This window comes from Streptomyces sp. NPDC001594 (genome assembly GCF_042893675.1).
In the GTDB taxonomy this organism is placed as follows: domain Bacteria; phylum Actinomycetota; class Actinomycetes; order Streptomycetales; family Streptomycetaceae; genus Streptomyces.
Window position 1 is genome coordinate 1 of record NZ_JBIAVB010000026.1, and the last position, 91,676, is coordinate 91,676.

62 protein-coding genes, 1 tRNA gene and 4 pseudogenes are annotated in these 91,676 nt (G+C 74.4%); 31 read left to right on the forward strand and 36 right to left on the reverse strand.

The window, feature by feature from the left end; genetic code table 11:
• Together ACFY0O_RS35240 and ACFY0O_RS35245 are read right to left on the reverse strand one after the other, a co-directional pair.
• On the reverse strand, nt 1-152 hold a 152-nt coding region (locus ACFY0O_RS35240), incomplete at its 3' end, for an adenylyl-sulfate kinase (RefSeq protein ID WP_388954699.1).
• On the reverse strand, nt 152-853 hold the full coding sequence (locus tag ACFY0O_RS35245; RefSeq protein ID WP_388954582.1) for a phosphoadenylyl-sulfate reductase: 702 nt from the start codon (nt 851-853) through the stop codon (nt 152-154). The genes ACFY0O_RS35240 and ACFY0O_RS35245, both read right to left, overlap by 1 nt.
• A gap of 364 nt (nt 854-1,217) precedes the next feature.
• Between ACFY0O_RS35245 and ACFY0O_RS35250 the strand changes: the two genes are divergently transcribed.
• The 4 genes from ACFY0O_RS35250 to ACFY0O_RS35265 all read left to right on the forward strand — a co-directional run bounded on the left by ACFY0O_RS35250 (nt 1,218) and on the right by ACFY0O_RS35265 (nt 6,530).
• Nucleotides 1,218-2,900 (forward strand): hypothetical protein, encoded by a 1,683-nt coding sequence (locus ACFY0O_RS35250; protein ID WP_358894428.1) that lies wholly within the window; start codon nt 1,218-1,220, stop codon nt 2,898-2,900.
• Nucleotides 2,897-4,081, forward strand: coding sequence for a hypothetical protein (locus tag ACFY0O_RS35255; protein WP_388954584.1), 1,185 nt, complete (start codon nt 2,897-2,899; stop codon nt 4,079-4,081). Before ACFY0O_RS35250 ends, ACFY0O_RS35255 begins: the two co-directional genes overlap by 4 nt.
• Nucleotides 4,082-4,103: 22 nt before the next feature.
• On the forward strand, nt 4,104-5,813 hold the full coding sequence (locus ACFY0O_RS35260) for a nitrite/sulfite reductase (protein WP_388954587.1): 1,710 nt from the start codon (nt 4,104-4,106) through the stop codon (nt 5,811-5,813).
• 345 nt (nt 5,814-6,158) lie between these two features.
• Nucleotides 6,159-6,530 carry a DUF6086 family protein gene (locus tag ACFY0O_RS35265; RefSeq protein WP_388954589.1) on the forward strand — a complete coding sequence of 124 codons (372 nt, stop codon included), beginning with the start codon at nt 6,159-6,161 and terminating at the stop codon, nt 6,528-6,530.
• A gap of 17 nt (nt 6,531-6,547) precedes the next feature.
• On the opposite strand, the gene ACFY0O_RS35270 is transcribed toward ACFY0O_RS35265, so the two are convergent.
• The gene (locus ACFY0O_RS35270) at nt 6,548-6,775 is read right to left on the reverse strand and encodes a hypothetical protein (protein ID WP_388954591.1); all 228 of its coding nucleotides are present in this window, start codon (nt 6,773-6,775) and stop codon (nt 6,548-6,550) included.
• A 353-nt stretch (nt 6,776-7,128) separates the two neighbouring features.
• Here ACFY0O_RS35270 and ACFY0O_RS35275 point away from each other — a divergent pair, with 353 nt between their 5' ends.
• From ACFY0O_RS35275 to ACFY0O_RS35290, 4 genes and pseudogenes are all read left to right on the forward strand, one after another.
• Nucleotides 7,129-7,674 carry a hypothetical protein gene (locus tag ACFY0O_RS35275; RefSeq protein ID WP_388954592.1) on the forward strand — a complete coding sequence of 182 codons (546 nt, stop codon included), beginning with the start codon at nt 7,129-7,131 and terminating at the stop codon, nt 7,672-7,674.
• Nucleotides 7,659-8,189, forward strand: coding sequence for a GNAT family N-acetyltransferase (locus ACFY0O_RS35280; protein WP_388954593.1), 531 nt, complete (start codon nt 7,659-7,661; stop codon nt 8,187-8,189). The genes ACFY0O_RS35275 and ACFY0O_RS35280 overlap by 16 nt, the downstream gene beginning before the upstream one ends.
• A 31-nt stretch (nt 8,190-8,220) precedes the next feature.
• Nucleotides 8,221-8,722 (forward strand): annotated as a pseudogene (locus ACFY0O_RS35285) (GNAT family N-acetyltransferase).
• A 17-nt stretch (nt 8,723-8,739) separates the two neighbouring features.
• Nucleotides 8,740-9,399, forward strand: a complete 660-nt coding sequence (locus ACFY0O_RS35290; protein WP_388954595.1) for a GNAT family N-acetyltransferase — start codon at nt 8,740-8,742, stop codon at nt 9,397-9,399.
• Nucleotides 9,400-9,453: 54 nt separating this feature from the next.
• Here ACFY0O_RS35290 and ACFY0O_RS35295 read toward each other — a convergent pair whose 3' ends face one another.
• Nucleotides 9,454-10,851, reverse strand: coding sequence for a pyridoxal phosphate-dependent decarboxylase family protein (locus ACFY0O_RS35295; protein WP_388954597.1), 1,398 nt, complete (start codon nt 10,849-10,851; stop codon nt 9,454-9,456).
• A 162-nt stretch (nt 10,852-11,013) separates the two neighbouring features.
• On the opposite strand from ACFY0O_RS35295, the gene ACFY0O_RS35300 reads away from it, so the two are divergent.
• The gene (locus ACFY0O_RS35300; protein WP_079432288.1) at nt 11,014-11,370 is read left to right on the forward strand and encodes a nuclear transport factor 2 family protein; all 357 of its coding nucleotides are present in this window, start codon (nt 11,014-11,016) and stop codon (nt 11,368-11,370) included.
• Between the two features lie 62 nt (nt 11,371-11,432).
• On the opposite strand, the gene ACFY0O_RS35305 is transcribed toward ACFY0O_RS35300, so the two are convergent.
• Nucleotides 11,433-11,828: a hypothetical protein gene (locus ACFY0O_RS35305; RefSeq protein ID WP_388954601.1), complete on the reverse strand. Its 396-nt coding sequence runs from the start codon at nt 11,826-11,828 to the stop codon at nt 11,433-11,435.
• A gap of 177 nt (nt 11,829-12,005) precedes the next feature.
• Between ACFY0O_RS35305 and ACFY0O_RS35310 the strand changes: the two genes are divergently transcribed.
• The 3 genes from ACFY0O_RS35310 to ACFY0O_RS35320 all read left to right on the forward strand — a co-directional run bounded on the left by ACFY0O_RS35310 (nt 12,006) and on the right by ACFY0O_RS35320 (nt 14,161).
• Nucleotides 12,006-12,090 (forward strand) — tRNA-Lys (locus ACFY0O_RS35310).
• A 307-nt stretch (nt 12,091-12,397) separates the two neighbouring features.
• A complete protein-coding gene (locus ACFY0O_RS35315; RefSeq protein ID WP_388954603.1) occupies nt 12,398-13,489 on the forward strand; it encodes an iron-containing redox enzyme family protein in 1,092 nt (363 codons plus the stop codon).
• A gap of 6 nt (nt 13,490-13,495) precedes the next feature.
• Nucleotides 13,496-14,161, forward strand: a complete 666-nt coding sequence (locus tag ACFY0O_RS35320; protein WP_388954606.1) for a hypothetical protein — start codon at nt 13,496-13,498, stop codon at nt 14,159-14,161.
• Between the two features lie 111 nt (nt 14,162-14,272).
• Here the strand turns inward: ACFY0O_RS35320 and ACFY0O_RS35325 are convergent, their stop codons facing one another.
• Both ACFY0O_RS35325 and ACFY0O_RS35330 read right to left on the reverse strand, forming a co-directional pair.
• On the reverse strand, nt 14,273-14,425 hold the full coding sequence (locus ACFY0O_RS35325) for a hypothetical protein (protein ID WP_358894416.1): 153 nt from the start codon (nt 14,423-14,425) through the stop codon (nt 14,273-14,275).
• Nucleotides 14,426-14,441: 16 nt separating this feature from the next.
• Nucleotides 14,442-15,455, reverse strand: coding sequence for a DUF2156 domain-containing protein (locus ACFY0O_RS35330; protein ID WP_358894415.1), 1,014 nt, complete (start codon nt 15,453-15,455; stop codon nt 14,442-14,444).
• Nucleotides 15,456-15,726: 271 nt separating this feature from the next.
• Between ACFY0O_RS35330 and ACFY0O_RS35335 the strand changes: the two genes are divergently transcribed.
• The 6 genes from ACFY0O_RS35335 (at nt 15,727) to serS (ending at nt 21,909) form a co-directional block, all read left to right on the forward strand.
• Nucleotides 15,727-16,866 carry an acyl-CoA dehydrogenase family protein gene (locus ACFY0O_RS35335; RefSeq protein ID WP_388954609.1) on the forward strand — a complete coding sequence of 380 codons (1,140 nt, stop codon included), beginning with the start codon at nt 15,727-15,729 and terminating at the stop codon, nt 16,864-16,866.
• 75 nt (nt 16,867-16,941) lie between these two features.
• Complete coding sequence (locus ACFY0O_RS35340; protein WP_388954611.1) at nt 16,942-17,478, forward strand: hypothetical protein; 537 nt, start codon at nt 16,942-16,944, stop codon at nt 17,476-17,478.
• Nucleotides 17,475-18,107, forward strand: coding sequence for a flavin reductase family protein (locus ACFY0O_RS35345; RefSeq protein WP_388954614.1), 633 nt, complete (start codon nt 17,475-17,477; stop codon nt 18,105-18,107). Before ACFY0O_RS35340 ends, ACFY0O_RS35345 begins: the two co-directional genes overlap by 4 nt.
• Nucleotides 18,107-19,090, forward strand: a complete 984-nt coding sequence (locus ACFY0O_RS35350) for a VlmB-like protein (RefSeq protein ID WP_388954616.1) — start codon at nt 18,107-18,109, stop codon at nt 19,088-19,090. Before ACFY0O_RS35345 ends, ACFY0O_RS35350 begins: the two co-directional genes overlap by 1 nt.
• A 5-nt stretch (nt 19,091-19,095) precedes the next feature.
• Complete coding sequence (locus ACFY0O_RS35355) at nt 19,096-20,583, forward strand: APC family permease (protein ID WP_388954619.1); 1,488 nt, start codon at nt 19,096-19,098, stop codon at nt 20,581-20,583.
• Nucleotides 20,584-20,631: 48 nt separating this feature from the next.
• Entirely contained in the window at nt 20,632-21,909 is a 1,278-nt protein-coding gene (serS, locus tag ACFY0O_RS35360) for a serine--tRNA ligase (protein ID WP_388954622.1), read from the forward strand.
• Here serS and ACFY0O_RS35365 read toward each other — a convergent pair.
• The 18 genes from ACFY0O_RS35365 to ACFY0O_RS35450 form a co-directional block, all read right to left on the reverse strand.
• Complete coding sequence (locus ACFY0O_RS35365) at nt 21,896-22,633, reverse strand: 4'-phosphopantetheinyl transferase family protein (protein WP_388954625.1); 738 nt, start codon at nt 22,631-22,633, stop codon at nt 21,896-21,898. The two genes, serS and ACFY0O_RS35365, sit on opposite strands and share 14 nt — an antisense overlap.
• Nucleotides 22,634-22,681: 48 nt before the next feature.
• A complete protein-coding gene (locus tag ACFY0O_RS35370; protein ID WP_388954627.1) occupies nt 22,682-23,755 on the reverse strand; it encodes a C45 family autoproteolytic acyltransferase/hydolase in 1,074 nt (357 codons plus the stop codon).
• On the reverse strand, nt 23,752-24,360 hold the full coding sequence (locus ACFY0O_RS35375) for a GNAT family N-acetyltransferase (protein WP_358894406.1): 609 nt from the start codon (nt 24,358-24,360) through the stop codon (nt 23,752-23,754). Before ACFY0O_RS35375 ends, ACFY0O_RS35370 begins: the two co-directional genes overlap by 4 nt.
• A gap of 2 nt (nt 24,361-24,362) precedes the next feature.
• Entirely contained in the window at nt 24,363-24,650 is a 288-nt protein-coding gene (locus tag ACFY0O_RS35380; RefSeq protein WP_358894405.1) for an acyl carrier protein, read from the reverse strand.
• Nucleotides 24,643-26,325 carry an AMP-binding protein gene (locus ACFY0O_RS35385; protein WP_388954631.1) on the reverse strand — a complete coding sequence of 561 codons (1,683 nt, stop codon included), beginning with the start codon at nt 26,323-26,325 and terminating at the stop codon, nt 24,643-24,645. Before ACFY0O_RS35385 ends, ACFY0O_RS35380 begins: the two co-directional genes overlap by 8 nt.
• Entirely contained in the window at nt 26,322-29,615 is a 3,294-nt protein-coding gene (locus ACFY0O_RS35390) for an amino acid adenylation domain-containing protein (RefSeq protein WP_388954633.1), read from the reverse strand. Before ACFY0O_RS35390 ends, ACFY0O_RS35385 begins: the two co-directional genes overlap by 4 nt.
• Nucleotides 29,612-31,885, reverse strand: coding sequence for a class I tRNA ligase family protein (locus tag ACFY0O_RS35395; protein WP_388954635.1), 2,274 nt, complete (start codon nt 31,883-31,885; stop codon nt 29,612-29,614). Before ACFY0O_RS35395 ends, ACFY0O_RS35390 begins: the two co-directional genes overlap by 4 nt.
• Nucleotides 31,882-33,195, reverse strand: coding sequence for an NAD(P)/FAD-dependent oxidoreductase (locus ACFY0O_RS35400; RefSeq protein ID WP_388954638.1), 1,314 nt, complete (start codon nt 33,193-33,195; stop codon nt 31,882-31,884). The genes ACFY0O_RS35395 and ACFY0O_RS35400 overlap by 4 nt, the downstream gene beginning before the upstream one ends.
• Nucleotides 33,195-34,523: a lysine N(6)-hydroxylase/L-ornithine N(5)-oxygenase family protein gene (locus tag ACFY0O_RS35405; protein WP_388954639.1), complete on the reverse strand. Its 1,329-nt coding sequence runs from the start codon at nt 34,521-34,523 to the stop codon at nt 33,195-33,197. The genes ACFY0O_RS35400 and ACFY0O_RS35405 overlap by 1 nt, the downstream gene beginning before the upstream one ends.
• Before the next feature lie 84 nt (nt 34,524-34,607).
• Nucleotides 34,608-35,825 (reverse strand): saccharopine dehydrogenase C-terminal domain-containing protein, encoded by a 1,218-nt coding sequence (locus ACFY0O_RS35410; protein WP_388954642.1) that lies wholly within the window; start codon nt 35,823-35,825, stop codon nt 34,608-34,610.
• The gene (locus tag ACFY0O_RS35415) at nt 35,815-36,885 is read right to left on the reverse strand and encodes a saccharopine dehydrogenase (RefSeq protein ID WP_388954644.1); all 1,071 of its coding nucleotides are present in this window, start codon (nt 36,883-36,885) and stop codon (nt 35,815-35,817) included. The genes ACFY0O_RS35410 and ACFY0O_RS35415 overlap by 11 nt, the downstream gene beginning before the upstream one ends.
• Before the next feature lie 90 nt (nt 36,886-36,975).
• Nucleotides 36,976-38,196 carry a cytochrome P450 gene (locus tag ACFY0O_RS35420; RefSeq protein WP_388954647.1) on the reverse strand — a complete coding sequence of 407 codons (1,221 nt, stop codon included), beginning with the start codon at nt 38,194-38,196 and terminating at the stop codon, nt 36,976-36,978.
• Between the two features lie 52 nt (nt 38,197-38,248).
• Entirely contained in the window at nt 38,249-39,439 is a 1,191-nt protein-coding gene (locus tag ACFY0O_RS35425; RefSeq protein WP_388954650.1) for an acyl-CoA dehydrogenase family protein, read from the reverse strand.
• Between the two features lie 11 nt (nt 39,440-39,450).
• Nucleotides 39,451-41,727 (reverse strand): iron-containing redox enzyme family protein, encoded by a 2,277-nt coding sequence (locus tag ACFY0O_RS35430; protein ID WP_388954653.1) that lies wholly within the window; start codon nt 41,725-41,727, stop codon nt 39,451-39,453.
• The gene (locus ACFY0O_RS35435; RefSeq protein ID WP_388954654.1) at nt 41,724-42,749 is read right to left on the reverse strand and encodes a 3-oxoacyl-ACP synthase; all 1,026 of its coding nucleotides are present in this window, start codon (nt 42,747-42,749) and stop codon (nt 41,724-41,726) included. The genes ACFY0O_RS35430 and ACFY0O_RS35435 overlap by 4 nt, the downstream gene beginning before the upstream one ends.
• A complete protein-coding gene (locus ACFY0O_RS35440; RefSeq protein ID WP_388954657.1) occupies nt 42,746-43,699 on the reverse strand; it encodes an isocitrate lyase/phosphoenolpyruvate mutase family protein in 954 nt (317 codons plus the stop codon). The genes ACFY0O_RS35435 and ACFY0O_RS35440 overlap by 4 nt, the downstream gene beginning before the upstream one ends.
• Nucleotides 43,700-43,741: 42 nt before the next feature.
• Nucleotides 43,742-44,605, reverse strand: a complete 864-nt coding sequence (locus ACFY0O_RS35445) for a thioesterase II family protein (protein WP_388954658.1) — start codon at nt 44,603-44,605, stop codon at nt 43,742-43,744.
• Nucleotides 44,606-44,680: 75 nt separating this feature from the next.
• Complete coding sequence (locus tag ACFY0O_RS35450; protein WP_358894392.1) at nt 44,681-44,938, reverse strand: hypothetical protein; 258 nt, start codon at nt 44,936-44,938, stop codon at nt 44,681-44,683.
• Nucleotides 44,939-45,240: 302 nt separating this feature from the next.
• Between ACFY0O_RS35450 and ACFY0O_RS35455 the strand changes: the two genes are divergently transcribed.
• Nucleotides 45,241-46,098 carry a helix-turn-helix transcriptional regulator gene (locus ACFY0O_RS35455; protein ID WP_358894391.1) on the forward strand — a complete coding sequence of 286 codons (858 nt, stop codon included), beginning with the start codon at nt 45,241-45,243 and terminating at the stop codon, nt 46,096-46,098.
• A 24-nt stretch (nt 46,099-46,122) separates the two neighbouring features.
• Here ACFY0O_RS35455 and ACFY0O_RS35460 read toward each other — a convergent pair whose 3' ends face one another.
• Both ACFY0O_RS35460 and ACFY0O_RS35465 read right to left on the reverse strand, forming a co-directional pair.
• Nucleotides 46,123-46,770 carry a LuxR C-terminal-related transcriptional regulator gene (locus ACFY0O_RS35460; RefSeq protein ID WP_388954661.1) on the reverse strand — a complete coding sequence of 216 codons (648 nt, stop codon included), beginning with the start codon at nt 46,768-46,770 and terminating at the stop codon, nt 46,123-46,125.
• Nucleotides 46,761-47,102: pseudogene (locus ACFY0O_RS35465) on the reverse strand (sensor histidine kinase); the annotation flags it as partial. The pseudogene ACFY0O_RS35465 and the gene ACFY0O_RS35460, both read right to left, overlap by 10 nt.
• 255 nt (nt 47,103-47,357) lie before the next feature.
• Between ACFY0O_RS35465 and ACFY0O_RS35470 the strand changes: the two are divergent.
• From ACFY0O_RS35470 to ACFY0O_RS35485, 4 genes are all read left to right on the forward strand, one after another.
• Entirely contained in the window at nt 47,358-47,801 is a 444-nt protein-coding gene (locus ACFY0O_RS35470; protein ID WP_388954663.1) for a hypothetical protein, read from the forward strand.
• A gap of 111 nt (nt 47,802-47,912) precedes the next feature.
• Nucleotides 47,913-48,440, forward strand: coding sequence for a DUF4240 domain-containing protein (locus ACFY0O_RS35475; protein WP_388954666.1), 528 nt, complete (start codon nt 47,913-47,915; stop codon nt 48,438-48,440).
• A gap of 161 nt (nt 48,441-48,601) precedes the next feature.
• Nucleotides 48,602-49,168 carry an RNA polymerase sigma factor gene (locus ACFY0O_RS35480; protein ID WP_388954668.1) on the forward strand — a complete coding sequence of 189 codons (567 nt, stop codon included), beginning with the start codon at nt 48,602-48,604 and terminating at the stop codon, nt 49,166-49,168.
• Nucleotides 49,165-50,172, forward strand: a complete 1,008-nt coding sequence (locus tag ACFY0O_RS35485; RefSeq protein ID WP_388954671.1) for a CU044_5270 family protein — start codon at nt 49,165-49,167, stop codon at nt 50,170-50,172. The genes ACFY0O_RS35480 and ACFY0O_RS35485 overlap by 4 nt, the downstream gene beginning before the upstream one ends.
• Before the next feature lie 96 nt (nt 50,173-50,268).
• On the opposite strand, the gene ACFY0O_RS35490 is transcribed toward ACFY0O_RS35485, so the two are convergent.
• Genes ACFY0O_RS35490 through ACFY0O_RS35500 form a run of 3 tightly spaced genes read right to left on the reverse strand, consistent with a single transcriptional unit; the run spans nt 50,269 to nt 52,278 of the window.
• On the reverse strand, nt 50,269-51,510 hold the full coding sequence (locus ACFY0O_RS35490) for an erythromycin esterase family protein (RefSeq protein WP_388954673.1): 1,242 nt from the start codon (nt 51,508-51,510) through the stop codon (nt 50,269-50,271).
• A 40-nt stretch (nt 51,511-51,550) separates the two neighbouring features.
• The gene (locus tag ACFY0O_RS35495; protein ID WP_358894383.1) at nt 51,551-51,892 is read right to left on the reverse strand and encodes a VOC family protein; all 342 of its coding nucleotides are present in this window, start codon (nt 51,890-51,892) and stop codon (nt 51,551-51,553) included.
• Nucleotides 51,889-52,278, reverse strand: coding sequence for a VOC family protein (locus ACFY0O_RS35500; RefSeq protein WP_388954676.1), 390 nt, complete (start codon nt 52,276-52,278; stop codon nt 51,889-51,891). Before ACFY0O_RS35500 ends, ACFY0O_RS35495 begins: the two co-directional genes overlap by 4 nt.
• A gap of 124 nt (nt 52,279-52,402) precedes the next feature.
• Here ACFY0O_RS35500 and ACFY0O_RS35505 point away from each other — a divergent pair, with 124 nt between their 5' ends.
• Nucleotides 52,403-52,987, forward strand: coding sequence for a DinB family protein (locus ACFY0O_RS35505; protein ID WP_388954678.1), 585 nt, complete (start codon nt 52,403-52,405; stop codon nt 52,985-52,987).
• Nucleotides 52,988-53,246: 259 nt separating this feature from the next.
• On the opposite strand, the gene ACFY0O_RS35510 is transcribed toward ACFY0O_RS35505, so the two are convergent.
• From ACFY0O_RS35510 to ACFY0O_RS35520, 3 genes are all read right to left on the reverse strand, one after another.
• On the reverse strand, nt 53,247-54,176 hold the full coding sequence (locus tag ACFY0O_RS35510) for a DMT family transporter (protein ID WP_388954681.1): 930 nt from the start codon (nt 54,174-54,176) through the stop codon (nt 53,247-53,249).
• Nucleotides 54,177-54,250: 74 nt separating this feature from the next.
• Nucleotides 54,251-55,018, reverse strand: a complete 768-nt coding sequence (locus ACFY0O_RS35515; RefSeq protein ID WP_388954702.1) for a thioesterase II family protein — start codon at nt 55,016-55,018, stop codon at nt 54,251-54,253.
• Between the two features lie 2 nt (nt 55,019-55,020).
• The gene (locus tag ACFY0O_RS35520; RefSeq protein ID WP_388954684.1) at nt 55,021-56,382 is read right to left on the reverse strand and encodes an AMP-binding protein; all 1,362 of its coding nucleotides are present in this window, start codon (nt 56,380-56,382) and stop codon (nt 55,021-55,023) included.
• A 216-nt stretch (nt 56,383-56,598) separates the two neighbouring features.
• Between ACFY0O_RS35520 and ACFY0O_RS35525 the strand changes: the two genes are divergently transcribed.
• Nucleotides 56,599-57,060: a hypothetical protein gene (locus ACFY0O_RS35525; protein ID WP_388954685.1), complete on the forward strand. Its 462-nt coding sequence runs from the start codon at nt 56,599-56,601 to the stop codon at nt 57,058-57,060.
• Between the two features lie 61 nt (nt 57,061-57,121).
• Here ACFY0O_RS35525 and gdhA read toward each other — a convergent pair whose 3' ends face one another.
• Nucleotides 57,122-58,471 carry an NADP-specific glutamate dehydrogenase gene (gene gdhA / locus ACFY0O_RS35530; RefSeq protein WP_388954688.1) on the reverse strand — a complete coding sequence of 450 codons (1,350 nt, stop codon included), beginning with the start codon at nt 58,469-58,471 and terminating at the stop codon, nt 57,122-57,124.
• 188 nt (nt 58,472-58,659) lie between these two features.
• Here gdhA and ACFY0O_RS35535 point away from each other — a divergent pair, with 188 nt between their 5' ends.
• A complete protein-coding gene (locus ACFY0O_RS35535; protein ID WP_388954690.1) occupies nt 58,660-59,157 on the forward strand; it encodes a DUF1772 domain-containing protein in 498 nt (165 codons plus the stop codon).
• A gap of 40 nt (nt 59,158-59,197) precedes the next feature.
• On the opposite strand, the gene ACFY0O_RS35540 is transcribed toward ACFY0O_RS35535, so the two are convergent.
• Both ACFY0O_RS35540 and lpdA read right to left on the reverse strand, forming a co-directional pair.
• Nucleotides 59,198-59,767, reverse strand: a complete 570-nt coding sequence (locus ACFY0O_RS35540) for a DUF1772 domain-containing protein (RefSeq protein ID WP_388954691.1) — start codon at nt 59,765-59,767, stop codon at nt 59,198-59,200.
• A gap of 182 nt (nt 59,768-59,949) precedes the next feature.
• Entirely contained in the window at nt 59,950-61,341 is a 1,392-nt protein-coding gene (gene lpdA, locus ACFY0O_RS35545) for a dihydrolipoyl dehydrogenase (protein WP_388954693.1), read from the reverse strand.
• A 360-nt stretch (nt 61,342-61,701) separates the two neighbouring features.
• Between lpdA and ACFY0O_RS35550 the strand changes: the two genes are divergently transcribed.
• The 5 genes and pseudogenes from ACFY0O_RS35550 to ACFY0O_RS35570 form a co-directional block, all read left to right on the forward strand.
• The gene (locus ACFY0O_RS35550) at nt 61,702-63,459 is read left to right on the forward strand and encodes an acyl-CoA dehydrogenase (protein ID WP_388954695.1); all 1,758 of its coding nucleotides are present in this window, start codon (nt 61,702-61,704) and stop codon (nt 63,457-63,459) included.
• Between the two features lie 89 nt (nt 63,460-63,548).
• Entirely contained in the window at nt 63,549-76,814 is a 13,266-nt protein-coding gene (locus ACFY0O_RS35555) for a type I polyketide synthase (RefSeq protein WP_388954696.1), read from the forward strand.
• A 57-nt stretch (nt 76,815-76,871) separates the two neighbouring features.
• Nucleotides 76,872-81,749: pseudogene (locus ACFY0O_RS35560) on the forward strand (type I polyketide synthase); the annotation flags it as partial.
• An 87-nt stretch (nt 81,750-81,836) separates the two neighbouring features.
• Nucleotides 81,837-85,373: pseudogene (locus tag ACFY0O_RS35565) on the forward strand (type I polyketide synthase); the annotation flags it as partial.
• 243 nt (nt 85,374-85,616) lie between these two features.
• Nucleotides 85,617-91,676: SDR family NAD(P)-dependent oxidoreductase (locus tag ACFY0O_RS35570; protein WP_388954705.1), on the forward strand; the 6,060-nt coding region annotated here is incomplete at its 3' end.

Sequence of the window (91,676 nt, forward strand, 5' to 3'; positions counted from 1 at the left end):
ACCTCCACCCGGTGGCCCTCGGCACGCAGCCGCTCCGCCAGCGCGTAGGCGATGGTGGTCTTGCCCGCGCTGGGCAGACCGGTCAGCCACACGGTCGCCCCCGCCCCCTGGCCGTCCACGCTCATCAGCTCCGCCTCCGTACGTCGGGTCATCAGCCGTGCAGTCCGCACTCGGTCTTTCCGCGCCCGGCCCAGCGGCCGGCCCGCGCGTCCTCGCCCTCCGCCACGCGGCGGGTGCAGGGGGCGCAGCCGACGGAGGCGTAACCGTCCATCAGCAGCGGGTTGGTGAGCACGCCGTGTTCCGCCACGTACGCGTCCACGTCGTCCTGGGTCCAGCGGGCGATCGGCGAGATCTTGACCTTGCCCCGCTTCCCGTCCCAGCCGACGACGGGCGTGCCCGCCCGGGTGGGGGACTCGTCGCGGCGCAGGCCCGTCGCCCACGCGTCGTAGCCGGCGAGGCCCGCGTCGAGCGGGCCGACCTTGCGCAGGGCGCAGCACAGGTCGGGGTCGCGGTCGTGCAGCTTCGGCCCGTACACGGCGTCCTGTTCGGCGACCGTCCGGCACGGCAGCAGCGTGAGGAGGTTGACGTCCATGAGCGCCTCGACCGCGTCGCGGGTGCCGATGGTCTCCTCGAAGTGGTAGCCGGTGTCCAGGAACACCACGTCCACCCCCGGCATGACCCGCGAGGCGAGGTGGGCGACCACCGCGTCCTCCATGGAGGAGGTCACGCAGAACTTCGGGCCGAAGGTCTCCGCGGCCCAGGTGAGGACCTCCAGGGCGGAGGCGTCCTCCAACTCCCGGCCCGCCCGCTCGGCCAGCTCTTTCCTGTCTCCGTGTGCCTGGGTCGTCGTCACCCGGCGGCTCCTTCGAAAGGGGGGACGCGGCGAACCGGTCAGAAATTCTGAGCCGAGATTAGCAATGCCCACACATAAAGCACTGACGGTCCGCTGATGGGTGGCATTTTCCGGGCGAAGCAGTCATCACAAGATTCTGACCTGCATGTTTGTTTGATTTAGGGGGTTATAGGGGGCACGGTCAGGAGCCGGTAAGCGGTTCATCAGCGGACCGCCAGCACCCCTCTGCGACAGTGACGGAAAGAGCCTGCCGAATTCCCCCCACTTTCTGCCCGACATCCCCGGAGAGGCACGCGGAGATATGAGCCTGCAAGGACCGCGGCGAGGAAGGCTGATACGCCGCCTCGCACTCTGTCTGTCGGCGGTGGGACTCACCGCCTCCATGCTCACCGCGGCGGAACCCGCCGCCGCCGGCACGCCGGAGACCTGGACCTCCACCTTCCAGGGCTCGGACGGCGTCACCTACTCGGCGACCAACCACCTGGTGGCCCCCGCGGGCGGCCCGGGCCGGCAGTGGATGCTCGTCTGGTCCGGCCCGGCCAAGCAGCCGGCGCCGGACTTCCTGACGGTCGTCGACGCGACCCCGGACTCCCCCACGTACGGCAAGGTCGCCAACACCGTCACCGTCGGCCCGAACAACGGCAACGAGCCGCACCACATGCAGTACGTGTGGCACAAGGGCGACCGGATCTACGCCGGCGGCATCATGGGCGACACCACCTTCGTCTTCGACGCGAAGGCCCTGCCCGCGCTGACCATCGCCGGGGTCAACACCGCCGCCGACACCCCCTGCGGCACCCTCCCCGACGCCTACCAGGTGCTGAGCGACGGGACCGCGTACGGCACGTACATGGGCGGCCCGAACGTCACCGGCCCCTGCACCTACACGGGCGGCCAGGTGCGGGTCGGCAACGGCGCCGCCGGCTCCCCCGGCGAGATCGTCCGCATCGGCCGGGACGGCAGGACCCTCGCCGAGATCCCGGCGGCCACGGAGGCGGGCGAGGACCCGGCCCAGTGCGGCAACGTCCCGGCGCTGCCGGCCGCGACCTGCGCCAACCCGCACGGGATCGCGGTGCGCGAGGACCTGAACGTCATGGTGGCGAGCGACTTCGCCGAGGCCCGCAACTTCATGACGCCGGACTCGGCGCTGAAGGAGAACCTGGCCCGCCAGACGGTCCGCGTCTTCGACATCAGCAACCGGAACGACCCGGTGCTGAAGTCGGTGTCCAAGGTGGCCGACGGGCCGCGCGGGGCGCAGGAGCCGCGGGCCTTCTTCCGCGAGTCCCGGGTGGTCATGGAGACGGCGCTGACCAACCGGCCCGGCCACAAGGGGGCGTTCGTCTCCTCCATGGCGGGCGGCGCCGTCTTCTACACCCCGGACGTCACCGCGCCCGCCCCGCAGTGGAAGGAGGTCTTCGACGACACGACCGCCTACCGGACCTTCCAGGGCGACCGGCAGGTCACCGGCGGCGGGGACAACGGCAGCTGGCTGGCCGTCAGCCCCGACGACCGGTTCCTGTTCCACACGGTGATGGGCCAGTCGGTGCCGTACGGCAAGCCCCTCGACCAGACGACCGGCATGGTCTACGTCCTGGACATCCAGAAGCTCCTCGCCGCCGGGACCGGCGCGCGGTGCTCCGTGGACGAGCTCGCCGAGGCGAGCCGCGGCGGCCGGGAGCGGGACTGCCCCGAACTGGTGAGCACCGTTCCGATCCGCGACGTCAGCTCGGGCGGCCCGCACTGGGGCGCCATGGACAACTTCAAGCGCGGCGCCGACGGCGTGTACCGGGAGACCACGCAGGTCAGCCGGATCGCGGTGGCCAACTACTTCGTCGCCGGCTCCTTCGGCGGCGGCGGCGACCACCGGGTGTGCATGTTCGACGTCGACCGGCGCGGCCGGGTGACCCTCGACCGGTCCTTCCGCGACGAGAACACCGGCAAGCCGTGCGTCGGCTTCGACCGGGCGTCGTGGCCGCACGGCGACTACGGCGACGCGCAGCCGCACGGCGTGCTGTTCGTGGTCAGCGACGGGGTCGTCCGCCGGTGAACGCGGTCCTCCTGGCGGCGGTCGTGCTGACCGCCGCCCTGGCCCTGGGCGTGCTGCTGCTCCTGCGCACCCGGCTGCTCGCCCGCCGCTCCGCCGCCACGGCGTACTTCGCCGCGGCGGCGGTGTGCGCGGCGCTGGCCGGGAGCCTGGCGGGCCCGGGCGGCGGGGCGGCGGTCCGGGCGGCGGGCGGGCCGGTGCTGGGGTCCGTCGGGCTGGGCGGCAGGCAGGTGCCGGTGCTGGTGGTGCCGAACCGGCCCGGGTACAACCTGGTGGCCGTCGCCGCCCCCGACGCCTCCGCCGGAACCGTCCGGGACCGCCTGGCCAAGGGCGGACCCCGGCCCGGGTCGGCGCTGACCTGGATCCCGGTCGAACTGCCGGCCGGGCCCGGGCAGGTGTGGGTCTCCGCCGGCGGGGCCACCGCCCCGCTCGCCGTCGACACCGGCCGCCGTTCGGGCGCCGCCGCGGCCCCGGCCGGGCTGCGGGGCGCCGACGGTGCGGAGTGCGCGAGCGCCGCCGCCGGCGCGGTGCTGGGCGGCAGCGCGAAGGCCCCGGCCGGCTGCCCGTCCGACGCCCTGACGCCCGCCGACGCCGCGGCACTGCGCGAGACGGTCTCGTTCCTCGCCGGGCGCGGCACGCGGGCCGTGTCCCTGGTCGAGGACGACTCCCCGCGCGGCCGGGCCGCCGCCGCCGAGGCGCGTACCGCGGCCGCCCGCGCGGGGATCTCCGTATCCCCTCCCGACGCCTCCGCCCGGCGGCCCCTGCTCGTCACCTCCGGGTGGGCGGGCGCGGACACCGCCGTCCACGACGTCGAGGCCGGCCGCACCCTCGCCGAGGGGACGTACCTCGCGCCCTGGCTGCTGACCGCACCGCTGCTCTCCCCCGGCGCGGGCCAGCTCATCCCGCTGCGCTACGCCCCGAACGGCCCGGCCGCCGTCGAGTACGCCGCCGCGCTGGGCGACCGGCTGGCGGGCGAGGTGCCGAGCGCCGCCGGGTTCGAGGCGTGGCGCGCGGCCCGCGGGTCGGCGGGCCCGGCGCCCGCGAAGCTCTACGCGGCGGCGGTGCTGTACGTACCGGGCAGCGGGGGCGCCGGCTCCGCCGGGGGCGGCCACCACCACTCCGGATCCGCGAGCTGGCTGCCCAGCGGAATGATCGTCCCGGTAGCCCCCCTCGGCACCACCTGACCCGACAAGGAGCAGCAGGACCATGACGGAAACTGTCGCCGCGCCGCCGGTCCGCACCGCCAGAACCGCGCGCCCCGCCGCCGCCAAGCGCCCGGAGGGCCAGTGGGCACTGGGCGAGCACGACCCCCTCAACGCCAACGAGGAGTTCAAGGCGGTCGAGGACCCCCTCCTCGTCAGGGAACGCATCGAACGGGTCTACTCCCGCGAGGGCTTCGCCTCCATCGACCCCGACGACCTGCGCGGCCGGATGCGCTGGTGGGGCCTGTACACCCAGCGCAAGCCCGGCATCGACGGCGGGAAGACGGGCTCGCTCGCCCCGGAGGAGCTGGAGGACGAGCACTTCATGATGCGCGTGCGCAGCGACGGCGGCACCCTCGACGCCGCCCAGCTGCGGGCGGTCGCCGACGTCTCGATGCGCTTCGCCCGCAACACCGCGGACATCACGGACCGCCAGAACGTGCAGTTCCACTGGATCCGGATCGAGGACGTCCCGGCGATCTGGCGGCGGCTGGAGGAGGTCGGCCTGTCGACGACCGAGGCGTGCGGGGACTGCCCGCGCGTGATCGTCGGCAGCCCGGTGGCGGGCGTCGGCGCGGACGAGGTCCTGGACGCGACCCCGGCGGTCCGCGAGATCGCCGCCCGCTACATAGGCGACCCGTCCCTCTCCAATCTGCCGCGCAAGTACAAGTCGGCCGTGTCCTGGCTGCCGGACGTCCCGTACGAGATCAACGACCTGGCGTTCCTGGGCGCGGTCCACCCCGAGCACGGCCCCGGCTTCGGCATGTGGGTGGGCGGCGGCCTCTCCACCGTCCCGATCCTCGCCCAGCACGTCGGGGTGTGGGTCCCCCTGGCCGACGTCCCCGACGTGTGGGCGGCGGTGGCCCGCCTCTTCCGCGACTACGGCTACCGCCGGCTGCGCGGCCGGGCCCGCCTCAAGTTCCTCGTCGCCGACTGGGGGGTGGAGAAGTTCCGCCGGGTCCTGGAGGAGGAGTACCTGGGCCGCCCCCTCCTCGACGGCCCTGCCCCGGCCCTCCCCCCGGCCCCGATCGACCACATCGGCGTCCACCCCCAGCGGGACGGCCTGTCCTACGTCGGGGCGGCCCCGCTCGCCGGCCGCCTCTCGGGCACGAAGCTCGCCGCCCTGGCCGACCTGGCCGAGACCCACGGCAGCGGCCGGGTCCGCCTCACCCCGTACCAGAAGCTCCTGGTCCTGGACGTGGCCGACCCAGAACCCCTGATCACCGCCCTGGCCGACATCGGCCTCCAGGCCCGCCCCTCCCCCTGGCGCCGCAACACGATGGCCTGCACGGGCATCGAGTACTGCAAGCTGGCGATCGTGGAGACGAAGGAACGCGCGGCAACCCTGATCACAGAACTGGAAAAGCGCCTGGCCTCCGAACCGGACCTCCCCCACCTCAACATCAACCTCAACGGCTGCCCCAACTCCTGCGCCCGCACCCAGGTCGCCGACATCGGCCTCAAGGGCCAGCTGGTGGCGGACGCGGACGGCCGCCAGGTCGAGGGCTTCCAGGTGCACCTGGGCGGCACCCTCTCCCTCGCCGCCGACCAGGAAGGCGCCTTCGGCCGCAAGCTCCGCGGCCTGAAGACCACGGCGGCGGACCTCCCGGACTACGTGGAGCGCGTCACCCGCGCCTACCTGGCGGGCCGCACGGACCCGTCGGAGCCCTTCACGTCCTGGGTCACCCGCTGCGAGGAGTCGGACCTCCAGTAGGCCCCTCCCGAGACCGGTCAGGATCCGAGAAGCCCTGGCCGCCCTCGCCTCCGCCACCCTCGAGGTAACCACACCGAAGCCGCGCACCGCTCCTCCACCGGACCTCGGCGTCCCAGCCGACGGCACAGCCGCGTAGCCCGGCATTCGCCCCAGGTCGAGGAACGCCGCGTGCGAGGTGCCGGCCGCGGCAGCGACCGCACACCGGTCCCCACCCCACCCGTCGCTCCGCACGCACGCATCGACCGCCGCGACATCCGGCCAGGTCATCGGGCCCCCTTCGATGCTCAACGCACCGACCTGCGCGCAGGCTACGCTCGTCCGGCACGACAGCTGAAAGGCGCGGGGATGAGCCAGTACTTCGACATCGGTGACGAGACACTCTGGAACCCGTCCAATGGCGCTTCCCGGATGTTCCAGCGCCAGGTGGCGGTATTCGAGGCAGAACTGGAACTCCCCTCGGGCATCGGGCCGATGGAGAACGACGAGTGCCAGATCAGCCCCGACGCCTTCGCGGTCTTCGTCGACGCCCTCCTCGCGAGGCACCGGGGAAGCGGCCACGCCATCTGGCTCGCGCTCTCCGAGGGCTTCATCGCCACGGTTCTCGTCCTCGCGAAACGCGCCGCGATCACGGTGGACTGGACGGGACACGGAACCTCGGCTCGGGCTGCGGGACTGCGCGAGATGGCCCAGGAGCTGGGGCGCCATATGCCCCGCTGAGCAGACCCGACCTCCCGTCACCGAGGGCCTCCGGACGACCAGGCGGCTTCGACGTTCCCGACGGCGGTGGTGAACTCCCGACCGTCCGCGCCCCGGATGTACGCGAGCTCCACCCACCGCTCCAAGCCGCAATCCGAGACGTTCTCGTTGACCACGGCCATCAGCACCCCCTCCACCCCGGACGGAATGTCACGCACCCGCTGGCGAAGCAGCCGGTGCGGCAGGTACTCGTACTGCTCACTCATCCGACCCCTCCGAGGAGAACCCGCGCAGGAACCGCTCCCACCCGACGAGCGCCCGGTCGAGCAGCTCCTCACTGGGCGAGCACAGCGGAGCGGGACCGGCACCCGCACCGTCAGGAGGGTCCACGCTCAATACGTCGCGCGGAGATGAACTGGGCAAAGGTGCTCCCTACCGTCGGCAGCGGGTGGGTGACCAGAGACGTCCTCGCCTCTGGCGGCTGCGACCAGTCAACGGCCGGAGCTCCAGAGGGAACAGGAAGGATCGGCTGCCGCCGCGCCTCTGAAGAGCGGAAGACTTTACCCGCGCTTTAAGGCCCTTCTTGTCCCCGGCTCGAGCGCGGGATACGTTCGGCGCCATGGCCGGGAACGCCGTCTTACGGGCACGAATGGCTGATCTGGGGCTCACACAGGACGAGCTGGCAGATCGGATGAACTCCGCGCTGCTGGAGATCACGGGTCGTCCCGGTGACGTCTCCGCGCCCGGCCACGCCGAGAATGCCCTGGCCAAGGCGGACCTCGACGTGCCGCGGGCCCCGTGGATCGGCTTCTACGGGCCCGCAGAGCTCGCGGCGATCGCCGCGATCGTGCACGAGCTGCTCGACCAGCCGGCCTACGCCGAGGCAGCCTCCCACAGAGCCCTGGCGTCACTGCCCGGGGACCTGCGGCGGAACCGGTCGATGGCCATCGTCCGACTCGGCTCGGCCCAACTCCACCAGGGAGAGGCCGAGCAGGCGTGCGCGACGACCAGCGCCGTCTTCGGGCTGATGGCCGACAATCCGCTTCCGGGCCGTCTCCGCACGATGATCGGCGACTTCCACCGGTCCTTGTTCACCGTCGCCCCCTCCGCCCAGGTGGCCCGGGAGTGGGCGGACCGCTACCGCACCGAATGGAGCACGGCGTGACAACAGAGATAAGGCGCTACCACCACGCCGACCTCGGCAGTATCCGCCAGACCCTGCTGGACGTGCATGAGGACGCGTACGCGGATCGCCGGCACGAGGAGTTCGTCCAACGCTTCCCCTGGTTCGTGGATCACTGGGGCGGCAACCCCGGCTTCAGCTGCGTGATCGCCTGGCAGGGTCCGATCCCGGTCGGCTTCTCCTACGGGGCCCCCGCCACGCCGGGGAGGGAATGGTGGCAGGGACACCTCGACACCCCGCCGGAACGTCCCGACACGTTCTCGGTCTCGGAACTGATGGTGCGTCCGAAGTGGCGTAAGACCGGGCTGGGCCCGCGCCTGCACGACGCACTCCTCGAAGGGCGGCCGGAGGCGCTGGCGGTCCTCACCGTGGACACCAAGCGGCCCCGGCTGCAGGCGATGTACGAGCGGTGGGGGTACCGGAAGATCGGAGAGAACCAGCCGTTCGCTGATTCGCCGGTGTACGCGGTGATGATGAAAGGCCTGAGCCCCCGATGACGGCGCGGCCTCGCCGCAGGGGGCACATCACATGACCACCCGGCTGCGTCGATTCACAGCACTGGGGCCGGCCCGGGGACCGCTCGTCGCGGTGTACGCCGACGTCCGCGAACCGTTGCTGCACCTGCCGAACTACGCGGTCCCGATCTTCGCCGAACGTCTGGAACGTCATGGCCAGGAGGCGGGCTTCGGCGCTGTGCTCGCCTTCGATGCAGCCGAACGGCCGATCGGGTACGCGTACGGCAACACCGTGGAAGCCGGGGACCGCTGATGGAAGCGGATCGCCGGCCTTGGCGCTCAAGGAGATCGGTGTGACGGTTCCCCACCGGGGGACGGGACTGGCCCGGCGGATCCATGACGAGCTGATGGCCGGGCGCGCGGAGCGCTACGTGTCGCTCATGGTCAACCCGGCCGCTGGGGAGGGAAAGGTACAGCGGGTCTACGAGTCATGGGGCTACGAGGCAATCGGAGTCGTCCAGCCCTCCCCGGACTCGCCCGTGCTCACGGCAATGGTCCGGCTGGTGCACCTGTGACGTGAGGGAGCACGACGATGGACCTGAAGTGGTACGCGCACGCTGATGCGAAAGACGTCCGGTCCTTGCTCCTGGACGTTCACGACGAGGTGTACGCCGGCGATCCCGACCCCTTCCACTCCCGCGAGCGGTTCTCCTACTTCGTCGACCTGTGGTCGGGGCGGGAGGACTGGACGTGTGTCTCGGGGTGGGAGGACGGCCGACCGGTCGGATACGCGTACGGGTCGAAGTTCAAGCCCGGCGGGTGGTGGAAGGGGGCCGATCGGCCCGACGGTGTGCGGGGGCGGATCTTCGCCCTGTCCGAGCTGATGGTGGTGCCCCGGTGGCAGGGCACGGGGAGGGGCCGCCGGATCCACGATGCGCTGGTCCGGGCGGTCGAAGTGGACTTCGTGACGCTCCTCGTGGACTCCGACCATGCGAAGGTGCAAGCCCTGTACGAGAGGTGGGGCTACGAGAAGCGTGACGAGGCCAAGCCGTCCGGCGACTCGCCCCTCTACGCGGTCATGGTCCGGGATCTGGCCGGAGACGCCGCCGGGCGGCGGATCGAGCGGGATGGGCTGGACGAGCTGATCGCCGGCTTCGAAAGCGTCAACGGGCCCGCCGATCCGGCAGCCGTGGCCGTCAAGCGGGCCAGGCTCATCGCCCAGGACCCGGGTGGGGGCGCCCACGAGGGGTGACACCCGCCCCGGCCGGGCCCGGGGGACGGGGCCCGGCCGGGGGGTGGGGGGTGGTCAGGGGGTCAGTTCGGCGGTCAGGGCGGACAGGATGACGTCCGCGCTGCGGTCCACGTCCTCGCGGGTGGTGCGCCAGTTGACCACCGAGACGCGCATCGCCGCCCGGCCCTCCCACAGGGTGCCGCCGAACCAGCAGACACCGCTGCGCTGGATGCGGGCGATGACCCTGCGGGTGGTCTCGTCGTCGTCGCCGAAGCGGACCAGGAGCTGGTTGAGGACGACGTCGTTGAGGAGTTCCACGCCGGGGACGTCAGAGAGGCGGTCGGCGAAGTGGCGGACGTGGTCGCAGCAGCGTTCCACCAGGTCCGCGACGCCTTCGCGGCCCAGGGTGCGCAGGGCCGCCCACACCGGGAGGCTGCGGGCTCGGCGGGAGAAGTCGGGGACCCATTCGATGGCGTCGCGTTCCCCGTCCGTGCCCGGCGGGAGGTAGCCGGCGCGTTCGTTGAGCATGGCCGCGCGGTGGGCCTCGGGGTGGGCGATGACGACGATGCCGCAGTCGTAGGGGACGTTGAGCCACTTGTGGGCGTCCAGGGCCCAGGAGTCGGCCCGTTCCACGCCGTTGAGGAGGGGGCGGAGCTTTGGGCTGGCGGCGGCCCACAGACCGAAGGCGCCGTCCACGTGGACCCAGGCGCCGTAGCGGTGGGCGATGTCGCAGATCTCCCCGACGGGGTCGATGGCGCCGGAGTTGACGTCGCCGATCTGCGCGCAGACGATCACCGGGCCGGTGAGGCCGGAGAGGGTGCGCTCCAGTTCGACGGGGATCATGCGGCCCTTGGCGTCCACCGGGACGTTGCGGATGCGGGCGGTGCCGAAGCCGAGGTAGCGGGCGGCGAGGTCGATGGTCATGTGGTGCTGGGCGCCCGCGACGATCGCCACCTCCGGCGCGCCGCCCAGGCCCTCGCGCTCCACGTCCCAGCCGGCCTCCGCGAGGAGCTTGTGCCGGGCGGCCGCGAGGGAGGTCAGGTGGGCCATCGTGCAGCCGGTGGGGAAGCCGACGGAGGCGTGCGCGGGCAGGCCGAGGAGTTCGAGGACCCACTGCGCGGCCACGTCCTCGGCCACGGCGACGGCCGGGGAGAGGTTGTAGAGGCTGGCGGTCTGGTCGTAGGCGGCCACCAGCCAGTCCGTGGCGATGGCGACCGGCAGGGTGCCTCCGGTGACGTAGCCGAAGTAACGGGGCCCGTTGGCCGTCGGGATGCCGCCCTCGGCCACCGCGCGGCCTATGACCTCGATGGTCTCGGCCGGGTCGGCCGGTCCGGCGGGCAGCGGGCCACCGAACATTTTCAGCAATTGTTCGGAGCCGGCAGTGGCACCCACCGGCCGCTCGGCGAGGCCCGTCAGATATTCGGTGGCCTGCTGATAGGCCAATGCGAGAGGCGCACTGTCTGCTGTGGTCATAGTACAAAGCTAGGCGGTTGGTACTGACGTGCGACTGACCGGAATGGCCGGAACTTCCAAAACCTTGGACAGCGGGCCGTTGGACTGTATTACTTTCTCCTGTGGCCCCGGCCGGTCCGACGGCCACCATCCGTGCCGCGTCATGAGACTTGAGGAGTTCCGATGTCCGACGAGCAGACCCGCAAGGTTATCGAACAGTTCAACCAGGCATTCCAGCTGCACGACCCCGGCCTGCTGAAGGACATCCTGGGCGAGAACTGCCGGCTGGAGAACTCCGGGCCGGCCCCCGACGGCACCAAGCACGTCGGTTATGACGAATGTCTGCAGTTCTGGACCGCGATCGCGGGCAACGAGCACATGACCTTCGAAGTGGAGGACGTCTGGGTGGCCGGCGAGCGTTCCGTCTGCCGCTGGACGCTGCGCTGGGGCGGCGGCCCGAAGGACTTCGTCCGCGGGGTGAACGTGCACCGCCTGGAGGGCGGAAAGCTCGTCGAGAGCTTCGGCTACGTCAAGGGCTGAGTAGATAAGCAGAGGGGCCCGGGCCTTCAAGGCCCGGGCCCTTTGAGTGGAGTGATGGGGCGTCAGTCCGCCAGCTGGGAGACGATCATCACGCAGTCCTCCAGGGCCTTCGTGGCGTGGCCCTTGCCCACCGTGTCCTCGACCAGCTGCGTGTTGCCGGGCACGAAGGTGCGCCAGGTGCCGTCGCTGACGCCGCACTCCATCTTGCCGCTGACCAGCGTCATGATCTGGCGGCGCGGCGCCGGGTGGAAGTCGCCGAACCAGCCGGCCGGGATGTACAGGTACACGGCCTGCTTGGCCGGTATGCCCTCGGAGACGAAGAGGGACGGCGCGGGCGGGGCGAAATTGAGGGCCGTCACCTCCAGCTGCTCGTCGATGAAATGCGATTCGCCGTTCTCGTCGTTGTAGAGGCGGGAAACGGCGATTTTGGCGGTCTCGGGGGCGGTCTCGGCGGTCACGGGAACTCCCTGTGTACGTCGTGAAGGACTCTGGACGGATCGTTCTCCACTATCCCGGTCGGCGCTGATGGGACCCTGACCGCTCCATCACGTCCGCCGGCGGAATTCCCTTCTCAGATATCCATCAGCCCCGTGTCAGCCGCCGCGTGCCAAGCTGAGGGCACGAGAAAGGCCGATGGAGAGGTACCCAAAGCGGCCGAATGGGGTCCGGCCCTTCGCCGGACGGGCTCTGCCCACGCAGGTTCGAATCCTGCCCTCTCCGCTGGTGCTCATCCCAGGCACGCGCATCCCGAACCGATACCAGGGGTGCGCGTGTCTTTGGCATGCGGCGCCGCCCGGAGCGCATCCGTCCCGTCCCGTCGACGTCATCCCCGGACCCGGACTCCCCGGACTCCCCGGACTCCGCGGACCCGCCGAGCGGCCGTTTCCGGCCCTTCGCGGCCTTCAGGGCCCCCGCGGCCCTTCCGGCCCTTCCGCCCGGGGTCCCGTCGACAAATCCGCCCCTGCCCCTCGCGGCCCGGCGCGACCCACCCGAACTGGCGTCGCCCTCCCGAGCGACCCCGACAGACATGGAGACGCAGTTGCCCAGCAGCGACCACCCCACCGTGCCCGTGCTCCGCAGGACGGACGCCGCCGCGCTCGTGGACGAGATCTCGTCCTGGCTCACCGTCGACGCCGACGAGATCGACGCCAAGTTCCTGGGCGAGCGCGCCCGTATCGTCGAGGCCGTCACCGATCTGAACGCCGCGGCCGTCGCCGGCCCCGGCCGCGAGGACGCCCACTACCACCAGCAGCTCCTCCTCTCGCGCATCTACCAGACCGTGATGCAGATCCCCGACCGGCCGAGCGCCGAGGGCTCCGTACTGCTGCACGAGGTCACCCGGCTGCTGGAGAACGCCACCCTCGCCGCCGAGGACGCCCACCTGGAGCCCGGCCTGCTGGAGTCCGCGCCGACCGAGCCCAAGGCGTTCCTGTCCTGGCTCAAGGGGCAGGTGCGCGTGCACCGCGCCTTCAAGCACCCCTACTACACCGAGTTCATCAACCGCGAGGCGCGGGAGGAGGACCTGCGCACATACGTCATCCAGGAGTCGCTGATCGACGGCCGCTTCGACGACTTCCTCGCGATGATGCAGATCGGCACGGCCGGCGCCAGCAAGATGGAGATCGCCGCCAACTACTGGGACGAGATGGGCAACGGCGACCCCGAGGCCGTGCACACCCACCTCTTCAACAAGATCTACGAGGTCTTCGACGTCCGCGACGAGGACCTCGAGGCCGCCATGACCACCACCGACCTGCACTCCGGGAACCTCGCGGTGCTGCTGTGCCGCTACCGGCACCTGTACCCGGAGGCGGTGGGCTTCCTCGGGATGACGGAGTGGCTGGCCCCCGACCGGTTCCGCAACGTCGTACGGGCCTGGGAGCGGCTGGGCCTGCCGGAGGTCGGGATCACCTACCACCGGCTGCACATCACCATCGACTCGCAGCACGCGGCGGGCTGGTTCCACAACGTGGTCATCCCGAGCGCCGGCACCGCCTACATGCGCCGGGGCATCGCCCGGGGCGCGCTGTGGCGCGCCAACTCCTCCGCCCGCCACCTCGACGAGCGCCTGGACCTGGCCCGGCTCTCCGCCGAGCGCACGCCCGTCGCCGCGGGCTGATCCGCCGTGTCCCTGCGGGAGCACGGCTTCGCGCCCGTCGCGCTGGATCCCGTGCCGGGGGCGGTCGCGGCCGGTTTCCACGAGGCCCCGTACCGCGTCGTGCGGCTGCGGATGTCGTGGACGGCGGACGACGACTGGCTCTTCCTGCCCGTCCCCTCGTACGAGGTGCCGTACGACGTCCCCTACGACGGGGCCGACCGGCGGCTGGAGGCGGGGCTCGCGGCGGTGCTGCGGCGCACCCTCGGCGGGCCGTGGCTCGACGTCCACGCGGACTGGCTGATCGAGCTGCACCTGGTGCGCACGGTGGCGCCGGCCGGGGCGGTGGCGCCGGTGCGGCTGCCCGGGCCCCCGGGCGGCGGCGGGTTCGGCCTCGTGGCGGTGGCGGGACGGGCCGGGGCGGGGACGGCCCGGTCCCGGCTGTTCGGCGCCGGCGGGGCGGGGCCGCTGACGGAGGCGGCGCTGGAGCCGGGGCAGGGGCTGCTGTTCGACCGGCGTACGGTCGGGCACGCGCGCCACGAGCTGGTGGCGGGCCCCGGCGGCCCGGTGGTCCAGGACCTCCTGGCCGGCCACCTGTCGCGGCCCGCCGGGCCCGAACCGGCCCTCCGCCGCCGCCCGATGCTGGTCCACGGCCCGGCGGGCACGCTGATCAGCACCCGCCCGGCGCTGCGCTGACACCGCCCGAGGGGGTGGTGGGGAGCCCCTCCCCACCACCCCCTCCCTGCGGTACGCGGCACGAAGGGGCCCCGCCGGCCGAACCGGCGGGGCCCCTTCCCGTGTGCGGTGCTACTCCCCCGCCGCACGCAGCAGCGCGTCCAGGCGGGCCAGGTCCGCGTCGCACCGGCGGGCGGCCTCCAGGTCGTCGGGGGCGGCCGCGCAGGCCTGGAAGCGGTCCACGACCAGCAGGCCCTGGGTCTCGATCTCGTCGGACTGCGTCACGTTGACGACCTCCCTCTCAGACCGCGTTGCAGGCGCGGAAGACGTGGACCAGCGCGGGCAGGCTCGCGCCGTGCTGGAAGGCGATGTACTCCGGCAGGACGGCGGAGGGCGCCCACTTCTGCTTGTACTCCAGCTGCGTGCGCGCCGGGTAGATGTGCGCGCCGTGCTCCCAGAGGTGCTCCATGAACCAGTGGAAGCCCCGGCTGTGGCCCGGGAACTGCGGGGCCGTCAGGGAGGTGAAGGGGGTGAAGCCGAAGTGCAGCCAGCGGACGCCCTCGGCCGTGAAGACGTCGACGGCGGCCTTGTTGAGGGCCTCCATCACCCCGGGCGGGGAGTCGGGCCGGCGGCGGCTGAGGTCGTGCATCCAGCCCGGCTGCGGCCCGTACACGGGGGCGTAGGAGACGTAGCCGATCAGCTCGCCGTCGCGGAGGGCGGCGAAGAGGCGGCGCAGGTGCTGGTAGCGGCCGCCGGTCTGGCCGACCAGGAACTCCAGGGGCTTGACGCCCTCGCCCTTGGTGGAGAGCCAGGCGGTGTCGAGTTCCGCGATCTGCGCCGCGTGGTCCTCGTACGCGACCTCCTTGATCTCCAGGCCGCTGCGCAGGGCGCGGGAGATCTTGTTGCGCAGCTGCATGAACTTCGTGCCGGCCAGGGTGAAGGCCTCCAGGTCGACGGCGTAGGAGGCGCCCATCTGGTTCACGGTGAAGCCCTGGTCGACGTAGACGTCGGCGTCCGCGCCCTGGAGCTGTACGGAGACGATCTCGCGGCCCTGTCCGGCGGCGAACGCGCGGAACGCGGCGAGGAGGCGGGCGCGGGGGCCGTCCGGGCCGGCGGGGGTGAAGGGGGCGAAGGGGCCGCCGAACTGGACGAGGTAGCGGCCGACGGGCCGGTAGACGATCACCCCGGGCCCGTCCGGGAGCCGGAAATAACTGTTGCCGTCACTGAAGGCGAAATACGCGCTCGGATTTCCGGCGTCCGCGTACTGCCGGATGGCGTCGAGCGCGACGTCCGTCTCCAGAATCGTTCCGGTCATGTGAAATCCATTCTCGGGGCAGCGCTGCGGTACTACGGCACTACGGCTACTTATGGCACGGGGCGCCGGGCGCCACAAGGCCGGTCCCGCCGCAGGTCAGCCCTCCGTCAGGGCCAAGTCAGCCGAGAACGGGGGTCAGATGTGCGTCAGGCCTCAGTCAGCTGGTGACTGGAAGACTTTCATTCGCATTCGAGTATCCGAACGCGCCGAACGCGGGGAATACCCGGCGGTTCGGACGGGAAATCCGAGACAGCCCGAGGAGAACACGGCGATGCGTTCCCTGACGACAGCCCGCGGGATCTGCGAGCAATTCCACGCAGGTCTTCTCGACGCACTCGAAGGACTGCCGCTCGACGCCCGGGAGGGTGCGGACAGCCCGGTGCTGGAGCTGTACCGCAAGCACGGCGGTCCCGGGCTGCTCGTGCCGGCCGCGTACGGCGGTGCGGCCGCCGGTCCGCTGGACGCGGTGCGGGTGCAGCGGGCGATCGCCTCGCTCTCGCCGTCGCTGGGCGTGGCCACGACCATGCACCACTTCACGGTGGCGATGCTGTTCCGGCTGGCGGAGGCCACCGGACGGCTGACCCCGGCCCAGCTGCAGCTGATGTCGGCGGTGGCCCCGGACGGGCTGCTGCTGGCCTCCGGCTGGGCGGAGGGGCGGACCGACCAGAACATCCTGGCGCCCTCCGTGGTCGCCGAGCGCACCCCGGGCGGCTACCGGGTCAACGGGGCGAAGAAGCCGTGCAGCCTCTCCGGTTCGATGGACGTGCTCACGGCCAGCGTGCAGGTGACGGAGGAGGACGGGCGCTCCGCGCTCGCGCTGATGCTGATCCCCGCCTCCTCCCCCGGCGTGACGACCCGGCCGTTCTGGGCCACCCCGGTGCTGGCCGCCGCGCAGAGCCACGAGGTGCGGCTCACCGACGTGGAGGTCCCCGAGGACCTCGTCATCCACAGCACCCCCGAGGACGCCGACCGGCTCGACGACCTCCAGACGGCCGGGTTCACCTGGTTCGAGCTCCTCGCCACCTCCTCGTACGTCGGCGCCGCCTCCGCCCTGGTCGCGCGGGTGCTGGCGGGCGGGCGGGGCAGCGCCTCGGAGCGGGCGCAGCTGGCGGTGCGGATGGACGCCGCGGTCTCCCTGGTGGAGGGCGCGGCCCGCTCGCTGGAGGACGGCACCGCGGGCGACGAGGCCGTGGCGGCGGTGCTGACCGCCCGCTACGCCACGCAGGACCTCCTCTCCCAGACCGTGGACCAGGCCGTGGAGATGCTCGGCGGGATGGCCTACATCCGTTCGGGTGAGGTGGCCTACCTGGCGTCGGCGGTGCGCGCCCTGGCCTTCCACCCGCCGTCGCGGGCGAGCGTGGCCGCGGAGCTGGCCGAGTACTTCGCCGGCGGCCCGCTGCGCCTGTCCTGACCCGCCGGCAGCAGCACATCCCGCAGCCCGCCCGCCAGCCCGTCCGCCCGCCCGCCCGCAGTAAGGACACCCCTCATGGACATCAAGAACCCGGTGGAATCGCCGGTCACCTTCAACCTGCACCGCCTGGAGTACCTGGTCGCGTTCGCCGTGACGATCGGGTTCATCCTGTGGCACTTCCTGGACATCAACTGGTTCGCCGCGATCGGCCTGTTCCTCTACATCGACCTCATCGGCTACATCCCGGGCGCCATCGCCTACCGGCGCAGCGCGAACGGGCAGATCCACAAGGCGTTCTACGTCCTGTACAACTCGATGCACAGCCTGCTGAGCGTGGCCGCCGTCGGCCTGCTGTGGATGTGGCTGATCGGGCCCGAGTGGGCGCTGCTGGCCCTGCCGTTCCACGTCTTCGGCGACCGCGGGGTCTTCGGCAACTTCCTCAAGCCGTTCGGGCTGCCCTTCGAGCCGGAGGACACCCCGCTGGTGCACCAGGTGACGGCCATGCTCAGGCGCCGCTCGGCCACCGGGGGCCCGGTCCCGCTGCCGTACGAGGAGCACCCGGCGACCCGCGCCGCGACCGCCGCCGGCCCGGCCGTCGGGGTGAACCGGTGAGCCGCTATCCCGCCTGGCTGACGGACCGCTCGCCCTCGGCGTCCGCCGGGGGGTACGAGGACCCCGACGCGGCCCGCCTCGCCCTGCGCCGGCTGGCGTCGAGCGTGACGGTGCTGACCGTCAGCCGTGACGGGGTCCGGCACGGCACCACCGCCAGCGCGGTGGTCACCCTCTCCCGCGACCCGCTGGTGCTGGGGGCGTGCCTGCGGCCCACCTCGACGTTCGCGGCGATGGTCCGCCGGGCCGGCCGGTTCTCGGTGAACGTGCTCGGCTCGGCCCAGCAGGACGTGGCCCGGCGCTTCGCCAACCCGCAGCGGCCGCTCGGCGACGCCCAGTTCGAGGGCTTCGACTGGTCCACCGACCCGCTCACCGGGGCCCCGCTGATCGGCGGGAGCCTGGCGCACATGGCCTGCCGGGTGCTGGGCTGGCACCAGGTCGGCGACCACGACATGCTCCTCGCCGAGGTCACGGGCGGCGCCCACGCCGTCGACTCCCCGATGCTCAGCTTCGCCGGGCGCATGCACAGCGCCTGCGTCACCCCGGCCGCTTCCGTCCCGGGCCCCGTTCCCACGTCCGTTCCCACGTCCGTTCCCGCTTCCCTGCCCGCTTCCCCCCGTGAGGTTGTGTGATGACCACCCTTCCGCAGATCCCCGTCGAGGCCGACTGGGACCGCGCGCCCAACCTGCTCGACGGCGCCCAGGAGATGACCCTGACCGCCGAGGAGTGCGACCTGGGCTACTGGCTGTCGGCCGTCGCCCAGGGGACCCTGCGCGGGCGGGCCGAGGCCGGGCACGACGCGGCCACCCCCGCGCACATGCGCGAGGCGGGGCCGCTGCGCGAGGCGCTGGTGCTGGAGCTGGGCAACCGGTCGCTGGCCGAGTCCCGGGCGGTGAACGTGCTGTCCCACTACGTCATCGGCGCGCCCGGCGTCGTCGAGCAGGAGTTCTTCACCACCCAGGTGGTCGACGAGGCCCGGCACGCGATGATCTTCCGCAAGCACCTGGTCGACCTCGGGGTGCCGGAGGCGGGGCTGCTGGAGTTCATCCGGGAGCAGGGCACCGACTACACGCGGCGCGTGCTGAACCCGATCGCGGAGTTCGCCACGACCGTCGTGCGCGACGAGGGCGACTTCATCGGCGCGGTCGCGGTGTTCACCATCGTCATCGAGGGCGTGCTGGCGCCGGCGGCCGAGCTCAGCGAGCGCAAGTGGACGCTGCTGGACCCGGCGGCCGCCGAGATCGCCCGCGGGGCGTCCATCGACGAGATCCGCCATCTGACGGTCGGCAGCTCCATCGTCCGCGAGCACCTCGCGCGCAACCCCTCGTACCGGCCGCGGCTGATCGAGCTGATCCGGCGCGGCCGGCAGCTGTGGGACGAGCTGCCGTCGGAGGAGTTCGTGCTGGAGCGCGAGGAGCTGTTCCAGCAGGGCATGTTCGCCCACGCCGAGCTGCTGGAGGACTACGAGGTGTTCCCCGGCCGCAGGCTGCTGGAGACCACCCCGAAGGAGCGCTACGAGCTCGCCGAGCGGTGGACCGACGACATGGCCGAGGTCCGGCTGCCGTACATGGGCATCCCCGAGGCCGTCGACCTGATCCGCACCCACCCGAGGTAGCCCCGGTGACCTCCACGATTCCCGCGAGAGCCGCGCGGCGCCCGGACGCCGCCGCCGCGCCCGGGCTGCGGCGGACTCTGACCACCCCCCGGATCGTCTTCCTGGTGGTCGCCGCCGCGGCCCCGATGTCCGGGGTGGTCGGTTCGGTGCCGCTCGCCTACGCCCTCGGCAACGGGGCGGGGGTGCCCGCCACCTTCGCCCTCGCCGGGCTGATACTGCTCTGCTTCTCCGTCGGGTACGCGGCGATGAGCCGGCACGTGGTGGGCGCGGGCGGCTTCTACACCTACATCGGCCAGGGGCTGGGCCGGCCCCTGGCCGTCGCGGGCGGGCTGACGGCGGTCGTCGCGTACACGGCGGCCGTCGCCGGGGTGGCGGGGGCCTTCGGGTACTTCGCCGAACTCGTCGCCACCGCCCACGGGCTGCCCGTGCCCTGGCCCGTGTGGACGGGCGCGGCGCTGGCCCTGACGGCCGTGATGGGCTACCGGCGGATCGACCTCAGCGCCCGCCTGCTGGCGGTGCTGATGGTCACCGAGGTGGCGGTGCTGGGGCTGCTGGCGCTGGCCATCGGCGTCCGGCACGGGGCGGACACCCTGCCCGCCACCACGTTCGCGCCCCACACGGTGTTCACGCCGGGGCTCGGGGTGGCGCTGATGTTCGCCCTGATCTCGTACGTGGGCTTCGAGGCGGCCGCGCTCTACGGCGAGGAGAGCCGCGACCCGAAGCGGAGCGTGCCGGTGGCCACGTACGCGTCCGTCGTGCTCATCACCGTCTTCTTCGCGCTGATCAGCTGGGCGGCCGTCGGGGCGATCGGCGCGGACCGGGTGGCCGACACGGCCGGGAAGCAGCTCGGGGACCTGTTCTTCCGGCTGTCCGACGACTACCTGGGCGGCTTCGCGACCGGGGTGATGCAGGTCCTGCTCTGCACCAGCCTGTTCGGGGCGCTGCTCGGGCTGCACACCGCGGCCAACCGCTACCTGTTCGTCCTGGGACGCGAGCGGGTGCTGCCCGCCTCCCTGGCCCGGGTGCACCCGCGGCACGCCTCCCCGTACCGGGCGAGCGTGGTGCTGTCGGTGGCGACCGCCGTCGTCTGCGCCGTGTTCGCGCTCGCGGGCGCACATCCGTACACCACCCTGGCGACGACCATGCTGGCCCTGGGCACCGTCGGGATCGTCGCCCTCCAGGCGGCGGTGGCGGTGGCGGTGCTGGTGTTCTTCCGCCGGCACCCCGACGCGCACTGGTGGCGGACCCGGCTGGCGCCGGTGCTGGCCCTGGCCGGGCTGGGCGGCGCGCTGTGGCTGCTGCTGGACAACTTCGCGCTGGTCACCGGGACCGACTCGGTGTGGGTCAACCGGATCCCCTGGCTGATGGCCGCCGCCGCGCTCGGCGGGCTCGGCTACGGCTGGTGGCTGCGGGCCCGCGCACCCGAGCGGTACCGGGCGATCGCCACCGCCGCGCACGACGTACCGCAGCCGCAGCCGCAGCCACAGCCGTAGCCGTAGCCACAGCCCCAGGACATCCCGTAACGAGACCGAGGAGCCGTCATGCACGACCCGCACAGCCTGCTCCAGGAGGAGGCGGAGGCCGATCTGGCCCGCCGCGGCCACGTCCTGGACCGGGACGCCCTGCGCACCCTGACCGAACGGCGCGCCCGGCTGATCGCCGAGCGGGACAAGCTGCGGGCCGAGCAGAACCGCTCGGCGAAGGCGGGCGGCCCGCCGGACGCGGCCGCCCGGGCCCGGCTCCAGGAGGCCCGGCAGCGGCTGCGCTCGGTGTCGGAGGAGCTGGGGGAGGTGGAGGACGGCCTCGGGGCGCTGCTGGCGGCCGTGCCCAACCGCCCGTACGCCGACGTGCCGGACGGGACCGAGCAGGACCCGCCGGTGGTGCGGCGGGTCTGGGGCGAGGTGCCCGGCTTCGCGTTCGAGCCGCGCGACCACGTGGACGTCGGCACCCGGCTGGGGATCCTGGACCCGGTGCGCGCCGCCAAGCTGTCGGGCTCGCGCTTCGCGGTGACCCGGGGGGCGGGGGCCCGGCTGGAGCGGGCGCTGGCCGCGTTCCTGCTGGACCTGCACACCGCCGAGCACGGGTACACCGAGCACGGGGTGCCGCACCTGGTCAGCCGGGAGACGATGACGGGGACCGGGCAGCTGCCGAAGTTCGAGGACGACCTGTTCCTGACGAACGCCGCCGACCGCGACCTGCTGCTGATCCCGACGGCGGAGGTCCCGCTGGTCAACCTCTACCGGGGCGAGACCCTCCAGGAGGGCGAACTGCCCCTGGCCCTCACCGCGTTCACGCCCTGCTACCGGGCGGAGGCCGGCTCGTACGGGCGCGACACCCGCGGGCTGGTGCGGCTGCACCAGTTCGAGAAGGTGGAGCTGGTGCGGATCTGCCACCCCGACCGGTCCGCCGAGGAGCTGGAGCTGCTGACCGGGCACGCCGAGACGGCGCTCCGGCGGCTGGGGCTGGCGCACCGGGTGGTGGAACTGCGCGCCGGGGACCTCGGGTTCGCGGCCCGGCGCACCTATGACATCGAGGTGTGGCTGCCGGGGCAGGGGACCTACCGGGAGATCTCCTCCTGCTCGGACTGCGGGGACTTCCAGGGCCGCCGGGCCGGCATCCGGGTGCGCGGCCGGGACGGCCGGAAGGCCTTCGCGGCCACCCTGAACGGTTCGGCGCTGCCGGTGGGCCGCACGCTGGTGGCGGTCCTGGAGCAGTACCAGCGCGCGGACGGCTCGGTGGCCGTGCCGCCCGCGCTGGTGCCGTACACCGGTTTCTCGGCGATCGCCCCGGACGGCTCGCCGGTGGTCAGCGCAGCCTGATCCCCTCGGCCGGGGCCCCCGCCCCGGACGGCGCCGGTGGCCCCACGGGGCCGTCGGCGCGGTCCGGCCAGGTCAGGACGGTCACCGGGGGCAGTTCCCGGGAGACGAACGCGGTCATCGCCCAGGGGCAGTCCTGGCGGGTGGGCTGGAGCGCGGTGTGCCCGTGCCAGGGCAGGGGGCCGTGCCCGCTGATCCCGCGCAGGGTGACGGAGCCGTCCGGCCCGAAGGCCAGGTCCACCTCCCGGGCGCCGTCGGCCAGTCCGCGCCCGGTGGCCTTGACGGCGGCCTCCAGCAGGGTCCAGGCGTGGAAGAAGGTGTCGGCGCCGACCCCGTCCGGGACCCCCGGGTAGACGAAGGCGAGCACGTCGAGGCTGCTGCCGGCCGGACGGACCAGCTCCACGTCCACTCCGATGGGCCCGGTCTCGGTGGCGCCGAGCAGCAGCAGCCCGTCGGAGCGGGACCAGCTGACGTGCGTGCCGGGCTGGTCGGGCAGGTAGGGCTTGCCGGCCGGGTCGTAGTGGATGCGCAGGTCGTGCGCGGCGATCCCGAGCCGCTCGGCGAGCAGCCGGCGGACGGTGAGGCGGGCGCGGAAGAAGCGGTGGGCCGCCCGGGCGTGGACGAACTCGGCGCCGCGCCGCAGCTCCTCCTCGGTCAGGCCCTCGGGGTAGTGCGCGCTGATGTCCTGGGGGGCGACCTGGTCGAGGTCGACCAGCCATGCGTCCATGGTGCTCCTTTCTCTGGCACGGCCCTCCCCGGCGCCGGAAGGGACGTCCTACAGGCCGAAGACGCGGGTGCGGGAGCGTGCGGGGTCGCCCGGGCGGAGGTGGAGGCGACCGGCCGCGGGGAGCATGACGGCCGCGGCGACGGTGCGTTCGGCCCGGATGTCCCCGCGTCCGGGGACGCGCAGCGGCGGCCGGGACAGCAGGTCCAGGTGGTCCTCGGGGGTCGCGGTGGCGGGGAGGGCGGCCAGGCCCTCGGTGGCCGCGCGCAGGCGGCGCAGCGAGGAGTTGCGGGCGAAGACGTTGAGTTCGTCCGCGGGGGCGAAGTCCGGGTGGAGGTAGTGGTTGGTGTGGGCGAGCGCGCCGGGGGCGGCGGCCTCGGTGACGCGCAGGTCGCCGTCGAGGTGTTCCACGTACAGGGCCCGTCCGGGGTCGCAGAGCATCAGGGAGCGGGAGCTGGCCAGGGGGAGGTCGGCGAGGAGCTTGAGGGCCTGGCCGGTGTCGGCGGCGGTGTCGAGGAGGTGGCGGATGGCCAGGTACGGGGGGACGCCCGGCCCCCAGGTGCCGCCGAGGACCAGGTTCAGTCCGATGGCGAGGCCGTCGCTGTTGAGGCCGAGGTAGCCGAGGAGTCCGGCGAAGCTGAGGACCAGGGAGCGGCGGGCGGTGCCGGTGCGGGCGGTCTCCAGGACGCTGATGTGGGTGTCGAGGTCGCCGTTGAGGTCGACGGTCTGGGCGAGGACGGGCGGGCCGGCGCCGGGTCCGGTGCGGGCGTAGGTGGTGCAGTCGCCGCCGGTGCGGACCTTGGAGTAGCCGAGGATCTCGCGGCGCAGCTGGAGCAGCCAGGCCTCGTCCTCGGAGGTGCCGGCGCCGTCGGCCAGGCCGGCCACCTCCTCGGCGAGGTCGGGCAGGCAGTCGGTGACGGCCCGCCGGTGGGCGGCGATGGCCGGGAGCAGGGCGCGCAGGGTCAGGGGTTCGGGGACGAGGTGGTTGAGGCGGGCGAGGCCGTCGTCGAGGAAGGCGCGCAGGGGCGCGGCGAGGGCCGCGCCGTGGGCGCGGCCGATCTCGTACGGGGTGCCGCAGGCCCGTATGTGGCTGATGCCGGGGCCTGCGGCGGTGGGGTCGTTCATGCCGGGACGGCCTTCTTGGGGCCGCGCGCGAGGTGCGCCCGGACGGCGGGCCATTCGGCGCGCAGGATGCTGTAGAAGACGGCGTCACGGCGGCGGCCGCCGGGCATGTAGTTGAAGCTGCGCAGCACGCCTTCCTCGGTGGCGCCGATGTTGACGAGGCCGCGGCGGGCCTGGACGTTGAGGACGTCGGTCTTGAACTCGGCGCGTTCGGCGCCGAGCACCTCGAAGGCGTGCTCCAGCAGGAGGGCCTTGGCCCAGTGGTTGACGCCGCGGCCGCGGAAGTCGCGGCCGAGCCAGGACCAGCCGAGTTCCAGGCGGCGGTCGGCCTCGGCCATGTTGCCGAAGCTCATGCTGCCGGCGGTGCGGCCGGAGTCCTTGTCGGTGATGGTGAAGACGGTGCGGCGGCCGGCGGCGTGGTCGGCGAGGTTGGCGTCGAAGAAGGCCTCGAAGTCGGCGTCGGTCTCGACGGCGGCGACGAAGTGGCGCCAGATGTCCGGGTCCATGGCCACGGCCCGGATGCCCTCGCGGTCGGCGCCGGTGATCGGGGTGAGGCGCACCCGGTCGTTCTCCAGGACGGCGGCGGCGTGCTCGGTCCAGCTGGTCATGGTCAGGCTCCGGCGGGGGCGTGGTGGCGGGCGAGGGCGGCGGTGACGTCGCGGAGGGTCTTCATGTCGGCGAGGTCGTGCTCGGTGAAGTGGGCGAGGTCCACGCCGGTCTCCTCGCAGACCTCGGTGAGGAAGAGGACCTTGTTGAGGGAGGTCAGCCCGTAGGCGGCGACCATGTCGGCGTCGGGGTCGATCTCCTCGGCGGGGACCTCGGGGACCAGGACGAGGGCGAGCTGGTCGCGGGCGGCTTCGTCGAGGGCGGTGTGGGTGGGGTCGGTGGTGTCAGGCATGGATTCCGGCCTCCTGGGAGTGCAGCGGAGCGTGGTAGGCGGCCCGGATGTCGGGGCGCTTCGGCTTGTACTGGGAGGTCAGCAGGCCGCCCTCGATGCTGAACGGCGGGTCGGCGACGAGGACGCGGCTGATGCGTTCGTCGGGGGTGGTGGCGGCGTTGACGGCGGCCAGGCGGGCGGCGATGGCCTGGTGGTCGGCGGGCTGCGCGGCCGGGGAGACGACGGCGACGAGGTCGGTCTGGGCGGGGCTGAACAGGACGCATTCGGCGATGGCGGGGTCGGCGCGCATCAGTTCCTCGATGGGGCGGACGATGACCTTCTTGCCGTTGTCGAGGACGATGACGTCGTCGGCGCGGCCGTGGACGAAGAGGTAGCCGTCCTCGTCGAGGTGGCCGAGGTCGCCGGTGCGGACGGTCCCGTCGGGTGAGAAGACCTTCTCGGAGTCGCCGGGGCGGGCGTAGGCGTAGTGGTTGTTGACGGGGTGGGTGCTGCGGACGCTGATGACCCCGTCCTCGCCGATGAGCACCTCCTTGCCGCGGACGGCCCGGCCGACGCTGCCCTCGCGGTGGGCGCCGGGGTGGTTCTTGGTGACGATGCAGGTCTCGTTGAGGCCGTAGCCCTCGTAGAGGGGCAGGCGAGCCTCGTGGTTGAAGAAGCGGAGCACGGTGGGCGAGGCGGGGGCGGAGCCGGTCCACAGGTAGCGGACGCGGTCGCCGAAGAGGGCACGGGCGGCCTGTTCGGGGCTCTGGCCGGGGGTACGGCGCAGGCGGGCGGTGATCTGGCGGCGGGCGGACTCGTAGAAGGCGGGGACGCCCATGACGACGGTGGGGCGGACGCGGCGCAGGGTGGCGAAGGCGGCCTCGTAGGTGGTGACGGTGACGTCGTGGCCGTGGAGGAGGGCGGAGTAGACCCAGTAGCGCTGCTGGAGGAGGGAGAGGGGGAGGAAGACGAAGAGGTGGTCGTCGGGGGTGTGTTCGAAGATCTCCTGGACGGCGGTGAGGGAGCTGTCGATGCTGCCGGCGGTGGCGCCGAGGCCCTTGGGGACGCCGGTGCTGCCGGAGGTGAACTTGACGGTGGTGACGTCGGTGGTGGTCCAGGTGACGGGTGGGAGGGGGGCCGGCGGCTCCTGGCCGGGGTCGGTCAGCGCCAGGATCCCGTCCATGGGGAGGACGCCGGGGGCTCCGCCGGTGGGCTGGTCGGTGAAGAGGAGGTCCAGGTCGTAGCGGGCGGCGAGGTCGGCGGAGGGGGTGAACTTGCCGGGTTCGAGGCCGGCGGTCTGCGTGCCGAGCCGCAGGGCGGCCAGGTCGAGGAGGACCCATTCCAGGCTGTTGGCGGCGAGGATGCCGATGCGGTGGGCGGGCCCTGTGCCGTGGTTGCTCCGCAGGTGGTGGGCGAGGCGGTTCGCCCGGTCGTGGAGCTCGGGCAGGGGGATGGTGCGGGTCCCGTCCAGGCGGGCTACGTGGAGGTGACCGCGGGTGGGCCGCGGCCCGGAGACGATCCGGCGGATCGTCTCCGGCTCCGCCGGGGGCGTGGCCGGTCCGGTGCGGGCCGGGTGTGGCTGGCCGCGCAGTTCCCCGCGCCCCTGGGGGGTGGGCGTGACCGGTTCCGTGCCGGTCGGCTGGGGCTGAGCGCGCAGTTCCCCGCGCCCCTGGGGTGGCTGCGGCCGGGCGGTCATCGGGGCTCCTTCGGCATCAGGGCTGCTGCCATGGCGCGGACCGTGGGGAGTTCTGCGAGCTGGTCGAGGGTGAGGGTGGTGCCGAAGCGTTTGCGGGTGGCCGTCAGGATGCGGGCCGCCGCTATGGAGTCGCCGCCGAGGGAGGTCAGGGTGTCCAGGGCGCCGACGTCCGGGCGGCGCAGGACCGTGGACCAGATGTCGCACAGGATCTTCTCCGCCTGGGTGGCCGGGGCGCTGCCGCCCGGGGCGGGGCCGGACGCGGGTGTCCGGGCGGCGAGTTCGGCCAGCCGGGTGCGGTCCACCTTGCCGTTGCGGGTCAGCGGGAGCTCCTCGTGCCAGAGCACGGCCGCCGGGAGCATGTAGTCGGGGAGCTCCGCGCGCAGGGCCTGGCGGATCTCCGTGAGGTGGGGGCGGTGGTTGCCGGCAGGGACCAGGTGGGCGACGAGGCGGTTGCCCTGGGGGGCGACGACGGCCCGGGAGATCTCGGCGAGGGCCGCGAGGCGGGTCTCGACCTCGCCGGCCTCGATCCGGTAGCCGTTGATCTTGATCTGGAAGTCGCCGCGGCCGAGGATCTGGATGCTGCCGTCGGGCAGGTAGCGACCCAGGTCGCCGGTGCGGTACAGGCGTTCGCCGCGCACGGGGTCCTCGTAGAACCGTTCGGCGGTGCGTTCCGGGTCGCCCCAGTAGCCGCGGGCCAGGCCGGTGCCGGCGGCGGTGATCTCGCCGGTGACCCAGTCGGGGGCGTCGAGGCCGTGGCAGTCGAGGACGTAGGCGCGGTTGTTGGTGTTGGGGCGGCCGTAGGGGATGGAGGAGGATCCGTCCTCGTCTTCGGCCACGGGGTGCAGGATGTTCCAGACGGTGGTCTCGGTGGGGCCGCCGAGGGAGACCACCTCCAGGCCCGGCATCAGTTCGCGCAGCTGGGAGGGGAGGGCGGGCGGGATGCGGTCGCCGCTCATCAGGACCAGCCGCAGTCCGGGCGGTACGTCGCCGTCGGAGCGGGCCTGGCCGTGCAGGAGGCCCACGATGGCGGGGACGGAGTTCCACACGGTGACCCCGTAGAGCCAGCACAGTTCGAGCCAGTGGGCGGGGTCGGTGGCCTGGTCGCGGTCGGGCATGACGAGGGCGGCGCCGGCCGAGAGGGCACCGAAGACGTCCCAGACGGACAGGTCGAAGTGGAAGGCGCTGACGGCCATGAACCGGTCCTCGGCGGTGATGCCGAAGCGGTCGTGGCAGTCGGCGACCAGGTTGGCGACGCTGCGGTGGCTGACCATGACGCCCTTGGGGGCGCCGGTGGTGCCGGAGGTGTAGAGGACGTACGCGAGGTCGTCGGGGTGGGATCCGGGGAGCCGGTCGGGGAGTTCGGCGCGGCCGGAGCAGGGCCGGGTGAGGTCGAAGGCGGCGACGGTGTCGTCGGAGGGCCGACCGGAGTTGGTGAGCACGCAGCGCACCTTGCCGTCGGTGAGCATGTACTCCTGCCGGGCGGCCGGCAGGGCGGCGTCCACGGGCAGGTAGGCGGCTCCGGCGAGGACGGTGGCGAGGATGCCGACGATCTGCTCGGGGCCCCGGTGGCAGACGAGTCCGACGAGGTCGCCGCGGCCGACGCCCTGGGCGCGCAGCCAGGTGGCGGCGGTGGCGGCCCGGTGCAGGAGTTCGCCGTAGCTGACGGTGCGGCCGGAGGTGAGGATCGCGGGGGCGGCGGGGGTGCGGGCGGCGCGGGCCACGATGGCGTCGCCGAGCATCTCGTCGGGCAGGGCGAGGGCGGTGTCGTTGGCGGCGGCGCGGCGCTCGCGCTGGGCGGGCGGCAGCAGGTCGAAGGAGTGCCGCTGCCAGGAGGCCCCGTCCACGAGGGTTTCCAGGAGGGTGCGGTAGCCGTGGGCGAGGTCGTCGAGGAGGCCCTCGCAGAAGAGTTCGTCGATGCCGTCGAGCTGGACGACGAGGGCGCCGTGCTGCTCCATGGCGAAGGCGTTGAGCCATACCTGGGGGGTCTGGCTGACGGTGTAGACCTCCTTGCCGAACAGTTCCAGGGCGGATCCGTCGACCTCGCTGCTGACGTGTCCGATGGCGCTGTTGAACGTGTACGGCATGCGGGCGCCGGTGACGCCGCCGCGGCGGACGGCGAGTTCGCGCAGGAACTCGACGCCGGAGTAGTGCCGGTGGTCGATGTCGGTGTGGAGGCGGGCCTGGAGGAGCTGGGCGCGTTCGGCGAAGGTCAGGCGGCGGTCGACTTCGGCCTCGACGAGGAGGGTGTCGGAGAACTGGCCGATGGCCTCGAAGACGCGGGGGTGGACGGGCGGGCGGTGGGCGACGGTGGTGGTGAGGGTGAACCGGTCCCCCGCGCCCCAGGTGGCGAGGGTTTCGGCGTAGGCGGCGAGGAGCAGGGCGGAGGGGGTGAGGCCGGCGGCCGCGGCGCGGTCCTTGAGGGTGGTCCAGGCGGTGCGTTCCAGGGTGACGCGGCGCGGGGTGAAGCGGGTTTCGGTGAGGGCGGCCGGGCTGGTGCGCAGGGGGAGGTCGGGGTGGGGGGCGAGGTCGTCGGCGCGGTCCAGCCAGTAGGCGCGGGAGCGCTGGGCGGGGGCCTTGTCGCGGGCGGCTTCGAGGGCGGTGAGGTAGTCCTCGTAGCGGAGTTCCTCGTGGGCGTCGGCGCCGGGGCTCTGGTAGGCGTGCCACCAGGCGCGGAAGAACAGGAACATGCTGATGCCGTCCATGACGAGCCCGTCGTGGCCGACGTGGAGGAGCATCCGGTCGTCGTCGAGGATGGTGGCGTCGACGGTGATCAGGGGGGCCTGGTCGGCGGGCAGGACCTGGTGGGAGCGCATGTCGCGGAGCTGGGCGCGGATGGCGTCCTGCTGGCGGGGGGTGTGGGAGCGCAGGTCGAGGACGCCGATGCGGGGGGCGCGGGCGCCGTGTTCGGTGGCCTGGCGTTCGTCGGACAGGAAGCGGGAGCGCAGGCCGCTGTGGGCGGCGACGACGGTGTCGAGGGAGGCCTGGAGCCGGTCGATGTCCCAGTCGCCCTCGATCTCGTGGAACACGTGGCTGGAGACGTCGCCGATCTCGAAGACCCCGCTGCGGCCGAGGTGGTAGCTGCGCTGGAGGGGGGTCAGGGGGAAGCCGGGGCCGCGGTCGGCCTCGCGTTCCAGGTGGGCGACGAGGGCGGGCTTGGCGGCTCTGACGCGGGCGATGAACTCGGGGTCCATCCGCTCGCGGTTGCCGGTCAGGCGCAGGTCGCCGTCGGCGAGGGTGACGGTCAGCCCGCGTTCGGCCATCTCGCGCAGGATGTGGCGGTGCTGGTTCATCGGGCCTCCCCCGAGGTCAGGGCGGCGACGGCGGCGGGCTCGGCGCGCTCGGCGATGACGGCGGCGAGTTCCGCGAGGGTGCCGCCGTGCAGGAGTTCGTCCATGGACAGGTCGACGTCGAGGGCGTCGAGGATCTGGTACTGGACGGTGACGGCCTGGAGGGAGCCGGCCGCGAGCTGGGTGAGGGTGCGGTGGGCGATCGGCTCGTCGGCGCCGAGCCGCAGGGCGGTGCGGGCGACCTGGGTGAGCCAGGGGGTGAGGACGGGCTCGGACGGCGCGGCGGCGTCGGGGGAGGCCTGGAAGAAGACGGCGTCGGCGAGGTCGACGGCGGCGCCGGGGGTGAGGAGTTCGACGGTACGGGGCCACGTGCGCGGGGTGTCGAGGTCCAGGGCGGCGGCGAGGCGGGCGGCGAAGCGGGGCATGACGGGGGCGGCGGCGTGCGCGAGGAGGCGGGCGGCGGCCAGTTCGAGGGCGACGGCGGTGCGGTTCTCGTCCTCCCAGCCGGGGGTGTCGGTGAGGAGGCCTTCGGCGCGGGTGAAGCGGACGGTGTCGTTGACGATGCCGTCGAGTTCGGCGGCGGCCTGGGTGAGGGAGAAGGAGTCGTTGCCGAGGGCGCCGGTGACGGCGTCGAGGCGGGTGCCGAGGCGGGCGAGGAAGGCGGTGTGCTCGGGGGTCCAGTTGCCGGCGTCGGGGGCGCGGCCGCCGTGGTGCTTGGCGACGCGGGCGCCGAGGTCGGTGAGCCACTGCTGCCAGGTGCCGATGAGGGTGTCGCCGAGGACGGCCTCGTAGGCGGCGGGCCGGAAGTCGGTGCGCAGGCCCTCGGGGCGGGTGGCGGCGAGGAAGTAGCGGACGGCGTCGACGGTGTCGGGGGTGAGGACCTCCTTGCCCCAGATCGCGTGCCGTCGGCTGGTGGAGAACTTCTCGCCCTCCAGCAGGTAGAACTCGTTGACGTGGTAGTCGATGTCGGGGGTCCAGCCGGGGTGGGCGAGCTGGTAGAGGACCGGGTAGAGCACGGAGTGGTAGAAGCTGTTGTCGTAGCCGAAGAAGTGGACGATCTTCCAGTCGGCGGAGGGCCCGTCGGCCCGCCAGGGGCGGCCGAGGCGGGCGCCCAGTGACTGGATGCCGTGCAGGAAGCCGTAGCTCATCTCGGGCCAGACCCAGATGACCTGTCCGTCGGTGTCGTCCTCGCGGGGCGGCACGCCCCAGTCGGAGGGGTGGGTCAGGGGGAGGTCGAGGGCGGGGCGGCGGAAGAGCCGGTCGGCGAGTTCGCGCAGCCGGGCGGGGACGCGGCCGCGCCGGTGGTGGGCGCGGACGTCGCCGGCGTAGGCGTGCAGGGGCAGGGTCCAGCGGGCGGCGGGGGCGGGGCGGGGTGCGCTGCCGGTGGCGGTGGAGCGGGGGTCGGCGAGGTCGGCGACGGTGTTGGGTTCGCCGCACTCCTCGCAGAGGTTGCCGCAGGTGGGGGCGGCGCAGCCGGGGCAGCCGCCGGTGACGTCGGCCTCGTAGAGGTAGGCGCCGGTGCGGGTGTCGTAGAGGGCTTCGTGGGCGCTGACGGCGATCTCGCCGGAGGCGACGAGCCGGCTGAAGAAGTCCTGGAGGCCCGTGCGGTAGCCGGGGTCCTGGTCGGTGACGGTGTACTGGTCGAGGGGTATGTCCATCAGCCGCAGGGTCTCGGCGATCTCGGCGCTGTAGTGGGCGGCGGTCTCGGCGGGGGTGCGGCCGTCCCGGTGGGCGGCGCCGAGGACGTAGCTCTGGTAGTCGTCGCTGCCGGTGAGGTGGTAGGCCTCGGTGCCGTTCATGCGCTGGAAGCGGGTGAAGGCGTCGGCGCCGAGGTAGGGGCCGGCGAGGTGGCCCAGGTGCAGGTCGCCGTTGGGGGTGGGCGGGGTGGAGAAGACGAAGACGGGGCGGTCGCCGAAGCCGGTGCGCACGGGTGCGGAGGCGGCGTGCGCGGCCCGCTGGGCGTCGCGCCAGTACTGGGTGAAGAAGACCAGGTCGGTGTGGTCCGGGCTGGTGTTCTCCAGGACGTGGGACTCGAAGGGTTCGAAGAGGACGACGGTGCCGGGGACGGCGTCGTGGCGTTCGCCGTCGATGAGGAAGGCGCCGCGGCCGGAGACGACGACGAGGAGTTCGGTCTCGTCGTGGTGGTGGTCGTCGGTGGCCCGGCCGGGGGCGACCCGGCCCCAGCCGGCGCCGGTCCCGAAGCCCTCCACCCCGCTCATGTCGATGCCGAACGCCTGTTCCAGCACGTCGTCGTCATAACGCGCGATGATCATGTCGTGGCCTTTCGCGGGGACGGGAGGGACGGGATCAGGTCGGCGGCGCGGGCGGCGAGCGCCGGGGCCAGGCGGTAGCCGGAGCCGCCCGCGGCGCCCGCGAAGACCAGCCGGCCGTAGGGGTCGAGGGCGGTGACCAGGGGCCTGCCGCCGGGCCCGTACGCGTCGCAGAACACCCGGCCCGAGCGGCAGTGGGCGGCCAGGGCGGGGGCGTAGCGGGTGAGCAGGGCGCGGCCCTCGCGCAGGTGGGCGGTGGTGACGGCGGGTTCGACGGTGGCGGGGTCGGCGTCCCATTCGGGGCAGGTGTAGCTGAGCAGCCAGTGGCCGCGGTGGTGGAGGGGCAGCAGGAAGGCGTCCTCCTGGTGCAGGACGACGGCCCGGTCCCCGGGGGCGGGCGGGGTCTCGACGTGCAGGGCGACCACCTTCTTGACCCGGGCCCGCAGCGGGGCGACGAGCTCGCGCCAGGCGGGCTCGGCGAGCCAGGGGCCGGGGGCGACGACCACGTGCCCGGCGGTGAGGGTGGCGCCGCCGGTCAGGGTGAGGCGGGCGCCGCCGGGTCCGGCGGCGACCGTTTCGACGGCGACGCCCTCGCGGAAGGAGACGGCGGGCCGCAGTTCGGCGGCGAGGAGCTGGGTGAGGGTGTGGACGTCGGCGTACTGGCAGCCGTCGCCCTCCCAGGCCCCGAAGCGCTCGGGGAGGGCGGGGACGCAGGGCGGCAGTTCGGCGGTCCAGCGGAGCTTGGCCTCGGGGAGGTAGCTCTCGCGCAGGGCCTCCTCGGCGGACTCGGGTGCGAGGACGGTCATGGCGAGGGGGTGGATGGGCAGGTCGGGGCGGGCGGTGTGGAGGTCGGCGTAGAAGCGTTCGCTCTCGGCGGCCAGGGCGCGGACGGTCTCGTCGGCCCCGCGCGGGAAGTGCAGTCCGGCGGAGCGGCGGGTGGCGCCGGAGCCGATCATGTCCCGGTCGAGGACGGTGACGGTGGCGGAGGGGTCGCGGGCGAGGACCTCGCGGGCGACGAGCACGCCGAGGATGCCGGCGCCGACGACGGCGACGTCGGTCCGCGCCCCGGCCGGGCCGCCGGCACGGCGGGCGGTGGTGCGGTAGCCGGCGGCGGCGGTGGGATCGGCCCCGGCGGCCCCCGCGACGCCCGACACGGCCCGGCCGGCGGCCGGGGTGACCCGGCCCGCGGGCCCGGAGGCCGCCGGGCCGGGGGCGGGGGCCGGGGCCGGGGGCGGGCCGGCCGCGGGTATGGGCGGGGTGGCTTCGGGGTCGGTGGTCAGGGGGCGGCAGGTGCCGGTGCGGTCCGTGGTCATCAGGCGGTCCACCGTTCGTCCTGGGAGGTCTTGGAGGACCACTCGATGAAGGAGGCGAGCTGCTCGTCCCCGCGTACGCCGCACAGCCGGTCGGCGATGCGCCGGCTGCGCCAGGCGTTGAGGCTGAGGTTGGGGTCGGCGAGGCCGCGCTGGCCGCGGACCCCGTTCTGGACGAAGATCCGGCGGTCGGCGGGCCCGTCCCAGCGGACGGCGTAGTCCTCGTCGACGCGCAGCTCCTCGCCCTCGCGCTCCAGGCGCCCGCCGAGCGGGGCGAGGAAGTCGGTGGCGGCGGGCCGGTAGCCGGTGGCCCAGACGACGACGTCGGTCTCGAACTTCTCCACGGACTCCGCCTCCTGGGTGTGCCGGGCGCGGACCTCCCAGCCGCCGAAGGGGCCGGGCCGGACGTCGAAGACCTCGCGGCCGGGGTGGAGGGCGACCAGGTCCTCGTTGCCGTCGACGAACCGGTGCATGTAGATGCCCTGGTAGATCTCGCGCAGCGTGGACTCGGAGATCCCGTCGCTGCTGAGGACGTTGCGGGAGTTCAGCGCGTGGCGGCGCTCGCGCGGCAGTCCGTAGAAGTAGTCGGCGTGGCTGGGCATGTAGCAGTCGTTGGTGAAGGGGGAGTCGTCGATCGGCAGGTAGTTCTCCCGGCGCGAGATCCACGAGACCCGGCGGGGCAGGTCCCAGCCGCCCCGGGAGATCAGGTCGAGGAAGGCCTCGGCCCCGGACTGGCCGCCGCCGATGACGACGACCCGCTTGCCGCCGACGTCCTGCGCGTTGGCCATGTAGTCGCTGACGTGGAACTGGGTGGGGCCGAGCTGGTGCTCCCCCAGGGGCGGCACCCACGGGCGGCTGCCGACGCCGACGACGACGTTCTCGGCGGTGACGGTGCGGCGCTCGGTGCGGACCGTGAACGCTCCGAGCCCGTCGTCGAAGTCGACCTCTTCCACTCCCTCGCCGAAGACGACGTTCTCGTTGTTGCGGCTGGCCCAGGCCAGGTAGTTGCGGAACTCCAGCCGGGGCACGTCGTCGAAGCGGGCGTTGAGGAAGTGGTAGACCCGGCCCTTGGCGTGCAGGTAGGAGAGGAAGGAGAAGGGGTTCGCCGGGTCGGCCAGGCTGACCAGGTCCTTGAACTGGGAGACCTGGAGGCTGGTGCCGGGGATCTGCTGGCCGTCGTGCCAGCCGAAGGACTCCTTGCGGTCGAGGAAGAGATTGGGTACGTCCGGCCTGCTGTGCAGCAGGGACGCCAGGCTGAGGTTGGCCGGGCCCACGCCGACTCCCACGCAGCGGAAGTGCGTGATGCCCGGCCGGAAGCTCTCGTGCCCCATGGTTCGGAACCTCTCGTTCGTTGTGCGGTGGCTGAGGTGAGGGGGAAGTGGGGTGAGGGAGGGGTGGGGTGGGTCGTCAGACGGTCACGCCGGTGCTCCCGTGGGAGCGGGGGCGGTCTCCTGGTAGCGGCCGGCGAGCCCGTGGGCGCCGAGGAACGAAAGCCACCGCGCGGTCTCGCCGGGGGTCTCGGCGGCCCGGTTCAGTCCGGCGGGCAGGGCTCCGGAGAGGATGCGCGTGACCCCGTAGGCGACGGGGAGGGAGACGCAGCGGGCCATGGCGGACTCGTCCGGTCCGCCGGTGAGGTCGAGCAGCCGGGAGCCGCGCCAGCGCTCGCCGGACCTGGTGCGCAGCTCCAGGGAGACGGACAGCACGACGCGGTCGCGGTCGGCGGGGCCGGCCGGGTGGCGGGCGGCGAGCTCGCGCGCCAGGGCGCGGACGGCGTCGGGGTCGCCGGCGGAGACGGTGTCGAAGACCTCCTTCCAGGCGGTGCGCCAGCCGGAGTTGCGCAGGGTGCCGCGGACGAAGGTGTCGAGGTGCCAGTAGTACGGGATGCCGTACTGGGCGACGAAGGGGAGGCTGTCGCGGTTGGGGTAGGCCTCGAACTCCTCGCCCGCCAGGGTCAGCGGGGCCGTCGCCTCCCAGGGGCGGGGGGCGGTGACCTCGGCGCGGGACTCGACGTAGCGGGCCGGGGCGGCGAGGGCGGCGAGGACCCCGTGCGGGGCCCAGCTGAAGCGGTAGCGGAAGGGTCCGGGGGCCGCCGGGAGCCCTCCGCAGTACGAGGTGAACACGGCGGTCGCCGGGGAGGGGCCGAACGCCTCGCGGGCCCGGGCGACGAGGTCGTGGGCCATGAGGTGGTCGATGCCGGGGTCGAGTCCGGCTTCGGTGAGGACGACGGTACGGGCCCGGGCGGCCGCCCGCCGCGCCCCTTCGGCCAGCTCCGGGGAGGTGTAGCTGGTGCAGGCGAAGTGGGCGCCGCGGTCGGTGGCGAGGCCGAGCAGCGGGGCGTGCTCGGCGGCCGGGAGCATGGAGACGAGGACGTCGCCCGCGCCCGTCTGCGCCGCCAGGGCGGCCGGGGTGAGGGCGCGGACCTCGGCGCGGCCCGCCAGGCCGAGGGCGGCCAGGCGGGCGGCGGCGCGCTCGGCGGTGCGGTCCCACAGGACCACCCGGCGGGCGCGCTCGCAGACGAGGGAGAGCCCGGAACGGCCGGTGGACAGGCCGGTTCCTATCCAGTGGACGGTGCCGGACGCGGGGGCCGCGGGCGGCGCGGGCGGCGCGGCGGGCGCGGATAAGTCAGATGACAAGGGGTGCCTCCTGGGGTTCGACGGCCGTCCGGTAGGTGTGCAGGGCGCGGGCCCACACGCCGTCCCACTCGGGCAGGCGCAGCAGGTGCGGGGCGAGTTCGGCGGAGAAGGCGGTGGCGGCCTCGACGGGGAGGAGCGAGGGGAGGTTGTCGATGGCGATCAGGTCGAGGGGGCGCGCGCCTTCGCGCAGGGTGCGGACGGGGGCGTCCCAGGTGGTGGTCTCGTCGTAGACGGGCAGGACGTTGCAGTCGGAGGTGACGTCGCAGGTGACGTCGGAGACCAGGGAGAGGCGGCGGGCGGGCTCGTCCAGGTCGGCCTTGGTCAGGAACGGCGGGACGGGGGTGGTGGTCAGGACGGTGTTGACGAGCAGGTCGTGGCCGAGGAGGGCGGCCCGGTCGAGGGCGCGGGTCTCGGGCAGGTCCCAGCGGGTGGGTTCCAGACCGGCCTGGACGAGGGCGTCGCAGGCGCCGCGGCCGCAGCGGCCGAGGGCGCCGATGACGAGGGCGGTGGTGGGGTCCGCGGCCGGAGCGGTGGAGGCGAGGAGGGCGTCGAGGGCGGGGCGGTCGGTGGGGACCAGCGGGGCGGTGAGGGCGCGGCGGTGGTGCAGGACGGCGAGGGCGGCGCCGACGTAGCCGGCCCAGTAGCCGAAGGCGGCGACGCGGCGGCCGGAGTCGTCGGTGAGGTACTCCATGTCGAGCAGGGCGCCGCCGCCGGCGGTGAAGCGGGCGAGCAGCTCGCGGGCGCCGGCCTGGCCCTTGTAGGCGTGGCCGAAGTAGATGTGCCGGTGGCGCAGGGCGGGGGCGCCGGGTCCGGCGGGGAGTTCCTTGAGGCCGAGGACGTACGCGTCGTCTGGGGCCTGCTCGTGCCAGGAGCCGGCGGGGGCGGTGGCGCAGCCGGCGGCGGCGTATTCGGCGAGGGGGAAGGCGCGCTGCGCCGACTCCTCGACGGTGATGCGGAGGCCGGCTTCGACGAGGCGGGCGGCGTCCTGCGGGGTGAGGGGGGCGCGGCGTTCGGTGCGGCGGGCCTCGTGCCGCATCCAGAGGTGAGCGGTGTCCGACATGGTGGGTTTTGTCCCGTCTGGAGGCATGGGGGTGGTGGACCCCCGGGCCTGATCGCGTTGCGGGGGCTGCGTCCTGGACGTTCTCGCGCGCTAGAGGAGCGGGATCCGGGCGTTCGCCAGAGGGCGGTAGGCGGGGGTCGCTGTGGTGCTCCAGCCTGCCGTGCGGAGTTCGGTCACCACGGCGGTGGCGAGGGTCGTGGCCAGCTCCCCGCCCGGGCAGCGGTGGGCTCCCGCGCCGAAGGTGAACACGACCGGATTCACCCGGCCGGGGGAGAGTGCGTGGGGGTCGGGGTTGACGGCGGGGTCGCGGTTGGCGGCGGCGAGGAGGACGAGGAGCTGCTGCCCGGGCTCGACGGTGGAGCCGGCGTGGGTGAACGGTTCGGCGGCGAAGCGGCGGGTGTTCTGGACCGGCGCGTCGTACCGGACGACCTCGCGCACGAGCGCCCCGGTGTCGGGGGTGTCCGCGCCCCGGGCGAGGGCGACGAGGGTGTTGCCGATGAGGCCGGCGGTGGCGTCGTAGGTCTGGGAGAGGAACCCGATGGCGTTGGACAGCAGCGGCCCCGGATGCGGCAGGCCACTCCGCTCGGCGGCCACGACGAGCTCCCGCAACAGCCCGCCCGCCTGGCCGGCGGGGTACGCGGCCACGGAGGCGAAGCCCCCCGCAGACGGCCCGGGTGCGGGGGTGGAAGGGGCGGCCGGCTCCGGGACGGGTGCCGTCGCGGCTGCCGTCAGGGCGGGGCCCAGGAGTTCGCGGAGGCGGGTGGCGGCCGTCGCGGCCGCGCGGTGGTCGTCCCGCGTCGCGGAGGCGGGGAGGCAGCGGACGAAGTCGCCGATCGCGCGGGCCGCCTCGCGGTCGGCGCCGTCCGTGAGGCCCGACAGGGCGGCCACCACCCGGGCCGGAACCCCGAACATCAGCTCCTCGTACGGGACTTCGCCGCCCCGCGCCAGCGCCTCCCGGGTGTACCGGGCGGCCAGCGCGGCGGCCCGCCCGAGGTCGGCGCGGGCCAGCGCCCCGGCCACGGCCCCCTTGAGCCGGGCCGCCGCCGCACCGTCCGTCATCCGTACGAGCTCGCCGAAGACCTCCCCCGCCGCCGTCCCCGCGATCCCGGCCGGCACCGGCTCCGCCACGGGCCGCACCCGCAGCGCACCGCTGCCCAGCACCGCGCGCACCGCCGCCGCGTCGGCGGCCACCCACGCCCCGAGCGCCTCGTCGAAGGCGAACGGGCGCTCGGCGACCAGGCGCGCGTAGAAGGGATAGGGGTCCGCGAGGCGGACGGCCTCGACGGGGGTGGGGTGGACGGTGCTGGTCACTGCTTGCTCCTTGTCGAACGGTCTTACGGGTGGGGCGGGTCGTGCCCGGACGTCACGCCGCGACGCGGGCCGCACGGCGCATGTCCAGGGATCCCGCGATGGCCATCCGCAGCACCTCCGACGTGCCCTCGTAGATGCGCAGGGAACGGATCTGCCGGTACAGCCGCTCGGTGACGGAGTCCCGGACGATTCCCGCCGCGCCCAGCAGCTGCACCGCCGAGTCCACCACCTCCTGCGCGGCCTCGGTGGCGTGGACCTTGGCGATGTTGGAGTGCCGGGCGAAGCGGCGGCTGCCCCGGTCGGTCTCCCAGGCGGCCCGGGCCACCAGCAGCGAGGCCGCGTTCAGCTGGACCTCCATGTCGGCGAGCCGGGCCTTGACCAGCTGGAGGTCGAAGAGCACGGCCCCGTACGCCTCCCGCGCCAGCACGTGGGCCAGCGCGGTGTCGAAGGCGCGCCGGGCGAAGCCGAGGGCGGCCGCGCCGACCGTCGTGCGGAACCGCTCCAGCAGGTCCACGGCGACCACGAACCCCTTCCCCGGCCGCCCGAGCACCGCGTCGGCGGGCAGCCGGCAGTCCTGGAAAGCCAGGTGGGCGAAGGAGCGCGGGGCGATGGCGTCGACCCGCTCCACCCGCAGCCCGGGCGTCCCGGCCGGCACCAGGAACGCCGACAGGCCCAGCGGGCCCGGCCCCTCCCCCGTGCGGGCGATGACCACGAACACGTCGGCGATGGTGCCGTTGGCGATCCACGCCTTGCGGCCGTTCAGGACGTACGAGCCGTCCGGCGCGCGCACCGCCTCCAGCCCGACCGAGGCCAGGTCGGAGCCGGCCTCCTTCTCGGACACGGCGAACGCCCCGATCACGGTCCCGGCGGCCATGCCCGGCAGGTACCGGCGGCGCTGCGCCTCGCTGCCGAAGCGCAGCAGCGGGGTGGCGGCCAGCGCCTGGATGGAGAACGCGAAGTCGGCGAGGTCCTCGGCGTAGGCGAGGGCCTCGCGGCGCAGGCACACCGCCCGGAAGTCGTCCACGGGGACGCCCCGCGGGTCCAGTTCGGCGAGCCAGCCCGCCGCACCGAGGGCGCGCACGAGGCGGCGGCCCGCATCGTCCGGGGCGAGGGCGCGGACCTCCTCCCACAGGACGCGGTTGCCGTCGCACCAGCTCCCGGCCGCCGCGGCGAGGCGGCGGTGGGAGTCCTCGTAGAAGGGGAGCGCGAGCACCTCGGGGTCGAAGCTCGTGGTGGGTTCCATGGCGCGGCTCCTCAGATGACCAGCTCGGCGGGGGCGCCGGCGTCCTCGGCCGCCGCCGCGCGCACCCGTTTGACCAGGGCGTGTTCGATGAAGAAGGCGAAGGAGGCGTAGCCGCGCCAGATCCGCCGCCACGCGCGCTGGACGGCCTCCTCGCCGGAGAGGTGGCGGACCTCGTCCAGGTAGGCGACGACGATGTCGGCGGACTGGCGGGCGTGGCCGGCGGAGAAGTTGTCGATGGACAGGTGCGCCTCTTCGTAGGAGGCGTCGAGGCCGTGCCGGCGCAGCTTCTGGATCGCGTGCATCCGCATCGCGCCGAGGCCGAACATCTCGATGCCCAGGTTGTAGCCGAGGATCTCGTCGTAGAGGCTGTCGGGGAACAGCGACAGGCAGAGCTGGTGGACGGAGAAGCCGTACAGGTGGTCCGGCAGCTCGCCCTGGTGCAGGAAGGCCTCCTGCCGGATGTGCGGGAGGTCCATGTCCATGCTGGCCAGGACCTTGTGGATGAGCGTGATGTGGTTCTTGGCCGAGTCGCCGCGGCCCATCTCGTCGGCGTAGATGGCGAACAGCATGTCGTCGCTGCGCCGGCCGCGGCGGCCGAGGTTGCCGACGCGGTGCGCCCAGGTGCCGTCGATGAGGCTGCCGAGGGCGTACGTGGACTGTTCGAAGACCACCTCGTCGCGGGAGGGGATCTCGGTGAGCGGCTCGTACGGGTCCACGAGCTTGTCCCGGTAGATCCGTTCGACCCGTTCCAGCAGGGCTTCGGGGGTGTACGGGAACCAGGAGGCGTCGGTGAGCAGGCCCTCGGCGCCGTGCTCGAAGAGGACCTCGGCCTCGGCGAGGCCGGCCTCGGCGCGGGCGCGGGCGAGCGGCAGCACGCTGGGGTGGCGCTCGAAGTTGACGAGCCGGTGGAAGAACCGGCGGTGGTCCTCGGGGCCTTCGGGTTCGCCCACCAGGATGTCGGCGGGGTCGGCGGCGGCGAGCCGCCCGATCCAGGCGCGGGCGGCGGCGTCCCCGGCGGCGAGGGGGGTGAGGTCCGCGCCGGCGGGCTCGCCGTCGGCGACGGCCCGGGCCCAGGCGGTGAGGACGGCGGCCTCGGCCTCGTCGAAGATGCCGAACATGGGGCCGCCGAACTTGACGGCCTTCAGGAAGCGGCAGGGGCCGCCGTCGCGGGCGGGCTTCAGCCGGCGGGAGCCGCGCAGTTCGCGCACGAAGGCGGCGGCGTCGAGGTCGCCGGTGTCGAGCCAGTCGGTGAGCCGCCGGGTGCCGAGGCGCACGGCGCCGTGCTGGCGGCCGGCGTACGGGGCGTGCCGTTCGACGATCCGGGCGACCTTCGCGTCCAGCGACAGCCCGTCGTGCCAGGCGGCGAGTTCGGCGAGGGCGGCGGTGTGCTCGCGCTCCAGGCGCAGCAGGAGGCGTACGGCGGCCAGGGCGCGGCGGCGGTCGGCGGGGCCGGTCGGGGAGTCCTCGGTGAAGGCGAGGTAGGCGGCGAGCACGGGCCGTACGTCGGCCTCGGCGAGCATCGGCTCGGTGCCGAGGAGGAGTTCGTCGAGGCCGAGGGCGTGGGCGGCGTAGTGGACGCCGACGACCTCGGGGAGGAAGGAGGCGGGCAGCCGGGACAGCGCCAGGTGGAAGGCGCCGTGCAGGGCGGTGAGCGGGAGGGCGCCGGCCGCGTCGAGGAAGGCGGCGGACTCCACGCCGGGGAGGTGGACGCCGTGGACGGTGAGGGCCCGGCGGCGGCGGCCGGACAGCCCGGCCTCGGAGGTGCCCTCGCCCTGGAGCAGCCAGTGCTGGCCGAAGAGGCGGCCGACGATCTCGGCGGGCTGGGTGGCGGCCTGGGAGAGGGTGTCGAGCCAGCAGCCGCCGGTCAGGGCGAGGGGGGCGCGCTGGCGCAGCACGGCGGTGCGGACCTGGGGGTCGGGGTGGGTGCGCAGCGGGCCGAGGACGGCGGCGAGTTCGGCGCGGGCGGCCAGGACGTGGGCGGCGACGGCGTCCGCGTCGGCGTCGGGTCCCGGGGCGGTGTCCTCGTCGCCCGGGGTCAGGAAGGCGGCGAGGACGCGGCGGGCGGCGAGCAGGACGGCCTCGCTCTCCTGGTCGGCGATCAGGCGCCGGAACAGGTCGGCGGGCGGCCCGGCGGTGATCCGCGCGGCCTCGGCGGCGCCCTGCGGGGAGGCCTCGAAGGGGCCGGAGGGCAGGGAGGTGGTGAGGTCGGGGAGGGTGAAGGCGGGCGCGTAGGAGCTGCGCGCCATGTCGAGGGAGGTGCCCTCGTCGGGGGTGAGGGGCGCGCTCATGCCGGGGATCCTTCGGGTGCGGCTGCGGTGGCGGGTGTCGGGAGGGCGCGGAGCAGGACGGCGATGCGGACGCCCGGGACGCTCGACGCGAGGAGGTAGTGCCCGTTGGGCTTCAGGGCCCCGGCGCGGGCGCGGTCGACCAGGTTGATCAGGGGGTCGGCGGCGAAGCAGTGGCCGACGCGGGGGATGTTGTCGAGGAACAGCTGCTCGCGGGTGAAGCCGGCCTGCCGCTCCTTGAGGACGACCAGGGGCTTGTAGAGGTTGGCGTGGAGGACGCCGAGGATGTCGCCGGTCTTCATGCCGGCCCCGTCGAGGATCTGCCGGTTGACCTCGCGGGCCAGGTCGGAGCTGATCTCGTTGGACCAGTCGAGTCCGGCCGGGTCCTGGGCGCCGGCGCCCGCGACGACCTCGTAGGCGTCGGGCCCCAGCGGGTCCGCGCCGACCAGGCAGGAGGCGGCGCCGTCGCTGAAGAGGGCGAAGTTCTCCATGCGGACGGACTCGTCGGTGACCCGGTCGGCGGTGACGACCAGGACCGTGCGGTGCATGCCGGAGGCCACGTACGCCTGCGCGGTGCGGATCCCGGCGAGGAGGTTGGCGCAGCGGCCGAGGGTGAGGCCGGTGAAGGCGGCGGCGCCGAGCCCGGTGGCGGCCATGACGTTCTCGACGAAGGCGCCGTGGGTGCGGGGGCCGCCGGGGAAGCGGGTGGAGCACAGGATCAGGCAGTCCACGTCGGCGGGGGCGGCGCCCGCGCCGTCGAGGGTGGCGCGGGCGGTCTCGGCGGCGAGGGTCTCCAGGGACTTGGCCGTGCGGTGGACCGAGCCCCAGCCCCACAGTTCGGCGCGGGGCGGCATGCCGAACCGGCGGGCCCGCTCGCGCAGGCCCTCGATCGTGGTGTGGTCTTCGCGGAGCTCGCCGAGGACGTAGCGGGGCGCGGACAGGTGGACGGCCGCGGCGGGGGCCGGTCGGGCCCCGGGGCCGGCGGGCGCGGCGGGCGCGTGGGGTGTGGCGTGCGGAAGGCTCACGGTGCCGGATCGCTCTCTCGGTCGGCGGCGGACGGGGCGTCGGGGGCGGGGGCGGACGAGGCAGGGGCGGCGGCGGGTCCGGCGGCGGGGGCGGGGGCGGGGGCGGCCAGGAGCGCGTTGGCCTCGGCGTACGGGAGGGCGTCCAGGCCGAAGCCGAAGGTTCCGTACTCGGTGATCTCGCGGGCCGCGCGGGTGAGGGCGCCGAGCGCGGCACGGGACAGGGCGGAGCCGGTGCTGATCCGGCGCACGCCGAGGGCGCCGAGTTCGGCGACGGAGAGCTTCAGGGTGCCGGTCATCAGGACGTTGACGGGTGTGGAGACGGCGGCGCAGACGGCGCGGATCGCCTCGGCGTCGGGCAGGGCCGGGGCGTAGAGCACGTCGGCGCCCGCGGCCTCGTACGCCTGGAGGCGGCGGATGGTGTCGTCGAGGTCGGGGCGGCCCAGGAAGAAGTTCTCGGCGCGGGCGGTGACGGTGAAGGGGAAGTCGAGCCCCTTCGCGGCCTCCACGGCGGCGGCGACCCGCTCGACGGCCTCGTCGAGGGGGCGCAGCGGGTCCGCGTCACGGCCGGTGGCGTCCTCGATCGAGCCGCCGGCCAGGCCGGCCTCGGCGGCGAGGCGGATGGTCTCGGCGACGTCCTCGGGGCGCTCGCCGAAGCCGCTTTCGAGGTCGGCGGTGACGGGGAGCCCGGTGGCGTCGACGATGGCGGTGGCGTTGGCGAGGAGTTCCGCGCGGGTGAGCCGGTTGGTGCCGTCGGGGCGGCCGAGGCTGTGGGCGAGGCCCGCGCCGGTGGTGGCGAGGGCGGCGAAGCCGAAGGAGGCCAGGATGCGGGCGGTGCCGGCGTCCCAGGGGTTGGGGACGACGAAGGGGGCCGGGCCGGTGTGCAGGGCGCGGAAGGCTTCGCCGCGCCGGAGTCGGGCGGCGGGGTCGGCGCTGGGGCGGGTGTGGTTCATGAGGGGTCCTCGCAGGGTGGCGTCGTACGTGGGGCGGGGCTGTCAGATCAGCTCAACGTACTCAGCACCGGGGACGGTTGGTCCGGAGGCGGCCGCCGCGGCCGCCTGTGCGAGGGAGCTCAGGAGGGAGGTCGCGGCGTCCGGCCGGTCCTCGAAGTAGAAGTGGCCGCCGGCCGCCCAGTGGCGCTCGGGCGGGGTGGTGCACTCCCGGGTCCAGGGGTCGAGCGCGGCGGGGCCGACGTGCGGGTCGTCGGTGCCGTTGAGGAGGGTGACCGGGACGGTCAGCGGCGGGCCCGGGCGGTGGCGGTGGGCGGCGACCATGCGGAAGTCGGCCTTGAGGTGCGGCAGGAGGAGTTCCTGCAGGGCCTCGTCGCGCACCACCTCGGGCGGCAGGCCGCCGAAGAACCCGACGGCCTCGGCGAAGGCGCGGCCCTCCAGGCGGGCCGCCTCCACGACGCGGGGGGTGGGCAGCAGGGAGGGGGCCGCGCACCCGGAGGCGACGAGTCCGGCGAACCCGTGCACGCCGTCGAGGCGGCGGGCCACTTCGAAGGCCAGGACGGCGCCGAAGCTGTGGCCGAAGAGGAGGAAGGGCGGCAGGGCCCGGGCCCGGATGCCGCGGCGGTCCTCGGCGAGGGCGACGGCGGCGGCGGCGCCGTCGGCGAGGGCGACGGCGGCGGCGGCGCCGTCGGCGAGGGCCGCGAGGGAGACCGGGGCCGGCTCGCGGAAGCGGTGCCCCCGGCCGGGCGGGCAGACGGCCGCGACCAGGGCGTGGCCGTCCAGGGCGGGCTGCCATCCGAGGAAGGTGCGGGGGTTCCCGCCGGCGTGCGGGAAGCAGTAGACACGGACGGCGTCGGAGTCAAGTCCCGCGGCGGTCTCGGAGGTCAGGAACCAGGGTGAGGCAACCACGAGGATCAGCCATTCCTTTGCCGGTGGGTCAGTGGCGGGAGGGGATGCAGTGCAGGACGGGGCGCCGGTGAGCGATCAGTTCCAGCCAACGTCGTCGGAGGAGCTCGGGGTGGGCGCGGGGGTGGTGGCGGGCTGCGGGTTGTTCCACCCGACGTCGCCCGCCTCACCGTTCTCACCGGCGGCGACGTGCGGGTTCACCAGGTTCCAGCCGACGTCGCCGGAGCGCAGGTGGGTGACGGAACCGGTGGGCGAGCCCTCCTGGGCGGCGTGGGCGGCGAGGCCCGCGACCGCCGTGCCGAGCCCGAGGGCGACGCCGGCCGTCGCGAGAACCACGCGTCCGCGGATTCCCGAAACACGGTTGGCCGGACGAGTCACCATGCGGTTCTTCCCCATTTTGCCCAGTCCCCTCGAGTCGTTTCGCGTTCGGACATTCCAGGAACGCCAAACCGAGGCGGTATCCGGGTGGTCTCGATCTCCGGTGCGCCTTCTCGGTGTTCGTTCCTGCGGTGAGACCAAATCTCCCCTGCCCGCTCGAGAGGAACTAGACCTACGATGGCTCCGGTTTACGCATTGCGGGAACCCACGGGGTCTCAACCGCCGCAAACAGCTCCATACCGGACAGACAGGGGTGGGTAGTGGACGTAGTCAAATACGTCAAAACCGCACAGAGCGGTGCACCTGAGGAGCTGTGCAAGGCCACGCCGGGGGAACCGCAGGCCTTCTTGCGGGAACTCGCAACGCACCTGGGCCTGCTGGCGCAGGAGGCCGCGCAGCAGGCGGCGCTCCCCGCCCCGGCGGCCACCGCCGAGGCGGCCCCGGCCGAGGAGGTGGTGGGGCCCGGTGTGCGGTACCTGCACGGCCTGGGCAGCATCTCGACGGCGATCAACGAGGCCCTGGGGTCGGTCCGGCGGGACATCCTCACCGCCCAGCCCGACGGGGCGCGGCCGAGCGCGGTGCTGAAGGACGCGCTGGAATCCGTACGCCGGCAAATCTCGGCGGGGATCGCGATGCGGACCCTGTATCAGCACACCACGAGATTCGACGAGGCGACGAAGGAATACGTCCGGGCGGTGACGGAATACGGGGCACAAGTCCGGACGCTCGAAGAATTCTTCGACCGTCTCATCATCGTGGACGACGTCGCCTTCATTTCCGCGAACGAGGACCGTACCACGGCGATCTCGATTACCGAACCGACCATCGTACGATTTCTCCGCGACACGTTCGACAAGGCCTGGGACCGGGCGAAACCCTTTCCCTTCGTCCCCCTGCACGCCGCGAAGGCGGCCGACGAGGTGGTCCCGGCGATCCGGGAGTCGATCAGCCGGCTGCTGGTGGAAGGTTACTCGGACAAGGCGATCGCACGCCGCATAGGGATCAGCGAACGTTCCCTCCAGGCCCATATCGCGGCCATCAAGCAGGAACTCGGCGCACACAACCGATTACAGCTCGGCTACCTCCTGGGGCGCAACGAGGCCACGTTCGTGGTGTGACGTCGGGGAACCCGGGAGCGGGGGCTACTGCCCGTCGAGGTAGGTGAGGACCGCGCGGACGCGGCGGTTGGTGTCGTCGTCGTCCGTGATGCCGAGCTTGCCGAACAGGGAGGTCGTGTACTTGCTGATCGCGCCCTCGCTGAGGAACAGGCGGCGGGCGATGGCGTGGTTGGACAGGCCCTCCGCCATCAGGGCCAGTACGGAGCGCTCGCGTTCGGTCAGGCGCTCCAGCCCGCCGTGGGGGGCGCTGCCCGACAGCAGCTTCGCGATGACGGCCGGGTCCATGGCGGTGCCGCCCGCCGCGACCCGTTCCAGGGAGCCGATGAACTGCTCCGCGTCGAACACGCTCTCCTTGAGCAGGTAGCCCACGCCGCCGGTGCCGTCGGCCAGCAGTTCGCGGGCGTAGAGCTGCTCGACGTGCTGGGAGAGGATCAGTACGGGCAGCCCGGGGATCTCGGCGCGGGCGGTGAGGGCGGCGCGCAGGCCCTCGTCCGACTGCGTCGGGGGCATGCGGACGTCGACGACGGACACGTCCGGGCGGTGCGTCCGCAGGACGTCGAGGGTCTCGGGCCCGGTGGCGGCCGTGGCCACCACCTCGTGCCCGAACGCCTCGATCAGGCGGACCATCCCGTCGCGCAGGAGGTACAGGTCTTCGGCTACGGCTATGCGCATGGCACGCCCATCCTCACACGGGTCGGCCCGCCGGGGGGACTGGTGACCGCCAACGTGCCGTCGAAGACGGCGAGTCGGCGGCGCAGGCCGGCGAGCCCGCCGCCGGGCCGGACGTCGGCCCCGCCCCGGCCGTCGTCCTCGACCTCCACGACGACGCCCGTCTCGTCGCGTACGAGGGAGACGTGCGCGCGGTGCGCCCCGGCGTGCTTGGCCGCGTTGGTGAGGAGCTCGGCGACGCCGAAGTAGAGGGCGGCCTCGATGGGCGGGTCCAGGCGCAGCGGGCCGGCGGCCCGGACGGCCACGTCGAGCGGGACGTCCAGCGCGAGCGCCCCACGGCGGCGGCCCACACCCCGGGCACCAGCATGCAGACCCCGGCGGCGACGACCCCCCGCCAGAACCCGACCCCGGCCCGCACGACCCAGGAACCCGTACGTCCCACGACTCCCCCTCGTTCTCGGCCCATGCCCCCACTGTGCACCGCCCGGAGCCCGCAAAGCCCCAGCTCGGACCGGGAGTGGGGCTGGCCCCACCCCTCCGTGGGCCCAGGCCGATACCGGCCCGTCCGGCCGCTCCCTAGCGTCATGGCCATGAACGCGAACCCGAACACCGCCGAAGCGCCCCTCCTGAACACCCCCGCCGCCCGAACCGCCTTCGCCACGACGCGGACCGCCGTCAAGGTCTACGCCGTCCTCAGCACCGCCGCCCTCCTCGCGGTCGTCGCGGTGGCGGGCACGGGCCACCTGGTGAACCCGTTCATGTGGACCCGGGCCGTCCTGCTCCCCTTCCTCGCGGTCCTCCTCCACCGCCTGACCCGCTCCACCGCCGCCGGCTCCCGCCGCGCCTACGACCGCCTGCGCACCATCGCGCTGGTCTGCCCCCTCGCGATCGCCGGCGTGGACCTGATCCCGGGCATCTGCCCCTGGTGGTACGCCGCACTGCAAACCGTCTGCGTCCTCCCCATCCTCCACATCGCCCTCACAACCCGCGGCCCGGCCCTACGCACGGCCTTCCCGAAGCCGAAGTCCCGCTGAGCGGGCCCGGGAGGCGGGGGCTGGTATCCGCACCAGACGGCTCCGGGGGTTGGTCAGGTCATTGGCGAGGGACAGGGCCGATGTCGGTACCGAGTGGCATGCTCTGCCGCCATGAACAAACCGCAGTTCTGGGCGCTCATCGAGGCAGCCCGTAGTCGTGCGTCCGACGGCGAGGACGTCGTCCGCCTGGCAACCTGGCAGCTCGCCACGTACCCGGCCGAGGAGATCGTCGCGGCGGAGCAGGTGCTGTGGGACCTGCTGGCGGAGTCCTATACGAACCCTCTGTGGGCCGCTGCCTACGTCATCAACGGCGGATGCTCCGACGACGGCTTCGACTACTTCCGCGGCTGGCTGGTCACGCAGGGCCGCGAAGTCTTCGAACGCGTGCTCACCGACCCTGACGCCCTGGCAGAACTGCCCGCGGTGCAGGCGTCAGCCGCCGAGGGATCCGATCTCGAGTGTGAGGCAACGCTGGGCATGGTCTGGGACGCACACATCACGGCGACCGGCGAGCAGCTCCCTGACGGCTCATTCACCATCCGCTACCCGGGGCTGGACCCGGCCTGGAACTTCGATTTCAACGACCACGACGAAATGGCCCGCCGACTGCCCCGCTTGACGGCCCTGTTTCTGGGCTAGGCCAGGTCGCGGTGCAAGGCAAGCCGGGACTGCAGGGGTAGGGGCAGGGGGCAGGGTCGAGCGGATCTTCGTGGCGGGCAGCCCACTGGTCGAACGGGTGCGGTTGCCGTCCGGGGCGTAAGTCACATGCAACGGGTTGGGCTCTGCGGACACTACCCAGTGTGGACCACCAACTGTTTGCGGAAATCTATGACGCTCACGCACATGCTGTGTACGCGCATGCCATCCGCATGACCGCTGACCATGCCGGGGCTGACGACATCGTCTCCCTCACGTTCCTTGAGGCATGGCGGCTCCGCGACTCATTCGATCAGGTCGCCAGCCATCGGGCCTGGCTCTTCGGGATCGCCACCAACGTGATCCGCAACTCCCGCCGAGCCGCACGGAGGCACCGGGATGCCATAGCCCGCCTGCCGCCGCCCAGCACCGTTCCCGACGTGGCAGACGCGGTCGTCTCCCGCATCTCCGACGCCGCACAAGCCGCGGCCGCCTTAGCAGTTTTGAATCGGCTGCGGCACGCAGATCGTGAGGTGCTTCTTCTGTACGTGTGGTCTGGCCTCAGCCATGCGGAGGTAGCACAAGCATGCGGAACATCGGTCGGCACCGTGCGATCCCGGCTCTCGCGCGCCCGCGCCCGCCTCCAAAAGCTCACCGCATCCCACCTTGCCGAGCCGCCAGCCTCCAGACGTCGCCCTGCATCCCAAGCCACACGGGAAGGAAGCCTGTGAACTCCTCCGACGACGCACGACTCGACTCGAACGGTCGCGCGGATATCACCCGGAGTCTGCCCGGCCTTTCCGACGTCGATCTGCCTTTCCACGGACATGACCGGATCAAGGAGTACGTCATGCGCGAAACCTCGGACGACGCTCAACCTGTTCGAGTGCGATCGCGGCGTCGAATGGCTCTGTTCCTGACGGCAGGCGCCGCGACCTGCGCTGTTGCCCTGGCGGTGACCCTCACCATCGGGGACTCCAACCGCCAACCCGCTACAGCACAACCCGAGCCGGCAGCCGTCCAGCTGCTGGACCGCGTCGCCTTGGCAGCCCAGACGGTGCCCGCTCCAAGCGTCCGAGACGGACAGTTCTTGTACACCAGGACAAAGGGGTACTCCACCGCTCTGTCGGAAGCCAAGGGCGGAGGCATGACGGCTGCCCGCACAGACGAGTCCGCCGAGCGCTGGGTCTCCGTCGACGGATCAGCCGGAACCCTCACACGCAACCACGAGGGTGAGAAGACCGATCCGGCGCCGAACCGGGAGAAGGTCACCATCAACGGCCCCACGTACCGCTTCCTGGAATCTCTCCCAACCGACCCCGACCGACTGCTGGAGGTGATCTACGCCGACACGCGCCTCAATCACGGTGGCGACTCTGGATCGACGACCGGTCCCGATCAGGAAGCGTTCGTAGCCATCGGTGATCTACTTCGGACCTTCGAAGCGCCGCCCGGAGTGAGCGCAGCCCTCTACCGGGCTGCGGCCCGCATCCCTGGCGTCGTTCTTGTATCTGAGGCGACGGATGCCGCTGATCGTTCAGGCGTCGCCATCGCGCGCGTCCATAACGGCGAGCGCACCGAGTGGATCTTCGACAAGAGCAGCCTGCGCCTGCTTGGCGAGCGCACGGTGACGCTCAAGGACAGCGCGTGGGGGAAGGCGGGAACCGCGGTGTCGTCCGTGGCCATCATCAGCCGGAACGTAACAGACAAGGCGGGACAGACACCCAAGCAGTAGCAGACTGCATCAGGGGGCGCCCAGGCGTGCGCGGAGGCCCTGAACGGCCAGATCACGGCGCAGCCCCCCGATCATGCTCATGGGCGCCGGCAGCTGCTACGACCATGCCAGGGGCCGGGAGGCGGACGAGACGGCTATGTAGGCCAGGCCGTCGTACTCCTCGGCCGGAGTCGAGACGCCCACGTTGAAGCGGTAGGTCCAGCGCGGGACCATGGCGCCGAAGCTCCAGGTGCCGTGTCGGGCGCCCAGCCACTCCCGTACGGCGGTCGGTGCCTCGGCTGCGCCGCGCAGGTCCACGAGGTGGTCGCCGGGGTTGGCGGCAGCCAGCTGCGCCTCGACCGTGCCCGGGCGGCCGGGGCCGATCCGGTTGGCGACGACGGCACCGGCTCGGGGACGGGCCCACGGCCCGGGCCACATCCGCCGGGCGCGGAACGAGCCACTGCCGAACAGCAGGCCGAGTGCGTAGTAGGCGTCGCCGTACCGCGCGTGGAGGTGATGCCCCAGCGCCGGTACCGCGTTGCCGTAACGGCTCTTGCCGATGTGGCCGTTGTGCGCCCAGAGGACGACCTTGGCGGACGGGTCTTCGAGGACGGCCTCCACCGCATCCGCCATGTACCGGTCGCGTACGGCGTAGACGGTCTGCTCCGGGTCCTCGTGTTGCCTGGCGCGTGTCACCAGGTCGGCGGCCCGTACCAGCAGGCGGGCATGGCGGAGCACGTCGGCTGCGTCGGGGGCGTGTCGGCGGAGGTACTCCAGGAGTTCCTCCGCCTGGTGCACTAACCGGCGCTGCGGGTCGGGTCTCGATCCCGGATATGCCGTGGCGAGCGTGCCGAGGGCGCCCAGGAGTCCGTCCACGCGGTCCGGTGCCGTCTTGCGGAGGAAGGCACCGACCGCCGCCAACGAGCTGCCGCACCGCTGAGGGTCGATGCCGATGAACCGGACCTTCTGCTCCTCCCGTCGCCCCCGGTTGTAGTCGCGCATCCACTCGATGACGGCGAGCACCTCGTGTGTCCGCCAGGTCCAGAACCCGAGGCCCGCGAGCACCTGCGCGGCCTCCCCGACGCCTTGGCGGACATAGTCGTCGACGGCCGGCCCGGCCGACGCGCTGGCCTCCATGACGAGCGCCGAGAATCCCAGCTCCGTGACCAGGAACTCCAGCAGACGATGCTTGAGCTGGAAGAATTCCCGCGTCCCGTGGGTGGCTTCTCCCAGACCCACGATCCGTACGCCGTCGAGGACGTCCTTCAACGGCTGGAGGTCAGCAGTGGACGCGCCCGCGGTGAGGCCGTTCAACGGCAGGGCGGTCTGTGCCAACCAACCGCTCAGCTCATCGGACACGGCTTTCCTCCCCTGGTCACGAACAGCGCCGGCGACATCGTCAGGGGCCGACGTATTCGTATACGCCGCCGTGCGGGTGTCGGAGGAGGGCTCGGTGGCCGTTGGGGGTGGGTTGGGGTGGGGCCACGACGGTGGCGCCGGCCGCGGTGGCTTCCGCTACGGCTGCGGCCACGTCGTCGACCGTCAGGGTGGCGCTGACCGCGGCGACCCGCCGGACGGCTTCCTCCGGGCCGGAGAAGAGGAGGAAGGGGCCCACGCTCGCCAGGTGGACTCCGGCGAACGCGAAGCGTTCGGCCTTCCGGCCGGTCAGTCGCTCGTAGAAGGGGATGGCCCCCTCCAGGTCGTCGACGTTCTGGCGGGCGATCACCGCGTCGATCTTCATCGCCGGCTCTCGCGCAGCGAGATGCGGTTGCCGTCCGGGTCGAGCGCCTCGATGCGGATGCCGAACCCGTAGTCCTCCGGCTCCTTCCCGTCGAAGGCCACCCCGCGCTCGCGGAAGACCTCGAAGTCCGCCCGCAGGTCGTCCGACTCGAGGATGACCGGCCCGGGCGTACCGCCCGCCTGCACCTCGGCCGGCTGCCCCGCAGCCGATCCGTGCGCCCACAGGATGATCTCCACCGGGCTGCCGGGGGCGGCGACGGTGAGGAAGCGGCCGTCCGGGCCCGGGTAGTCGATGCGCTTCTCCAGGCCGAGCTGTTCCGTGTAGAACCGCAGGGCCCGGTCCTGGTCCGTGACGTAGAGGGTGACGTACATGAGGTTGGTCAGCATCGTGTTGTCCTTCCGTTGCCCGCTGTTGCTTCTTTGACGGGCGCCGGCGGGCGGATGTGACAGACCGGGTGTCAGTGCCGGGTGTCAGTGCCGGGTGTCAGTGCCGGGTGTCAGACTCGTCGTCATGAGCGCACCCGATCCCAAGGCCGAGCTCCTCCGCTACCTCCAGGAGGGCCGAGACGCCCTGCTCTGGAAGCTGGAGGGGCTCTCGGACTACGCCGTACGCCGCCCGCTCACCCCCACGGGCACGAACCTGCTGGGACTGGTCAAGCACACCGCCGGTGTCGAACTGGGCTACTTCGGCGACACCTTCAACCGCCCGTTCTTCGGCGCCGAACCCCCCGCCTGGTGGTACACGCAGGACGCGGAACCCAACGCCGACATGTGGGCCGCCGAGGACGAGTCCCGCGAGGACATCATCGCGCTGTACAAGCGTGCCTGGGAGCATTCCGACGCCACGATCGCCTCGCTGCAGCTCGACGCGACCGGCCATGTCCCGTGGTGGCCGCAGGAGCGCAGCGCGGTGACCCTGCATCACGCCCTGGTACGCGTCATCTCCGACACCCAGCGCCACGCCGGCCACGCCGACATCCTGCGCGAGCTCGTCGACGGATCCGTCGGCGTGGCGCCGGGCAAGAACACCCCGCCCACTGAGGCGGCACACCGCGACCGCCTGGAGCGCGTGGCTCGCCGCTTCGGCGACAGCTGACCCCGGGCGCTGTAGCGGATGACGATCCCGTTGGCCTTCCCTGCGGGCAGCGGCCCCGGACGGTCGTCGGACGCTGAGATGACAGGAGCGCGTAGCGATCTGACGCGGAGGGCGGCCCCGGATGGCAGGCATGTCGGCCCGGATGCCCGACGCGGCGGCTCCCGACGACCTCAGAGGGTCGCTGATACGGCCGCATGCCCCTCACACATCCGTCCCGTTCCCCCCGACTCCTCCCTGAGACCGCCCCGCCGGGGCCCCGCTACTTCGCCGCCACCGCCGCCCCGGCCGGGACGCCACTGCGCCGCCGTCGGCGGGAGACGGCCACGCCCGTCAGGCAGATCGCGCCGCCCAGGAGGGTGAGCGGGCCCGGGATCTCGTCCAGGGCGAACCAGGCGATGAGGACGACCACCGCCGGGACCGCGTACGTGGTCGCGCCCATCCGGCCCGCCGTGGTGCGGGACAGGGCGTAGGTCCAGGTGGTGAAGGCCAGGGCGGTCGGGAAGAGGCCCAGGTAGACCATGTTGAGGGTGGCCGACGGGGGCGCCTGGGGGAGCTGCGTGAGGAGCTGGCCGGCGAACGGCAGGGTGCAGGCCGTGCCCACGAAGCAGCCGTACGTGGTGACCTGGATCGGGTCCGCGTGCCGCAGGGCGGGCTTCTGCGAGACCACCCCGGCCCCGTAGGCGAGCGCCGCGACCAGGCAGAGCAGCACCCCGGTGAGGGAGGAACCGCCACCTTTGGAGGTGGACATGCCCACGACCACCGCCCCGGCGAAGGAGACGCCCATGCCGGCCAGCAGCATCGGCGGGAAGCCCTCCTTCAGCAGCCAGCCGCTGAGCAGGGCGATGACGATGGGGCCGATGTTGACGACCATGGCGGCGGTGCCGGCGTCGACGCCCTGCTCGCCCCAGTTCAGCGTGACCATGTACAGCCCGAACCACAGCACCCCGGACGCCAGGATCCCGGGCCAGGCCTGACGGGGCGGCAGCGGTGTGCGCTTGACCAGCAGGACGGCGCCCAGCGCGACCGATGCCGTCAGGAGGCGGCCCAGCGCGAGCGCGCCGGGCCCGTAGTGCGCGGCCGAGGCGCGGATGGAGACGAACGCGGAGGCCCACAGGGCGACGGTGACGCAGGCCGCCACGAGGGCGCGTCGATCGATGCCGATGCCGGAATCGCCAGTCGTTTGGTCCATGCGCGTCAATGTATTGAGGCGTTTCGGCCTTGCCTACGGCTTTTCCCGCACGATCGCCCGATGTCAGGGCGCTGTCAGCGCACCCCCGCGAACCCCCTCAGGTCCTCGGCGATCGCCGCCGTCACCGCCCCGTGTTCGGCGGCCAGGTAGAAGTGCCCGCCCGGGAACCCCCGGAAGGTGAAGGCGCCCTCCGTCAGCTCCCGCCAGCCCATGGCCTCGGCCACGCTCGTCCGTGGGTCGGACTCCCCGCAGAGCACGCTGACGGGGGTGCGCAGCGGCGGCCCTGGTTCGTGGCGGTAGGTCCCGACGGCGTGGTAGTCGCTGCGCAGGGCCGGGAGGATCAGCGCCCGCAGCTCGGGGTCGGCCAGCAGTCCCGCGTCGGTGCCGGACAGGGCCTGGACGTGGGCGAGGAGGGCCTCGTCGTCCAGGGTGTGGAGGTCGTCCCGCCGGGGCACGAGCGGGGAGCGGCGGCCGGAGAGGATCAGGCCGCGCGGGCCCGCTCCGGCCTCCAGGCGGCGGGTGAGTTCGTAGGCGAGGACCGCGCCCATGCTGTGCCCGAAGAGCACGAGGGGCCGTTCCCGCCAGGGCTCCAGGGCCCGTTCCACCCCGTCGGCGAGTCCGGCGATGGTGTCGGGGCTGGGCTCCGCGAGCCGTTCCTGGCGGCCGGGGTACTGGATGGTGAGGACCTCGGCGTGTGCGGCGAGGTCGCGGGAGAGCGGGAAGTAGTAGGAGGCGTTGCCGCCGGCGTGCGGGAGGACGACGAGCACCGGGGTCGAGGCCGGGGCCGCGTGCGGGTCGGCCGGGGGGTGGAAGCGGCGGATCCAGGGAGAGGTCACGGTCACGGTCACCGGCCGGTCCCCTGGGCTTCGGCTTCGTCCGTCAGGAGGAGCTTCTTCTGCGGCTTGCCCATCGCGTTGCGCGGGATGGACGCCACGAAGCGGACCTCGCGCGGGCGCTTGTGCACGGACAGGTGCGCGGCGACGAAGTCGGTCAGTTCGGCGCCGGTGACGCCCTCTGCGACGACGAAGGCGACGATCCGCTGCCCGAGGTCGGTGTCCGGGACGCCGACGACGGCGGCCTCGCTCACCTTGGGGTGGTCGAGCAGGGCGTTCTCGATCTCGCCCGCGCCGATCCGGTAGCCGCCCGACTTGATCATGTCGATGGAGGCCCGGCCCACGATGCGGTGGACCCCGTCCTCGGGGTCGACGGCCGCGATGTCGCCCGTGCGGAACCAGCCGTCCTCGGTGTACGCGGCCGCGGTCGCCTCCGGGCGGCCCAGGTACCCGGCGAACAACGTGGGCCCGGTCAGCTGGAGTTCGCCGATGTCGGCGCCCGGCTCGGCGGCGATGCGGGTGCGGATGCCGGGGAGCGGGGTGCCGACGGTGCCGGGGCGGACCTCGCCGCCGGCCCGGCCGCTGACGGTGATCAGGGTCTCGGTCATCCCGTACCGCTCGACGGGGCGGTGGCCGGTGAGGCGCTCCAGGTCGCGGAAGACGGGGGCGGGCAGGGCGGCGCTGCCGGAGACGAGCAGGCGGGCGCCGGACAGGGCGGCGGCGGCCCCGGGGTCGGCGGCGACGCGGGACCAGACGGTCGGCACCCCGAAGTACAGGCTGCCGCCCGCGGCGGCGTAGGCCTGCGGGGTCGGGCGGCCGGTGTGCACGAGACGGCTTCCGGTGCGCAGGGCGCCGAGGACGCCGAGGACGAGGCCGTGGACGTGGAACAGCGGGAGGCCGTGCACGAGGGTGTCCTCGGCGGTCCACTGCCAGGCGGCGGCGAGGGCGTCGAGGTCGGCGGCGAGGGCGTCGGCGGTGAGGACCACGCCCTTCGGGGGGCCGGTGGTGCCGGAGGTGTAGAGGATGAGCGCCGGGTCCCGCGGGTCCGCGGTGCGGGGCGGGGTGGCGTCGGAGCGGCGGGCGAAGTCGGGGGTGATCTCGACGGCGCCGGAGTCGCGCAGGATGTGCTCGCGTTCGGCGGGGCCGGCGTCGGGGGGCAGGGGCACGAAGGGCACCCCGGCGAGGAGTCCGCCGACGGCGGCGGCGACGGTTTCGAGCGAGGCGGTCGCCGTGACGGCGAAGGCGGGGGCGCCCGCGACGTCGGCGGCCACGGCGCGGGCGGCGCCGAGCAGTTGCTCGTACGAGGCGGTACGGTCGGCTACGGCGACGGCGTCGGCGCGGTCGCCGTGGGTCCCGTCCAGTGCGGTCAGCACGCGGTAACTCCCTGGGGGTGGTGGGAGGCCAGGGTACGCGGCGGCGCCGGACTCCCGGCCGAACGGGGGTGGTGGCGGCGGCGGTTCGGGGGGGGAGGTGGGGCCCCTGCCCGGATCCGCTCCCCGCCGGCAGGGGCCGCGGCGGGCGGGTGCGCCCGCGTACCGCATGGCGTATGTTGAACACGTTCAGCTGAACGCGTTCAAACGAGGGGTCCTATGAAGGCCGAGCGTCCGCACGTCTCCATCCGGCAGCGGCAGCCGGCCGAACCGGCGCCGGCGCCCCGTACCGTGTCCGCCTGGCAGCGGGGCTGGGCCGTGGCCGCGCTGGTGGCCCAAGTGGCGGCAGCGGCCTGGTGGATCTGGCTGACGTACGGCGTCCTGTTCGACGTCTGCGCGGCTACCGCCGCCATGGGCGTCGTCCCGTTCCTGACCCCGCGCCGGCCGAAGGCCTTCGCCCGCGCCTGCCTGCTCATCGGGTCGGCCCTGCTGGCCTGGTCGCTGATCGGCATGATCATCGGCATGTTCGTGTTCCTCCCGGGCGCGCTGCTCCTGCTCACCGCCGCCTTCGTCCAGCCCGGCAACCGCCCCGGCACCGCGTTCACGGTGGTCCTGCCGCTCACGGTCGCGGCGGTGGCGGCCTGGGCCCTGTGCGCCCTGCGGGCCACGACCGGGAGCTGAACGGGCCCGCACCCCGGTCGACGTGGGGTGCGGGCCCGGCGCAAGGCGCGGCAGAGCGGGGTCAGATGACGCCCTGGGCCAGCATCGCGTCCGCGACGCGCTCGAAGCCCGCGATGTTCGCGCCCGTCACGTAGTCGCCGGGGGCGTCGTAGCGGGCGGCCGTCTCGTGGGCGACGCGGTGGATCTCGCGCATGATGCCCGCGAGCTCGTCCTCGACGCGCTCCCGGGACCAGGCCCCGCGGCCCGCGTTCTGGGACATCTCCAGCGCGCTGACCGCCACACCGCCCGCGTTGGCGGCCTTGCCCGGGCCGAAGGCGACGCCCGCGCCCTGGAAGAGGTGGACGGCCTCCGGGGTGGTGGGCATGTTGGCGCCCTCGGAGACCGCCTTGACCCCGTTGGCGATGAGCGCGCGGGCGTCGTCGGCGCCCAGCTCGTTCTGGGTCGCCGACGGGAAGGCGACGTCCGCCGGGACCTCCCAGACGCGGCCGCCGGGCACGAAGCGGGCGGAGGGGCCGCGGCGGGCGGCGTACTCGCTGACGCGGCCGCGCTCGACCTCCTTGATCTGGCGGAGCAGGGCGAGGTCGATGCCCTTGTCATCGACCACGTAGCCCTGGGAGTCCGAGCAGGTCAGCGGGTTGGCGCCGAGCTGCTGGAGCTTCTCGATCGTGTAGATGGCGACGTTGCCGGAGCCGGAGACCACGGCGCTGAGGCCGTCGAGGGAGACGCCCCTGACCGCCAGCATCTCGCTCGCGAACAGGACGCTGCCGTAGCCGGTGGCCTCGGGGCGGATCTCGGAACCGCCCCAGCCCTGGCCCTTGCCGGTCAGGACGCCGGCCTCCCAGCGGTTGGTGATGCGGCGGTACTGGCCGAACAGGTAGCCGATCTCGCGGCCGCCGACGCCGATGTCACCGGCCGGGACGTCGGTGTGCTCGCCGATGTGGCGGTAGAGCTCGGTCATGAAGGACTGGCAGAAGCGCATGACCTCGGCGTCCGACTTGCCGTGCGGGTCGAAGTCGCTGCCGCCCTTGCCGCCGCCGATGCCCAGACCGGTCAGGGCGTTCTTGAAGATCTGCTCGAAGCCGAGGAACTTCACCACGCCGATGTCCACCGACGGGTGGAAGCGCAGGCCGCCCTTGTACGGGCCGAGCGCGCTGTTGAACTCCACCCGGTAGCCGCGGTTCACGTGGACCCGGCCGCGGTCGTCGGTCCACGGCACCCGGAAGATGATCTGCCGCTCGGGCTCCACGAGCCGCTCGACGAGGCCGGCCTCGGCGTACTCGGGGCGCGCCGCGAACACGGGGGCGAGAGTGTCCAGGACCTCGCGCACGGCCTGGTGGAACTCGGGCTGGGCGGGGTTGCGACGCTCGATGTCGGCCCTCAGTACATCCAGCCTCTGCTTCGGGTCGGTCACGTCTGATTCCTCTCCAGCGTCAGGGGCGGGCGTGCGGGCCCAGGCGGGAGGGTACCCGGACACCGGGTACCTGAGGAGGTGCCGTCTCGCCTGCTGGGCGCAAGTCCGCGCTCGTCACGGTACGTGGCGCGTTCACGACCTAGGATCGTCCACGGCGCGCGTCGGCCGGACACGAGGGGGACACCTGCATGGAAACGGCACGGTTCGCGGCACTGGTCGCGGCGACGATCACGACGGGGCTGGTCAGCGGCCTGTTCTACGGGTTCACGGTGGCGGTGATGCCGGGTCTGCGGGCCTGCGGCGACCGGACGGTCGTCGAGACGATGCAGCGGATCAACGTGGCCATCCTCAACGGCTGGTTCCTGCTGGGCTATGTGGGTGCGCTGGTGTTCAGCGGGCTCGCCCTGGCCCTGCAGCTGGCCGGGGACGCGGGGGGCGGCGCGACGGTGCCGCTGGCGGGGGCGTTCGCCGCCTACCTGCTGGCGGTGGTGCTCACCGCCCGGGTGAACATCCCGCTGAACAACGCCCTGGCGCAGGCCGGCCCGGTGGAGACCGTCGCCGATCCGGCGGCCGTGCGCCGCGCGTTCGAGGCCCCGTGGGTCCGGGCGAACACGTGGCGCACGGTGCTGTGCGCGGTGGCGTTCGGGCTGCTGGTGTGGGCGCTGGTCCTGCACGGGCAGCCGTAGGCACGGGCAGCCGTAGGAAGGGTCGGCCGCACGAGGGGGGTCAGCGCGGGGTGGCGCGGCCGTGGAGGAGGAGGGCGCGGACGAGGGCGGTGAGGGCGGCGGTGCAGAGCAGGGTGCGCAGGATGTTCGTGGTGACCCAGGTGCCCTTGAACTTGTCGACCACCGCGAAGCCGGTCATCTTGGCGGCGTCGCCCGCGTCGGCGAGCTCGTTGTTCAGCGGGATGTTCACCGCGAACGTGATCACCAGGACGGCGAGGTAGGCGAGGGCGGCCGCGCCCGCCCACACGGCGGGCCCGCGTCTGCCCTTGCGGTACTCCACGAGGGCCGCGGCGGCGGTGGCGAGCAGCGCGAGGACGAAGACGCCGCCGAAGAGGCCGTTGCCGTCGATGGCGGCGTTGAAGTGCTGCATCGCGGTGACGTAGGTGCGGTCGTCGCCCGCGGCCAGGCCGGGCATCACCGAGACGTCGAAGGCGAAGAACAGCCCGGCCATGAGGCCGACGAGGACGGTGGAGAGGCCGAGCAGGGGCCCGGCCGCTCGGTCGGCGGCGGACTTCACCCCGCCGCCGGGGAGGGTGCCGTGTGCCGGGTTGGCGCCGTGTTCCGGGTTCATGGGTACGTCCTCGCCTGTGGCCGGGTGGCTGGATACCGGCGGGCCCGTGCCCGCGCGCGTTGCGATCCTGGCATCCGTACGGCCCGCGTACCAGCGGTTTGCGCCGAAAACACCGGACGGGCCGGGGAGTTGCCCCCGGCCCGTCTCCTGGCGGATATCAGCCGCTGCGGCGCGGCGCGGGGTCAGCCGTGGACGTGCAGCGGCTTGCCCGCGAGGGCCAGGTGGGCCTCGCCCAGGGCCTCGGTCTGGGTCGGGTGGGCGTGGATGAGGCTGGCCACCTCCGACGGCAGGGCCTGCCAGTTGAAGATGAGCTGGGCCTCGCCGATCTGCTCGCTCATCCGCGAGCCGATCATGTGCAGGCCGACGACCGGGCCGTCGAGGACCTGGACGAGCTTGACGTCGCCGGCCGTCTTGAGGATCTTGCTCTTGCCGGTGCTGCCGGCGTTGAACTTGCTGACGACGACCTTGTCCTCGCCGTAGAGCTCCTTGGCCTTCGCCTCGGTGAGGCCGACGGAGGCGATCTCCGGCTCGCAGTAGGTGACGCGCGCGACGCCGTCGTAGTCGATCGGGGTCACGGGCAGGCCCGCGACGCGCTCGGCGACCAGGATGCCCTCGGCGAAGCCGACGTGGGCCAGCTGGAGGGTCGGGATCAGGTCGCCGACGGCGGAGACGGTCGGCAGGTTGGTGCGCAGCAGCTCGTCCACGACGACGTGGCCGCGCTCGACGGCGACGCCCGTCTCCTCGTAGCCGAGGCCGGCCGAGACCGGGCCGCGGCCGACGGCGACGAGCAGCAGCTCGGCCTCGATCTGCTTGCCGTTCTCCAGGGAGACCCGGACGCCCGACTCGGTGTACTCGACGCCGGAGAAGCGCGAACCGAGCTCGAACTTGATCTTCCGCTTGCGGAAGGCGCGCTCCAGGGACTTGGAGATGTCCACGTCCTCGGCGGGCACCAGGTGGGGCAGGCCCTCGACGACGGTGACGTCCACGCCGAAGGACTTCCAGGCGGAGGCGAACTCGACGCCGATGACGCCGCCGCCGAGGATGATCGCCGACTCGGGGATCCGGTCGAGGAAGAGGGCGTGGTCGGAGGAGATGACCCGGTCGCCGTCGATGGCCAGGCCCGGCAGCGAGCGCGGCTGCGAGCCGGTGGCGAGGACCACGTGGCGGCCCTGGTAGCGGACACCGCCGACCTCGACCTCGGTCGGGGAGACCAGACGGCCCTCGCCCTCGACCAGGGTGAGGTTCTTGCGGGCCTTGAGGGTGCCCTGGAGGCCCTTGTAGAGGCCGGCGATGACGCCGTCCTTGTACGCGTGGACCCCGGCTATGTCGACGCCGGCGAAGGTGGCCTGGACGCCGTAGGACTCGGCGCGGCGCAGCTCGTCGGCGACCTCGCCGGCGTGCAGCAGGGCCTTGGTGGGGATGCAGCCGTTGTGCAGGCAGGTGCCGCCCAGCTTGCCCTTCTCGATCAGGACGACGTCCAGGCCGAGCTGGGTCGCGCGCAGAGCGCAGGAGTAGCCCCCGCTACCGCCACCGAGGATGACCACGTCGTACACGCCGTCGGCGGAATTCTCCATTGCTGATGACACCTTTCAGTCTCCTAGCACATGACCAGCGCATGACCAGCCTTCCCGGCATGCTCTCATCTCCCGCCGCCCGCGCCCGTTTTGGGGGTGCGCTACGGGATGCGGGGTCCAGCGCCTCTCAAGGCTGCGTCGAGGGCTCGTCCCGGGGCGCTCTCGGACGGCTCCGAGGCGGCTCCGGCTCCGCCTGAGAACGGCCCTGACCTGGGCTGTTCCTTGTTACCTTCCCCGTCGTTTCGATTGGTTCCATGGCACGGGGTGGGGTAAACAGTGCGCGGTCGGTTCTCTCAGGCGTGGTCGGACGTTCTCCGGGGAGGCGCGTTCCCGCAAGAGCGGCAGGCGTTCCTGGAGGAGGTGTTTTCGGCCGATGTCTTCCGTACCCGGCCGGATTCGGGCGGCTGGGCCGAGCGGTTCGCGCTGACGTACGAGCGGTTGCGGCTGGTCAACGACCGTGCGCGCGCGGCCGGTTCGGGTGTCCCGCTGGTCCAGGACCGGGAGCGGCTGTTCCCGCTCCTCGCCTGGTCGGCGGTGGCGGATCCGGCCCTCTTCTACGCGATGTTCCTGCACCACTGCATGACGACCGGAGCGGTCCTCGAGTTCGGGGCGGGCCGCGAGGACCTGGCGGACGTGCTGGCGGAGCTGGCGGCCACCGAGCAGGTCGGGGCGCTGCTGATGACCGAGCTGGGCCACGGCAACAGCAACGCCTCCGTGCGGACCGTCGCCGAGTACGACGCCGCCCGCGAGGAGTTCGTGCTGCGCACCCCGGAGCCGGCCGCGGTGAAGTTCCCGCCCGCCGTGGCGGCCGAGGGCGTGCCCCGGCTCGCGGTGGTCCTGGCCCAGCTGGTCGTCGACGGCGCCGAGTGCGGGGAGTTCTGCTTCCTGGTGCCGCTGCGCGACGCCGACGGGCCGCTGCCCGGCGTGGACGTGCGGCCGCTGGCGCCGACGCCGCTGATGCCGCTGGACGCCGCGGCCGTCTCCTTCGACGGGGTGCGCGTCCCCTACCGGTTCTGGCTGCGCGACAACGCCGTGCTCACCGCCGACGGCGGCTTCACCGACCCCTTCGGCAGCCCGGCGATCCGGGCCCGCCGCACCCTCAGCCTGATCCGGTTCGCCTGGGAGGCCGCCGTCGTGGCGCTGGCGGCGACGGCCGGCGCGAGCGCCGCGGTCGCCGTGCGCCACGCCCACCGGCGGCGCACCGGCGGCCGGTTCGCCGCCGACCAGCCGGTGATCCGCTACCGCAACCAGCAGCGGGCCCTGTTCGGCGCGCTGTCGGGGGCGTACGTCACCCAGCTGGTGGCCGCCGCGACCGCCACGGCCGAGGCTCCGGCGCTGACCCCCCGGTCGGTGCGCACCACCTTCCTGATGAAGGTGGTCACCGACCGGATCGCCGAGCGGGTCAGCGCCCGCGCCCGTACGGCGAGCGGCGCCCTCGGCTTCCTCTCCGCGAACCGGTTCCTCGACTACCAGGGGTTCGCGCACTCGCTCAACGCGGCCGCCGCCGACAACCAGATGCTGCTCCTGGACGGGGCGCAGGCGCTGCTGGCCGGCACCGCCTACACCCCGCCCGCCGACGAGGCGCCCGCCGCCGGCTCCCGCGACCTGCTCGACCCCGCCACCTGGGAGACGCTGGCGGCGGTCCGCGAGCGGATCCTCCACCAGGAGCTGGCCGACGGCCTGCGCAAGGCCACCGAGGACGGGCTGGCCCCCTTCGACGCCTGGAACGGCCTGTACGACCTGGCCGAGCGGCTGGCCGAGACCCATGCGGCCCGGCTGGTGCTGGGCCTGGTGCGCGAGGCGGTGCGGGAGGTGGCCGAATCCGATCCGGTGACCGGGCCGGAGGCGGCCGGGATCCTGCGGGACCTGCTGGCCGTGCACGCGCTGGAGGAGCTCGCCGGACACGACGGCTGGTACCTGGCCGAGGGACTGCTGGACGCGGACGAGGTACGGGGCCTCCCGGCCCTGCTGGACCGGCTCTGCGCCCGGCTGGAGCCGCACGCCGAGGAGCTCGCGGACGCCCTCGGCGTCCCGTACGCGCTGGTCGGGGCGCCGATCGCGGGCGAGGACTACGTGGCCTCGCTGTCCGGGGCCGCGGGGGCCCCGGACCCGTCCTGATTCAGCCGCTCTTGAGTCCCCCTCCACCCGTGGTGCGCAGCATCACCCCCGCACGACCTCGCGCACTACGGATGGGTGAAAAGAAGACGATGGCTGAGATGGCTGAGCACACGCCCGGTTCCCTCCCGAACGGCGGTGCGGCACCCGCCGACAGCCGGATCGCAGTCATCGGCCTGTCCTGCCGTCTGCCACAGGCCCCCGACCCCGAGGCCCTGTGGCGGCTGCTCGGGGACGGGGTGGACGCCGTCACGCCCCTCCCCGCGGACCGCCGGGACCCCGCCGTCCTCCACGGCCCGGACGCCGCCGCGCCCGGCCGGACGGACAGCCGCCCGGGCGGGTACCTCGACCGGGTGGACGCCTTCGACGCGGCGTTCTTCGGGATCTCCCCGCGCGAGGCCGCCGCGATGGACCCGCAGCAGCGCCTCGTCCTGGAGCTGGCCTGGGAGGCGCTGGAGCACGCCGGGATCGTGCCGTCGGCGCTGCGCGGGGAGCACGCGGGGGTGTTCGTCGGCGCCATGTGGGACGACTACGCCACCCTCTCCCGGCGGCACGGCCCGGAGGCGATCGGCCGGCACACCATGACGGGCCTGCACCGCAGCGTCCTCGCCAACCGGCTGTCGTACCTGCTGGGGCTGCGCGGCCCGAGCCTCACCGTGGACACCGGCCAGTCCTCCTCGCTCGTCGCCGTGCACCTGGCCTGCGAGAGCCTGCGCACCGGCGAGTCGAACGTGGCCCTCGTCGGCGGGGTCAACCTGGCGCTCGCCCCCGAGAGCACCGTCACGGCGGCCGAGTTCGGCGGGCTGTCCCCCGACGGGCGCTGCTTCACCTTCGACGCCCGCGCCAACGGGTTCGTGCGCGGCGAGGGCGGCGGCGTCGTCGTCCTGAAGCCCCTCGCCCGGGCGCTGGCCGACGGCGACCGGGTGCTCGGCGTGATCGCGGGCAGCGCCGTCAACAACGACGGCGGCGGGGAGGGCCTGACGGCGCCCAGCCGGGAGGGCCAGGAGGACGTGCTCCGCCGGGCCTACGAGCGGGCCGGGGTCGACCCGCTCACCGTCCAGTACGTGGAGCTGCACGGTACGGGGACGCCGGTCGGCGACCCGGTGGAGGCGGCCGCGCTGGGCGCGGTCCTCGGGGCCGGCCGGCCGGCGGAGCGGCCGCTGCTCGTCGGCTCGGTGAAGACGAACATCGGGCACCTGGAGGGCGCCGCCGGCATCGCGGGCCTGATCAAGACCCTGCTGAGCCTGGGACGGCGCGAACTCCCGCCGAGCCTGCACTTCGAGACGCCGAACCCGGCCGTCCCGCTGGAGGAGCTGCGGCTGGAGGTGGTCACCGGGCTGCGGCCGTGGGCGGAGCCGGACCGGCCGCTCGTGGCCGGCGTCAGCTCGTTCGGGATGGGCGGGACCAACTGCCACGTGGTGCTGGAGGAGGCCCCGCGCGAGCCGGCGGGGGCCGCGCCGGAGGAGCCGGCCGCACACCCGCTCCCGTACGCGGTCTCCGGCACCACGCCGGAGGCGCTGCGCGGGCAGGCCCTGCGGCTGCGCGCCTGGCTGGACGGGGACGCGGCGGCCGGTGCCGGCCCGGCCGGGCTGAGCCGGGCCCTGGCCGGCACCCGTACGGCCTTCGAGCACCGGGCGGTGGTGGTCGCCGCCGACCGCGAGGAGCTGGCCCGGGGGCTGGACGCGCTGGCCCGGGACCAGCGGGCGGCGGGTCTGGTGCGCGGCCGGGCGGCGGCGGACGCCGGGGGCCTGGCCGTCCTGTTCACCGGGCAGGGCAGCCAGCGGATCGGCATGGGCCGGGGGCTGTACGAGGCCTTCCCGGTGTTCGCGCGGGCCTTCGACGCGGTGTGCGGGGCGCTGGGCGGCGGGCTGAAGGAGGTGGTCTTCGGGGAGGACGCCGAGGCCCTGAACCGGACCGGGACCGCGCAGCCGGCCCTCTTCGCGGTCGAGGTGGCGCTGTACCGGCTGGTCGAATCCTGGGGTGTGGTCCCGGCGTTCGTCGGCGGGCACTCGGTGGGCGAGATCGCCGCCGCGCACGTGGCGGGGGTGCTGTCGCTGGAGGACGCGGCCGTCCTGGTCCGCGCGCGCGGGCGGCTGATGGAGGCGCTGCCCGAGGGCGGGGTCATGGTCTCCGTCCAGGCGGCCGAGGAGCGGGTGGCCCCGCTGCTGGTGCCGGGCACGGCGATCGCCGCCGTCAACGGCCCGCGGGCCGTGGTGGTGTCCGGCTCCCGCGAGGCGGTCTCGGGGGTGGTCGGGCGGCTGGCGGAGCTGGACGTGAAGTCCAAGGCGCTGCGCGTGAGCCACGCCTTCCACTCCCCCCTCATGGACCCGATGCTGGAGGAGTTCCGCGCCGCCATCGGGGGCCTGGACTTCCACCAGCCCGAGATCCCCTTCGTCTCCGCCCTCACCGGCGGGATGGTCACCGACGGGATCGCCCGCGCCGACTACTGGGTGGACCACGTCCGCGAGGCCGTCCGCTTCCACGACGCCGTCCGGACGCTGGAGGCCGAAGGGGCCACCGCCTTCCTGGAGTTGGGGCCCGACGGGGTGCTGACCGCCATGGCCCGCGCCTGCCTGGCCGACGAGGCCGGCGCCGTCCTGGTGCCCGCCCTGCGGCGCCAGGGCGACGAGGCGCGGTCGCTGCTCACCGCGACCGCGGGCCTGTACGCCCACGGCGCCCTCGCCGCCCTCCCCCTCGGCCTCCCCGCCGGCCCCCCGGCCCGCGACCTGCCGACGTACGCCTTCCGGCGCGACCGCCACTGGCTCCCCGGCACCCCGGCCGCGCCCGCGCGGGGGGCGGAGACGGCCCAGGCTCCGGCCTCGCCTCCGGCGCCCGCGGTGGCGGCCCCCGCGCACCCGTTGCGCGACCGCCTCGCCCCCCTGGCCCCCGCCGAGCGGGTGCGGGAGCTCACCGAGCTGGTGCGGGCGCACGCGGCCGCGTTGCTGGAGTACGCGGGCCCGCACCGGATCGATCCCGCGCACAGTTTCAAGTCCCTCGGGCTGGACTCCCTGACCGCCGTCGAGCTGCGCGGCTCCCTCGCGGCCGAGACCGGGCTGGCCCTGCCCGCCACGCTCCTCTTCGACCACCCGACCTCCGCCGCCGTCGGCCGCCACCTCGCCGACGAGCTGTTCGCCGCCGCGGAGACCCCCCCGCTCACCGCGCCCGGGGCCGCCGCCGGCCCGGAGGCGGACGACGACCCGGTCGTGATCGTCGGCATGGCCTGCCGCCTGCCCGGCGGCGTCAACTCCCCCGAGGACCTGTGGAACCTGGTCTCCGAGGGCACGGACGCCATCTCCGGCTTCCCGGCCGACCGCGGCTGGGACCTGGAGGGCCTCTACGACGAGGACCCGGCCAACCCCGGCACCACGTACACACGTTCGGGCGGCTTCCTCTACGACGCCACCCGCTTCGACGCCGCCGCCTTCGGCATCTCCCCCCGCGAGGCCGCCGCGATGGAGCCCCAGCAGCGGCTGCTGCTGGAGGTGTCCTGGGAGGCCCTGGAGCGCGCCGGGATCGATGTGTCCACCCTGCGCGGCAGCAACACCGGCGTGTACGTCGGGGCGACGGCCCAGGAGTACGGGTCCCGGCTGCACGAGGTGTCGGACGGCTCCGAAGGCTACGCCCTGACCGGCGGCACGCCGAGCGTGGCCTCGGGCCGCATCTCCTACACGTACGGCTTCGAGGGCGCGGCCCTCACCGTCGACACCGCCTGCTCGTCCTCCCTGGTCGCGCTGCACCTCGCGGCGCAGGCGGTGCGCCGCGGCGAGGTGTCGATGGCCCTGGCGGGCGGGGCGACGGTGCTGTCCACGCCGGGCATGTTCGTGGAGTTCAGCCGGCAGCGCGGGCTGTCGGCGGACGGCCGCTGCAAGGCGTTCGCGGCGGCCGCCGACGGTACCGGCTGGGCCGAGGGCGTCGGCCTGGTGGTGCTGGAGCGGCTGTCGGACGCCCGGCGGGCCGGCCACCGCGTCCTGGCCGTCGTCCGCGGCTCGGCCGTGAACCAGGACGGCGCCAGCAACGGCCTCACCGCCCCCAACGGCCCATCCCAGCAGCGCGTCATCCGCCAGGCCCTCGCCGACGCGGGCCTGACCGCCGCCGAGGTCGACGCCGTCGAGGCGCACGGCACCGGGACGAAACTGGGCGACCCGATCGAGGCGCAGGCGCTGCTCGCCACGTACGGGCGGGCCCGCGCGGGCGGCGAGCCGCTGCGGCTGGGCTCCCTCAAGTCGAACATCGGGCACGCGCAGGCGGCGGCCGGTGTGGCCGGGGTCATCAAGATGGTGGAGGCGCTGCGCCACGGGGTGCTCCCCAAGACCCTGCACGTGGACGAGCCGACCCCGCACGTGGACTGGTCGGCGGGCGGCGTGGAGCTGCTGACCGAGGCCGTGGAATGGCCCGCGACCGGGGCCGCGCGCCGGGCGGCGGTGTCCTCGTTCGGCATCAGCGGGACCAACGCGCACCTGATCTTGGAGCAGGCGCCCGCGACGGACGCCGAAGCGGCCCCCGCGACCGCCCCGGCCGCTCCCGCCGTGGCCTGGCCGGTGTCGGCGCACGGCGTCGAGGCGCTGCGGGCGCAGGCGGCCCGGCTGCGCGCCCATGTGGCGGCCTCCCCCGGGCTGGGGCTCGCCGAGGTCGGGGCCTCGCTGGTGTCCTCGCGGGCCGCGCTGGAGCACCGGGCCGTGGTGGTCGGCGCGGACCGGGCGGAGCTGCTGGAGGCCCTGGACGCGCTGGCCCGGGGCGAGGCCGACGCGCGGGTGGTGACCGGGCGGGCCGCGGCCGGGCGGCGGACGGTGTTCGTCTTCCCGGGGCAGGGTTCGCAGTGGCCGGCCATGGCCGCGCGGCTGATGGACGAGTCGCCGGTGTTCGCCGCCCGGATCGCCGAGTGCGCCGAGGCGCTCGCCCCGCACACCGACTGGTCCCTGGCGGAGGTCCTGCGCGACACCGAGGGGGCCTGGCTGGAGCGGGTGGACGTGGTCCAGCCCGTGCTGTTCGCGGTGATGGTCTCCCTGGCGGCCCTGTGGCGGGCGCACGGGGTGCACCCGGACGCGGTGGTCGGCCACTCGCAGGGCGAGATCGCCGCCGCCTGCGTGGCGGGCGCGCTGTCGCTGGAGGACGCCGCCCTGGTCGTGGCCCTGCGCAGCCGGGCGCTGGGCGCCCTGGCCGGGCGCGGCGGGATGGTGTTCCTGCCGCTGCCCGTGGCCGGGGCCCGGGAGCTGGTCGCGCACTGGGACGGGCGGATCGGCGTGGCCGCCGTCAACGGGCCGCTGTCGACGGTGGTCTCGGGTGACGCGGCGGCGCTGGACGAGCTGATGGAGCGGGCCGAGCGGGACGGGATCCGGGCGCGCCGGGTCCCGGTCGACTACGCCTCGCACTCCCACCACGTGGAGGAGATCCGGGAGGAACTGGCCCGGCTGCTGGCCCCCGTGACCCCCCGGGCCGCGGGGATCCCGTTCTGCTCCACCGTCACCGGGGAGCCGATCGACACCACCCGTCTCACGGGCGAGTACTGGTACGAGAACCTGCGCGGCACCGTGCGCTTCGAGGAGGCCACCCGGCTGCTGCTGGGCACCGGCCACGACGTGTTCGTCGAGGTCAGCCCGCATCCGGTGATCACCACCGGGATCCAGGAGACGGTGGAGTCGGCGGGCGCCGACGGCGACGGGCCGGAGGCCCTGGTGCTGGGGACGCTGCGCCGGGGCGAGGGCGGCACCGGCCGGTTCCTGCTCTCGCTCGCCGAGGCGCAGACCGGCGGGGTCCCGGTGGACTGGAGCCCGCTGTTCGGCGGGGCGGGCCGGGTGGAGCTGCCCACGTACGCGTTCCGGAGCGAGCGGTTCTGGCCCGAGGCGACGCCCGCCGCGCACGGCGCCGGGTCCGCCGATCCGCGCGAGGCGCGGCTGTGGGCGGCGGTGGACCGCGGGGACGGGCCGGCGCTGGGCGAGGCGCTCGGCGCGGCCGACGCGGCCCGGGTGGCGGAGCTGCTGCCGCTGCTGGCGGCGTGGCGGGAGAAGGGCCGTGAGCGGTCCGCGGCGGACGGCCGCCGCTACGGGGTGGCCTGGCGTCCGGTGCGGGACGCGGCCCGGCCGGCGCTGCGCGGGACGTGGCTGCTGGCGGTGCCCGAAGGGGGCGCCGGGGCGGCGGACGTCGCCCGGGTGCGGGAGGAACTGCTCGGCCGGGGCGCCGAGGTGGTCCTGCTGCCCGTCGGACCGGACACGGACCCGGAGGAACTGGCCGGGGCGCTCGGCGGGGCCGGGCGGCCCGAGGGGGTGCTGTCGCTGCTGGGGCTGGCGTCCGGGAGCCATCCGGAGCACCCGGAGGTGCCGGCCGCGCTGGCGGGCACCCTCGCGCTGGTGCGGGCGCTGGGGACGGCCGGGACGGCGGCTCCGCTGTGGCTGGCGACCCGCTCGGCGGTGGCCACCGCCGCCGGGGATCCGGCGCCGGTGCCGGAGCAGGCGCAGCTGTGGGGGTTCGGTGCGGTCGTCGGGCTGGAACACCCGGACCGCTGGGGCGGGCTGGTGGACCTGCCGGAGGAGCTCGACGGTCCGGCGCTGCGCCGCCTCGCCGGCGTCCTGGCCGCCGGGGAGGGCGAGGACCAGGTCGCGGTACGGGCCTCGGGGGTCCTCGGCCGGCGCCTGGTGCGTACGGCGGGCGGTGACGACGGCTCCTGGACGCCGCGCGGCACGGTCCTGGTCACCGGCGGCACCGGCGCCCTGGGCGCCCGCTTCGCCCGCTGGCTCGCCGAGAACGGCGCTGGCCGCCTCCTGCTGACCAGCCGTCGGGGGCCCGCCGCCCCCGGCGCCGCCGAGCTCGTCGCCGAGCTGGAGGGGCTCGGCGTCACCGTCACCGTCCACGCCTGCGACGCCGCCGACCGGGCCGCCCTGGAGGCCGTCCTGGCGACGGTCCCGGCGGACGAGCCGCTGACCGCCGTCCTGCACACGGCGGGCGCCCTCGGCGACGCGGTGGTCGAGTCTCTGACCCCGGCCGCGCTGGCCGGCGTACTGCGGCCGAAGGCGACGGCCGCGCTGCACCTGCACGAGCTGACCAAGGACTTGGAGCTGGACGCGTTCGTCCTGTTCTCCTCCGTCATGGGCGTCGTCGGCAACGGCGGCCAGGCCGCCTACGCGGCCGCCAACGCCTCCCTCGACGCGCTCGCCGGGCTGCGCCGCGCCCAGGGCCTGCCCGCCACCTCGGTGGCCTGGGGCGTGTGGGACGGCGGCGGGATGGCCGGGGCGGCCGGGGAGCACACCCGGCGCGCCGGGTTCCCCGGCATGCCCGCCGAGGAGGCGGTGCGCGCGCTGGTCCCGGCGGTCGCCGGGGGCCGGGCGGCGCAGGTGGTCGCCGACATCGACTGGGAGGTGTTCACCCCCCGCTACACGGCGGCCCGGCCGAGCCCGCTGCTCGCCGAGATCGCGGAGGCCCGTACGGCGTCGGCCGCCGCCCGGGCCGGGACGGCGGACGAGGGGCCGGACCTGGCGGCGGCCCTGGCCGGGCTGACGGCCGCCGAGCAGCACCGGGCGGTGCTGGACCTGGTGCGCGCGCAGGCCGCCGTGGTCCTCGGCCACGCCTCGGCGGAGGCGGTCGCGCCCGGGCGGGCGTTCAAGGAGGCCGGCTTCGACTCCCTGACGGTCGTCCAGATGCGCAACCGCCTCGCCGCCGCCACCGGGCTGCGGCTGCCGACCACGCTGCTGTTCGACAACCCGACGCCGAACGCCCTGGCCGCCCACCTGCGCACCCTGCTGGTGCGGGACGCCGCTCCGGAGCCGGCGCGGGAGGCCCCGGCGGTGGCGGCGGCCTCCCGGCACGACGACGACCCGATCGCGATCGTCGGCATCGGCTGCCGCTTCCCGGGCGGGGTGAGCACCCCGGAGGAGTTCTGGGAGCTCCTGTCCGGCGAACGGGACGCGGTGTCCGGGCTGCCCGAGGACCGCGGCTGGGACCTGGAGGAGCTGTACGACCCGGACCCGGAGGCGGCGGGCAAGAGCTACTCCCGCGAAGGCGGGTTCCTGTACGACGCGGCCGACTTCGACCCCGGTTTCTTCGGGATCTCCCCGCGCGAGGCGCAGGCCATGGACCCGCAGCAGCGGGTGCTGCTCCAGGTGTCGTACGAGGCGCTGGAGCGGGCGGGCATCGACCCGTCGACCCTGCACGGCAGCCCCACGGGCGTGTTCGCGGGCATGTGCTACCAGGACTACGGGTCCCGGCTGCACGAGGCGCCGGAGGGCTTCGAGGGCTACCTGGTGACGGGCAAGCACTCCAGTGTGGTGTCGGGCCGGATCAGCTACGTGCTGGGCCTGGAGGGCCCCTCGTACACGGTGGACACGGCCTGCTCGTCCTCCCTGGTGACCGTGCACATGGCGGCGCAGGCCCTGCGGGACGGCGAGTGCCGGCTGGCGCTGGCGGGCGGGGTCACGGTCATGGCGGCGCCGGGCATGTTCATCGAGTTCAGCCGGCAGCGCGGGCTGGCTCCCGACAGCCGCTGCAAGCCGTTCTCGGACGCGGCCGACGGCATCGGCTGGGGCGAGGGCGCCGGCATGGTGGTGCTGGAGCGGCTTTCCGACGCGGAGGCCAACGGGCACAGGGTGCTGGCCGTGATCCGGGGTTCGGCGGTGAACCAGGACGGGGCGAGCAACGGGCTGGCGGCGCCCAGCGGTCCCGCGCAGCGGCGGGTGATCCGGCAGGCCCTCGCCAACGCGGGCCTGGACGCCTCGGACGTGGACATGGTCGAGGCGCACGGCACGGGCACCCGGCTGGGCGACCCGATCGAGGCGCAGGCGCTGCTGGCCACCTACGGGCAGGGCCGGGACGCGGACCGCCCGCTGTGGGTGGGCTCGCTGAAGTCGAACATCGCGCACCCGCAGGCCGCGGCCGGCGTGGCCGGGGTGATCAAGACGGTGCTGGCGATGGAGCACGGGCTGCTGCCCGCGATCCTGCACCACGACGCGCCCTCCTCCCACGTGGACTGGTCCTCGGGCGCGGTCCGCCCGCTGGCGCGGACCATCGCGTGGCCGGAGGGCGACGGCCCGCGCCGGGCCGGGGTGTCGGCGTTCGGCATCAGCGGCACCAACGCGCACGCCGTGCTGGAGCAGTACGTCCCGGCCGGTGCTCCGGCAGCCCCCGCGGGGGACGGGGTGCCGTGGCTGCTGTACGGGCGCACCGAGGCGGCCCTGCGCGAGCAGGCGTCCCGGCTGGCGGCGCACCTCGACGCGCACCCGGAACAGCCGGCGGCCGAGGTGGCGCACGCGCTGGCCACGGCGCGCACCGCGTTCGAGCACCGGGCGGCGGTCACGGCCGCGGACCCGGAGGGGATCCGGGGCGCGCTGGCGGCCCTGGCCGCGGGCGGGCAGGACGCCCCGGGGCTGCTGCGCGGTCAGGCCGCCGACGGCGGGACCGTGTTCGTCTTCCCCGGGCAGGGCGCCCAGTGGGCGGGCATGGCGGCCCGACTGCTGGAGGAGTCCCCGGTGTTCGCCGCGCGGATCGCGGAGTGCGAGGAGGCGCTGGGCGCCTTCACCGACTGGTCCCTGACGGCGGTGCTGCGCGGGGCCGAGGGGGCGCCGTCGCCGGAACGCGTGGACGTGGTCCAGCCCGTGCTGTTCGCCGTGATGGTCTCCCTGGCCGCGCTGTGGCGCTCGCACGGCGTCCACCCCGACGCGGTGGTCGGCCACTCGCAGGGCGAGATCGCCGCCGCCTGCGTGGCGGGCGCGCTCTCCCTGGAGGACGCCGCCCGGGTGGTGGCCCTGCGCAGCCGGGCCCTGGGCGCGATCGCCGGGCGCGGCGGCATGGTGTCGGTGGCCCGGCCGGCGGCCGAGGTGGCCGCGCTGATCGCGGACCGCTCCGACGTGCTGGCGGTGGCCACGGTCAACGGCCCGGCCTCGACGGTCGTCGCGGGTGGGACCGAGGCCCTGGAGGAGCTGCTGGCGGCGTGCGAACGCGACGGCGTGCGGGCCCGCCGCATCCCCGTCGACTACGCCTCCCACTCCCCCCACGTGGAGGAGATCCGCGAGGAGCTCGCCGGGCTGCTGGCCCCCGTCACGGCACGGGCGGCCGAGATCCCGTTCTACTCGACGGTCACCGGCGAGCCGGTCGACACGACCCGGCTGACCGGCGACTACTGGTACGAGAACCTGCGCGGCACCGTGCGCTTCGAGGAGGCCACCCGGCTGCTGCTGGAGCACGGCCACCGGTTCTTCGTCGAGGTCAGCCCGCACCCGGTGCTGGTCTCCGCGGTGCAGGACACCGCCGCCGACGCGGACGCCCCCGTCGTCGCCGTGGGCTCGCTGCGCCGGGGCGAGGGCGGCCGGGCCCGGCTGCTGGCCTCGCTGGCCGAACTCCACGTCCAGGGCGGCGCCGTCGACCGGGCGAGCCTGTTCCCGGCCGGTGCCGCCGGGGCGGCGCACGCCGGGCTGCCGACCTACCCGTTCCAGCGGCAGCGGCTGTGGCTCGACACCTCCCGCGGCGGCTCCCCCGCCGAGGCGGCCGCCGCGCTGGGCCTGGCCCCGGCCGGGCACCCGCTGCTGGGCGCACGCGGCTCCCTGCCGGAGTCCGGCGGACTGGTCCTGACCGGCCGGCTGTCGACCCGTACGCACGGCTGGCTGGCCGACCACGGGGTCTCCGGGACGCTGCTGCTGCCGGGGACGGCCTTCGTGGAGCTGGCGCTGCACGCCGGTGAGCAGGCGGGCTGCCCGGCCGTGGAGGAACTCACCCTGGAGAACCCGCTGCTGCTGCCCGAGCAGGGCTCCGTGGAACTGCACCTGGCCGTCGGCGCCCCCGACGCGGAGGGCCGGCGCACCCTGGCGGTGTACTCGCGCCTCGGCGCGGACCCCGACGGGCCGTGGCTGCGGCACGCCACCGGCGTCCTCGCCCCGGACGCGGACGGCGGCGAAGCCCCCGAGACCGGGGGGCTCCCGGCCGACGCCGAACCGGTGGACCTCGACGCCCTGTACGGGGCCTTCGACGAGGCCGGCTACCACTACGGTCCCGCCTTCCGGGGGCTGCGGGCCGCCTGGCGCAGCGGCGAGGAGGTCTTCGCCGAGGTGGAGCTCCCGGCGGAACTTCCCGGTGGAGCGGGCGCGTTCGGCCTGCACCCCGCGCTGTTCGACGCGGCCCTGCACGGCACGTTCCTGCAGGGCGGGGGCCGCCGCCGGCTGCCCTTCGCCTGGGCGGGCGTACGGCTGGCCCGCAGCGGGGCCGCTGCCGTGCGGGCCCGGCTGACCCCGGCCGGGCAGGACGGGGTCAAGGTGACCCTCACCGACCGGGACGGGCGGCTCGTCGCCTCCGTGGACTCCCTGGTCCTGCGCGAGGTGACGGAGGCCCAGCTGCGCGACGAGCGCACCGCCGACCCGCTGTACCGGCTGGACTGGACGCCGTCCGGCCCCGCGCAGCCGGCGCCCGGCACGGCCTGGGCGCTGCTCGGGGACGGGAGCGGGGACGGGGACGCCTCCGCCGGGGCCCTGGCCGAGGCGGTCGCCGCCACCGGCGCCGCCCGGCCCGCCCGGTACGCGGGACTGCCCGCCCTGAGGGAGGCGCTCGGCGCGGGCGCGCCCGTACCGGACGCGGTGCTGCTGCCGCTGCCCCCCGTGGCCGGCCCGGTCACGGCGGACGCCGTACGGGCGGCGCTCCGCGAGGTCCTCGCCCTGGTGCAGGACTGGCTGGCGGAGGAACGGCTGGGCGGGGCCCGGCTGGTGGTCGTCACCGAGGGGGCCGTGGCGGCCGGTGCGGGAGAGCCCGTACGAGACCTCGTGCACGCCCCGGTGTGGGGACTGCTGCGTTCCGCGCAGACCGAGAACCCGGGCCGGTTCGTCCTCCTGGACACCGCCGGGGCCTCCCCCGACGCCCTCCGCGCCGCCCTGTCGGCGGCGGCCGGCGGTGACGAACCGCAGCTCGCGGCGCGCGGCGACGCGGTGCGCGCCGCCCGCCTGGCCCGGCTCGACGGCCCGGCCGGCGGACCCTCGGGCGCCGGCTACGGCCCCGACGGCACCGTCCTGATCACCGGCGGCACCGGCACCCTCGGCCGGCTCGTCGCCCGGCACCTGGTGGCCGCGTACGGGGTCCGTCACCTGCTGCTGACCACCCGGACGGGCCCGGACGCGCCCGGCGCCCGCGAACTGGTCGCCGAGCTCGCCGCGTCGGGGGCCACCGCCACCGTCGTGGCCTGCGACACAGCCGACCGGGCCGCGCTGGCCTCCGTGCTGGCCTCCGTACCGGCGGCGCGGCCGCTGACGGCGGTGGTCCACGCCGCCGGGGTCCTCGACGACGGGGTGCTGACCTCCCTCACCGGGGAACGCGCGGACGCCGTGCTGCGCCCCAAGGTGGACGCGGCGCTGCACCTGCACGAGCTCACCCGCGACCTGGACCTGGCGGAGTTCGTCCTGTTCTCCGGGGCCGCCGGCACCTTCGGCACCTCCGGGCAGGCGCACTACGCGGCGGCGAACGTCTTCCTCGACGCCCTCGCCGCGCACCGGCGGGCCTCGGGCCTGCCCGGCACGGCGGTGGCCTGGGGCTTCTGGGCGGAACGCAGCGCGATGACCGGGCACCTGGACGAGACGGCCGTACGCCGGCTCGGCCGGGCCGGGATCGCCGCGATGTCCTCCGCGCAGGGCCTGGCCTTCTTCGACGCCGCCCACGGCACCGGGGAGTCCCTGGTCCTGGCCCTGACGCTGGAGACGGCGGCGCTGCGGGAGCGGGCGGCGGCCGGCACCCTGCCGCCGCTGCTGCGCGGGCTGGTGCGCGTCCCGGCCCGCCGGGCGGCGGCCGACGGGGCGCGGCCCGCCGAGGGCGGGGCCGGGGCCGTGCCCGAGACGGCCGGTCCCGCCCTGGCCGACCGACTGGCGGGCCTCCCGGAGGCGGAGCGGACGGAGCGGCTCGTGGAGCTGGTCGTCGGGCAGGTGGCCGCCGTCCTCGGGCACGCCTCGGCGGCGCAGATCGAACCGGAACAGGCCTTCAAGGCCCTCGGGTTCGACTCACTGAGCGCCGTGGAGCTCCGCAACCGAATGAATCGAGCCACGGGGCTGCGGCTGTCGGCGACCCTCGCCTTCGACCACCCGACGCCGCTGGCGCTGGCCGCGCACCTGGGCGAGGAGCTGGCCCGCAGCCGGCGGCCCTCCGCCGACCGGGTGCTGGCCGGCCTGGGCCTGGTCGATGACCTGCTGTCCTCCGCTTCCGGCGCGGAAGGGGACCGCTCGCGCGTCGTGGCCCGGCTGCGGGAGCTGGCGGCGAAGTTCGCCGGGGCCGGAGCGGATCCCACGGCGGTCTCGACGGCTTCCGTCCCGTTCCTCTCGGCCGATTCAAGTGAGAATCCAGACACCCCGGTGAGCATCGAATCCGCCAGCGACGACGAGCTGTTCGCACTGATCGACAGCGACGTGTAGCCGGCCCGGACAACGGCTACTACAGGAACGGGGATCGGCTCCGCGATGGCAGACACCGAGGAGAAGCTCCGCAGTTACCTCCGCAAGGCGACCGCCGATCTCCAGGAGACCCGGCGGCGCCTGCGGGAGGCGGAGGCCGCCGCGGGCGAACCGGTCGCCATCGTGGGGATGGGCTGCCGCTTCCCCGGCGGGGTGACCTCGCCCGAGGAGCTGTGGGAGCTCGTCGCCTCCGGCGGGGACGGGACGTCGGCCTTCCCCGCCGACCGCGGCTGGAACGTCGGCGCGGCCTACGCGCCCACCGGGCACGACCCGGTGGGCGGGTTCCTGTACGACGCGGACCGTTTCGACGCGGACTTCTTCGGGATCTCCCCGCGCGAGGCGCAGGCCATGGACCCCCAGCAGCGGCTGCTGCTGGAGACCTCGTGGGAGGCCTTCGAACGGGCGGGCATCGACCCGCTGTCGGTGAAGGGGCAGCGGATCGGCGTCTTCGCCGGGCTGATGTACCACGACTACGGGACGGGCGCCGGCGAGGTCCCCGAGGAGCTCCGGGGCTACCTGGTCAACGGCAGCGCGGGCAGCGTGGCCACGGGCCGGATCGCGTACACGCTGGGCCTGGAGGGCCCGGCGGTGACGGTCGACACCGCCTGCTCCTCGTCGCTGGTGGCCCTGCACCTGGCGGTGCAGGCGCTGCGGCGCGGGGAGTGCGCGATGGCCCTCGCGGGCGGTGCGACGGTCATGTCCACGCCCGTGATGTTCCTCGACTTCATGAAGCAGGGCGGGCTGGCCGTCGACGGCCGCTGCAAGTCCTTCGCCGAGGGCGCGGACGGCACCGGATTCGCCGAGGGCGTCGGCATGCTGCTCGTGGAACGGCTCTCGGACGCCCTGCGCAACGGCCACCACGTCCTCGCCGTCGTCCGCGGCTCCGCCGTCAACCAGGACGGCGCCAGCAACGGACTCACCGCCCCCAACGGGCCCGCCCAGCAGCGCGTCATCCGCCAGGCCCTCGACAGCGCCGGACTGGGCGCCAAAGACGTGGACGCGGTCGAGGCGCACGGCACGGGGACGAAGCTGGGCGACCCGATCGAGGCGCAGGCGCTGCTCGCCACCTACGGCCGGGACCGCGCGGCGGACGCCGCACCGCTGTGGCTGGGCTCCCTCAAGTCCAACATCGGTCACACGCAGGCCGCCGCCGGCGTCGGCGGTGTGATCAAGATGGTGCAGGCGATGCGGCACGGCGTCCTGCCGCGCACCCTGCACGCCGACGTGCCCTCCTCCGGCATCGACTGGTCGGCGGGCGCGGTGGAGCTGCTGACCCGCGAGCAGCCGTGGCCGGAGACCGGCCGGGCCCGCCGTGCGGGGGTCTCCTCGTTCGGCGCGAGCGGCACGAACGCCCACGTGATCCTGGAGCAGGCCCCTGAGCCCCCCGCCGGGGACGAGGCCGTCCGGCAGGTCGCGGGTCCGGTGCCGGTGGCGCTGTCGGGGCGCTCGGCCGAGGCGCTGCGGGCGCAGGCCGGGCGGCTGCTGTCGTTCCTGGAGGCGCGCCCCGAGCTGGGTACGGGCGAGGTGGCGCACGCGCTGACCCGCCGCTCCGAGCTGGAGCACCGGGCGGTGGTGGTGGGCCGGGACCGCGAGACGCTGGTCCGGGGCCTGACGGCGCTGGCCGCCGGCGAGCCGGACCCGGCCGTGGTCACCGGCCAGGCGACCGGACGCGGACGCCTGGCGGTGCTGTTCACCGGCCAGGGCAGCCAGCGGATCGGCATGGGCCGCGAACTGTACGAGGCGTTCCCGGTGTTCGCCGCCGCCTTCGACGCCGTCTGCGCCGAACTGGGCGGCGGGCTCAAGCAAGTCGTCTTCGGCGAGGACGCCGAGGCCCTGGACCGCACGGGAACCACCCAGCCGGCGCTGTTCGCCGTCGAGGTCGCCCTCTACCGGCTGGTCGAGTCCTGGGGCGTCGTCCCGCGGTTCGTCGGCGGGCACTCGGTCGGCGAGATCGCCGCCGCGCACGTCGCCGGAGTCCTGTCGCTGCACGACGCGGCCGTACTGGTCGGGGCGCGCGGGCGGCTCATGGAGGCGTTGCCGGACGGCGGGGTCATGGTCTCCGTCCAGGCCTCGGAGGAACAGGTCGCCCCGCTGCTCGTGCCCGGCGCGGCGATCGCCGCCGTCAACGGGCCGGAGGCCGTCGTCCTCTCCGGCGCCCGGGAAGCCGTCGAGGAGGTCGTCGCGCTGCTCACCTCCCTGGACGTCAAGTCCAAGGCCCTGCGCGTCAGCCACGCCTTCCACTCCCCCCTCATGGACCCCATGCTGGAAGACTTCCGCACCGCCATCGCGGGCCTGGACTTCCACCAGCCCACCATCCCCTTCGTCTCCGCCCTCACCGGCGGCCTCGTCACCGACGAGATCGCACAGCCGGACTACTGGGTCCGCCACGTCCGCGACACCGTCCGCTTCCACGAGGCCGTTCGGACGTTGAAGGCCGAAGGCGCCACCACCCTGCTGGAGTTGGGGCCCGACGGGGTGCTGACCGCCATGGCCCGCCCCTGCCTCGCCGACGAGCACACCGTCCTCGTCCCCGCCCTCCGCCGGGGCCGCGACGAGGCCGAAGCCGCCGTCACCGCCCTCGCCCACCTCCTCACCACGGGCGGCCTCGCCGACCGAACCGCCTTCTTCACCGGCGCCGGCACCCCCGCAGCCGCCGTCGACCTCCCCACCTACGCCTTCCAGCGCGCCTCGTACTGGCTCGACGCCACGGCCGCCCTCCCGGCCGCCGCCCGGGACGCGGGCGACGCCCGTTTCTGGGCCGCCGTCGAGGAGGCCGACGCCGCCTCCCTCGCCTCGGCGCTGGAGCTCGGCGACGCCGGGGACGAGGCCGCCCTGGACGCGCTGCGCACCGCGCTCCCGCTTCTCGCCTCCTGGCGGGCCCGGGAGCGGGAGCGTTCGGCCGCGGCGGAGTGGACGTACGAGGCGACGTGGACCCCGCTCGCGGACGAGCCGGGCCGCCCCGCCCTGACGGGGACCTGGCTGGTGGCCGTGCCCGCCGGGCACGCGGCGGACGCCTGGACGGACGGGGTGGTCGGGGCGCTGACCCGGCACGGCGCCGAGGCCCTCGTCCGGGCCGTGCCCGCGCACCCCGCCGGCCGGGCGGAGTACCGGACGTTCCTCGCGGAGGCGGAGCGGGACGCCCCGGCCCTCGCCGGGGTGCTGTCGCTGCTCGCCCTCGACACCCGGGACCGTACGGACGGCTCCGCCGTCTCCGGCGGGCTCGCCGGGACGCTGCTGCTGCTCCAGGCGCTCGGTGACGCCTCCGCACCCGCCCCGCTGTGGACGGTCACCCGGGGCGCGGTCGCGGCCGGGCCCGGTGAGCGGCCGGCCGACGCCCGACAGGCGCAGGTGTGGGGGTTGGGCCGGGTCGCGGCGCTGGAGTGCCCGCAGTCGTGGGGCGGTCTGGTGGACCTGCCGGCCGAGCCCGCCGACCCCCGCTCCCAGGAGCGGCTGGCCGCCCTTCTCGCGGCGGACGGCGGCGAGGACCAGACCGCGGTACGCGCCCAGGGCGTCCTCGGCCGCCGCCTCGCCCGTACGGCCGCTCCCGCCGGAGCGTGGACGCCGCGCGGGACCGTCCTCGTCACCGGCGGGACCGGCGCCCTCGGCGCCCGCTTCGCCCGCTGGCTCGCCGCGAACGGCGCCACCCGGCTCCTCCTGACCAGCCGGCGCGGCCTCCAGGCCCCCGGAGCGCCCGAACTCCTCACGGAGCTCACCGCCCTGGGCGTGCCCACCACCATCGCCGCCTGCGACGCGGCCGACCGCGCCGCCCTGGAGGCGCTCCTCGCGGCCGTCCCGGCCGACGAGCCGCTGACCGCCGTCCTGCACACCGCGGGCACCCTCGACGACGGCCTGGTGGAGACCCTGACGCCCGAGCGGTTCGAGCCGGTCCTGCGGTCCAAGGTCCTCGCCGCCCGTCACCTGGACGAGCTCACCCGGGACGCGGACCTGGACGCCTTCGTGCTGTTCTCCTCCGTCGCGGGCACCCTGGGCTCTCCCGGGCAGGCCAACTACGCCGCCGCCAACGCCGGTCTGGACGCGCTCGCCGAGCGGCGCCGGGGCCTCGGCCTGCCGGCCGTGTCGATCGCGTTCGGCGCCTGGGCGGGCGGGGGCATGGCCACCGACGGCACGGGCGAGGTGGACGACCGGCTGGCCCGGGGCGGGGTGGTCCCGATGCGCCCCGAGCACGTGCTCCCGGCGGTCGCCCGGGCCGTCGCCGCGGGCGCCCCGACCGCCGTGATCGGCGACCTCGACTGGGAGCGGTTCACCCGGGACTTCACCGCGGGCCGCCCGAGCGCCCTCCTCAGGGGCGTCCCCGAGGCCGCCCGGGTGCTGGACGCCCTGGCCGCCGAGCGGGCCGGCGCGGCGGGCGGGGAGCCGGCCGGGGCCGGGCTGCGCGAGCGGATCGCCGCGCTGGACCCCGAGAAGCGGACGGCCGCGCTGGTGGACCTGGTGTGCGTGCACGCCGCGGTCGTCCTGGGCCACGCGGACAAGCGGACGGTCCAGCCGCACCGCACCTTCCGCGAGCTGGGCTTCGCCTCCCTGACCGCCGTCGAGTTCCGCAACCGGCTCGGCTCCGCCACCGGGATGCGGCTCAGCCCCACGATGGTCTTCGACCACCCGACGCCGCTCGCGCTGGCCGACCGGCTCCTCTCCGAGCTGATGCCGGCCGCGGACCCGGCGGCCGAGCTGATCGCGGACGTGGAACGGCTGGAACGCGCGGCCCTCGCCCTGGACGACGCGGACGAGGCCCGTACGGAGATCGCCGACCGGCTGCGCGTCCTGCTGGGGAAGATCGACCCGGCCGGGGCGGAGGAGCGGTCCGCGGCGCCGGAGCTCGACGACGCCGACGCCGGGGACGTGTTCGCCTACATCGACCAGAAGTACGGCGCCCTCTAGACCCCTCGGGCCCCCTTCCCGTTCCCTCCCCTCCCCCACCACGCCTGCCCGCCACGCACCACCACACGAACCGGGTGACCTTCCAGCATGTCCAACACGCCCCAGACCTCCAACGAAGCGAAGCTGCTCCAGTACCTGAAGCGCGTCACCTCCGACCTGGACAGGGCGAACGACCGCCTGCGGGAGGTGGAGGCCGCCGCCGGCGAGCCGATCGCCATCGTCGGGATGAGCTGCCGTTTCCCGGGCGGGGTGGAGTCTCCGGAGGAGTTCTGGGAGCTGCTGGCCTCCGGGGCCGACGGGATCACCCCGTTCCCCGCCGACCGCGGCTGGGACCTCGACCGGCTCGTCGACGAGGACCCGGAACGGACGGGCACCTCGTACGTCCGCGAGGGCGGGTTCCTGCGCGGCGCGGCCGAGTTCGACGCCGCCTTCTTCGGGATCTCCCCGCGCGAGGCCCTCGCGATGGACCCGCAGCAGCGGCTGCTGCTGGAGACGGCCTGGGAGGCCGTGGAGCGGGCCGGGCTCGACGCGGCGCCGCTGCGCGGATCGTCGACCGGGGTGTTCATCGGCACGAACGGGCAGGACTACGGGACGCTGGCCGCCGCCTCCGCCGACGACCTCGGCGGGTACGTGGGGACGGGCAGCGCGGCCAGCGTGGTGTCGGGCCGCATCTCGTACGTCCTGGGCCTGGAGGGCCCGGCGGTGACCGTGGACACGGCCTGCTCGGCGTCCCTGGTGGCCCTGCACCTGGCGGCCGAGGCGCTGCGGCGCGGGGAGTGCGCGCTGGCCCTGGCGGGCGGGGTGACGGTGATGTCCACCCCCTCGACGTTCGTGGAGTTCAGCCGCCAGCGCGGGCTGGCCCCGGACGGCCGCTGCAAGTCCTTCGCGGACGGCGCGGACGGTACGGGCTTCGCCGAGGGCGTCGGCATGCTGCTGGTGGAGCGGCTCTCGGACGCCGTGCGCAACGGGCATCCGGTGCTGGCCGTCGTCCGCGGCTCGGCGGTCAACCAGGACGGCGCGAGCAACGGGCTGACCGCCCCCAACGGGCCCTCCCAGCAGCGGGTGATCCGCCAGGCCCTGGAGGCGGCCGGGCTGACCACCGCCGACGTGGACGCGGTGGAGGCGCACGGCACGGGCACCCGGCTCGGCGACCCGATCGAGGCCCAGGCCCTCCTCGCCACCTACGGGCAGGGGCGGGGGGACGGCGAACCGCTGTGGCTCGGGTCGGTGAAGTCCAACATCGGGCACACCCAGGCCGCCGCCGGTGTCGCGGGGATCATCAAGATGGTGCAGGCCATGCGCCACGGCGTGCTGCCGCGCACCCTGCACGTGGACGCGCCGTCGGCGGAGGTGGACTGGTCGGCGGGCGCGGTGGAGGTGCTCGCGGAGCAGCGGCCCTGGCCGGAGACGGGACGGCCGCGCCGCGCGGGCGTCTCCTCGTTCGGCATCAGCGGCACCAACGCCCACGTCATCCTGGAGGCCGCACCCGAACCGGCACCCGCCCCCGCCCCGGCCGGCGAACCGGTCACCGGACCGGTACCCGTGACCCTGTCCGCCCGTTCCCCGGAAGCCCTGCGCGCCCAGGCCGCCCGACTGGCCGACCACCTGGAGCGGCGCCCGGAGCTGGACGTGGCCGACGTGGCGTACTCCCTGACGGGGCGTACGGCGCTGGAGCACCGCGCCTTGGTGGTGGGGCGTGACCGTGCGGAGGTCCTGGCCGGGCTGCGGACCCTGGAGCGCGACGGCGGCGGCTCGCCGGCCGGGCCGGGAGGCGGCCCGGCGGTGCTGTTCACGGGTCAGGGCAGCCAGCGGCCGGGTATGGGCCGGGGGCTGTACGAGGCGTTCCCGGTGTTCGCCGCCGCCTTCGACGCGGTGTGCGCGGAACTGGGCGGCGGGCTCAGGGAAGTCGTCTTCGGGGAGGACGCGGAGGCCCTGGACCGCACGGGGACCACGCAGCCCGCGCTGTTCGCCGTCGAGGTGGCGCTGTACCGGCTGCTGGAGTCCTGGGGTGTCGTCCCGGGCTTCGTCGGCGGGCATTCGGTGGGTGAGATCGCCGCCGCGCACGTGGCCGGGGTGCTGTCGCTCGCGGACGCGGCCGTCCTGGTCCGCGCACGCGGGCGGCTGATGGAGGCGCTGCCGGAGGGCGGGGTCATGGTCTCCGTGCGGGCCTCGGAGGAGCAGGTCACGCCGCTGCTCGTGCCCGGCACGGCCATCGCCGCCGTCAACGGGCCCGAGGCCGTCGTCCTCTCGGGTGCGCGGGAGGCCGTCGAGGGTGTCGTGGCACTGCTCGCGGCGCAGGACGTGAAGGCGAAGGCGCTGCGCGTCAGCCACGCCTTCCACTCCCCGCTGATGGACCCGATGCTGGAGGAGTTCCGCGCCGCCGTCTCCGCCCTGGACTTCCGGCAGCCGGCCATCCCGTTCGTCTCCGCCCTCACGGGTGGGATGGTGACGGACGAGATCGCCCGCCCCGAGTACTGGGTCAGCCACGTCCGCGAAGCCGTCCGCTTCCACGACGCGATCCGGACGCTGGAGGCCGAAGGCGCCACCACCCTGCTGGAGTTGGGCCCGGACGCCGTCCTGACGGCCATGGCCCGCCCCTGCCTCACCGACGAGAGCACCGCTCTCGTCCCCAGCCTCCGCCGGGGCCGTGACGAGGCCGAAGCCGCCGTCACCGCCCTCGGGCGACTGTTCGTCGCCGGGGCCGTCGCCGATCGGGCGGCGTTCTTCGCCGGTACCCGTGCCGCCCGCGTGGACCTGCCCACGTACGCCTTCCGGCACCGGACGTTCTGGGTGTCCACGTCCGTCGGCTCGGTCGGGGACGTGGCCTCGGCCGGTGTCGCCACCGCCGACCACCCCCTCCTCGGGGCCGCCGTCACCCTCCCCGGTGCGTCCGGGATGCTGTTCACCGGCCGGCTCTCGCTCCAGTCCCACCCGTGGCTGCGCGACCACCAGGTGCACGGCCAGGTCGTGTTCCCCGGCGCGGCGATGGTGGAGCTGGCCGTACGGGCCGGTGAGGAGGTCGGTCACGGGCTGCTCGACGACCTCACGATCGAGGCCCCGCTCGTGCTCCCGCCGTCCGGCGGGGTCCAGCTGCGGCTGATGCTGGCCGAGCCGGACGGGCACGGCCGGCGCGCGCTGAGCCTGTTCTCCCGTCCGGAGGACGCGGACACCGGCGAGCCGTGGGTCCGCCACGCCGCCGGTGCGGTGGTCGCCGGCCCGCACGGGCCGGGTGCGCCGCTGACGGCCTGGCCGCCCGCCGGGGCCACCGCGCTCGACACCGGCCGCCTGTACGAGGTGCTGGACGGGCTCGGCTTCGGCTACGGGCCCGCCTTCCAGGGGCTCGGGGCCGCCTGGCAGCTCGGGGAGGAGGTCTACGCCGAGGTCGCCCTGCCCGAGGCGGTCGCCGCCGACGCGGGCCGCTTCGGCCTGCACCCGGCGCTGCTGGACGCCGCCCTGCACGGCATCGGGCTCGGTTCCTTCGTCCCCGAGGAACCCGGTCGGGCCCGGCTGCCGTTCAACTGGTCGGGGGTCTCCCTGCACGCGGCCGGGGCCGGCGCCCTGCGCGTGCGCATCGCCCCCGCCGGGACGGACTCCGTCGCGCTGACCCTCGCCGACCAGACCGGCGCACCCGTCGCCACCGTCGACTCCCTCGCCCTGCGCGCCGTCACCGCCGAGCAGCTGGAGGACGGCGGCTCCCTGCGCGACGCCCTGTTCCGGGTGGAGTGGGCCGAGGCGCCCGCCGCCGGCGGCGGGGAGCCGGGCGCCTGGGCGCGGCTGGGTGAGGAGGGGGAGACCGTCCCCGCGTACGTGGTCACGCCCACCCCGGGCGGCGAGGTGCACGCCGCCGTCGCCGAGGCCCTCGCGCTGGTGCGCTCCTGGCTGGCCGAGGAACGGTACGCCGCCTCCCGGCTGGTGTTCACCGCCGACCGGCAGGATGTGGCGACGGCGGCGGTGTGGGGGCTGGTGCGTTCCGCGCAGACCGAGAACCCCGGCCGGTTCGCCCTGGTCGAGGCCGGCGGCGTCGAGGCAGGCGGCGTCGAGGCCGGTGACCTGGGCGCCTCCTGGGAGCGGATCGCCGCCGCGCTGGAGGCCGGTGAGGAGCAGCTCGCCCTCCGGGACGGCCGGGTCCTCGTGCCCCGCCTGGTCCGGGCCACGACGGCCGCCCCGGCCGGGGGAGCCCCGTTCGGCGACGGCACGGTCCTGATCACCGGCGGAACCGGTGGCCTCGGCGCCCTCTTCGCCCGCCACCTGGTCACCGAGCACGGCGTCCGCGACCTGCTGCTGACCAGCCGGCGCGGCCCCGAAGCCCCCGGCGCCACCGAACTCGCCGCCGATCTCGAACGATTGGGCGCGCGGGTACGGATCGCCGCCTGCGACGCCGCCGACCGCGAGGCGCTCCGGGTCCTGCTGGACTCCCTCGACCGGCCCCTGACGGCCGTCCTCCACTGCGCCGGGATCATCGACGACGGCGTGGTCTCCTCCCTGACCGCCGAGCGCGTGTCCGACGTGCTGCGGCCCAAGGCGGACGCGGCCCGCCACCTGCACGAACTGACCCGGGACGCGGGCACGGACCTGGCCGCGTTCGTCGTCTTCTCCTCGGCCGCCGGTGTCTTCGGCGGCGCCGGCCAGGCCGGCTACGCGGCCGCGAACAGCTACCTCGACGCCCTGATGGCCGAGCGCCGGGCGGCGGGCCTGCCGGGCCTCTCCCTCGCCTGGGGCCTGTGGGCCGGCGTCGGCGGCATGGGCGACACCCTCACCGACGAGGACGTCGAACGCATCGGCCGCTCCGGCGTCCGCCCCCTGACCGTCGACCAGGGCCTCGCCCTCTTCGACGCCGCCCTCGCCACCGACGAACCCCTCCTCGTCCCCGTCCCCCTCGACCTGCGCACCCTGCGCCGGCAGAGCCGGATCCCGGCCCTGCTGCGTGCTCTGGTCCCCGCCCCGCGCCGCCGGACCGCCGCGGCCGCCGCAGGTTCCGCCGCCCCGGGCGGGTCGGCCTGGGCGGACCGGCTGGCCGGGCTCGCGGTCGCCGAGCAGCGGTCGCTCCTCTTCGAGCTGGTCAGTGCGCAGGCCGCAGCCGTACTGGGGCACGGCGACCCGGCCGCCGTGGAGCCCGAGCGGGCCTTCCGTGAGCTGGGCTTCGACTCCCTCACCGCCGTCGAGTTCCGCAACGCGCTGATCGCGCAGACCGGGATCCGGCTCTCGGCCACCCTGGTCTTCGACCACCCCAATCCCGCGGCGCTCGCCGAGTTCCTGCGGACCGAGCTGGTCGGCGAGGACACCGGCGCACCGGACGAGCAGAGGCCCCCGGCCCGGGTCGCGGACGACGAGCCGATCGCCGTCATCGGCATGAGCTGCCGCTACCCGGGCGGCGTCGAGACCCCCGAGGACCTGTGGCGGCTGGTCGCCGAGGGCCGGGACGGCATCACCGGCTTCCCCGACAACCGCGGCTGGGACCTCGACCACCTCTTCGACCCGGACCCGGACCACCCGGGGACCTCGTACGCGGACCAGGGCGGGTTCCTGCACGGCGCGGCGGAGTTCGACGCCGCCTTCTTCGGCGTCTCCCCGCGCGAGGCCCTCGCGATGGACCCGCAGCAGCGGCTGCTGCTGGAGACGGCCTGGGAGGCCTTCGAGGACGCGGGCATCGACCCGGAGCGCGTCCGGGGCACACGGACCGGCGTCTTCACCGGCCTGATGTACCACGACTACCTCGCCCGGCTCTCCGCGATCCCGGACGGCCTGGAGGGCTTCCGCGGCACGGCGGGGGCGGGCAGCGTGGCCTCCGGCCGCGTCTCGTACACGCTGGGCCTGGAAGGTCCGGCGGTGACGGTCGACACCGCCTGCTCCTCGTCGCTGGTGGCCCTGCACCTGGCGGTGCAGGCGCTGCGGCGCGGGGAGTGCACGATGGCTCTGGCGGGTGGCGTGGCTGTCATGTCGACCCCGGAGACCTTCGTCGACTTCAGCCGGCAGCGCGGACTGGCGGCGGACGGCCGCTGCAAGTCCTTCGCCGAGGGCGCCGACGGCACGGGCTGGGGCGAGGGCGTCGGCATGCTCCTCGTGGAGCGGCTCTCGGACGCCGTGCGCAACGGGCATCCGGTGCTGGCCGTCGTCCGTGGCTCCGCCGTCAACCAGGACGGCGCCAGCAACGGCCTCACTGCCCCCAACGGCCCCTCCCAGCAGCGCGTCATCCGCCAGGCCCTGGAGGCGGCCGGTCTCACCACCGCCGACGTCGACGCCGTCGAAGCCCACGGCACCGGCACCAAGCTCGGCGACCCCATCGAAGCCCAGGCCCTCCTCGCCACCTACGGCCAGGAGCGTACGGACGGCGAACCGCTGTGGCTGGGCTCCGTCAAGTCCAACATCGGGCACACGCAGGCGGCGGCCGGTGCGGCGGGGGTCATCAAGATGGTGCAGGCCATGCGCCACGGCGTGCTGCCGCCCACCCTGCACGTGGACGCCCCGTCCAGCCACATCGACTGGTCGTCCGGCGCCGTCGAACTCCTCACCGAGACCCGGCCCTGGCCGGAGACGGGACGGCCGCGCCGCGCGGGCGTCTCCTCGTTCGGCATCAGCGGCACCAACGCCCACGTCATCCTGGAGGCCGCACCCGAACCGGCACCGGCCCCCGCCCCGGACGGCGAACCGGTCACCGGACCGGTACCCGTGACCCTGTCCGCCCGTTCCCCGGAAGCCCTGCGCGCCCAGGCCGCCCGACTGGCCGGCCACCTGGAGCGGCGGCCCGAACTCGGCGTCGCCGACGTGGCGTACTCCCTGACGGGGCGTTCCGAGCTGGAGCACCGGGCGGTGGTGGTGGGCCGGGACCGCGAGACGCTGGTCCGGGGCCTGACGGCGCTGGCCGCCGGCGAGCCGGACCCCGCCGTGGTCACCGGCCAGGCGACCGGACGCGGACGCCTGGCGGTGCTGTTCACCGGGCAGGGCAGCCAGCGGATCGGCATGGGCCGCGAACTGTACGAGACGTTCCCCGTGTTCGCGCAGGCCTTCGACGCCGTCTGCGCCGAACTGGGCAGCGGGCTCAAGGAAGTCGTCTTCGGCGAGGACGCCGAGGCCCTGGACCGCACCGGAACCACCCAGCCGGCCCTCTTCGCCGTCGAGGTCGCCCTCTACCGTCTCGTCGAATCCTGGGGCGTCGTCCCGCGGTTCGTCGGCGGGCACTCGGTCGGCGAGATCGCCGCCGCCCACGTCGCCGGAGTCCTGTCGCTGCACGACGCGGCCGCACTCGTCAGCGCACGCGGACGCCTCATGGAAGCCCTCCCCGAGGGCGGGATCATGGTGTCCGTCCGGGCGGGCGAGGAACAGGTCACCCCGCTCCTCGTCCCCGGCGCGGCGATCGCCGCCGTCAACGGACCCGAGAGCGTCGTCCTCTCCGGCGCACGGGAAGCCGTCGAAGGTGTCGTGGCGCTGCTCGCCGCGCAGGACGTCAAGTCCAAGGCCCTGCGCGTCAGCCACGCCTTCCACTCCCCCCTCATGGACCCCATGCTGGAAGACTTCCGCACCGCCATCGCGGGCCTGGACTTCCACCAGCCGACCATCCCCTTCGTCTCCGCCCTCACCGGCGCCCTCGTCACCGACGAGATCACCCACCCCGACTACTGGGTCGACCACGTCCGCGACACCGTCCGCTTCCACGACGCGATCCGCACCCTGGAAGCCGAAGGCGCCACCACCCTCCTGGAGCTCGGCCCCGACGCCGTCCTCACCGCCATGGCCCGCCCCTGCCTCACCGACGAGAGCACCGCTCTCGTCCCCACCCTCCGCCGGGGCCGCGACGAGGCCGAAGCCGCCGTCACCGCCCTCGCCCACCTCCTCACCACGGGCGGCCTCGCCGACCGCGCCGCCTTCTTCACCGGCGCGGACGTCACCCGTGTGGGCCTCCCCGCCTACGCCTTCCAGCACGAGACCTTCTGGATCCACGACACGGCCGCAGCCGCCGCCGACGCCGGTCACGCCGGGCTCGACGCGGCGGACCACCCGTTGCTCGGGGCGGCGGTCACGCTGCCCGAGTCCGAGGAGTTCCTGCTCACCGCCCGGCTGTCCCTGCGCACCCACCGCTGGCTGGACGACCACCGCGTCATGGGGCAGGCCGTCGTCCCGGGCGCCGCGCTGGTCGAGCTGGCCGTGCGGGCGGGTGACGAGGCCGGATGCAACGCGCTGGACGAGCTGACCCTGGAAGCCCCGCTGGTGCTGCCCGAAGACGGCGGGGTCCAGGTCAGGGTGCTGGTCGGCGGGCCCGACACGCAGGAGCGGCGGTCCGTACGGGTCTACTCCCGCGCCGAGGACGCCCCCGCCGGGGAGCCCTGGACGCGGCACGCCGACGGGACGCTGTCCTTCACCGACCGCTCCCCCGAGGGCGGCCCGGCCGAGTGGCCGCCGGCCGGGGCCGAACCCCTGGACGTGGCGGGGCTGTACGCCGCCATGTCCGAGGTGGGCCTCGACTACGGGCCGGTGTTCCAGGGCCTCAGGGCCGCCTGGAAGCTCGGCGGCGAGGTCCACGCCGAGGTGGCCCTGCCCGAGGAGGCCACCGCCGACGCGGGCCGTTACGGCCTGCACCCCGCCCTCCTCGACGCCGCCCTGCACGGCATCGGCCTGGGCCCGTTCCTCTCCGACGGGGACGGGGCCCGGCTGCCCTTCGCCTGGACCGGGGTGTCCCTCTACGCGGCCGGGGCCTCCGCCCTGCGGGTACGGATCGCCCCCGCCGGGCCGGACTCCGTGGCGCTGACGCTCACCGACCCGGCCGGGGCGCCCGTCGCGGCCGTCGAGGCGCTCGCGCTGCGCGCCGTGTCGGCGGAGCAGTTCGGGGACGCCGCGCTGCGGGACGCGCTGTTCCGCCTGGAGTGGGCGGAGCCCTCCTACGCCGAGGCCGTCGAATCGGTCCTCGACTGGGCGGTGGTCGACGCCGAGGGTTCGCCCGCCGGGCGGGGTCTGGAGGGTGCGGGCGCCGCGTTCGCCGCCTACCCGGACCTGGCCGGGCTGCGGGCGGCGGTGGAGGGGGGCCGGACGGTGCCCGACGTGGTGGTGCTGCCCGTGCCGGGGACGGTGGCCGGGGCGCTGGAGGTGCTCCAGCTCTGGCTGGCCGACGCCCGGTACGCCGCGTCCCGACTGGTGTTCACCGCCAAGGGGCAGACGCCGGAGACGGCGGCGGTGTGGGGGCTGGTGCGTTCCGCGCAGGCCGAGAACCCGGGCCGGTTCGTGCTCGTGGAGGCGGCGGACGTGGACTCGGGCTGGAACCTGCTGCCGCGGGCCCTCGGCACGGACGAGGCGCAGTTCGCCCTCCGGGACGGCCGGGTCCTGGTACCGCGCCTCGCGCGGGCCGCGGCCGCCCCGGCCGACGGGGCCGCCTTCGGGGACGGCACGGTCCTGATCACCGGCGGAACCGGTGGCCTCGGCGCCCTCTTCGCCCGCCACCTGGTCACCGAGCACGGCGTCCGCGACCTGCTGCTGACCAGCCGGCGCGGCCCCGAAGCCCCCGGCGCCACCGAACTCACCGCAGACCTCGAACAGTTGGGCGCGCGGGTACGGATCGCCGCCTGCGACGCCGCCGACCGCGAAGCACTCGCGGAACTCCTGACCACCCTCGACCGGCCCCTGACCGCCGTCCTGCACTCCGCCGGGGTACTGGACGACGGGGTGATCGGGACGCTGACCCCCGAGCGGGTGGCCGCGGTCATGCGCCCCAAGGCGAAAGCGGTGGTCAACCTGCACGAGCTGACCCGGGACGCGGGCGCGGACCTGGCCGCCTTCGTGGTCTTCTCCTCGGTCGCCGGTGTCTTCGGCAGTGCCGGCCAAGGCGCCTACGCGGCCGCCAACAGCCACCTCGACGCCCTGATGGCCGAGCGCCGGGCGGCGGGCCTGCCGGGCCTCTCCCTCGCCTGGGGCCTGTGGGCCGGCGTCGGCGGCATGGGCGAC

Coding starts and splice junctions, on each gene's coding strand:
- ACFY0O_RS35260 (WP_388954587.1), top strand. CDS start 4,104: ATGACGGAAACTGTCGCCGCGCCGCCGGTCCGCACCGCCAGAACCGCG.
- ACFY0O_RS35265 (WP_388954589.1), top strand. CDS start 6,159: ATGAGCCAGTACTTCGACATCGGTGACGAGACACTCTGGAACCCGTCC.
- ACFY0O_RS35270 (WP_388954591.1), bottom strand. CDS start 6,775: ATGAGTGAGCAGTACGAGTACCTGCCGCACCGGCTGCTTCGCCAGCGG.
- ACFY0O_RS35275 (WP_388954592.1), top strand. CDS start 7,129: ATGGCCGGGAACGCCGTCTTACGGGCACGAATGGCTGATCTGGGGCTC.
- ACFY0O_RS35280 (WP_388954593.1), top strand. CDS start 7,659: ATGGAGCACGGCGTGACAACAGAGATAAGGCGCTACCACCACGCCGAC.
- ACFY0O_RS35290 (WP_388954595.1), top strand. CDS start 8,740: ATGGACCTGAAGTGGTACGCGCACGCTGATGCGAAAGACGTCCGGTCC.
- ACFY0O_RS35295 (WP_388954597.1), bottom strand. CDS start 10,851: ATGACCACAGCAGACAGTGCGCCTCTCGCATTGGCCTATCAGCAGGCC.
- ACFY0O_RS35300 (WP_079432288.1), top strand. CDS start 11,014: ATGTCCGACGAGCAGACCCGCAAGGTTATCGAACAGTTCAACCAGGCA.
- ACFY0O_RS35315 (WP_388954603.1), top strand. CDS start 12,398: ATGGAGACGCAGTTGCCCAGCAGCGACCACCCCACCGTGCCCGTGCTC.
- ACFY0O_RS35330 (WP_358894415.1), bottom strand. CDS start 15,455: ATGACCGGAACGATTCTGGAGACGGACGTCGCGCTCGACGCCATCCGG.
- ACFY0O_RS35335 (WP_388954609.1), top strand. CDS start 15,727: ATGCGTTCCCTGACGACAGCCCGCGGGATCTGCGAGCAATTCCACGCA.
- ACFY0O_RS35340 (WP_388954611.1), top strand. CDS start 16,942: ATGGACATCAAGAACCCGGTGGAATCGCCGGTCACCTTCAACCTGCAC.
- ACFY0O_RS35350 (WP_388954616.1), top strand. CDS start 18,107: ATGACCACCCTTCCGCAGATCCCCGTCGAGGCCGACTGGGACCGCGCG.
- serS (WP_388954622.1), top strand. CDS start 20,632: ATGCACGACCCGCACAGCCTGCTCCAGGAGGAGGCGGAGGCCGATCTG.
- ACFY0O_RS35365 (WP_388954625.1), bottom strand. CDS start 22,633: ATGGACGCATGGCTGGTCGACCTCGACCAGGTCGCCCCCCAGGACATC.
- ACFY0O_RS35370 (WP_388954627.1), bottom strand. CDS start 23,755: ATGAACGACCCCACCGCCGCAGGCCCCGGCATCAGCCACATACGGGCC.
- ACFY0O_RS35375 (WP_358894406.1), bottom strand. CDS start 24,360: ATGACCAGCTGGACCGAGCACGCCGCCGCCGTCCTGGAGAACGACCGG.
- ACFY0O_RS35380 (WP_358894405.1), bottom strand. CDS start 24,650: ATGCCTGACACCACCGACCCCACCCACACCGCCCTCGACGAAGCCGCC.
- ACFY0O_RS35385 (WP_388954631.1), bottom strand. CDS start 26,325: ATGACCGCCCGGCCGCAGCCACCCCAGGGGCGCGGGGAACTGCGCGCT.
- ACFY0O_RS35390 (WP_388954633.1), bottom strand. CDS start 29,615: ATGAACCAGCACCGCCACATCCTGCGCGAGATGGCCGAACGCGGGCTG.
- ACFY0O_RS35395 (WP_388954635.1), bottom strand. CDS start 31,885: ATGATCATCGCGCGTTATGACGACGACGTGCTGGAACAGGCGTTCGGC.
- ACFY0O_RS35400 (WP_388954638.1), bottom strand. CDS start 33,195: ATGACCACGGACCGCACCGGCACCTGCCGCCCCCTGACCACCGACCCC.
- ACFY0O_RS35405 (WP_388954639.1), bottom strand. CDS start 34,523: ATGGGGCACGAGAGCTTCCGGCCGGGCATCACGCACTTCCGCTGCGTG.
- ACFY0O_RS35415 (WP_388954644.1), bottom strand. CDS start 36,885: ATGTCGGACACCGCTCACCTCTGGATGCGGCACGAGGCCCGCCGCACC.
- ACFY0O_RS35425 (WP_388954650.1), bottom strand. CDS start 39,439: ATGGAACCCACCACGAGCTTCGACCCCGAGGTGCTCGCGCTCCCCTTC.
- ACFY0O_RS35430 (WP_388954653.1), bottom strand. CDS start 41,727: ATGAGCGCGCCCCTCACCCCCGACGAGGGCACCTCCCTCGACATGGCG.
- ACFY0O_RS35440 (WP_388954657.1), bottom strand. CDS start 43,699: ATGAACCACACCCGCCCCAGCGCCGACCCCGCCGCCCGACTCCGGCGC.
- ACFY0O_RS35460 (WP_388954661.1), bottom strand. CDS start 46,770: ATGCGCATAGCCGTAGCCGAAGACCTGTACCTCCTGCGCGACGGGATG.
- ACFY0O_RS35470 (WP_388954663.1), top strand. CDS start 47,358: ATGAACGCGAACCCGAACACCGCCGAAGCGCCCCTCCTGAACACCCCC.
- ACFY0O_RS35475 (WP_388954666.1), top strand. CDS start 47,913: ATGAACAAACCGCAGTTCTGGGCGCTCATCGAGGCAGCCCGTAGTCGT.
- ACFY0O_RS35495 (WP_358894383.1), bottom strand. CDS start 51,892: ATGAAGATCGACGCGGTGATCGCCCGCCAGAACGTCGACGACCTGGAG.
- ACFY0O_RS35500 (WP_388954676.1), bottom strand. CDS start 52,278: ATGCTGACCAACCTCATGTACGTCACCCTCTACGTCACGGACCAGGAC.
- ACFY0O_RS35505 (WP_388954678.1), top strand. CDS start 52,403: ATGAGCGCACCCGATCCCAAGGCCGAGCTCCTCCGCTACCTCCAGGAG.
- ACFY0O_RS35510 (WP_388954681.1), bottom strand. CDS start 54,176: ATGGACCAAACGACTGGCGATTCCGGCATCGGCATCGATCGACGCGCC.
- ACFY0O_RS35525 (WP_388954685.1), top strand. CDS start 56,599: ATGAAGGCCGAGCGTCCGCACGTCTCCATCCGGCAGCGGCAGCCGGCC.
- ACFY0O_RS35535 (WP_388954690.1), top strand. CDS start 58,660: ATGGAAACGGCACGGTTCGCGGCACTGGTCGCGGCGACGATCACGACG.
- ACFY0O_RS35540 (WP_388954691.1), bottom strand. CDS start 59,767: ATGAACCCGGAACACGGCGCCAACCCGGCACACGGCACCCTCCCCGGC.
- lpdA (WP_388954693.1), bottom strand. CDS start 61,341: ATGGAGAATTCCGCCGACGGCGTGTACGACGTGGTCATCCTCGGTGGC.
- ACFY0O_RS35555 (WP_388954696.1), top strand. CDS start 63,549: ATGGCTGAGATGGCTGAGCACACGCCCGGTTCCCTCCCGAACGGCGGT.